The sequence below is a fragment of the Pseudochrobactrum algeriensis genome, assembly GCF_018436245.1.
Classification (GTDB): Bacteria; Pseudomonadota; Alphaproteobacteria; order Rhizobiales; family Rhizobiaceae; genus Pseudochrobactrum; species Pseudochrobactrum saccharolyticum.
Genome location: NZ_CP075361.1, coordinates 3,320,837 through 3,436,179 on the forward strand (window position 1 = coordinate 3,320,837; position 115,343 = coordinate 3,436,179).

Sequence of the window (115,343 nt, forward strand, 5' to 3'; positions counted from 1 at the left end):
GAGCCTGATAAGGCAGAGACCCGCAAATTTACGATCGTGAATAAGCGGGGTCTGCATGCACGGGCTTCGGCAAAATTCGTGCAATTGGTGGATAGTTTTGACGCTCATGTCCGTGTTGAAAAAGACGGAATGAGTGTTGGCGGCACATCGATTATGGGGTTGATGATGCTTGCGGCATCACCGGGATGTTGCATTGATGTCAGCGCTTGCGGCGTTGAGGCAACAGCCGTTCTGGATGCGCTGGAACAGCTTGTCGGCGATAAATTCGGCGAAGAATGCTAAAGAGATTTATTCCCAGCTTTAAAAGCACCGGTCACACCGGTGCTTTTTTATTGACTGAATCAGGCTACATAAAGATATAAAGATTACCTTATATTTTTGTTTGAGCCGCTTTCTCTGATCTGCTACACATATTTTATTGAAGTTGTAACAGCTGAAAGCGGAGTGCAGATGTCTGTATCGGGAGAATATATCATCAAGGATATCGGTCTGGCGGACTGGGGACGCAAAGAAATCGTTATTGCGGAAACAGAAATGCCCGGTCTGATGGCATCACGTGAGGAATTCGGGCCGAAACAGATATTGAAAGGCGCGCGGATTTCCGGCTCCCTTCATATGACAATCCAGACAGCTGTGCTGATTGAAACACTTCAGGCGCTGGGTGCAGAAGTGCGCTGGGCGTCCTGTAATATTTTTTCGACACAGGATCATGCAGCGGCGGCAATCGCTGCGCAAGGCACACCGGTTTTCGCAATCAAGGGCGAAACGCTCGAAGAATACTGGACCTATACGGATAAAATTTTCCAGTGGCCGGATGGGGAGCCTTCCAATCTGATCCTCGATGATGGCGGCGACGCCACCATGTATATTCTGATCGGTGCACGCGCTGAGGCCGGTGAAGATGTTCTGTCAAAACCGGGCAGTGAAGAAGAGGAAATCCTCTTCGCTCAGATCAAAAAACGTATGGCTGAAACACCGGGCTTTTTCACCCGCCAGCGTGCGGCGCTGAAAGGTGTGACGGAAGAAACGACTACCGGCGTAAACCGCCTTTACCAGTTGCAGCGTGCGGGTCAGCTGCCTTTCCCTGCCATTAATGTCAATGACAGCGTAACCAAGTCGAAATTCGACAATAAATACGGCTGTAAAGAATCGCTGGTGGACGGTATCCGTCGCGGTACTGATGTGATGATGGCCGGTAAAGTCGCTATTGTCTGCGGTTATGGCGATGTGGGTAAAGGCTCAGCACAATCACTGCTTGGTGCCGGTGCCCGTGTTAAAGTCACAGAAGTTGATCCGATCTGCGCTTTGCAGGCGGCAATGGATGGTTTTGAGGTGGTCACGCTCGACGATGCCGCAGCGGATGCGGATATCGTCATCACCACAACCGGCAATAAAGACGTCATCACCATCGAGCATATGCGCAAGATGAAAGACATGGTGATTGTCGGCAACATCGGCCATTTTGATAATGAAATTCAGGTTGGTGCGCTGCGCAATCTGAAATGGACGAATATCAAGCCGCAGGTGGATATGATCACCTTCCCGGACGATAAGCGTCTGATTCTGTTATCCGAAGGTCGTCTGCTCAATCTCGGCAATGCGACCGGCCATCCGAGCTTTGTGATGTCTGCCTCTTTCACCAATCAGGTGCTCGGTCAGATCGAGTTGTTCACCCGTGGCGAGACTTATAAAAACGAAGTCTATGTGCTGCCGAAACATCTCGATGAAAAGGTTGCGCGGCTGCATCTGGCCAAGCTTGGCGTGAAGCTGACTGTGCTTTCTGAGGAACAGGCTGCATATATCGGTGTGACACCGCAGGGACCATTTAAATCGGATCACTACAGGTATTAACTATAGTTTAATTAACATACAACATATTGTGGCCGGAAGGATTGACATTCTGCCGGCCTTTATTTTTGCGCCCGCAGCGCTTCAAACAGATTCCCTGTAGCTGTATTGTGCTATGATTCGAAGATAATGGCAGAAAATTCTGCCGCTGATTTTTAAACAGTTATGAAGCAGCAAATGCTGCGGCGGAGAATTTTAAGGCATGTCAGGTGTCAGTTCATTTCGAAATATTGGCTCTGTTATAAGCCGTCATTTTCGCAAAGCTCTGGCAGCGACAGCCGCATTTTCTTCTGTTTTGGTATCCGGTCAGGCACTGGCGCAAAGCTATGATATCGGACGAATTCCGATGCCGGGCGGAAGCACTTTAGGCCCGAATGAAGTGGTGCAATTTGCCATTGTTGTGGGGGTAACAGGTGCCGCACTTTTGTCGGTCAGCTGGATCATCCGCAGCCGTAATCGTGTGAACCGCGAGAACAGTGCTTTGCGTGCCCGTGTTGCTGATCTCAGCCATGCGGTGACACGCAGCGAAACCCTGCTTAATTTGAAAGATCAGCGTATTGTAGTCTGGGCAGGCGCGGAACCGGCAAAACGCGGGACGCCACAACATAATACGCAGACAGAAGTGCTGGGTCAGTTGCCGGTGGCCAGCGGAGTGCCGCAGGATCCGTCGGCTTTTTTAAGTTTCGGGCGCTGGTTGCGCACCGATTCCGTAGTGGCATTGGAGCGCGCGATTTTATCGCTGCGCGAATATGGCCGCTCCTTTGATTTTCTGGTTGAGACCAATAATGGCACGATGCTGGAAGTGCAGGGGCAGACAACCGGTGCCTATGCCATTACCCGCTTCATTAATGTTGACGGTGTTCAGGCCAGAGCCGCGCAATTACAGGTACAGAATAATGAGCTGTCCGACACGCTGACAATGCTCCATGCACTTCTGAACCGTCTGGACCAGACTGTCTGGACACGGGATGTGGAAGGGCGGCTGAACTGGGCGAATAATGCCTATGTACAGGCTGTCGGTGCGAGTGATCTCGATCAGGTTTTGCAGGAAGGGCGCGAATTGCTGGGTGAACAGGCGCGCCAGAAGATTGAGCGTGAGCGCGTTCTGTCAGCTGATCCGTCTGCGGCTAATCTGAGCCATCAACCGGTTATGATGCAGGCAGCACAACAGGGCACATCCATTGCCACTTTCCGTGATCGGCTGGCCACGGTTATTGCCGGTGACCGCCATATGCTGGATGTGGCTGAGGTTTCCTGTTCGGCTGGTTCTGCCGGTTTTGCAGCCAATATGAGCGATCTGGAGCAGGTGCGGGCAGAATTGCAGCGCACGCTCCGCAGCCATGCGGAAACTCTCGACCAGCTTTCAACAGCTGTGGCGATTTTTGATCCTGAAATGAAGCTGCAATTCTTCAATCAGGCTTTTGCCAAATTATGGTCGCTGGATATTGCCTATCTGGAAAGCCATCCGAGCAATGCCATGCTGTTTGATGGTTTGCGCAGTGACGGCAAATTGCCGGAACAGCCGGAATGGCGACGCTGGAAAGAATCCATGCTGTCGGCCTATCGTGCTGTTGATCCGCAGGAACATTGGTGGCATCTGCCGGACAGCCGCACTTTGCGTGTGGTTGCCAATCCGCATCCGCAAGGCGGTGTGACATGGTTCTTCGAGAATATGACCGAGAAATTCGATCTCGAAAGCCGCTATAATACTTTGATGAAGGTGCAGGGCGAAACGCTGGATCATCTGGCCGAAGGTGTGGCCGTGTTCGGCGCCGATGGGCGTATCCGTCTGTCTAATCCGGCTTTTGCTGAATTGTGGTCGATCCCGCCGACTATTGCCGTTGAAGGTACGCATATTTCGGTCATTCGCAAGCAGTGCAAAGAACTGGCCGATGACCGTTATTGGGACGAGTTTGTCTCGGCTGTGACCGGTATTGCTGACAAGCGCGAGGGCACACAGGGGCAGGCAGAACTGTCCACAGGCACGATCCTTTCCTATGCTGTAGTACCGCTGCCAAAAGGCCAGATGATGCTGACCTTTGTCGACGTGTCCGATACGGTGCATGTGGAACGTGCGCTGAAAGACAAGAATGAAGCGCTGGAACTGGCCGATCAGATCAAGAATGATTTCGTTCAGCATGTATCCTATGAGCTGCGTTCGCCGCTCACCAATATTATCGGCTTTACCGAATTGTTGCAGACACCTGGCTTCGGCGAGCTGAACAATCGTCAGCGCGAATATGTTGAACATATCAGCACATCGTCACTGACCCTGCTGACCATTGTGAATGATATTCTTGATCTGGCGACCGTCGATGCCGGTATTATGGAGCTGGATGTCAGCGATGTGCCGGTACGCGAGGCGGTTGCCGCTGCTGGTGAGCGTGTGGCGGACCGTCTGCGTGAACATAATATTGCGCTGCAGATCAATATTGAAGATGTCGTCACCAGTTTCCGCGGCGATGCCAATCGTGTTCATCAGGTGCTGTTCAACCTGCTGAGCAATGCGGCCAATTATGCACCGGAAGGCTCAGTTGTCGGTCTGGATGCGCGTCTTGACGGCGATCATATTCTTTTCAGTGTGCACGATAATGGTCCGGGCATGCCTAAAGAAGTGCTGGATACGGTGTTCAAACGCTTCCAGTCGCACAGCAATGGCGGCCGTCGCCGTGGTGCAGGGCTTGGTCTGTCGCTGGTGAAAAGCTTTGTGGAACTGCATGGCGGCACAGTTGATATCCGCACGGCACCGTCGTCAGGCACAACCGTGCTTGTTCGTTTCCCGTTGGATGCGCGCCTGTATCGTGCAGCAGCCGAATAACCGGATCAGGCTGTCTTTTCCTCTGAATATCATTATTCTCATCATGTCCGGAGATGACGGGCAGAGCATATAATAACGGAAGCTGATATGGCTGATGAACAGGATAGCAGCACTCTCTATACGGTAGAGCTGGTGCTGGAAAATGAAGCCGCGATGATCCGTTTTGCGGAAGACATCGCACTGGCACTCGCTAAAGGCGACCTTGTTACGCTGAAAGGCGATCTGGGCGCAGGCAAGTCCACTTTAGCACGGGCAATTATTCGCACCATAGCCAATGACGATTTCTACGAAGTGCCAAGCCCGACTTTTACGCTGGTACAGTCTTATCCTGAATTGCGTTTGCCCATAGCTCACACAGATCTCTACCGCCTGTCCTCGCCGGAAGAACTGGATGAGCTGGGGCTGGATGAAGCACTGGAAAGCGGTGCGGTGCTGGTGGAATGGCCGCAGCAGGGTGAGGGCGCTTTACCTGTGCCGACAATTGCGATCAGTATTGATCATGAAGATGATGGCCGTCGCCTCACGATGGAAGTCACTGCTAAAGCTGCGCGCCGTATCTCCCGTTCACTCGGCATCCGCAGTTTTCTGGAAAAATCCGACCGCCATCATGCTTCCCGCCGTTACCTGCTGGGCGATGCATCACCGCGCGGCTATGAGCTGATTACCAGCAACAACGGCAGCGAAATTCTGATGAATGCACCGGCTATGCCTTATGATCCGCCGGTCAAAGACGGACGTCCGTATCGCCAGATTGCTCATCTGGCGGAGAATATGGATGCTTTCGTTGCGATGAACCGGTTGCTGCGTGAAAAAGGTTTCCGCGCACCGGAAATTCTGGCGCTTAATCTCGATCGTGGTTTTCTGCTGATGGAGCATCTGGGCGCAGAAGGCGTTCTGGATAGTGAAGGCAAACCAATCGCAGAGCGCTATGTAGCGGCAGCGCGGATGCTGGCGCATCTGCATCAGCATGACTGGCCGCAGGATATTGCGATCAGTGAAGACCGTACCCATCATTTGCATGTGTTTGACCGTGATGCGATGCTGATTGAAGCAGAATTGCTGCCGGTCTGGTATCTGCCCTATGTACAGGGCGAGCCTGCCAGTGCTGACCAGACACAAAGCTTTGAACAGGCATGGGACAGCGTATTCAAAAGCCTTGAAAACGCAGAATATAGCCTGCTGATGCGCGATTATCATTCGCCGAATATTCTCTGGCAGGATAAGGCAGAAGGCATTGCCCGCCTAGGCATTATTGATTTTCAGGATGCGATGATCGGTCCGTCGGCATACGATCTGGCGTCACTGGCAATGGATGCCCGTGTGACTATTGCGGATGAGCTTCAGGATCAAATTGGTGTGGCTTATTGTGATGAGCGCCGCAAGCTGGCCAAGGCTTTTGACGAAGAGGCTTTCCGTTCCGCCTATGCGATTATGGCTGCGCAGCGTAACACCAAAATTCTCGGTATTTTTGTGCGCCTGTTCAAGCGCGATGGTAAGCCGGCTTATTTGCAGCATCTGCCGCGTATTCAGGCCTATGCAACCCGTGCCTTGCAGCATCCGTCTCTTGCACCGGTGCGCAAATGGTATCAGGACAATGGTCTTTTGCAGGATTAATACCCATGCCGGATAAGAAAAACTCAGAAGCATTTGCCCCCGATACAGCAATGGTACTGGCAGGAGGCTTAGGCACACGGATGCGCCCGCTGACCCTGACCACGCCAAAGCCGCTGATCGAAGTGGCAGGCCGCACATTGATTGATCGCGGGCTGGATGCGCTGGTTGAAGCCGGTGTTAAAAAGGCCGTGGTCAATGTACATTATCTGGCTGACCAGATGGAAGAACATCTGAAAACTCGTGATGACATTGCGATCACCATTTCCGATGAACGCGAATTGTTGCTCGATTCTGCAGGTGGTATTGTCAAAGCCTTGCCGGAGCTCGGTGATAAGACATTTTATATCCTCAATGCCGATACATTTTGGGTGGATTCTCAAAACTCGAACCTGAAAAATCTCGCTCAAAGCTGGGATGAAAGCAGAATGGATATTCTGCTGATGCTGGCAGACCGGCATCACTCTACCGGCCATGAAGGGCGCGGCGATTTTCATCTCAATGAAGACGGTACATTGCGCCGTGTGCCCGTGGATCAGCGTTCCGATTATATTTATGCCGGTGCGGCACTGGTTAATCCGCAGCTCTTTGCCGGTAAAGAGATCAGTGTTTCTTCCCTCAACAGCTATTTTAATGCGGCCATTGCCGCAGGCCGGCTTTACGGTATGGTCATGCAGGGGCATTGGCTGACGGTTGGTACGCCGGAAGCAATCGGCGAGGCAGAAGCTGCCCTTTTGACACTCGCGTAAAGCAGAATATTCAGTTTTAGGGAGACGGGTCTATGAGCGAGCGGCGTCCGCGTCTTTATTCGATTGCATCGGGAACACCATTTCTGCCGCGTTTTGCCGATGCTTTGCTGAATGGTGAGCTGATCGAAGGCTTTGGTGCCGATGCAGGCAATCCGCTGGCTCTGGCAGATGCAGTAATCTATGTGCCGACACGCCGCGCGGCGCGTGCCTTGCGCGCTTTGCTGGTTGACCGGAATCCGGCTAATGCCGCTCTTTTGCCGTCTATCCGACCGCTGGGTGATGTGGAGGAAAGTGCAGCGCTGTTTGACAGTGCTGCGGAAGAGTTTTTGCAGCTTGCCCCGCCGATGAGTGAACCGGAGCGGTTATTGCTGCTGGCGCAGCTTATTCGGCCATGGCGCGAAAGCCTGCCGTCGCATATCCGTGCCATGTTCGGTGCAGAGGATATTGCCATTCCGGCAACCACTGCTGATGCCATCTGGCTGGCGCGTGATCTGGTGCGACTGATGGATCAGGTGGAGACAGAAGGGGCAGACTGGAGCGAGCTTGGCCTGATTGCACCGGAAGAGCTTGCCGACTGGTGGCGGGTGACACTGCAATTTCTGGAAATTGTCACCAAAATCTGGCCGGATGTTCTGGCCGAGCGCAACCGTTCCAATGCATCGCAGCATCGCAACTGGCTGATTGAGTTTGAAACGCAGCGGATGCAGAAAAATCCGCCGCAAGGCCCTGTGATTGTGGCCGGTTCCACCGGTTCTATTCCGGCGACGGCAAAACTGGTGGCAACCATCGCTCGCTTGCCAAAAGGTGCCGTGGTATTTCCGGGGCTGGATCGTGATCTGGATGAGAAAGCGTGGACCTTGCTCGCCGACGGGCTGAATAATCCGTCCACCTACGGCCATCCGCAATATGGGTTGCGCAAGCTTCTGGATCAGATGCAATGCCGCCGTGAGGATGTGCAGCATCTGGAAATTACGAATCCGGCTAAGCGTATGCGCGAGCACATTGTCAGTGAGGCATTGCGTCCGGCAGAAACCACAGACCTATGGGGGCATTTAAAGCTTGATGCACAGGCTGTGCGCGATGCGATGCAGAATGTAGCACTGATCGAAACAGCTAATGAGCGTGAAGAAGCACTGGCAGTGGCACTGGCCTTGCGGGATGCGATTGAAGAACCGGATAAAACCGCAGCTTTGGTGACCGTTGACCGTAATCTGGCGCGGCGTGTGGTGCTGGAGCTTACTCGTTTCGGCATTGATGCGGATGATTCCGGTGGTAAACTCCTGCGTGATACGGAAGCGGTTATTCTGCTGCGTCTGCTGATTACCTGTGTGTTTGAACCGGGGGATCCGGTGGCACTGCTGGCATTGGCCAAGCATCCGCTGGTGCGGCTGGGGCAAAAGCGCGGTGATCTGCGTCGTGCCGCGGAAATGCTGGAACTGGTTGCGTTACGCGGCGGTACGGGCAGGGCGGATATTGCCGATCTGCCGGGCTTTCTTGAACAGAAAATGATGGAAGCGTCCGCCAAGCCTTATGAACCGGCGTGGCAGGATAATATTGCGGCGGCAGAGCTTATCCAGTTGCAGAGTTTCTGTGCGGCAATGACTGCTGCGGTAGCACCGCTGACCGATCTTATCCGCATTCAGGCGCGGATTGAAGTACCGCAGATTATGCGGGCGAGTGTTGAGGCACTGGAAAATCTGGCACGGGATATCGATGATACTGTGCATCTGCTCTATCAGGGGCAACAGGGCGAGCAGTTCAGTGCGTTTCTGCGCCAGCTGATTGCCGCTGATACAGGGCTGGATTTCCTGCCGGAAGAATGGCCGGATATGTTTGAAGCACTGCTGGCCAATGAAACGGTCAAGCCGCATCCGGGCGGCCATCCGCGTGTGTTTATTTGGGGGGCGCTGGAAGCGCGTCTTCAGACGGTTGATACGGTGATTGTCGGCGGGTTGAATGAGGGGATCTGGCCAGCGAAAACCCGCAATGATCCGTTTATGTCGCGCCCGATGAAGGGCATGATCGCGCTTGATCCGCCGGAAGTGCGTACCGGCCTTGCCGCGCATGATTTTGCCATGGCAACGGGGATGGAGCAGGTGATTTTCTCCCGCTCGCAGCGCTCTGAAAATGCACCGACTGTGCCGTCGCGCTGGTTGCTGCGATTGGAAACGGTGACGGGTAAAGCTGTGACTGACGCCATGCGTGAGCGCGGCGGTAAATATCTGTACTGGGCGCGTTTGCTCGATGTCAGCCCTGATGTGCCGTTTGTCTCGCGTCCTGAACCGAAGCCTCCGGTGGATGCGCGACCGAAACATTTCTCAGTCACAGAAATTGAAACACTGCGCCGCGATCCTTATGCGATCTATGCGAAGAAAATTTTGCGTCTGCGTGCATTGGAACCGCTGATCCGCGATCCGGCTGCGGCTGAACGCGGAACGCTGTTTCATGATATTCTCGGCGAATTTACCCGCCGCGATATTGACCCTCTGTCACCGCAGGCGGAAGAAGAATTACTGGAAATCGGGCGCGGTGCTTTCACTGATGCCGATCTGCCGCCGGAGATTGAAGCCGTGTGGTGGCCGCGCTTTACCGCGCTGATACCAGAGTTCTTGCACTGGGAGCGTGAGCGCGCGCCTTATGTGCATGAGCGCCATGCGGAAATTTCATCGGCAAAAGCAGTTGTCGAGCCGCTGGCCGTGACACTGTCCGGCCGTGCTGACCGTATTGATGTGATGCGTGACGGCACAACGGTGGTGATCGACTATAAGACCGGTTCCACACCATCGGTGCGCCAAGCCCATGTGCTGTTGTCACCACAGCTGGCACTGGAAGCGGCTTTGCTTCGCCGCGGTGCCTTTAAAGAGATCGGCCAGAGCGATGCTCAAGATTTGCTCTATGTGCGTTTGCAGGGCGGCGGAAGGCTCAAGCCGGAATCCATTCTCAGTACGGATCGCGGTGCCAGCGTGAAAACCGCTGTGGAGCTGGGTGAAGAATCGTGGACGCGTCTCGGAGAATTGCTCACGGAATATAATCGCGAGGAGCAGGGCTATCGTTCCCGTGCTTTGCCGTTTCGTGAAAGTGATCTGACAGGTGATTACGACCATCTGGCGCGGGTTCTGGAGTGGTCTGCCGGTGGTGCTGACGAAGGCGGAGACGCATAATGAAACCTAAAATCATCCCGCAGGAAACTATTGATGCACAGGCCAAGGCTGCAAACCCTTACGATTCCGTCTGGGTATCGGCCAATGCCGGTTCCGGTAAAACCCATGTGCTGACAGAACGGGTGATCCGGCTGCTGCTGGAGGGCACAGACCCGTCAAAGATCCTTTGTCTGACCTATACCAAAGCCGCAGCGGCAGTGATGCAGAACCGTGTTTTTCAGCGGCTCTCGGAATGGGCAGTACTGGATGATGAGGGACTGAGCAAAAAACTCAAAGATCTGGAAAAGCGTGAGCCCGATGCAATCCGTCTTGAAATTGCACGACGTTTGTTTGCCCGTGCTTTGGAAACACCGGGCGGTTTGAAAATTCAGACCATTCACGCTTTTTGTGAATCCATCCTGCACCAGTTTCCGCTCGAAGCGAATATTGCCGGTCATTTTGAAATGCTCGACGATATGATGCAGACGGCACTGGTGGGCGAAGCACGGCGGCAATTGCTCGAAGTGGCTTCCACCTCTGCCCATGCGGGTCTGGCTGAAGCTTTTGCCACGGTGCTGGAAACCGCCGGTGAAATGGGGCTGGAAAATCTGCTGGATGAAGCGGTGTCCAAACGCCATGCTTTGCATGGATTTATCCGGCAGACCGGTGTTGCGGAAACCCGTCAGGATGTTTTCTATCGTCATTTCGGCTTCGACCCCGATGATACTGAAGCCGATATTCTCTCCGATCTCTGGCCGGTGGCTGAGTTTTCCGATGATGTGCTGGATGCGGTGATGAATTTGCGCAAGCCTGCTGCCCGTGCGCAGGATGTTGTGCTGCAATTGCGGATGATTAAACCGCAGACCACACCGGCACAGATGCAGGATATTCTGCGCAAGGCATTTCTTAAATCCACAGGCGAGCCGAAAAACGGCTCATGGGTGGCGACTGCTGCGGTCAAAGCGGAGCTACCGGATTTCGAAGACGACTTTAATCGTGTTGTTGCCGATATTCATGAAGGGCTCGACCGGCTTAAATTGCTGAAGCTGATCCGGCTCAATCTTGCAGCCTTCACGCTGATTGATGATCTGCTGTCGCGTTATGAGAAGATGAAGCGCAATCGTGGATTGCTGGATTTTGACGATCTGATCAACCGCACAGTCTCGCTGTTGTCACGCAACGGCGCGGGCATGTGGGTGCAGTATAAGCTCGACCGCGGTATTGATCATATTCTGGTAGATGAGGCGCAGGATACCAGCCCTGAACAGTGGCAGGTTATCAATATGCTCTCCGCCGAGTTCTTTTCCGGCTCGGGGCAGCGTGATGTGCGCCGTACCCTTTTCGCAGTGGGCGATGAGAAACAGTCGATCTATTCGTTTCAGGGCGCACGTCCTGAGGATTTTGCCGCGACCGGTAAAGCTGTTTCCCGCATGGCAGCCCGTGCGGAATTGAGCTTTGAAAAAGTCAGTCTCAACTTCTCTTTCCGCTCGACACCGGATGTTTTGTCGGCAGTGGATACGGTGTTTTCGCGCGAAGAGGCTTTTCGTGGACTTGGCATCGAGCGGCAGCCGACCGTTCATGCTGCGATCCGTTCCAATGATGCCGGTGAGGTTGAGGTCTGGGATATTCTGACGCCGGAAAAGGTTGAAGAGGTTGAGGACTGGCGCACGCCGATTGACCAGTTGCCTGCACCGGCCGTCAAGCTGGCCGAGCAGATTGCCACCACCATACGCCATTGGCTGGATACAGGCGAGCCTATCCATGGCAAGGGGCGGCGCATGGAGCCGCGCGATATTATGGTGCTGGTGCGCAAACGTGATCTGTTCATGCCAGCACTTTCCCGTGCCTTGAAAAATCGCGGTGTGCCGGTGGCCGGTGCTGACCGCTTGCGCCTCACCAGCCATATCGGGATTAAAGACCTGATGGCTGTCGGGCGTTTTGTGCTGCAACCGGCCGATGATTTGTCACTGGCAAGTGTGCTGAAAAGCCCGCTCTTTGGTTTGACCGAGGAGCAGCTTTATCGTCTTGCGCAGCCGCGCGGCACCAAGCAGACGCTTTATGCCGCGATGGAAAAGCTGGGTGAAAGCGATGCGCCGGATGCGGGCGCATGGCAGGTGCTGTACACAAAACTGCGCCGCTGGCGCAATATGGCCGATACAATGCCGGTCTTTGAGTTCTATGCCCGTATTCTTGGACAGGATGGCGGGCGGCGTAAATTGCTGGCGCGGCTCGGGCCGGAAGCCGGTGATGTGATCGACGAGTTTCAGAACTACGCTTTGGCAACCGAGCGCAGTGGCCTGCCTGGGCTACAGGCTTTTTTGGAAACGCTGGAGGCAGCTTCACCGGAGATCAAGCGCGAGCTGGATCAGAACCGCGATGAAGTGCGTATCATGACGGTTCATGCCTCCAAGGGGCTGGAAGCGGCTGTGGTTTTCATGGTTGATCCTGGTAATGCCGCATGGTCGGCAGGGCGTGCACCAAAGCTGCTGAGCTTTGATATGGCTGAGCCGGACGGTTATGAGGGCAAGGGCTTTCTCTGGCTGCCGAAAAGCGATTACGGCACCGGTTTTACTGCGGAGCTGCTGGAAGAGCTTAAAACCCGCTCTGAGGAAGAATATCGCCGCCTGCTTTATGTCGGCATGACCCGTGCGGAAGACCGGCTGATCCTGTGCGGTTATCGCGGTGAGCGCGAGAGCGAAAACACATGGTTGAAACTGGCCTCTGACGGGCTGGGTGATGAGGCCGTGGCCTATGATCATCCGGTGGAAGGTGTGAGCGCACGGCGTTATCGCAAGACAGAACTGGCAGAACTGGAGATGCAGGATAAAGCGGATGCGGCTGAGACCGCCTATCCGCCATTGCCTGAGCATTATCGCAGGCCGCTGGAGCCGGAGCAGGGGCTGCCGCGTCCGCTGACGCCATCCGGCGCTTCTGCACTGATTGAGGCTGATGCGGAGCAGGTTGTACGCAGCGGTTCGCCCGTTCTGGAGCAGGGCGCACAGACTGAGGGCAGTGGCCGCAGCTTTGGTTTGCAACGCGGAACGGTAATTCACACATTGCTGCAACGTTTGCCGGATTTGCCTGCGGAACAACGCGAGCAGGCGGCACAGCGTTATCTGAATATTGCTGCCGGCGATTGGCATGAAACGCAGCGTGAGAAAGCATTGGCAGCGGTCAGCACTATTCTGAATGATCCGCAATTTGCTGCGGTATTTTCACCCGCTTCCAAAGCGGAAGTCTCATTGATGGGTAAGCTGCAATTGCGCGGCAAGGAACAGGTTGTTTCCGGCCAGATCGACCGGATTTGTGTTGAAGACGACCGTGTGCTGATTGTGGATTATAAAAGCAACCGTCCGCCAGCCCGCACGCAGCAGGAAGTGCCGCAGGCCTATATCACGCAGCTTGCACTGTATCGTGCGCTGGTTGAGCCGCTTTATCCGCATAAACGTGTTGAGGCTGCATTGCTGTTCACTGAAGGGCCGCATCTGATTGTGCTGGATGAGGATGTGATGGAACAGGCACTGATTGCTCTGGGCAAGGCTGTATGAAGAGGCTTAAAGCATTTCACAGTCAAATTGGATCAATTTGACGGCTGTGATAATGCGACTACTAAAGAATCTAGAGCGAGGCGCCGTGATCCAAATTGGATGTCATCCGCTCTAGGTGAAAACTATATTGACCTTTCATCACAATGACACCACATATCAGCTAATAATGAATTTCATAGCAGGTTTTGGCCTGTAACAGCGAAAGAGGAAAGCCTATGGCGACCGTTAAAATTGACAATAGCAATTTCGAATCCGATGTGCTGAAAGCTTCTGAGCCGGTTGTGGTGGATTTTTGGGCGGAATGGTGCGGGCCTTGTAAAATGATTGCACCGGCTCTGGAAGAAATTTCAGCAGAAATGTCCGGACAGGTGAAGATCGCCAAGGTGAATATCGATGAAAATCCGGAACTGGCTGCGCAATATGGCGTACGTTCCATCCCGACATTGCTGATGTTCAAAAATGGTGAAATCGCTGCCAATATGGTTGGTGCTGCACCAAAGAGCCGTCTGGCCGACTGGATTAAAGCTTCGGCTTAATCAGATAAAGCATTATCAAAAAAGCCCCGCATGAGCGTTCATGCGGGGCTTTTTTATAAAGATCATCACTTATTGCGGCGGTGTGTTATTTGCTGCCAGCACATCACCCGCCAGATAAAGCGAGCCGCCGATCAGAATGCGCGGCGCAATCACCTCATCTTTGACTTGTTCTTTGATGGCTTTAAGCCCTTCAGCCACACTTGCAACCGGCAGAGCTTCCAGACCGGCTCTGCGTGCCGCATCGGCCAGCGTTTCATGGTCAATACCGGAATCGCTGGAACTGATCGCTACCGTATAGACCTGTCTGGCCATACCGGTGAAAGCCTCAAAATAACCAACCGGATCTTTGGTATTGATCATGCCGGTAATCAGATAGAGCGGACGCGGATCGCGTTCTTCAAGTTCGGCCAGAGCTTCGGCAATGACCACACCGGCACCCGGATTATGCCCGCCATCAAGCCAGACTTCAGCCTTTTCAGGAGCAAAACGCATCAGATCACCCTGTGTCAGGCGCTGCATACGCGCTGGCCATGTCACGGATGTCATGGCTTTTTCAACTGCCTGATCACTTAACGCGAAACCGGCTTCGCGCACAGCTTTGATCGCTGCTGCTGCATTGGCAATTTGGTGACGGCCTGGGAGACGAGGTAGCGGCAAATCAATCAATCCGCTCTCATCCTGATAGACCATGCGGCCATGTTCCTGATAGGCGAGGAAATCCTGCCCGAAAACGCTCAGCGGACAGCGCAAACGGTCTGCAATATCAATCATCACCTGACGGGCATCATCGCTGCTCTGGAAGCCGATCACCACCGGACAACCGCGTTTGATAATTCCGGCTTTTTCAGCGGCAATGATTTCGACTTTATCGCCGAGATAGGACTGGTGATCGAGCGAGACCGGCATAATCAGCGATACGGCCGGTTTGGTGATGACATTGGTGGCGTCAAAGCGTCCGCCAAGACCAACCTCCAGAATAACTGCATCTGCCGGATGCTCGGCGAAAAGTACAAAGGTCACGGCGGTCAGAAGCTCGAATACGGTGATCATATGCTCACCATTCGCCTCTGTTACCCGCGCAACGGCATCCGACAGCGTTGCATCATCAACCAGCTGACCGGTTCCGCCTTTACGCCCCAGACGATAGCGCTCATGCCAGTTCACCAGATGCGGGGAGGTGTGCACATGCACCGCCAGCCCTTCCGCCTCCAGAAGCGCGCGGGCGAAAGCAGTGGCTGAACCCTTGCCGTTGGTACCGGCAATATGGATGATCGGCGGCAACTTATCCTGCGGATTGCCCAGCGCTTCCAGCAGGCGGCTGATGCGCTCAAGTGACAGATCAAAACCCTTCGGGTGTTTTTCCAGAAGGCGTTCAATACGATGTGCGGCGGTGAGATTTTGTGTCATGGCAGATCCGGGAATGCTCTATCTTTTTTGTTTTTACGCGTATCTTATTCCAATCGAAGCAGGAAAAGAAATCAGTCCAGTGAACTGATTTCCCTGCGAAGGCGCTTCACACTTTTTGGGATACGCTCTGATAATCGCAGATGAACTGACCAGTTTGCGACCTGATTTGCAACAGGGTACTTATAAAAGAAAACGCGCCGCTGGTTTAGCGGCGCGAAAAGTCATCTTACCGGCAAAAAACTCTGCCGGTCAGGATAAATCCGTCAGGCAGAAGCTGCGCGTGCAGCATCTTCAGCAATAGCGGGTTTTGCTTCGGCTGCAGGCTGCTTCATCATGATTTTCAGGATGCGGGCAACGGTTTCTTTCATCTCGAGGCGGGAAACCACCATATCGATCATACCGTGATCCAGCAAATATTCCGCGCTTTGGAAGCCTTCCGGCAGCTTTTCACGGATCGTCTGTTCAATCACGCGTGCACCGGCAAAACCGATCATTGTGCCCGGTTCGGCAATATGAACATCGCCGAGCATAGCATAAGAAGCGGTAACGCCACCAAAAGTCGGGTTGGTCAGAACCACGATATAAGGCAAGCCTGCTTCTTTGAGCATTTCCACGGCAACAGTGGTGCGTGGCATCTGCATCAGTGACAGAATACCTTCCTGCATACGCGCACCGCCGGAAGCGGTGAACAGAACCAGCGGACGTTTCTTCGCAATGGCTGTTTCTGCTGCTTTGATGATAGCGTCACCGGCAGCCATACCGAGGGAACCGCCCATGAAAGCAAAGTCCTGAACGGTGGCAACAATCGGCAGGTCTTCAATCGTACCCAGCGCATTGATGATGCAATCATCCTGCTGCGTGCGGTTACGATAGTCTTTCAGACGATCAACATATTTCTTTTCATCGCGGAATTTCAGCGGATCTGTTGCAACTTTAGGGTTTTCCAGAACCTCATATTTACCTTCATCAAAGAAGAAACGCAGACGGTCTTTGGCCGGAATGCGCATATGATGGCCGGAAGCAGGGATCACCCACTGATTGCTTTCCAGATCTTTGTGAAACACCATTTCACCGGTTGACGGGTCCTTGATCCAGAGATTCTCCGGCATATCCCGACGCCCCAGCATGGAGTTGAGCTTCGGACGGACATAATTCGTAATCCAGTTCATATGGGCTTTCCGTTGTTCTTAATTCCTGAAGTCTTTGTGCTCTTATACCAAATTGCGCTTAAAGCGCAAAACTCAGAACACAAAGAATGCCGGATTACTCCGGCAAGCTTAATTATCTGTTTTACGCTGCTTATTGGGCAGGAGCAAGGCGGGCGCTGCGAACACCGGAGGCAAGCTCGCTGACAACAGCCGTTGCGGCAGCAACAGGATCACCCTGAACCTTGTCATTGGCATCCAGTGTACCGGCAATAGCCGCCACGATCGCGGAGCCGACAACCACACCGTCAGCCGATGCACCGATTGCTTTTGCCTGCTCGCCTGAACGGACACCAAAACCAACGCAAACCGGCAGGTCTGTGTGGCTTTTGATCCGTGCAACGGCTGCACTGACCTGTGCAGTATCTGCAAGCGCCGAACCGGTAATACCGTTCATCGACACGTAATAGACAAAACCGGACGTGTTTTCGAGCACTTTCGGCAGACGCTTTTCATCTGTTGTCGGGGTAGCCAGACGAATGAAATTGATACCGGCTTTAATCGCCGGAATGCAAAGTTCTTCGTCCATTTCCGGCGGCAGATCGACAACGATCAGGCCGTCAATGCCAGCTTCCAGCGCATCTTTGATGAAGCGCTCAACACCGTAAATATAGATCGGGTTGTAATAACCCATCAGCACAATCGGTGTTGTGTCATCGCTCACGCGAAAGTCACGCACCATCTGCAGGGCTTTCGGCAAAGTCTGGCCTGCATGCAGTGCGCGCAGGGCTGCCGCCTGAATGGCAGGGCCATCAGCCATCGGATCGGAAAACGCCATGCCGATTTCAATCACATCAGCACCGGCTTTCGGCAGCGCTTTCATGATTTCAACAGACGTTGCGTAATCAGGATCACCACCCATGAAATACGTGACCAGCGCAGGGCGGCCTTCAGCGCGAAGTGCCGCGAATTTCTCATCCATACGTTTTGTCATGATTACATTTCCATTCCGAGAATTTCGCCGACTGTGTGCACGTCTTTATCACCGCGGCCGGAGAGATTGACGATCATGATCTGATCCTGATCCATTTCCGGTGCCAGCTTCAGAGCCTGTGCAATCGCATGGGAGGATTCCAGTGCCGGAATAATGCCTTCCGTGCGGGTGGTGATCTGAAAAGCTTCGAGCGCTTCATCATCCATAATCGGCACGTAATTCACGCGGCCGGTATCTTTCAGCCATGAATGTTCAGGGCCTACACCCGGATAATCGAGACCGGCAGAAACCGAGTGGCCTTCAAGAATCTGGCCATCTTCATTCTGCAGCAAGTAAGTGCGGTTGCCATGCAACACGCCCGGATTGCCTGCGGTCATGGAAGCGCAATGCTTGTCACCATCCAGACCAAGGCCACCGGCTTCAACACCGTAGATTTTAACCGATGTATCATCGAGGAACGGATGGAACAGGCCGATCGCATTGGAACCGCCGCCAACGGCCGCAATAATCGCATCCGGCAGACGACCTTCACGTTCCAGCATCTGTTCACGGGCTTCAGTGCCGATCACGGCCTGAAAATCGCGTACCATTTCCGGATAAGGATGCGGGCCGGCAGCTGTACCGATCAGGTAATAGGTGTCTTCCACATTGGTAACCCAGTCACGCAGGGCTTCGTTCATCGCGTCTTTCAGCGTGCCGTTACCGGCGGTCACGGCATTGACCTTCGCGCCGAGCAGTTTCATGCGGAACACGTTTGGTTTCTGACGCTCTACGTCCGTTGCGCCCATATAGACGACGCATGGCAGGCCAAAGCGGGCTGCAACGGTTGCCGAAGCAACACCGTGCTGACCGGCACCGGTTTCCGCAATAATGCGGGTTTTGCCCATGCGCTTGGCAAGCAGGATCTGGCCGAGGCAATTATTGATCTTGTGACTGCCGGTATGGTTCAGGTCTTCGCGTTTGAAATAAATCTTCGCGCCGCCTTTACCGCCCTTGGCTTCAGCCTGTTCACGGACATAGCGGGTCAGACCTTCAGCATAATAGAGCTTGGAAGGGCGACCGGCATAATGGGTGGAAAGTGCCTGCAATTCGGCTTTGAATTCAGGATCTTCCTTGGCTGCATCATAGGCAGCCTGCAGATCGAGGATCAGCGGCATCAGAGTTTCTGCAACGAAACGCCCGCCGTAAATACCAAACATGCCGTCTTCATTCGGCCCGGTTTTGAAAGAATTGAGCTCGCTCGACATGAGATATGCTTCCGATCTTTGATTCAAATGGATGCCTGATAAGGCAGTCTTATTTCGTATTGCTTGCTTCACGCACGGCTGCAAAAAACGCATCAATCAGATGCACGTCTTTTTTGCCCGGCTCGCTTTCAACACCTGATGAAATGTCGATAGCAAAGCTGCCTGTTTTGGCAAGAGCCACATTAATATTTTCTGCGTTCAGACCGCCTGAAAGCATGTAATTGCCCAGATCCTGCCGTGCTTTCAGAAGGTTCCAGTCAAAAGAGACACCATTGCCGCCCGGCAGTTCTGAACCCTTTGGTGCCTTCGCGTCAAACAGAAAACGGTCTGCAATGCCCTGATAGGGTGCAACCACATCAAAATCGCTGTTTTCACGGATGGAAAAGGCTTTCATCACCGGCAGGCCGTAGCGCTGCTTCACCTCAGCCACCCGTTCCGGCGTTTCATTACCGTGCAATTGCAGAATATCCGGCTGCAGCACAGCGACAATTTCGTCCAGTTGCGCATCATCCGCATTCACAGTCACGGCGACGATTTTCGCTTTTCCACGAGCCGCAGCGGCAAGCCTGGCTGCTTGTGCAGGCTCGAGATGACGCGGGCTTTTCGGGAAAAAGATAAAGCCGATATGGCTGGCGCCGTTTTTCAGAACGGTTTCCACGGCTTCCGGCGTTTTCAGGCCGCAGATTTTAACTTCGATAGCGGAGGAGGACATTTGCTTAATTTCAGACTGTTTATTGAATAAAAATAGAGTTTAGCGCGTAAAAAGCCGGAGGGACAGCTTAATCCGTCACTGCAGCAAAGGAAACCGCATGGAGTGCACTGCCATGCCGTTTGAGCCATGCCCGTGATGTTGGTGTATCAGGGCAGAGTCTGGTGCAAAGCGCCCAGAAATCCGGCCCGTGATTCATTTCGATCAGATGGGCAACTTCATGAGCGACCAGATAATTGATCACCTCTGCCGGTGCCATCATAATACGCCATGAAAATGCCAGATCTCCCTTCGAAGTGCAGGAGCCCCAGCGACTGGTTGTGTCTTTAAAGCGCACGGAAGTTGCCGGTTTACCGATGCGTTCCGTATGCACCAGCACCAACCCGTTAATATCAAGCTTGGCCAGTTTCTTCAGATAGTCGGCAATGCGTCGTCCCATATGCTGGGCATCGCCATGCACAATCAGTATGGCCTGACCGTTTTCATCTTGATCCTGCCTTGTGGTGCCGCGCTTGGCCGGTTCATGCACAATTCGGTGCGCAATGCCGCGAATATGAATGGTGCTGCCGTCCATAAAAGGCACAGCGACGGGTACTTTGGAAATCTGAGCTTCAATCCAGCCGTGATGACGGGCGATAAATAGATCAAGCTCACGCTCCGGCAGGCGCGGCGGAACGGTAACACGGATAGCTTTGCCGCCGGTTTCAATGCGCAGGGTCAGTCTTTTGGCGCGCGGATTTTCCCAAATACTCAGCGGCAGACTGCGTCCCGCAACAGGATAAGTCCGCTCGGCACGCAGTGCTTTCGGTGCAGGCTGTTTTTTCGCTGCTTTTTTTAGCGGAGGTTTGCGGAATAAAGACAGGATCATGCCGAGACTATAAGTGATTCGCTCTTAGAACTATAAGAAAGGCGCATCTGCCGATGCGCCTCTGAGATAGTGTATAAATATGCGCGCTGGTTACAGCTCAATCACATCATCTTTCGATGTGTTTTTACGGCGCTCAGCCATGAAGCGTTCGAATTCTTCACGGTCGCGGGCGCGGCGCAGTTCACGAATATGCGCTTCAAATTCCGAACGGGCTTCATCAAGCTTGCGGCGTTCTTCATCAAGGCGCTTCAATTCTTCATCACGCCAGTCATCAAAGGCGCTGTTGCCGGTCGATTGCATGCCGCCGGTGAAGCGGGAGAAATCCTGACCTTTGCGGCGGCATTTGCCGACAAATTCATCAGTCGCCTGATTGATGTCGCGTTTCACGCCGGGCAGACGGTCGCCCCAGATGATATAAGCCAGCATGGCAAGACCAAGCGGCCAGAAAAAGATAAAGCCTAAGACCATCAGTGCAATTGTTGCCGGTGTCCAGGCTGGACGGATCAATGCGGATGTGTTCATGAGATGGCTCCGTAAATCAGCTTGATGATCCGAAGTAATCATCAATCGCTAAAATACGTGGTGTGTACGGAGCCAGAATTCAAGAAAAACCCCGCAAAATCGGTGTTTTTGCGGGGTCGGCAGATCGGTTTTACCAGTGTTTCAGAACTGATTTTTAAACTTTTTCAATGCTTTAAATTCTCAGCGGAATTTTGAAAGATATTCCGATCCGGCAACGATCAGACCGGCAATCAGTGCCCAGAATGCGGAGCCGATGCCTAAGATTGTAATGCCCGAGGCGGTGACGGCAAAAGTAATAATCGCGGCAAAGCGCTCGTGCTCGTTTTTTAACGCGAGCGACAAGGCATTGATGAACGGGCCGATCAGGCCAAGACCTGCAATCAGCATAATTAATGCCGGTGGCAGCACTGCGAAGACCGCCACCAGTGATGCGCCGAAAATCGCAAAAATCAGATAGCACAGGGCATAAAACGGACCAGTCAGCCAGCGCTGTTTCGGATCGGGATGGGCATCATGGCCGGTGCAGATTGCTGCTGAAATCGCCGCCATATTGCTGGTATGGGCACCAAAAGGCGCAGAAATCAGCGAGACAAGGCCGGTTACCTGCAGGCAGGCTGCTGTTGGCGGTTCATAACCGGCAGCGCGCAACACAGCAAAACCGGGCAGGTTCTGGGAAGCCATGGTCACCAGATAAAGCGGCAGCGCCAGTCCGATCATGGCAGACAGGGAGAATTCCGGCATGATCATCGTCAGAGTGGAGAGTTCCGGTGTCGGCAGATTGTCCGCACGGCCGAGCAGCAATGCGAAAATCACACCGCCGATCAGCACACTGATGACAGCCATTGCCGGATTATACAGTCGGATAATCAGAAACAGGCCGATAAGCGGCAGTACCAGCAACGGGTCAAGCGACAGTGTTTTGGCAGCATTAATGACAAAGCTCGATAAAACACCGGCCAGCATACCGGAAGCGATGGATGCGGGAATTCGCTCAACAAATTTTGCCACTGGTTTGATCAGACCGGTGATGATGATGGCGACGGCGGTGACGATGAATGCGCCGACAGCCTCCTGCATGGTAAAGCCGATACTGGCACCGATCAGCGCCAGACCCGGTGTTGACCATGCGGTGATAATCGGAATGCGGTAGCGCCAGCTGAGATAGCCGGATGAGACAGCGAGCGCCAGCGATATGGCAGTGACCCAGCTTGCTGTTTCGGCCTGCGTTGCGCCAAGTGCAGTCGCTGCCGCAATAATCAGCGCCAGAGTGCCGCCAAACCCGACAAAAGCCGCAACTGCAGCCGATGCTACCACTGAAAACCGCATGATCCCCTCCCGATTATTGTAGGCTTTTTATTGTTATATTTGCGCGATCATGGCTTCTACAGTGCGTGTCAGCAAATCAAGATCCTGTGGACGGGAGAGGCGGTGATCGCCGTCGCGGATCAGCGTCAGTGTCACATTATCAACCGGCAGATGTTCGACAAGGCGCAGGGCATGGGCATAAGGTACATCAGGGTCTTCCATGCCTTGCAGAATATGCACGGGGCAGCCGGTTTCAATAATACCGTTGAGCACCTGATTGCTACGCCCGTCCTCAATCAGATTTTTGGTGTAGATATAAGGTTGCGGTGAGTATTCTGACGGCTCTTCCATATAGCCTTTTGTTGCGAGCTGGTTCTTCTGATCTTCTGTCAGCGCCGGTTCTACCAAGGCTTGTGTAAAATCCGGAGCGGGGGCAAGCAGTATCAGACCGGCAGGCTTCTCACCGGCTTTGATAAGTTCCTGCACTATCCGCAGCGCAATCCAGCCCCCCATTGAGGAGCCGATCAGAATTTGCGGGCCGGTTGTGAAGGCGCGATAGGTGGCAAGGCTTTGTTCCAGCCAGAGCGAGATTGTGCCGTCTTTGAATTCACCGCCGGATTCGCCATGGCCGGAATAGTCAAAGCGCAGCATGGAATGATTATGTGCTTCCGCCCATTGATCGAGATGCTGGGCTTTGCCGCCGAGCATGTCTGAGCAATAACCGCCAAGCCAGACAAGACCGGGGGCGTTGTCACCTTTTCTGTGACGCAAGGCGATTGATGTGCCTTTGACATCAAGAAACTGCGGGGCCTGATCGGTCATGGGTTGCTCCTGACTATGCTTATAAGTTTAGGCGTATAAATTTTGTTTGGTGGCGAAACATTGCTGCTACAAGCTATAAACTTGAAATTCTGCGAGGCAATGCTCATTTTAAAAGCAGCCACACAGATGCCGATTTGTCATCATAGTAATGAAACTGTGATGAGAAGCAGCTTTTAAGCCGGTTTTCGGGTGATTTTACTGCATTGATATTGCCCCGAGGGGGGTGATTTGCATTTCAAAAGATGCTATTGACTTTCGCGCTGCCCTGCGTGCCTTAGACAGGCTGAAGATGCAGCTGCGGTATTCGTAGCCCGTATCCGGACATGAATTCACCGTATATGTTTAATAATTCGAGGAGAATACGACCATTCGCCGACCGTTCAGAGCGACGCCGGTCCAGAAAGACGGACCGCGCTCCAACCGAGATATCCGGGTACCCCGGGTTCAGCTTATTGACGCCGAAGGCCAGAACCATGGCACAGTGACGATTCAGGAAGCCATTGCACTCGCTGAAGAGGCGGGTCTGGATCTTGTTGAGATTGTTCCTAATGCGGAGCCGCCGGTCTGTAAGATCGTTGATCTTGGCAAGCTGAAATATCAAAACCAGAAAAAAGCTGCCGAAGCGCGTAAGAAGCAAAAGACGGTTGAGATCAAAGAACTCAAAATGCGTCCGAATATCGACGATCACGATTATGAAGTGAAGTTGAAGGCTGCAGGACGTTTCTTTGAAGACGGAGATAAGGTCAAAGTTACTTTGCGTTTCCGTGGCCGTGAAATGGCGCATCAGGAACTTGGCATGAAGCTGTTGCAGCGTGTTAAGGAAGATACTGCGGAAATCGCTAAGGTTGAAGCAGAGCCAAAGCTTGAAGGCCGTCAGATGATGATGGTTCTCGCACCACGCGGATAAGCAGAGCAATTTCTGTTTTGTAAAATGAAATAGCCGCCTACGGGCGGCTTTTTATTTAGACTCTTTGGAGTTGCTTTTTACTGTATTTGTGCGTATTGAAGCGCTGTTCAAACCGACCGGCAGGGCATGCCGTGGCGGTTTTGTATGCTTTTCAGGCTTTGGTCGGCCTGAAAGTACAATCGAGTCTCTGCCTTATGCAGACAAAACGTCTTGAGAATAAGAGCCGGAGTGCCGAGGCACGAGGGGGATTAAAACAAGAGGCGTGGAGTATCGCAGATACGACAGGGACTATAATTAAGGAGTAGCAAAATGCCCAAGATGAAGACCAAATCTGCTGCCAAGAAACGGTTCAAAATCACCGGTACTGGTAAAGTGATGGCTGCTGCAGCTGGCAAGCGTCACGGTATGATCAAACGTTCAAACAAGTTCCTTCGCGATGCACGCGGCACCATGGTTCTCTCCGAGGCCGATGCCAAAGTTGTTGTCAAGAATTACCTGCCGAACGGCCTGTAAGCATTAGTTTAAGGATATCATACTATGGCACGTGTTAAACGCGGCGTGACAGCTCACGCAAAGCACAAAAAAGTCCTGAAGCAGGCTGAAGGTTTCCGCGGTCGTCGTAAAAATACGATCCGCACTGCTAAAGCTGCTGTCGATCGTTCGAAACAGTATGCATACCGCGATCGCAAGAACCGCAAGCGCACTTTCCGCGCTCTGTGGATTCAGCGTATCAATGCTGCTGTTCGCATGCATGGCCTGACCTATGGCCGTTTCATCGATGGTCTTGCTAAAGCGAACATCGAAGTAGACCGTAAGGTCCTGTCGGATCTGGCTATTCATGAGCCAGCAGCATTCGGCGCGCTCGTTGCATCCGCAAAGAAAGCGCTTGAATATCTGAAAGACACAACTCCAAACGCTTTTGAGTCCGCTGTCAACTAAGCCAGCCGCTCTTCCAAAGCTTTTGAAATTGTATTTGGAGAACCCGCGCTGGTGGTACTGGCGCGGGTTTTTCGTTTGAAATAAAAACGATACCGGATGGGGCAGAAGCGGCTTACGCATTGTTTCATGCGAGAAAAACAGATGTTGTTGCACGGCACAATTATCAAGGATCTGAATAATGAGCGATCTTGAACAACTCGAACAGGGCATTTTGGCAGAGATTGCCGCTGCCGGTGATGAACAGGCGATTGAGGCCGTGCGTGTTGCCGTTCTCGGCAAAAAAGGTTCGGTTTCTGAAAAGCTGAAATCGCTGGGCGCTATGAGCCCTGAAGAGCGCCAGACACAGGGACCGGCCATTAATGGTCTGAAAAACCGCGTCACGGATGCGTTGACTTCCCGTAAAGCCGAGCTGCGTAAAATCGCAATTGCTGAGAAGCTGGAGCGCGAGAAGGTCGATGTGACCTTGCCGGTGCGCCCTTCCGCTGCATCGCGCGGTCGTATTCACCCGATTTCTCAGGTGATTGATGAGATTACGGCAATTTTTGCCGATATGGGTTTCTCTATTGCCGAAGGTTCGGACATTGAAACCGATTATTACAATTTCACGGCACTGAACTTCCCTGAAGGTCATCCGGCGCGTGAAATGCACGATACATTCTTCTTCCAGCCGGATGAAAATGGTGAGCGCAAGCTGCTGCGCACCCATACTTCGCCGGTACAGGTACATACGATGGAGCGCTTTGCGAAACTGCGTGAAAGCCAAGGTCGCGATGAGCCGATCCGTATCGTTATTCCGGGCAAGACCTATCGTATGGATTCCGATGCCACCCACTCACCGATGTTCCATCAGGTGGAAGGTCTGGTTGTCGATAAATCCTCGAATGTTGCTAATATCAAATGGGTGCTGGAAGAGTTCTGCAAGGCGTTCTTTGAAGTGCCTTCGGTCAAGATGCGTCTGCGTCCGAGCTTCTTCCCTTTCACCGAGCCGTCGATGGAAGTTGACATTCAGTGCGACCGCTCCGGCGGCAATGTGAAATTCGGCGAAGGCAATGACTGGCTGGAAATTCTCGGCTGCGGCATGGTGCATCCGAATGTGCTACGCAATGCGGGCTATGATCCTGATGTCTATCAGGGCTTTGCATGGGGCATGGGGATCGACCGTATCGCGATGCTGAAATATGGCATGCCTGATCTGCGCGCTTTCTTTGATGCGGATGTGCGCTGGCTCAATCACTATGGTTTCCGCCCGCTTGATCTGCCGACATTGTTCGGCGGTCTGAGCGCGTAAATACAGGAAGGTATAAACAGATGAAATTCACGCTTTCCTGGCTCAAGGATCACCTTGAAACCGACGCCACGCTGGAAGAAATTCTCGAAAAGCTGACAGATATTGGTCTGGAAGTGGACGGGGTTGATGACCGCGCGGCCTTCAAAACATTTAAAATTGCCAAAGTGCTGACTGCTGTTCAGCATCCGGATGCAGATAAGCTGCGCGTCCTTACCGTTGATACGGGTGAGGGTCAGCCGGTACAGGTCGTGTGCGGTGCACCAAATGCCCGCGCCGGTCTGGTGGGCGTTCTCGGCAAGCCTGGCGATTATGTGCCGGGTCTCGATGTTACTTTGTCCGTCGGCAAAATTCGCGGTGTTGAGAGCTTCGGCATGATGTGTTCCGAGCGCGAGCTGGAACTGTCTGATGAGCATAATGGCATTATTGATCTGCCGGAAGACGCGCCGGTAGGCATGAGCTTTGCGACCTATATGGGCATTGATGATCCGGTCATCGAAATCGGCCTCACACCAAACCGTGCGGATTGCACCGGTGTGCACGGTATTGCCCGCGATCTGGCAGCAGCCGGTCTCGGCAAGCTGAAAGGTGATGTGATTGCGCCGGTCAAAGGTGCAGGCGCTACACCGGTTAAGGTTATTCTCGATCAGGATGCTGACAAGCCGTTCTGTAACGGTTTCTCGCTGCGTCTGGTGAAGGGCGTTAAAAACGGCCCGAGCCCGAAATGGCTGCAGCAGCGCCTCACAGCAATCGGTCTGCGCCCGATCAATGCACTGGTGGATATCACCAATTATGTGACCTTTGATTATGGCCGTCCGCTGCATGTGTTTGATGCTGCCAAAGTGCAGGGCAATCTGACTGTTCGCGCTGCCAAAGAAGGTGAAACCGTGCTGGCACTCGATCAGCGCGAATATAAGCTGTCTGCAAATCATTATGTGATTGCTGATGAAAAAGGCGTGGAATCCATTGCCGGTATCATGGGCGGTGAACATTCCGGTTGCGATGAAAACACCACGGATGTGCTGATTGAATCCGCGCTCTGGGATGCACATATGATTGCGCGTACCGGTCGTGAGCTGGGTATCATCACCGATGCACGCTATCGTTTTGAACGCGGCGTTGATCCGGAAATGATGGAATCCGGTGTTGAACTGGCAACGAAACTGGTGCTGGACTTCTGCGGCGGTGAGCCAACCGAAACAGAAACTGTCGGCTATACGCCATACAGCCCGCGCGCCATTGAATTTCCGGTATCGGAAGTCAAACGCCTGACCGGTATTGAAGTCTCCTATCAGGAATCTGCAGATATTCTGGCGCGTCTCGGCTTCGCAGTTGAAGGTGACGGCAAGGCTGTGCTTCAGGTCAAGGTACCGTCATGGCGCGGCGATGTGGAAGGCAAGGCTGATCTGGTTGAAGAAGTGATGCGTATTCACGGCATCAATCAGATTGAACCGCAGCCGCTGCCAAATATGGGCAGTGTAAACACAAAAATCCTGACCACTCTGCAAATCCGTACCCGCCTTGCCAAGCGTATTCTGGCAACACGCGGCATGATGGAAGCGGTGACCTATTCCTTCATTTCGGAAGCACAGGCCAAAGCTTTCGGCGGTGGCAAACCGGAACTGAAACTGGCAAATCCGATTGCATCCGATATGTCGGATATGCGCCCGAGCCTGCTGCCGGGGCTGTTGTCTGCTGCCCAGCGCAATGCTGACCGTGGTTTTGCTGATCTGGCGCTGTTTGAAGTGTCGGGTACCTATGAAGGTGACAAGCCGGAAGACCAGCGCCGCGTGGCCGGTGGTATCCGTCGCGGTACAGCCGGTGTTGAAGGTGCAGGTCGTTTCTGGTCAGGCAATGCGCAAAATGTTGGCGTGTTTGATGCGAAAGCGGATGCGCTGGCGGTTCTGGAAGCCTGCGGTGCGCCGGTTGACCGTATTCAGATCGAAGCCGGTGGTCCGTCATGGTATCATCCGGGTCGTTCCGGCACGCTGAAATTAGGTCCTAAAGTGGTGCTCGGTACTTTCGGTGAGTTCCATCCGGATGCACTGGAACTGCTCGATGTTTCGGGCGCTCTGTGCGGCTTTGAAGTGTTTATCGACGCTATCCCTGAGCCAAAGCAGAAATCCGGTGCGACCAAGCCAGCTCTGACACTGTCGCAGTTCCAGAGCGTGAAGCGTGACTTTGCTTTTGTTGTCGACAGCACTGTTGATGCAGCAGCGATTGTCCGTGCAGTGAATTCTGCCGAGAAGAAGTTGATTGCCGGTGCACAGGTGTTTGACATTTTCACCGGCGCATCACTGGGTGAAGGCAAGAAGTCTGTGGCTGTGGAAGTGGTGTTGCAGCCGCTTGACCGCACGCTGACCGATGAAGATCTGGAAGGCGTAGCCAAGCGGATCGTCGAGGCTGTTACCAAGCAGACCGGCGGCACATTGCGCGGCTGATTTTTGCCAATATGGAAAACAAAAAACCCGCCGAAATGGCGGGTTTTTTATAATTCTGTATTTAGCCGCGAAGGCCGATGCAATTGCCCCACGGGTCGCGGATCTGGCACATGCGTAAGCCGTCCTGAATATTTAACGGGCCGCGATAAAGAACTCCGCCGACTGACAACATATGCGCGACAGCCTTATCGAAATCCTCCACCTGCCAATAGACGACAGAACCGGCAGCGCCTGAGGCTACTTTTCCATCGGCGGGCACGATCTCCAGATCAACAGAGCCGATTTTAAGATAGTCAAAGTCAAATTCCTCCAGCCGTTGTGCCACAGCCTGCGGAAAAACCCGCTGATACCATTGCAGGGCTGCAGCAACATCACTGACATGGATGAGGACGGAGGCGATTGTCTGGCTGGTCATTGTGGCTCTATCGGCGTTCCGGATGCCACCAGTCGGGTTTCATATCTTCAAAAGACGTATATTCCGGTGCGAATTCCGGCTGATTATTATCGTCGAAACAGCCGAGCAGCAGGGCTACAACCGGTTCGTCATCAATCGCACCGACAGAGCTGCCGCAGGACGGGCAGAAAGCACGTTTGGAATAATGGGAGGAGCGGTATGTGGCTGGCTCGCCGCCTTCACCGGTCCAGCGCACGGCCTGAGCAGCAAATTCCACCCAAGTTGCGGTTAGCGCCCCTGTGTGTCGCTGACAAATTTTACAGCAGCAACCGTGGGGCTTGAGCTTTAAGGGATCACTTTGCGCTTCAAAACGGATGGAGCCACACAGACAGCCGCCACTATAGGTTTTCATCATTTTTTCTGATGTCCCGTTTGTCAGGCCGGTACTGTTACACGCTCCGGCATGGCGCGCATAGCCATTTCAATAATGCTTTGCACAGACTCGCGGCTGCCGCCGTCACGGGCTTCATAGGACAGGCTCTGCAACATGGCATGGTAGAATTCTGCCATCTGCGTCAGGTCTGTGCCTTCCGGCAGGTCGCCGTCTTTCAGCGCGCGTTCACAGCGGGCGAAAATCCGCTCGAAAGCTGTCTGGCGAATGGTTTTGAGAAATTCTTTGACCTGTTTGTTTTCCGGTTTGCACTGGATGCTGCTGACGCTGACCATGCAACCGCCTGCAGAGCAAGCATAGGTTTTATCCGCATGGGTTTCCAGCATGGCGCGGATGCCCTGCTGAATCGTCTCCGCTTTATCCAGCGCAACCAGAGGCGCTCCGCCGATTGTTGCGGTGTAATGATCCACCGCCTCACGGAAGGCCTGCTCCTTGGAGCCGAAAGCGGCATAAAAACTCGGCGGGGTAATGCCAATAGCCGCAGTAAAGTCGTTAATCTGGGCGCATTCATAGCCTTTTTCCCAGAAAACTTTCATAACTCTGTCCAGCGCATCTTCGCGATCAAAGCTGCGCGGTCTGCCGCGTAAAGCCATTTCATACCTTTCTTTAGTATGTCTTATATAATTCACTTGACCGCAGCATTCAAGTTGCTATGAATTATGTAATCATCACTACATAATGAGATTCACGATGACTGATATTTGCGATTCCGCGCTGCCCGCGGAGCGAATGACTAATATTGCTGTTAACACGATTACGCGTTCTGAAGCGCATAAACCAGCAATTCCGCTGGTTGTTTATTGCTTATCGCTGGGTGTTTTTGCTTTAACAACATCCGAACTGATGATTTCCGGTCTGTTGCCGTCGCTGCAGCAGGCCTTTGGCCGGTCCATTGCCGATATCGGCAATCTGATTTCCCTCTATGCCTTGGGTATGGTTTTTGGCGGGCCGGTGGTGACGTTGCTGTTTCTGGCTTTGCGCGTTGAACATAAAAACGGCTTGCTTGGTCTCCTGATCTTCTATGCCATTGCTCAAAGCGTTGCAGCCTCGACCTCAAGTTTTGAGGTGATGATGGTGGCCCGTGTGCTCACCGGCATTGCAGCCGCTGCAGGATTTGGTCTGATGCTGGCAATCACTGCGCGTCTGGTGGCAGCCAATATGCGGGGACGTGCCGTGTCGCTGGTCTTTGCAGGGCTGATGCTGGCGACAGCATTGGGTGTGCCGCTGGCCACATGGATAGACAGCCTGTTTGGCTGGCGGGTCAGCTTCTGGCTGATTGTGCTGGTGATATTATTCTGTGCCCTGACTGTTGCGCTGAAAATTGAGAAAAGCCCTGCGGGTCACTCGGCAACCTTGCAGACTGAGCTTCAGGATATGCGCAATCCTGCTCTCTGGGCAGCTTATGCCACCAGCGCATTGGCAATCGGCTCGTCCTTTGCTTTTTATAGCTATTTCTCTCCGATTATGACCGATCTGGCACAGTTTCCGGTTCATCTCATGCCGTTTCTGCTGGCTCTCTATGGTATTGCCAATATTGCAGGTAACTTTCTGAACGGTCGTTTTGCTGATCGCTATACGATGCCGCTTCTGATTGGCGGTATCGCGGTCATGGTTGTTGCAATGCTGATTTTTGCGTGTTTTGCAGAATCAAAACCGGCAGCACTGCTTTCTGTTGTTCTGATTGGTCTGACGGGGATTGCGCTTAATCCTCCGCTGGTTGCCCGTATCATGCGCATTGCCCATCCCGGTGCACTGGTTAATGCCATGCATGCGTCGGTGATTAATATCGGCCTGAGCTTTGGCCCCTGGGCAGGTGGTCTGGCGCTGGAAAACGGCTCCGGCCTGCATGCCCCGCTCTGGGTTGGTTTTGGTATGGCACTGGCAGCATTGCTGACACTGGCACCCCGTTCTTTGCGCCGTCTGTGATGGGGGGGTGATTGAGTGACGCTGTTTCATCCGTTGAAACAGCGTCATTTTGTTTAAAGACCCGTCATGGCCAGCGAAGCATCCGTGTAGCGTTTTCCGGATACCTGATCAGGCGTGATGATGGCGCCGATCTGTTTTAACTCCTCAGCCGAGAGATCAATCTCTGCGGCTTTGATATTCTCATCGAGACGGCTGATTTTGCGGGTACCGGGGATAGGCACGATAAATTCTGCCTGATTGAGCACCCATGCCAGTGCGAGCTGCGCCGGTGTGATTTGTTTACCGGCTGCAATCTGTTCGATCAGATCAATCTGCGCATTATTGGCAGCGAGATTTTCCGGCTGGAAGCGTGGCAGGGTTTTGCGAAAATCATTCTCTGCCAGATCAGCTTGTGTGCGGACACTGCCTGCCAGCATACCACGACCAAGCGGGCTGTAAGGCACAAAGCCGATGCCCAACTCACGGCAGACCGGTAGCACTGTGGTTTCCGGATCGCGCACCCAGAGCGAATATTCGCTTTGTAATGCAGCTATCGGGTGTACTGCATGGGCGCGGCGCAGTGTTTCAGGTCCTGCTTCAGACAGGCCGATGGTGCGGATTTTTCCCTCAGCAATCAGGTCTTTCAATGTACCGATCACATCTTCAATCGGCACTGCCGGATCAACACGGTGCTGGTAGAACAGGTCAATCACCTCAATACCAAGGCGTTGTAAGGAGGCTTCTGCCACAGCACGGATATGATCGGGATGGCTGTTCACACCATTTGATGTGTCGCCTTCAATTTTGAAGCCGAATTTCGTGGCAATGGTTACTTTATCACGGTGCGGTTTCAGTGCCTTGCCGACCAGTTTTTCATTTTCAAATGGCCCGTAGACCTCTGCCGTGTCAAAGAATGTCATGCCGCTGTCCACCGCATGATGCAGGGTGCGGATGGCTTCTGCCTCATCCTGTCCGCCATAGGCATGGCTCATGCCCATGCAGCCAAGACCAAGAGCCGAGACTGTCAGTTCAGAGCCGAGTTTGCGCATTTTCATGGTGATTTTCCTTATTTCATCCGGTGACGAAAACATATGTCAGTTCTGATTGTTCGATAATCCGGTTTTATTTTTACGCCCTGTTCTGTAAAACAGATCAATGAAACGCTCTCAGCTCTCCCAATTGGCGGTTTTCGCCACAGTTGCCGATCATGGCAGTTTTCGTGCGGCGGCAAAAGAACTGGCTATTGCACCCTCTGCCGTCAGTCAGGCTGTTGCCCAGCTTGAGGCTGATCTTGGCATTACGCTGCTTTCAAGAACCACCCGCTCAGTGCATCTGACAGAAGCAGGACAGCTTCTGCTGACAGAACTTGCACCGGCGCTGGGTGGTATCAATGCTGCATTGCTGGCCGTGCAGGATATGCGTGTCAGACCTGCCGGAACGGTGCGGATCAGCACGCCGCGCTCTGCCGCGCATCTGTTTCTGGCACCGAAATTTCAGGCATTCGGTGAGGCCTTTCCGGATGTGGTGCTGGATATCCACATTGAAGATCAGTTTGTGGATATTGTTGCCGCCGGTTTTGATGCCGGTATCCGCTTAGGAGAAAGTCTTGAGAAAGATATGATTGCCGTACCGCTTGGGCAAGCCTTGCGCAGTCCGGTGGTCGGGTCTCCGGCCTATCTTGAGCGCCATGGCACACCGCTGCATCCGCAGGATCTGATGACACATCGTTGTATTCTCAAGCGGTTTTCATCCGGCAGTCTTTATCACTGGGAGTTTGAAAAACAGGGGCACCGGCTGGATGTCAAGCTGAGCGGCCCGCTGATACTGGATGATAATCACCTGTTGTTGCAGGCGGCACTGGATGGTGCAGGGCTGGTTTCGCTGCTGGAACCTTATGTTGAAGAATATATACAGAAAGGTACGCTGACAGAGGTTTTGCCGGACTGGACACAGCAATTTCCGGGTATGTATATTTATTATCCGAACCGGCGTAACATGCGGCCGGCGCTTCGTGCTTTTATTGATTTTTTCAAATTATAACCGTCGGAAATCCTATGTCCCATTTGCGTTTTTCCGGACTGCCCGCACAGGAGCAGCAAGATATTTTTCTGGATATTATCCGAAACAGCCCGCTTCTGAAGGATGTGCTGAGCCGCGCACAGCAGCTGAACCTGCCGGATTGGTATATTGTATCCGGCGCGCTCTATAATCTGGTGTGGAATGTGCTGACCGGCAGGCCGGAAACCCATGGCGTCAAAGATATTGACCTGTTTTATTATGATGCTTCCGACATATCCTACGAGGCAGAAGACCGGATCATCAAGACAGGTGACGGGGTGTTTTCCGCTGTGCCTTTGCCGGTGGAAATCCGCAATCAGGCGCGGGTGCATTTGTGGTTTGAAAAGCATTTTGGTTTGGTTTGTCCGCCTTTGCGCTCCAGTGAAAACAGCATTGACCGCTTTGCTTCGAAAACCCATGCGGTCGGCATAAGACTTGAGCCGGATGGCAGCTTGAAACTCTATGCGCCTTTCGGTCTGGATGATATTTTTTCGCTTCGGATGACACCCAATCCGGTGGCTGATAATCGTGAAACACATCATGTCAAAGGTCTGCGGGCACAGAAGAACTGGCCGGAAGTGACAGTTGTTCCGTGGCCTGAAATGACCGCACTCAATTCATAACGGAAAGGTATCCTTATGTTCCGCTGGGGTATTTTATCGACCGCCAATATTGGTATCACGCAGGTACTTCCTGCAATCGCGGCATCTGAAACCGGTGTGGTGCAAGGCATTGCCAGCCGCGATGCGGCGCGTGCCCGTGCCGTGGCCGACCGCTTTAATGCACCTTTGAGCTTCGGCTCCTATGAGGAATTGCTGGCAAGCGATCAGATTGACGGTGTTTATATTCCGCTGCCGACATCGCAGCATATTGAATGGTCGTTGAAAGCGGCAGAGGCAGGCAAACATGTGCTCTGTGAAAAGCCGATTGCTTTGAAGGCGGAGGAGATTGACCGTCTGATCACTGCGCGTGACCGTCATCAGGTGGTGATTTCAGAAGCTTTCATGGTCTATTATCATCCGCAATGGGCAAAGGTGCGTGAACTGATTGCTTCCGGCCAGATCGGCCGTTTGCGCATGGTACAGGGCTGCTTCACATATTTTAATAATGATCCGGCGAATATGCGCAATCAGGTCGCACTTGGCGGCGGTGCCTTGCCGGATATCGGGGTCTATCCGACTGTAGTGACGCGTATAGTGACAGGGCAGGAACCGCAGGAGATTTTTGCCCGTATTGAACGCGATCCGGATTTCGGCACCGACCGTTATGCAACTGTGCTGGCACGTTTTGTGGATTTTGATCTGAGTTTTTATGTGGCGACGCAGCTATCTGGGCGTCAGCAGATGGTCTTCCATGGCGATCAGGGGATGATTACGGTTCATGCGCCGTTCAATGCCGGAAAATATGATCATGCACGGGTCACATGGCATGACGGTTCACACACAGCTTCACAGGAATGGACTTTTTCCAATATCAACCAATATAGCCTGCAGGCTGATGCTTTTGTGCGCTTCGCCCGCGGAGAGAAAGAAGTGCTTTTCAGTCTTGAAAACTCAAAAGCCAACCAACATGTTATTGACAGGATTTATGCAGCAGCCGAAAAGCAGTGACATAAAGCGCATCCTAAAAAGCGGAAACCGGTTTTTGGATAAGATGTGCGGCATGCTTCGTGCTGTAATAATTTTTTAAATTCTGAAAAAACCGTCAAAATCGCTCAAAACAGATAAAAAACGCATCAAAATGCGGGATTTTTGTCGCAACCGCGGGCTTGTGGCTTGCAGTGAAAATCCCCCCTTCTTATATACCCCTCGACTCGTGGCGATCAGGCGTTTAAAAGCCGGTTCGTTTTGTCAAAAACCCGATAGGGGCTGCCACATGGAATGCTCGGCAGAGGTCCCGGCAGTTCGCTGAATGGAGAAGAATAAATATGGCTAAAGTAATTGGTATCGATCTGGGAACGACCAACTCCTGCGTCGCCGTTATGGACGGTAAGACTGCGAAGGTCATTGAGAATGCTGAAGGTGCACGTACAACGCCTTCGATTATTGCTTTTACCGATGGTGACGAACGTCTCGCTGGCCAGCCTGCGAAACGTCAGGCTGTTACCAATCCGGAAGGCACGCTGTTTGCTGTTAAGCGCCTGATCGGCCGCCGCTTTGATGATCCGATGGTCACCAAAGACAAAGATCTCGTACCTTACAATATCGTTAAGGGCGACAATGGCGATGCATGGGTAGAAACCCATGGTAAGAAATATTCGCCTTCGCAGGTATCCGCGATGATCCTTCAGAAGATGAAGGAAACCGCTGAATCCTATCTCGGTGAAAATGTAACACAGGCTGTTATTACAGTTCCTGCTTACTTCAACGATGCTCAGCGTCAGGCAACCAAAGATGCCGGTAAAATTGCCGGTCTGGAAGTTCTGCGTATCATCAACGAACCAACCGCTGCGGCTCTGGCCTATGGTCTCGATAAGAGCGAAGCCAAAACTATTGCTGTTTACGACCTTGGTGGTGGTACGTTCGACGTATCCATCCTCGAAATCGGCGATGGCGTGTTCGAAGTTAAGTCCACCAATGGTGACACTTTCCTCGGCGGTGAAGACTTTGACATGCGTCTGGTTGAATATCTGGCAGCAGAATTCAAAAAAGAGCAGGGCATTGATCTGAAGAACGACAAGCTGGCTCTGCAGCGCCTCAAGGAAGCCGCAGAAAAAGCCAAGATCGAACTGTCTTCTGCTCAGCAGACCGAAATCAACCTGCCATTCATCACCGCTGATGCAACCGGTCCTAAGCACCTTGCCATCAAACTGTCGCGTGCGAAGTTTGAAAGCCTGGTGGATGATCTGGTTCAGCGCACCATTGAACCATGTAAAGCTGCACTGCGTGACGCTGGTCTGAAAGCCGGTGAAATCAGTGAAGTTGTGCTGGTCGGTGGTATGACCCGTATGCCGAAAATTCAGGAAGTTGTTAAAGCTTTCTTCGGCAAAGAACCACATAAGGGTGTGAACCCTGATGAAGTGGTTGCAATGGGTGCTGCTATTCAGGCCGGTGTTTTGCAGGGTGACGTTAAAGACGTTCTGCTGCTTGACGTAACACCGCTGTCACTCGGTATTGAAACACTTGGTGGTGTGTTCACCCGTCTGATCGACCGCAACACAACCATTCCGACCAAGAAATCGCAGACCTTCTCGACCGCTGAAGATAATCAGTCGGCTGTGACGATCCGCGTTTCGCAGGGCGAGCGTGAAATGGCTGCAGACAACAAGATGCTCGGCCAGTTTGATCTGGTTGGCATTCCGCCTGCACCACGCGGCGTACCGCAGATTGAAGTGACTTTTGACATCGACGCGAACGGTATTGTTAACGTGACCGCGAAAGATAAAGGCACCGGTAAAGAACATCAGATCCGTATTCAGGCATCCGGTGGTCTGTCCGATGCTGATATTGAGAAGATGATCAAAGATGCGGAAGCCAATGCGGATGCCGATAAGGCACGCCGTGAAGCTGTGGAAGCCAAGAACCAGGCTGAAGCTCTGATCCACTCGACCGAGAAGTCGCTGAAAGACTATGGCGATAAAGTTTCCGGTGATGACAAGGCTGCGATCGAAACAGCTCTTGCTGCACTGAAAACCGCTGTTGAAGGCGATGATGCGGAAGACATCAAAGCGAAAACACAGACCCTTGCTGAAGCTTCCATGAAGCTTGGTCAGGCTATGTATGAATCAGCACAGGCTGAAGAAGGTGGCGAAGACGCTGCTGATGCCCGCGCTGATAAGGACGATGTTGTTGACGCCGATTTCGAAGAAATCGACGAAGACAAAAAGAAATCCTGATTTATCAGGTTGAAAGGCAAAGCCCGGCTTAGTGCCGGGCTTTTGTCCATTCAGTTGCCTGCGGTTTTGCATGTCTTTCACGGCAAAATGCAAAATTCCGGGCACATGAATTTACCCGTCTCTGGACATCGGTTTGCGGTGTCACCACATAAACCGGACGGGATGAACAGGTCAGCGCCGGATATTGGTTTGTTAAAAACTAGAGCATGTCTCCCAAAAGTGGGCACCGGTTTTGGGTTTAAGACATGCGCAAAACAAACCGTTAGAGCGAGAGCCGTGGATACGATTAAACGCGACACGCTCTAGGGCTGCGACAACCTTCAATGACTGTCTGAAAATGTTCTGATCGGGGCGACATCATCAGACAACAGCCATCGGGACGAATGGTTTATGAAAGTGGATTACTACGAAACGCTCGGCGTTGTCAGAACTGCGGATGATAAGGTTATTAAAACCGCTTATCGCAAACTGGCAATGCAATATCATCCGGATCGCAATCCGAATGATGCGGAAGCAGAGCGCAAATTTCTTGAGCTAGGCGAAGCCTATGACGTGCTGAAAGACCCGCAAAAACGTGCGGCCTATGACCGTTTCGGTCATGCAGCCTTTGAAAATGGCGGTGGCGGTGCCGGCGGATTTGGCGGCTTCGGCGGCGGCGGTTTTGGTGCCGGTGGCTTTGCTGATATTTTCGAGGATATTTTCGGCGATGTTATGGGTGGTGGCCGCAACCGTCGCTCCGGCGGCCGTGAGCGCGGTGCCGATCTGCGCTATAATATGGAAGTAACACTCGAAGAAGCCTATGCCGGTAAAACGGCACAGATCAGTGTTCCGGGCTCTATTTCCTGTGAGGAATGCACGGGCACGGGTGCCAAGAAAGGCACACAGCCGGTTACCTGTACAACTTGCGGCGGCGCCGGTCGTGTGCGCGTGGCGCAGGGCTTTTTCTCAGTGGAGCGTACCTGTCACACCTGTAACGGCCGTGGCCAGATGATTAAAGATCCGTGCCCGAAATGTGACGGTGCGGGACGTATCAGTCAGGAACGCAATCTGTCGGTCAATATTCCGGCAGGGATTGAAGACGGCACACGCATTCGCCTGACCGGTGAGGGTGAAGCCGGTACACGCGGCGGACCGAGCGGCGATCTTTATATTTTCCTGTCGATCAAGCCGCATGAATTCTTCCAGCGTGACGGATCTGACCTTTATTGCAAAGTGCCGATCTCGATGGCGACAGCAGCACTGGGCGGTCAGTTTGAAGTGGCAACGCTTGATGGTACGCAGACCCGTGTGAAAGTGCCGGAAGGCACCCAGAACGGCAAACAGTTCCGCCTCAAGGGTAAGGGCATGCCGGTGCTGCGCCAGCAGACAACGGGTGATCTCTATATCCAGATTGCGATTGAAACACCGCAGAATTTGAGCAAGCGTCAGCGTGAATTGCTCGAAGAGTTTGAGCAGATTTCGTCAAAGGAGAACAGCCCGCAATCGACCGGCTTTTTCTCGCGGATGAAAGAATTCTTTGAAGGTATTCGCGATTAGAGCTTTAAAATTATGCTCTAAGCGCTTTTATTGCAGAAAATAACCGGAGCGGCATTTGTATTTCATGCAAGTGCCGCTTTTTTATGCGCCCTATTTTATGGGGCTCACGAAGAAAAATATCATCTCTCTCCGTTTTTGCCTTGCTTCCGCCGCGAAACGCGGCAATTCTTTGTCTGCTGGCGACATATGGGAGTATTTGATGGCTGGGCTGATACCAAAGAAACTTGCACAAAAATTCGATGAAGAGATCCGCTTCTTCAAAGGCTGGATCGATAAGCCGAAAGCTGTCGGTGCCATCCTGCCGACAAGTGGTGTTACAGCACGCCGCATGGCCAGCATTGTTAACCCGTCATCGGGACTGCCGGTTCTGGAACTGGGACCCGGCACCGGTGTGATTACCAAAGCCATTCTTGAGCGCGGAATTGAGCCGCAGAACCTGTATTCAGTTGAATATTCGGCTGAGTTTTTTCACCATTTGCAGAGCACTTATGCGGGTGTGAACTTCCTGCAGGGTGATGCCTTTGATCTTGATAATGTGCTTGGTGAAGCGCGGGATCAGCAGTTTGACAGCGTGATTTCCGCTGTGCCGCTGCTTAATTTCCCGATGGAAAAACGACTGGCATTTCTTGGCGATTTGCTGACCCGTATTCCTGCCGGCCGTCCGGTGATGCAGATTTCTTACGGGCCGGTTTCACCGCTGCCGGTCGGGCGTGGTGCCTATAGTGTCGAAGGTTTTGATTTTATTCTGCGCAACCTGCCGCCTGCGCGCCTGTGGGTTTACCGCCGGATTCTGGTATAGATTACGACCAGTCGTAAAATGCAGCACAGAACGCCGTATCAGAATGTTGATGCGGCGTTGCTTTTTTATATGCGGCGCTAAATAGTGATGTTCTGACTATTTGTTTTGCCGTCATTGAAAGGATCAGCCCTATGTCCTCAGTTCTCGTTTTTGCCGGATCCACCCGTAAAAATGCCTATAGCGGTCAGCTTGCCGGAGCTGCCGTGCAGGAACTGACGCGGCAGGGCGCAGAAGTAACCTATATTTCGCTCAAAGATTATCCGCTGCCGATTATGGATCAGGATCTGGAGGCGGAAGAGGGAATTCCTGAAAATGCCTATAAGCTTGCACGGTTGTTTGCCGCGCATAAAGGCCTGCTGATTGCTTCGCCTGAATATAATTCCTCAATCCCGCCTCTGCTGAAAAACACGCTGGACTGGATCAGCCGTATTCATGAGGATGGTGGTAAACCATTTCAGCCGACATCGCATCTGACGGTGGCACTGTGCTCGTCTTCACCGGGTGGATTTGGCGGTATGCGCGGTCTGTATCATCTGCGCTCGGTTATGATGATGCTCAATACCCAGATTATTTCCGAACAATGCTCTGTTCCCCATGCCCATCAGGCATTCAATGAAGACGGCGCTTTGCGCGATGAACGCACGGCGCAGACCCTTGCCCGTGTTTGCCGCAGCCTTATCAGCAAGATCTGATCTTTTCACTCAGCGCTTGTTGTGCGATGAGGGATAAATTTCAGATCAGAATGAAGTGCGGAGACAGATGATGGATGTGAGCAGTGTGCGCGACCGGTTGATCGTTGGCCTTGATGTGCCGGATGTGATTGCAGCGGAAAAGATCGTTGAGGAACTTGGCGATACGGTTTCGTTCTATAAAATCGGTTACCAGCTGGTGTTTTCGCAAACGGCAAAGGGCGGTGGTCTGGATTTTGCTTCACACCTGCTCTCGATGGGCAAAAAAGTCTTTCTCGATGTGAAACTACTCGATATCGATAATACAATCGCCAAAGGCGTGGAAAATATCGCCAAGCGCGGTGTGACCATGATGACGCTGCATGCCTATCCGAAGGCGATGCGTGCCGCTGTGGAAGCTGCCAAAGGCTCAGACCTCTGCCTGCTTGGTGTGACTGTGCTGACCTCAATGGATCAGGCGGATATGCTGGAGGCCGGTTACACTATGTCACCGGAAGAACTGGTGCTGCGCCGTGCGCAGCAGGCACATGATGCAGGCATGGGTGGTATTGTAGCCTCTGCCGCTGAGTCGGCCGCTATCCGTAAAATTGTCGGGCCGGATATGGCGATTGTCACACCGGGTATCCGTCCTGCGGGCAGTGAAGCCGGAGACCAGAAGCGTGTGATGACACCGGCAGATGCACTTCGCGCCGGTTCGAGCCATCTGGTTGTGGCGCGTCCGATTGTTGGTGCTGCAGATCGTAAAGCGGCGGCACAGAGCATTCTGGAAGAAATGGCTGCAGCTGTGTGAAAATCATGAATGGGAGTAAATGATGACGAAAGCTTACTGGATTGCCCGTGTCGATGTGCGTGATGCTGAGCGTTACAAAGATTATATCAGCACAGCCAAGCCCGCTTTTGAGCGCTTCGGTGCCAATTTCATTGCGCGTGGCGGCGCTGCCCATGCGGTAGAAGGGCAGGGACGCGCGCGTAATGTCATCATTGAATTTCCAAGCATGCAGCATGCATTGGATTGTTATAATTCACCGGAATATCAGGCAGCTGTGGCAATTCGTCAGACTGTTGCCGATGGTGAGGTTATAATTGTTGAAGGCAATGCAGCCTGATCACATTAATGTAGTTAGCATTATAAATACCGGCCTTTACTGGCCGGTATTTTGTATTAAATATGCGTAGCAGTTACTGAAATTATGAGACAGAGGGCACCATGGCTTTGAAAATTGCGGTTCAGATGGACCATATCAATTCCATTCGTATCGCGGGTGATACCAGCTTTGCTTTGTGCCTTGCGGCAGCAGAGCGTGGCCATGAGCTTTATCATTACACACCGGATCGCCTGTCGATGCGTGATGGTGTGGTCAGCGCGGCTCTGGAGCCGTTGCAGGTGCGTGATATTGAAGGCGATCATTTCACACTCGGTGAAGCCGTGCATACGGATTTGTCGGAAATGGACGTTATCCTGCTGCGTCAGGATCCGCCTTTTGACATGAATTATATCACCACAACCCATCTTCTGGAGCGTATTCATCCGAAGACATTGGTGGTGAATGATCCGGCATGGGTGCGCAACAGCCCTGAGAAAATCTTTGTCACAGAATTTCCGGATCTGATGCCGGAAACACTGATTACCAAAGACTTGCAGGAAGTGCTCAAATTCCGCAGGGAGTTCGGCGATATCATCATCAAGCCGCTTTACGGCAATGGCGGTGCAGGCGTCTTCCACCTGACGACAGATGACCGCAATCTGACATCACTGCTGGAAATGTTCGAGCAGATGTATCGCGAGCCGTTCATCGCGCAGCGTTATCTGAAAGATGTACGCTCTGGCGATAAGCGCATTATTCTGATTGATGGTGAACCGGTGGGGGCAATCAACCGCGTACCGGCGGAGAGCGATGCCCGCTCCAACATGCATGTCGGCGGTCGTGCGGAAGCCACGGAACTGACACCACGTGAAAAAGAAATCTGCGCACGCATCGGACCGTCGCTAAAAGAGCGTGGCTTTATTCTCGTCGGCATTGATGTGATCGGTGACTATATGACCGAAATCAACGTGACCTCACCGACCGGTATCCGTGAGATCAAACGCTTCGGTGGTGCGGATATTGCGCAATTGTTCTGGGATGTGGTTGAGGCCAAGCGCGCTTAAATTTCATCTTTATAACTAATTGATATAATTAATAAAACACCGGAAACTCATTTGCAGTTCCGGTGTTTTTGTTTGTTGATGTTGTGCATTTCCCCTGCTTAAAATGATGCATCGGGTGGGGACATGAAATGATTGCACGGGTCAGCACAGTTGCTTTTCAGGGTATTGAGGCCAAGCTTGTTGATGTGCAGGTGATGGCGGCACCGGGCAAGATGAGCATGTCGATTGTCGGCCTGCCGGACAAAGCGGTGGCTGAGAGCCGTGAGCGGGTGCAGGCGGCGCTCCATGCTTCCGGTCTGTCAATGCCGGTGAAGAAAGTGACCATCAATCTGGCACCGGCAGATTTGCCCAAAGAAGGCTCGCATTATGATCTGCCGATTGCCATGGGGCTGATGGTGGCGGTCGGTGCTTTGCCGGAAGATTGTCTGCAATCCTTTGTGGTGCTTGGTGAACTGGCACTGGATGGCACAATCGCACCGGTTGCCGGTGTGCTGCCCGCAGCGATAACCGCCAATATGCATGATCTCGGATTGATCTGCCCGCAGGCTTGCGGGGCAGAGGCTGCATGGGCTGATGCGGATATGCCGATCCTCAGTCCGCGCAGTCTTATTGCGCTCGCCAATCATTTTCGCGGTACACAGGTGCTGTCCCGTCCGCAACCGGCCATACGGAGCTTTTCAGAGGGGCCGGAGATGTTTCCTGATCTGGCGGATGTGAAGGGGCAGGAGACGGCTAAGCGTGCTCTGGAAGTGGCGGCTGCGGGCAACCATAATTTGCTGTTTGTCGGCCCTCCGGGTTCGGGCAAGTCCATGCTGGCGCAGCGCCTGCCCGGTATTTTGCCGCCCTTGTCTCCACGGGAGATGCTCGATGTCTCGATGATTGCCTCTGTTTCCGGCACGCTATCGGGGGGGAGACTCACAGACCGGCGTCCGTTTCGCAGCCCGCATCATTCAGCCTCTATGGCGGCGATGGTTGGTGGTGGGCATAAAGTCAAGCCCGGTGAGATATCGATGGCACATCACGGGGTGCTGTTTCTCGATGAATTACCGGAGTTTTCGCCACAGGTCTTGGATTCGATGCGTCAGCCTTTGGAAACAGGTGAATGTATGATTGCCCGTGCCAATCATCGCATCAGCTATCCGGCACGGTTTCAGCTGGTGGCGGCGATGAACCCGTGCAAATGCGGTATGGCGGGAGAGCCGGGCTTTACTTGTGCGCGGGGGCCGCGTTGTCGCAGTGATTATCAGGCGCGGATATCAGGGCCATTGCTGGATCGTATTGATCTGCGTGTGGATGTGGCGGCGCTTAAACCTTCAGATTTGATCCTAACGGGGCAGGCGGAAAGCAGTGCTGCTGTGGCTCAACGTGTGGCGCAGGCGCGGCAAATTCAGCAGGAGCGTTACCGGCAATCGGGCATAGCGCATATTATGACCAATGCGGCCTGTCCGCCCAATATATTGGAGGAGGTAGCCGCAGTCAGCAATGACGGACGCAGATTGCTTTATGATGTGAGTGAGAAATTGCGGCTGTCAGCACGTGCCTATCATCGTGTTTTGAAAGTCGCACGTACGCTGGCTGATCTTGAAGTGGCGGCGCATGTGGAGCGCAGACATGTGGCTGAGGCTGTTTCCTATCGTACATCGACGGAAATGGTCAGTGCCTGACCAGGCCGCTTATATTACGCTGCTGGTTTATTTAACAGCGCCGACAACCAGATTGCCCGGAGTTTCAATGGAAACCCAGCGACCGGTATGGTTCGCAGCCTGACGCTTGAGATAGGTATAATCGGTTTCCTGCCAGTTTTTCACGGCATCGGTCAGATTATCGAGGATGAAATCACCACGATCAGTGCGCACGGTCAAAACCGCATGGCCTTCACCGTCCGGTTTACGCAGAACAGTGATGAGCAATGAGCTGAGCGGAATACCGGCTTTGGCCAGTTCACGACGCTTGAGCAGGACATATTCTTCACAATCGCCGACAGTGGTCGAATAAGTCCAGTATTCTTCCACGCCATAGATTTCCATATCAGTCATTGGCTGGATCAGCGCGTTGACTTCAATATTGACCTGAACAATTTTCGCCCATGTTGCCTGATCGAGCTTGACCGGCGCTGTCTGCGCAGAAGTAACATTGCATTCGGCTGGCAGTCGTTTGCAGAATTCGTAATGACCGATTGGCTGTGATGTTAAACCGCCGGTTGCCATGAACGGGCTGCCTGTTTGTGCTGCAAGTGCTGATGAGCCAAGCGCCAATACCAAACTTGCTACCAAGCCTGCGGCTGACAGTGTCAGATTTTTAAATTTTACAAAACTGAACATACACAACGCCTCAGCCACAGCTACTTATTAACGAAATGTTAATATCGGTAACAGGTAAGAGTCAATTGTGCGGGGCGCGCTACGCCCGAGTTTATTAAGAAATGGTTAACAAGCATTAAGAGGCAGTTTTGCCCCTTTAATATTCCCGTAAAAACGGAAACCGGTTTGCGGCCGGCAATGCGTGAAAGCAAACAGGCCGAGCATTTCCGGTGTTTCAGAATGAACAGGAAATGCTTCGGCGTCGATTACAGCTTGTTGTAGCAAACCTTGGTATGGCCTGCGCCGACAAAACCGAGTTTCTGCGCTGCGCCTTTGGAAAGATCCAGAACACGGCCTTTGATGAACGGGCCGCGGTCGTTGATGCGTACCACGAGCGATTTTCCGTTGTTCTGATTGGTCACACGGACTTTGCTGCCGAGCGGCAGGGTGCGGTGTGCGGCAGTCATACCTGCCGGATTCATGCGTTCACCTGATGCGGTTTTTGATGTCAGTGCATACCAGGAGGCGCGGCCGCAATTGGCCGCAGCAGCTTCAGCCTGACTGCCGGAAAAAGCAGAAACTAAAAAGACAGCGGCGGAAAATGCAAAGAGGGCAGGCAGGCGCTTGGTGCGGATTGTCGTCATAGGTCGTACCGGTGTCAGCAGCCGGAGGTTGTACAATCATTGTACAAAATTTCGGGCGCGACGGTTGTGTCAGAGCGCGGGCGCAGAATGCGGATAGATTGCAGTCAGTCATCCGGTCTGTCGTTATCAATAATCTGAAGTAACAGAAGTTCAGACGCTCAATTGCAATGTAAATGTGGCGCTGAAATGGTCACAAATGGAATATATTTTGGATTGAATTTTAGGTTAACAATCTGTAAAATTTCGTTATATTGAGTATATATTATGAGTTAAGACTTTTATATTTTCAAGTTTTTCTTTTATGAATCGAAAATGTATTTGTCATTATTTGTTTTTATGGAAATATGTCTCTGCGTCTGATCGCATTTCAAGAACTGGACATGTTTACTTTCGGATTCAAGACTGAGTCCAAGGGGCGGCCGGTACAATCTGTGTTTGCAGGCCAAGTTTAAAAAGCTTTCCGCCAAGGTGTAAATATTGTGGCGAAATTGTGATTTTGGCCGGTGATCACGTTTTTGAAAGCTGATTGCTTGTCTCACCTTTTGGGTTTAGAGCTTAATACAGGCGTTTTGGGATGCACAATAAGACCGGCAGGCAGAATCGGGGAGGATGGTTTTGCTGCTGAAAAATGTGCAAACTCAGCCCGAAAACGTAGGCAAGCAAACGTTGGCAGGCAAAAGCCGGAACAGAAGATTATATCGGATCGTATTATGTCGCTTCCTCCATCGGATCATTCCCAGAGCAGGCCTGAGCTCAAGCCGGTCACGACACCGGAGCGCGTGCAGCAAGAGCAGACGCCTGCTCAAGCGGTTGTTCTGTCCGGCCCGCAACGATTTCTTTATCTGTGTCTCGGTTTTCTGATGCTGGGATTAGGGATTATCGGTGCAATTCTGCCGGTGATGCCGACGACAATCTTTATTATTCTGGCGGCATGGTTTTTTGCCCGCTCATCACCCAAGCTGGAAAAGCGCATTCTGGCGCACCCGCAATTCGGGCCTTTGGTCATTAAGTGGCGCGATCGCGGCGCGATTCCGCGCCGCGCCAAGAAATTTGCTTGCGGCGGTATGATGATCGGCTATGCGATTTTTCTCTGGAGTGCTCAGCCCGGATTATATTTAGGCGCAGGCGTTGCGCTTTTTATGTTGGCTTGTGCTTACTATGTGGTATCCCGACCAGAGGAGTAAAATCCGGCGCATATCTGATGGTGCTGCCGGATGCATAATATCTGGGAGCCTATTATGAGTGACAATGCTGCGCCGCGGATTAATCCGGCAGTTTCTGCTTTATCTTTGCCGCCAATTCCTGCTGTCAAAGCATGGGCGCAGGCCTATGACGGTGCTTTGGGGCCGTTGATTGATTTGTCGCAGGCCGTACCGGGTTATCCGCCGCATGATGAAATGCTGCGTTTTTCCGGCGAAGCGGCATCTTCCAAAGCTTTTGCCAATTACGGGCCGATTGAAGGTCTGCCGGCGCTGCGTGAAGCCTATGCCGCGCATGTGAGCCAGCTTTATAAAGCCAAACTCAATGCTGCACTGGTGCAGATTACAGCCGGTTGCAATCAGGCTTTTATCGCAGCCGTGATGGCGCTGGCTGGTGCCGGTGATACGGTGATGTTGAGCAATCCGCTCTATTTCAACCATGAAACTTCGCTGGCGATGCTCGGTATCAAGCTGGAGCTGATGCCATGTCGTGCACAAAATGGTTTTGTACCTGACCCGCAGGAACTGAAACAGGTTCTCCATGCAGGCATTAAAGTTCTGGCGCTGGTCACGCCGAATAATCCGACCGGTGCGGTTTATTCACCGGACGTGCTGAAGCAGATTTATGAAATTTGCCGTGCCAATGGCACATGGTTGATTCTCGATGAGACTTACCGTGACTTTCTCGAAGATGCCGATGCCGTGCCGCATCATTTGTTCGATGAGGCTGACTGGAATGATTATCTGATCCAGCTTTACAGCTTTTCCAAATCTTTCTGTATTCCGGGGCATCGCCTAGGTGCGATTATTGCGGCGGAAGCTGTGATTTCAGAAATTGCCAAGATCATGGACAATCTGCAGATTTGTGCGCCGCTGCCGCCGCAGGCTGCAATTGCGCAGGCGATTGAACCGCTGACCGAATGGCGTAATGAAAACCGCCGCGAAATTGCGCATCGTGCGCAGGCTTTGCGTAGTGCGATTGCGCAGATGGAAGGCTGGGAAGCCATTTCCGTAGGCGCCTATTTCGCCTTTGTCCGCCATCCCTTCAAAGGAGTGGAATCTGCTGCTGTGTCAGAAAAACTGGCAAAGACCTGCGGGATTATCACCATTCCCGGCGCTTATTTCGGTGCAGGGCAACAGGACTTCCTGCGCTTTGCTTTTGCCAATGTGGATGCGGAAACCATTACGAAACTGCCGGAACGTGTAGCTGCGCTGCGGTTTTAACTGCTGTTCATTGTGCCGCATATAACCATCTGGCGCTTAAGCTGATTCTTCCCCTATAGTGGCAGACGGTCTGCTGCATATCGGGGAGGAATGCATGTTTGAACTGGCAATCGCGTGGGACTGGCTTGGCTTTGCTGCCCGCTGGCTCCACGTTATCACCGCAATTGCGTGGATCGGCTCATCTTTCTATTTCATTGCTCTTGATCTGGGCTTGCGCAAAGCGCCCGATCTGCCGCCCGGTGCCTATGGTGAGGAATGGCAGGTTCACGGTGGCGGTTTCTATCATATTCAGAAATATCTGGTGGCGCCGTCGCGTATGCCGGAAGACCTGATCTGGTTCAAGTGGGAATCCTATGCCACATGGCTGTCAGGCTTTGCGCTTCTTGCTATTGTTTATTACGGCAGTGCTGATCTCTATCTGATTGATCCGCAGGTGCTGAATGTTTCCCGCACCACGGCGATCATCATTTCACTGGCTTCCATTGCCGGTGGCTGGATCATCTATGATCTGCTGTGCAAATCCCCGCTCGGGCGCAATACCACCCAATTGATGGTGATCCTCTATTTCGTGCTGGTTCTTATGGCATGGGGCTATACGCAACTGTTTACCGGACGCGCGGCCTTCCTGCATCTCGGCGCTTTCACCGCCACGATTATGTCCGCGAATGTGTTCATGATTATCATTCCGAACCAGAAGAAAGTGGTCGCGGATCTGATTGCCGGACGCACTCCCGACCCCAAATATGGCGTGATAGCCAAGCAGCGTTCCACACATAATAACTATCTGACGCTGCCGGTTATCTTCCTGATGTTGTCGAACCATAATCCTCTGGCATTCGGCACGAAATATAACTGGATTATTGCATCGCTGGTGTTTCTGATGGGGGTAACAATCCGCCATTGGTTCAATACACGCCACGCGCGCAAAGGCAGCCCGACTTGGACATGGCTGGCAACAGTGCTGCTGTTTATCGTGATTATGTGGCTGTCCACCGAACCGAAGCAGCTGGACAATGCGGGTGAAGCGCAAGCCTCGACACTCCAGCAAAAATACATCAATACGTCGGAATTTGCGACGGTGCGTGATACGGTTTTGGGGCGTTGTTCCATGTGCCATACGGCGGAGCCGTCATGGGAGGGCATTCTGGTGCCACCAAAGGGTGTCATTCTCGACAGTGATGTTGCGATCGCCGCTCATGCCAAAGAAATCTATCTCCATGCAGCGCGGTCTCATGCCATGCCACCGTCCAATCTCACCGGTATGAATGCGGAGGAGCGTCTGTTGCTGCGGCGCTGGTATGAGACGGCTTCAGCTTCTAAACCCTGATCGAATCTATGTTGTAATACTGACTATTTCTGCTTTTCAGCGAGGGTATTTTCATGTCTGTGAATATGACACAAAAGCATAATCAGCGTCTTATCCGCGGGCGTGTTCTGAGCTTTATCCGCGAGCCGCAGGATATCAGTGATACAGCGTCTTATATTTATCATGAAGATGGTGCACTGCTTGTTGAGGGCGGGGTGATTAAAGCTGTTGGTGATTATGAAACTGTTGCAACGCAGAAATCAGCGGACACACCGGAAACCGATCATCGCCCGCATCTGATCCTGCCCGGATTCATTGATACGCATATCCATTTTCCGCAAAGTCAGGTGGTTGCATCCTATGCGGCGGAACTGCTGGACTGGCTCAATGATTACACTTTCATCGAAGAGCAGAAATATGCCGATGAGCAATTCGGCGAGCATATTGCCGAGCGCTTTATTGAAGAATTGCTGCGTCATGGTACCACGACTGTTGTGGTCTATGGTTCTGTGCATCCGCAAAGCGTTGATGCGTTTTTCCGCGCCAGTGAGCGGCTGAATATGCGTAACATTGCCGGCAAGGTGATGATGGATCGCAATGCGCCTGCCGCTTTATGTGATACGGCACAATCTTCCTATGATGACAGCAAGGCGCTGATTGCCCGCTGGCATGGCAAAGGGCGGTTGGATTATGCGATCACGCCACGTTTTGCGATCACCTCGACACCGGCACAGCTTGAGGCTGCGCAGGCTTTGGTGCGTGAGCATCCGGAATGTTATGTGCAGACTCATCTGTCTGAGAACCATGCCGAGATTGATTTCACCTGTTCGCTCTATCCCGATGCGCCGGATTATACCGGCATTTATGAGCATTACGGCCTGCTTGGGGAAAAGACCCTGCTCGGGCATTCCATTCATTTGTCGGAGCGGGAAGTGAAGGTGCTGGCTGATAGCCGGTCTGTGGCGGTATTTTGCCCGACTTCCAATCTGTTTCTCGGCAGCGGGCTGTTTGACCGTGACGGCCTGCGCGATGCCGGTGTGCGTATTGGCGTAGCGACTGACATTGGTGGTGGTACCAGCTGGTCGATGCTCAAAACGCTGGATGAGGGCTATAAAGTGCTGCAATTGCGTGGTCAGCGGCTCAATCCGCTTGGTTCATTCTATATGATGACATTGGGCAATGCCCGGGCACTGTCGATGGAAGACAGGATCGGTACGCTGGATGCAGGTACAGAAGCGGATTTTGTGGTGCTGAATAGCCGCGCCACATCTGCCATGCGGCTGCGTATGGATGCAGGTTCCAATCTGGCGCAGGAATTGTTCCTGTTGCAGACGCTCGGGGATGACCGTGCGATTGTGGAAACCTATGTGGCTGGTCAGCCGGTGAAAACGGCTCACTGACAAAAAGCAGTTTAAAGAAAAACCGGCCGGAAAGTGATTTCCGGCCGGTTCTTCAATTTAGATATTTTAGTCTTCGTGGATCAGGCTGTGATCACGGGTTTCTTTCATGCGGATATAGATAATCAATGAAAGACCGATCATGATTGTCACATACCAGAAGAACCATGTTTCATAGCCGGACAGCTTGAATTTCAGCGCTACCCATTCAGCGGTACCACCGAAAATCGTGTTGGCCAGCGCATAAGGCAGAGCAACACCAAGCGCACGGATATGCGCAGGGAACATTTCTGCCTTTACCACCGCATTGATCGAGGTGTAACCGGTCACGATAATCAGACCTGCCAGCGACAAACCGAAAGCCACATATGGATTGGTTGTAGTCGAGAGGGTCGAGAAGATCGGATAAGTGAACAGCACGCCCATCACGCCGAAACCGATCATCAGCGGCTTGCGGCCAACGCGGTCGGAAAGCGCACCGGCCAGCGGCTGGATCAGCATGAAGATCAGCAGCGCGAGCGCAGTGATTTCACTGGCGGATTCCTTGCTGAAACCGGAAGTGTTGACGAGGAATTTCTGCAGATAGGTTGTGTATGTGTAGAAGGCCAGCGTACCACCGGCTGTCAGTGCCAGAACGGTGAAGGCTTCTTTCGGATAATGCTTGAACAGGGCAAAACCGCTGGAGCGTGGTTTGTCGCCACCTTTGGCATTGTCGAAGGATTTTGTTTCCACAAGGCCACGGCGTACCCAGAAGACGAAGATCGCCAGCAGACCACCGATGAAGAATGGAATACGCCAGCCCCATTCACCGAGCTGTTCCGGTGTGAGAAGACGCTGAAGGATCAGCAATACGCCAAGTGCGGTCAGCTGACCGGCAATCAGTGTCACATATTGGAAGCTGGAGAAGAAACCGCGACGGCTTTTGCCAGCCATCTCGCTCAAATAAGTGGCGCTGGCGCCATATTCACCACCCACACTCAGACCCTGCAACAGGCGGGCAAAAACCAGCAATGCCGGTGCCATAACGCCGATTGTTTCATAGGCCGGTGTCACTGCAATAATCAGCGAGCCGATACACATCAGCGTAACAGAAAGGGTCAGACCGGCTTTGCGGCCTTTGCGGTCGGCATAAATACCCATGATCCATGCACCGATCGGGCGCATCAGGAAGCCGACGGCGAAAACAGCCGCAGCACTCAGCAGCTCGGCTGTCTGGTTGCCTGACGGGAAGAATTTAGGCGCAAAATAAAGCGTAAAAGCAGCATAGACATACCAGTCATACCACTCAACAAGATTACCGGCAGAACCGCCGAGAATAGATTTTATGCGGGTTTTTCGGTCGAGCTCCGGCGCCGGCGAATGAGCCGGTGAAGCATTGTCTTTAGGCGACATTTCAAATCCAATCTTACACCAAAAAGCAAAACCGGATTTTGCAAAGCAAAACATCAGCCTGAGAAACTGAAAACGGAAACGTCTTGGGAGACACGTTTATCCATTTTGTTTCAGGCGATATGCTTTATCCGGTGTTGCCGTTCTCTAAAAAGGAAACGAAAAACACTCTGCTGCCGCAGATATTATCCGGCGCACAGAGCCAGACCATGTGTTTAACTACAGCCTGACTGATCGGGAGATGCAGCCTGAAAAATGCCTGAACAGAGAGGTTCTTTGACTTTAACGTAAACGGCCTATGCCGATAAATCGGTTTTGTCTACTGGCTGGCGGGCAATTTATGAGGCATTGGCTTGTATTCTTTAAATGCTTGAAAGTTTCGTGCGTATGAGAGTTTTAAAATGTTATAAAATTGCATCTGCATAGCTGCTGAAAAGAATAGATACGGGTCATTGTTGAAATCGAAACAGCTCTCTTGCTTTCTTCAAAAGAAACAGTAACGTCGCGCTCGCAACAGAGCCTTATGTTTCAGACTATGCTTTGGTGCCGATAATTGATCTGACGTCACATGCTGAATGTGAAGGGGGCTGAGTGTGGGGAGCGCCAGTCTGCCGGAATACTCTCCGAAAACCCGCACATTTATGGCCCCGTATTTTTATGGCCAGGCACCTTTACGGCAGTGACAAATGAATACGCAAACGCATAATCTCCGCGCAGCTTTGATCGCCTTTATTGCTTTCACAGCATTTTCAGGGGCGGATACAATTGTCAAAACACTGAGCGCCCGCATCGGTGTTTATGAGACAACATTTTTGCTGTCCGTTTTTGCTCTGTCTTTCATTGTTGTTCATGGCTGCCTCAGCGGGCAGGCCAAGCGTTTGCTGCCGGTTTATCCAAAACTGGCCTTTGGCCGTGCGCTGCTGTTGTCGATGAATACGCTGCTGATCTATTATGCGTTTTCGGCTTTGCCGCTGGCTGAAGCCTATGTGCTGGGCTTTCTGTCTCCGATTTTTGTCGCGATTGTTGCTTTTATCATGGTGGGAGAGCGCCTCTCCTTGCGGGGCTGGTTCGGCGTTCTTCTCGGCTTTGCCGGTGTGATCTGGATTTTGCAGCCGGGCGCGGCACCATTGTCTGCGGGGCATCTGGCCGCTTTGGGTTCGGCATTGTTTTTCGCCATTGCACAGGTCTTGCTGCGCCGTGCCAAAAGCGATGAGTCCGATAAGGCGCTGGTTGTTGCTCTGCTGATTGTCCAGTCCTGTTTTGCCGGATTGCTGGCACTTTATAACGGCCTGATTACACCGCAGTGGCAGGATCTGGGGCTGGCGCTTCTCGGCGGCGGGCTGATTGCTTTTGCGCAGACGATGATTGTTAAAGCTTTCCGTCTGGGATCTGCCGCGATTGTTGCGCCCGTTCAATATAGCCAGATTATCTGGGGGCTATTCTATGGGGCATTATTGTTTAACGCTCCGGTGGAAATTCACATGCTGGCCGGTGCCGTTGTTATCCTGATTTCCGGCTGGCTGGTGCTGAATTAAGATATGCTTTTGCTTTGAACCAGCCGGATCATGCCGGCTGGCGGACTATATTTATCGCTTTATATTGACGGCATTGCTGTCTCCCTTAATTTACCGGCATAGCGGGAATAATCCGCATAGGAATGAGGGGGAGGCGGATGCAGATGCCGCATGATAATAAGACGTCGATATCCGATGCTGAAAATGAGCTGATTTATCCGGCGCATCCTTTGCCTGAAAGCGGAAATCTGCAAAATCTGACGAAATATGTGCGTACAGGCCGTGCAATGCTGACCGGTATTTTTCTGATGATGCTGGTTTATGCGCTGTATTTTGCACGGGATTTTTTCATGCCGGTCACGCTGGCCATTTTGCTGGCGCTGATGCTGACACCGATTGTCCGTTTCTCCAAAAAACGACTCGGCATTTCCGAAGCTATTTCGGCCACTCTGCTTGTGGTCTTTTCTTTCTCTTTCATCGGAGTGACCGGCTATCTTTTAAGTGGGCCGGTTACAGAAATGGTGAGTGAAGCACCGGAAATCGGGCGGGAGCTGACAGAGAAGCTGCACCGGTTGCGCGCACCCGCAGAACATTTGCTCAATATCAGCAAACAGGTCGATCAGGTCGCACAAATGGGACAGGATCCGAAAGTGCAGACAGTTTCGCTGGCGCAGCCCGGCATTCTTTCACAGGCTGCGGGCAATGTTTTGTCAGGCGGCACGACAATTGCTGTGACATTTATCCTGACGCTGTTCATTCTTGCCTCGGGAACCATGTTCTATGAAAAGATCATCCAGTCTTTTGGCAAGCTGAGCGAAAAGAAGCGTGCCTTGCGTGTCGTCTATGATGTGGAACAGGTTATTTCCAGCTATCTGCTGACGATCACGGTTATTAACGGGCTTTTGGGGCTGGCAATCAGTCTGGGGTTGTGGGCATTGGGGATGCCGACACCGTTTGTCTTCGGTGTGATGGCGGCGCTGCTTAATTTCCTGCCCTATATCGGCGCATTGACGACAATTGTCGTGGTCGGGATCATTGCCATCGTGTCCTTTGACCAGATCGCCTATGCCATGCTGGCTCCGGCTTTTGTGCTGGCCTGTAATATTCTCGAAGGGCAGATTGTGACACCGACCATTATCGGCCGGCGTCTGGAACTGAATACGGTTGCGGTTTTTGTAGCCGTTGCCTTCTGGTCATGGCTGTGGGGCTTCATCGGCGCCCTGATAGCGGTGCCGCTTCTGGTTGTCATAAAAGTTTTCTGTGACCACTTTGAAACATTGCGCCATGTGGGCAATTTCTTGTCGGCGCAGACCACAGAAGATGAGAACGAGACCGGCGAGGAAAAAGCGAAGCCATCCTAACAGATTGTTTTCATTTTGCTTTCAGGGTCCGAATTTTCTGGCTCTGTATTGGTCGTGCGGGAAACTGCATTTTTTTATTATAAAATGCTGAATTGAGCACTGATACAAACCTGTAATATTAGTGTCATATAGCTGTTATATAGAGCGCGTAGATGGCTGGTAACGTCCAAAACGTTACCTCATTCTTCTAACTGGAGCTGCTCCTATGAACAAGCTGATTACAACGACTGCTGCATTGGCAATTGCTGCTGTAGCCGGTGCTACTGCCGCTCAGGCTCGCGACCAGATTCAGGTTGCCGGTTCGTCAACCGTTCTGCCATATGCCAAGATCGTTGCTGAAACTTTCGGCGAAACCTATCCGGATTTCAAAACCCCTGTTATTGAATCCGGCGGTTCGGGCGCAGGCATCAAAGACTTCTGTAAAGGTGTAGGCGAAAACACAATTGATATCGCCAATGCATCCCGCGCAATGAAGTCTTCTGAACTGCAGTCCTGCATCGATGCAGGTGTAAAAGATGTTCAGGAAGTACGCATCGGTTATGACGGTATCGTGTTCGCAACCGACATTAACGGTCCGGACTGGAAGCTGGCTCCGGTTGATGTTTACAAGGCTCTTGCAGCGAAAATCGTTGTAGACGGCAAACTGGTAGATAATCCGAACACCAAGTGGAATCAGGTTAACGCTGCTCTGCCGGATTGGGATATTGCTGCTTACATTCCGGGTGAAAAACACGGTACCCGTGAAGTTTTCGAAGAAAAGCTGCTCGCTGACGGTTGTAAAGAAAGCGGCGCGCTGGAAGTCATCAAAGCCGGTGGTGCAGATGACAAGGCAGCTGCCAAGACCTGTATCGCTGTGCGTAAAGATGGCAAGGCTGTTGATATTGACGGTGATTACAGCGAAACACTCGCCCGTATCAGCGCCAATAAAACCGGCGTTGGCGTATTCGGCCTGTCCTTCTATGAAAACAATGCTGACAAGCTGAAGGTTGCAACTGTGAACGATATCGTTCCAAGCGTTGAAACCATTGCCAAAGGCGAATATCCGGTTTCCCGTCCGCTGTTCTTCTACGTGAAGAAAGCGCATCTGGGCGTGATCCCAGGTCTGAAAGAATATGTGGAATTCTTCCTTTCCGATCAGATGATTGGTGATGAAAGCCCGCTGGCAGACTATGGTCTGGTTCCGGCACCGGAAGCAGAGCGCAAAGAACAGCGCGATGCATTTGCAGCCGGTACTGTAATGCAGGTTAAATAATTTGAATATGGTCCGGGTGCAGACAAGCTCTGCGCCCGGATTGTCTTTTGTCGTGGACGGTGATCAGGGAATTTAAATGTCGATCATGCTGGTCTTAACAATTGTCTTCGTGCTGGGCATCGCAGGGTTTTTCCTTGGCCGTGCCAAAGCGGTTGCACAATTGAATACCGTAAAAAACGTGGCAGATAAAAAAGAGAAACCACATTCCCGTCCGCATTATCACGGATGGTGGGTTTTCTCTCTGACAGTCATGCCGGCAATTATTTTATTTGTCGTCTGGTCGCTGAGCGCCACCGTCTATCTGGAGCAGACTGCCAAATCGCAGTTGCAGGATGCTCTCGGCAACACTGAAAATTACAGCGAAAGCCTGTCGCTCGGCGTGGTGAAAAGCCTCGCACACGGGTTTGAGCGTCTTGATCCGCAGCAGCGTGAAAACCTGCCGCAGACCTATTCTGAAGTTCGCGCTTTGATGGCTGAAAAAGGCATCGCGCTGGCGACAGAAGGTCAGGATGTAATGGTGCCGGTTGCGGTACAATGGAACAAGGCAGCCGCCTTATCCTCGAATATCCGCGCAGGTCTGACGATTGCTCTGGCTATTGCCGGATTTATCTTTGGCTGGATGACAATTGCACCGCGCGTCCGCGCCCGCAACAATGTGGAAAGCATTGTGCTGTGGGGGCTGATTGCTGCATCGACAATCGCCATTCTTACCACTGTCGGCATCGTCTTTTCGATGCTGTTTCAGACGATTAATTTCTTCAGCGATGTTCCGGCCTATGAGTTCTTCTTCGGAACGGTTTGGGATCCGCGTTTTGCCGCTGCCGGCGCAACAGATTCGCATGGTCAGTTCGGCCTGATCCCGCTGCTGGCCGGTACGCTTTATATCGCGCTGGTCGCAATGGTCTTCGCGGTGCCTGTTGGCCTGTTCGCCGCGATTTATATGTCGGAATATGCCGGTGCCAAAACCCGCGCTATCGTCAAACCGCTGCTGGAAGTGCTGGCCGGTATTCCGACCATTGTTTACGGTTTCTTCGCGCTGGTCACAGTTGGCCCGTTCCTGCGTGACCTGAGTGCCGCGCTGACCGGTGGTCAGGGTTTCATCATGGCGCAGAGTGTGCTCACTGCCGGTCTGGTGATGGGCGTGATGCTGATCCCGTTCGTATCCTCTTTGTCCGACGATATTATCACTGCCGTGCCCCGCTCCCTGCGTGACGGTTCTCTGGGCTTGGGTGCTACCCGCTCCGAGACCATCAAGCGTGTGATCCTGCCTGCTGCGCTGCCGGGTATTGTCGGAGCGCTGCTGCTGACCGCTTCCCGTGCCATTGGTGAGACTATGATCGTGGTACTCGCTGCCGGTGTGGCCGCCAATCTGACGCTCAACCCGTTTGAAGCAATGACGACGATCACTGTAAAAATCGTCAACCAGCTGACCGGTGACCTTGAGTTCAACTCACCGCAGACACTGGTGGCTTTTGCACTGGGTATTACGCTCTTCTTCCTGACACTGCTGATGAATATTTTCGCTCTCTACATTGTGCGTAAATATCGGGAGCAATATGAATGACCGACGCTGTTTTCACTCCCAAGACAACTTCAACCGCACCTGCCCGCCGTGATATTGGCATCAAGCGCCGCTATGCTGCAGAACGCCGTTTCCGCATGTATGGTGTGATTGCGATTGCAATCGGTATCTTCTTCCTCTGTGCGCTGTTTTTCTCGGTGTTCTCCAAAGGCTACACAGCCTTCTGGCAGACAACGATTGAAATTCCGGTGCTGCTGGATGAGAAGGTGATCGATCCGTCCAATGAACGTGCCAGCAATCCGAATGTGCTGATTACAGCGAATTATCCGCTGCTGGTGCGCAATGCATTGGCTGACAAGCTCGGTGTGGAGAAATCCAACCGTCCTGCCATGCGCGATATGACCCGTTTCTATTCGGATGGCGTTCGTCTGCAATTGCGTGAAATGGTGATGGCTGATCCGAAACTGATCGGCACAACCCAGACAATCAAATTCCTTGCGGCTGCGGATATTGACTCGGCCAATAAAGGTCAGATCGACCTGTCGGTTGACCAGAGCAAGCGTAAAGTCTCCGATCTTCAGGTTGGCTGGATGAAGACACTGAAGGATGAAGGCGTTATGCGTCAGTCCTTCAATACCGGCCTGTTTACAATGGGTGCTTCCAGCCGTCCGGAAACCTCTGGTCTGGGCGTGGCGCTGATCGGCTCGCTCTATATGATGCTGATCGTGCTGGTCTTTGCTCTGCCGATTGGCGTTGCTGCTTCGATCTATCTGGAAGAATATGCGCGTAAAAACCGCTTCACGGATATTATTGAAGTGAACATCAACAATCTGGCTGCGGTGCCGTCCATCGTGTTTGGTCTGCTGGGGCTGGCGGTTTTCATCAACTTCTTCGGCATGCCGCGTTCGGCCTCGCTGGTTGGTGGTCTGGTGCTGACGCTGATGACTCTACCAACCATTATTATTGCAACGCGCGCAGCTTTGCGTGCGGTGCCGCCATCAATCCGTGCTGCGGCTCTGGGGCTTGGTGCTTCCAAAACGCAGGTTGTGTTCCACCATGTGCTGCCGCTGGCCGCGCCGGGCATTCTGACCGGCACGATTATCGGTCTGGCTCAGGCATTGGGTGAAACAGCGCCGCTGCTGCTGATCGGTATGGTTGCCTTTGTTGCCAATGCTCCAGTTACCCCAATGGATCCTGCGACTGCGCTGCCGGTACAGATTTTCATGTGGGCTAATGAAGCAGAACGTGCTTTTGTAGAGCGGACATCGGGTGCGATTATTGTGCTCCTCCTGTTCCTCGCTGTGATGAATATTGCCGCAATCATTCTGCGCCGCCGTTTTGAGCGCAGATGGTAATCGGGACGGAGTTGCGATCATGAACCTGATGAATGATTATACTTTAGAGAAAACACTCGGAGAAAAGATGAACGCCTTGCCAAAAAAAATCAAAATGCGCGGGGACAAGGTCAAAGTTTTCTACGGTGAAAAACAGGCTTTGCACGGCGTTGATCTGGATATTGAAGAAAACAGCGTAACCGCGCTGATCGGCCCGTCCGGTTGCGGTAAGTCGACTTTCCTGCGCTCGCTCAACCGTATGAATGACACGATTGAAGGTTGCCGCGTTGAAGGTCTTATCACGCTCGATGGCGAGGATATTTACGATCCGAAAATCGACGTGGTGGAACTGCGTGCCCGTGTCGGCATGGTGTTCCAGAAGCCAAATCCGTTTCCGAAATCGATCTATGAGAATGTTTCTTACGGCCCGCGCATTCATGGTCTGGCGCGCAGCCGTGCGGATCTCGATGTCATCGTTGAGAAGAGCCTGCGTGGCGCCAGCCTCTGGGAAGAAGTGAAAGATCGCCTCAATGATGCAGGCACAGGTCTTTCCGGCGGTCAGCAGCAGCGTCTTTGCATTGCCCGCGCAATTGCGGTGAGCCCTGAAGTTATTCTGATGGATGAGCCTTGTTCGGCGCTTGACCCGATTGCAACCGCGAAAGTGGAAGAGCTGATTGACGAGTTGCGCCGTGACTATACGATTGTCATCGTGACCCACTCAATGCAGCAGGCTGCGCGTATTTCGCAGACCACAGCCATGTTCCATCTGGGCAATCTGGTAGAGGTCGGTGACACGGATATGATGTTCACCACGCCGAAAGAAAAACGTACGCAGGATTATATTACCGGTCGTTTCGGCTGATCGAGCTTACGCGTAAAAACAAACAAGATAGAGCATTTTCTATGAGGCAATATAAGCCGGAAATGCTCTGGAGTTTTACAGACTGCTTTGGCAGTGCCACAGGATAAGGAAATTTCCATGCCGTCACAGCATACGGTTACGTCCTATGATGAAGAACTGAAGTTTCTCGCCCGTAAAATCGCCGAAATGGGCGGTCATGCGGAGCGTATGGTGGAACAGTCCATCAAGGCGATTGTTACTGCCGATAATGCGCTGGCACAGCGGGTCATTTCCGAGGATCTGATCCTTGATGCAGGCGAACGTGAAATTGATGACAAGGCGATTATGATTATCGCCAAGCGTCAGCCGATGGCTGTGGATCTGCGCGAAATTATCGGCGCGATCCGTATCTCAGCGGATCTGGAACGCGTTGGCGATATGGGCAAAAACATTGCCAAGCGTGTTGTTGCCGTTTCGGAAACACGTCAGTCGGTGAAGCTTTATCGCGGTCTAGAAACACTGGCAGAGCTTGCCCGCACCCAGCTAAAAGATGTGCTGGACGCCTATGCAACGCGTTCTGTGACCCAGATCAATATTGTCCGCGACCGCGATGATGAAATTGATGCGATGTACACATCGCTGTTCCGCGAACTTCTGACTTATATGATGGAAGATCCGCGCAATATTACGGCCTGTACGCATCTTCTGTTCTGCGCCAAGAATATTGAGCGTATCGGCGATCATGCCACCAATATTGCCGAGACGGTCTATTATATTGTCACCGGTAATCAGATGCCGCCGGATCGTCCGAAAGATGATCTGAGCCATGACGTCGTTCTCGACGAATTGCATAAAAACTAAGCTGCTCTAACCGGCAGCCGATATGCAGGGCATTCAGCCCTGCCTGTCAGAATAAACGTCATGCATTCCGGCTGTGCCGGAATGCAAATGCCCCCTTATGTCTAAACGAATAGTGGATACGCAATGTCACACACGCCAAGAATAGCGGTTGTTGAAGACGAAGAAGCCATCAGCGAATTGCTGCGCTATAATCTTGAGGCTGAAGGCTATCAGGTCGATACGATCCTGCGTGGCGATGAAGCCGAAATTTATTTACGCGAAAACGTCCCTGATCTTTTGGTTCTCGACTGGATGCTGCCTGGTGTTTCCGGCATCGAACTTTGCCGCCGTCTGCGTCAGCGTGCAGAGACAGAGCGTCTGCCGATTATCATGCTGACAGCACGCGGTGAGGAATCCGAGCGTGTGCGCGGTCTGGCCGTTGGCGCGGATGATTATGTTGTCAAACCATTCTCCACACCGGAACTGCTGGCACGTATCAAGGCGATGCTGCGCCGCGCCAATCCGAGTGTGCTTTCCCATGTGCTGAAAGTCGGCGAGATTGTTCTCGACCGTCAGCAGCACCGCGTTTACCGCAAGGAACGCGAAATCAAACTCGGGCCGACAGAGTTTCGTCTGCTTGAATATTTTATGATGGCACCGGGGCGTGTTTTCTCGCGCACGCAATTGCTGGATGGTATCTGGGGGCGGGATATTTACGTCGATGACCGCACGGTGGATGTGCATATCGGCCGTCTGCGCAAGGCGATCAATACCGGTCGTGAAGTGGATCCGATTCGCACCGTTCGCGGTGCCGGTTATGCTTTCGGCTGATAACCTGCCGGATATTTGTGAAAAATACTGAACCGGTGTGAAGAAAATTCACGCCGGTTTTTATATTTCTGATTCTGCGGAAAGCCGTGTCTGCAAAGGCTATAGCGTCATAAAAGCAAATTGCCTTCACAAAATATCAGTTATTTGTAACGCGCTGTAATGAATTATGACTAACGCAACAGGGCGGTCAATTGCATGATGCGCCCGTGTCTGAGGCGCTATCAGGTTGTGAAATAAGGCAATATCGTACCGGAATTGCTGCAAAGCCATAATCCGGCAAGCTGCTTCATTTCACTAGGTTAGTGAAGTCTTTACGTAATCTTGCGTATTTTAGTAATCACTCAAAAGAATGCGTTAACAGAGCGTTAACTAATAAGGCGCATTTTCTTGGGGTAAATTTTAACCGGTTGTCGCTAACCGGAACACGAATATAAATCGGGCCTTGCGCCTTTATTTAGCCCTAATAGCCCCCGAATTTCCCGGGGCTCGCGCACAGGATCTCTGTGTGACCCGGGTGTACGGGAAATTATTGATAAGGATGAACCGTTGAAACGCTCTTATTTAGCGAAAACACTGTTTATCGGTGCTCTGGTTGCCACGCCGTTTATCCTTGCTGGCTGCACCACGACTTCGACCGGTTCCAAATCTGCCAAGGCTGCACAGTCTGCCAAGGAATCCGGTGTGACCGTCCGTAATGGCAAAAAGACCTACACATACACTTCCAGAGACCGCGAATGCCTTGAGCGCGCAATGTTCTTTGAATCTGCCCGCTCCAGTCGTGATGGCCTTGTTGCAGTCGGCACGGTGGTGATGAATCGTCTGGTCTCGGAAAAATATCCGGAAACCATTTGCGGCGTTGTCGGACAGAAAAACCAGTTTGCACCGGGCGTTATGACCCGTGCCATGAATTCCAAAGCTTTGCCGGATGTAAAAGAAGCGGCGGATTCCGTGCTGAAAGGCGAACGCCATCCGAAGCTGAAGAATGCAATGTTCTTCCATACGGCCGGCCTGAAATTCCCGTATAGAAATATGCATTATGTGTTGGTTGCCGGTGGCAATTCTTTCTACGAAAAGCGCCGCAGAGACGGTACGCTGGAATCGCCGCTGCCTGAAACCCCGTATAATCTGGCGGCTGCCTATGAACCAAGAAACCAGTCCATGCCGGATAGCATTTATGATGTAACGGATACGGCTAAGGCCGGTAAAGGTGACCGTCTGCCTGTCGTTGCTCCGGTGATGGTGGCATCTGCCGGACAGGATGTGCAGGCTGCACAACCGGCTGCAGCGGAAGTACCGGTGCAGCTTGCCTATCATGCACCGGCTGTAAATACGCCGGTTCCGGCGCAGCTGCCGTTTGAAACCAAACCGGTTGCAGCCTCCGCAACGCAGAATACTTTTGCAGCAGGTGCGGAAGATATGAACAAGCAAAAAGTTGATGCGATCGGCGCATTGTTGCTGACGCAGGATCGCCCTGAACCGGCAAGCTGATCCCGTATCTTGTTATCAACTGAAATGAAAAAGCCCGCGCGAAGCGGGCTTTTATTTATGGAGATGAAGATCAGCGCGGCACCACCACCGGCTGGTAAATAACCATCGGTGTGGAGAATTGCGGCCGTTCATTCTGCCATGCGCGGATATCGGCGCGACGGTCGAGATGGATTTGCAGCAGGCAATTGGCCATGGCTTCAGACTTGGGTTTAAAACCATAGCTCAGACAGTTTTTCTCATCCTCAGCACGCTGCTGTTCCGGTGTAAGTGTCGTGCAGCCTGCCAGCGCTATCGCAAACAGTCCTGCAACAAGACTCAGCTTCTGAAATGATCGCGCATTATTGGAGTTTCGGTTCATGGATTTGTTCCGATAAATATGACTTCATATGGCATATTAACGCTGTTCCGCATCGGTGGCTACAGCGACAATATAAAATCCTGACAGAGCACTAGCTTGCAGGCTCTTGCAGGAGTATCTGTGATGATCAATGAAAATAAGCGGAGTATGTGATGTCAGATTTCAGCCAAAACAATCACACGGATGCAATCATCGATCCGGTTAAACTGGATAAGCTGGCAGAGGTTGCGGTTAAAGTCGGTCTGCAATTGCGTAAAGGGCAGGATCTGGTCATTACCGCGCCGGTTATCGCATTGCCGCTGGTGCGTCGCATTGCGGAACATGCCTATAAAGCCGGAGCAGGACTGGTAACACCGTTTTTCTCCGATGAAGATATGGCGCTGTCGCGTTTCCAATATGCGCCGGATGAGAGCTTCGACCACGCCAGTGACTGGCTTTATCAGGGCATGGCCAAAGCCTATGCAGGCGGTGCAGCGCGCCTTGCAATCACCGGCGATAATCCGATGCTGCTTTCCGCACAGGATGCAGGAAAAGTTGCCCGCGCCAATAAAGCGCTGTCGATGGCCTATCAGCCTGCGCTGGAAAAAATTGCCGGTTTCGACATTAACTGGAATATCGTCTCCTATCCGAACCCGTCATGGGCAAAGTTGGTGTTTCCGGATGATGCGCCGGATGTGGCGACACATAAACTGGCCGAAGCAATTTTCGCCGCATCGCGTGTGAATAATGCTGATCCTGTAGCCGCATGGGCAGACCATAATGCGCAATTGCGCAAACGTACCAAAATCCTCAATGAGCGTAATTTCCGCGCTTTGCATTTCACCGGACCGGATACGGATCTGACTGTTGGTCTGGCTGATGGCCATGAATGGCATGGTGGCTCATCGACCGCTAAAAACGGCATCACCTGTAATCCGAATATTCCGACGGAAGAGGTCTTCACAACGCCGCATGCTCTGCGCGTGGAAGGGACTGTTTCCAGCACCAAACCGCTGTCACATCAGGGCACGATCATTGATGATATCCGCGTGCGTTTTGAAGGCGGCCGGATTGTTGAGGCCAAAGCCAGCAAGGGCGAATCCGTGCTGAAGAAGGTACTGGATACGGATGAAGGCGCCCGTCGTCTGGGTGAAGTGGCTCTGGTGCCGCATTCCTCACCGATTTCGCAGAGCGGCTTGCTGTTCTATAATACGCTGTTTGATGAAAATGCTGCCAGCCATATTGCGCTTGGTCAGTGCTATTCCAAATGTTTCATCAATGGTGCTGATCTCACGCCGGAACAGATTGCGGCGCAGGGCGGCAATAAGAGCTTTATCCATATTGACTGGATGATCGGTTCCAATCAGATCGACGTGGACGGCATTGCACAGGATGGTACATCTGTGCCTGTGATGCGCAAAGGCGAATGGGTTGCCTGATAGTATCTGAATTCCCGATACTTTCATAACAATAGCCGCCGCTTTTTTTAACAAGCGGCGGCTATTGTTGTTTTTGAAACTATTTCGGGAATTGCAGCTTGCCGGAGCGATAATCCGGTTTATCGTAAGCGGGCTGATAATTGTGTCGGAAGGGGCTGCATCATGAAGAGACCGCTGCGCATGAGCTTATATAGTCTGGCTCTGTTGCTGATTATCGCGGCAGGTGTGGGCTTTGTTTTCCGTAAGCAAATTCATGAATATTATGCGGTCTATCAATATGCCAATACATTCAAGCCCGATGTGATTGATGAAAATTTCCGCTCACTTTATAAAATCTACCCGTCTATCCGTGTAGAACATAGCGGCGAAGCCAGCCCCTTGCCGCAGAATGAAAGATCTTTGCCTGAAACCTATCTTTATCAGGGAGAGACAAAACGGGTTGCTGACTGGCTGGAACGCACGCAGACAACCGGTTTCATCGTGCTGAAAGACGGTGCTGTTGCCTATGAACGCTATGAGCGGGGCAATACGGCTGCAACGCAGGCAATCGCCATGTCGATGTCGAAATCCACGATTTCCTTTCTGATTGGCAATGCTGTGCGGGATGGTCTGATCGATATAAATCAGACTGTGGATCATTATGCACCGCAACTGGCTGAGGGCGGCTACAAAGGGGTGACCGTCAAGAACGCACTGCAAATGTCATCAGGGATCGGCTTTAACGAGGATTATGGCGATCTTTCATCCGATATTGTGCGCTACATTATCCAGATTCTGACCGGCTCGGTGAAAGATTTCACTGCTCATCTGCAGAAAGTGCGGGAGCAGGGCACAGTCAATATTTATGTTTCCGCCGATACGCAGGTGCTGTCTATGGTGCTGGAAGGCGCAACCGGCAAACCGATGACCGATTATTTCAGGGAAAAATTATGGTCGCGTCTGGGCGCAGAGGCTGATGCCTATTGGCTGGCGGATGCAAAGGGTGATGCAGTCTCGGCAGGCGGGTTGAATGCGGTGTTGCGTGATTATGCGCGTTTCGGCCTGCTTTATATGAATGAAGGGCGAAATTTCAAAGGTGAGCAACTGGTGCCGACTGAATGGGTACATGCTTCCGTTACACCGGATGCGCCGCATCTTATGCCGGGCAGGGATGATCCTGAGCAAGGCAAGCCGCTGGGCTATGGCTATCAGTGGTGATACCGGGGAAACCGCAGGGGGATTTTGTCGCTGTCGGTATTTACGGGCAGTTTATCTACGTCAATCCTGAGCGCAAAGTGGTGATTGCCAAAACTTCCGCCTATGCGGATTACAACAAGGATGGTCAGAAAATGAAAGACGAGAGCATTATTGTTTTTCAGGCCATTGCTGACGCTCTTTAAATCATCACCAATTTAAATCACCGCCTGTCCCGGGACAGGCGGTGTTTCGGAAATCTGTTCTGATTATTCCTGAATATGCGCTTCAAGGAACCACAGGGATTTGTCGAGGCTGCGGGATGCAGCGGTGAAAATATCCGCACTGTCATCGTCGCCTGCTTCCGCGGCATCTTTGATGGACTGGCGCACCAGATTGGCAACAGCGCCGTAATGATCGATCAGCGCATGAAGATGGTCTTTGATGGCGTAAATATCTTCCGGATATGGCTTGAGAATGCTCGCCTCAGTCACGGTCTGACTTGTGCCAAGCGCAGTGCCGCCAAGCTGAACGGCGCGTTCTGCAATTGCATCCGAATGTTCATCAAGATCGGTGCGGAATGTATCCAGCATTTCATGAACAGCAATGAACTGAATGCCTTTGAGGTTCCAGTGTGCCTGCTTGGTCATCAGCGCAAGATCAAGGATCGCAGCCAGATTTTTGTTCAGCAGGGCAATGACCGTGGTTTTGGCATTGGTCGGCAGATTGTTTTTTGTCGGATGATTTTTCAGTTTGGATGCAGACATAGTGATTTCCTTTATGAAGGGACAAATTTTCGTTTGCCTGAGGGGCTGCCGGGAGGTGGCAGCACAAGAAACCGGAAGCAGCAGATACTGCTATAAACCTAACGTATCAAAGATAGGATTGTTCCCAGTGATTTAAAGAGTTTAAGCAGATTTTTGTGTATCATTTTGTATAGATATCGGTGTTGCCCTATTGAGCTGACAAGGCAGAATTCTTACGCAACCTGACTGCCTGTACTTGCCGATAACCGAATTCTGTTTTAGGTCGTAAGCCATGACTATACTTGCTCTCGACACCGCAGGCAGTTTATGTGCTGCCGCCCTTTATGACCCGCAGACGCAGCAGCTTCTTGCTGAGGTCAGCCATGATATCGGCAAAGGCCATGCGGAATTGCTGCTGGATTATGTTGCGCAGTGTTTTGAGATTGCAAAAATCTCCCGCAATGAGATCAGCCGTATCGCGGTCAATATCGGCCCTGGTTCATTTACCGGCGTGCGTGTCGGTGTTTCTGCGGCACGTGGCTTCGGGCTGGCATTATCCTGTCCGGTGATCGGTGTGAGCGGTTTTGAAGCGCTGTGCCATGAAATACAGACCAAAGCACCGGCACAGCCTGTGCTGATTGCCCTGTCTGCCTATCGCGGTGATATTTATGCGCAGGGTTTTGATGCGCAGGGACAAGCTTCAACCACACCTTTGGCCGGTAATGAGGCAGAGCTGTTGCCGGTTTTGCAGCAACTTGGTGATGATTATGCACTGGCGGGTAGTGGCGCAGAGCAATTACAGACAGCAGAGGGCAGCGAGCGCCGGATCATCACTGCATCCGCCCATGCATCCATCGGTACTTTTGCGCGTCTTGCGGCACAGCGTGAGGCAGGCATGCCCCCTGAGCCGCTTTATATGCGCGGGCCGGATGTAAAACCTCAGACCGGATTTGCACTGCCCCGCCGCCAGTCGGATCAGGAGCGCGGATGATCGGTCTTCCTTTTTCGCGCCAGAGTTTTGCTTATGAAGCGCTGATACAGGCACATTGCGCTGAGCTTGCGGATCTCCATGCACCGGCTTTCCACCATGCATGGAGCGAGGAAGATTTTGCAGGCATGCTCTCGCAAGGCAATATTTTCGGTTTTATTGCCCGTCCTGTGGGAAAGCCAAAACAGGCTGCCGGTTTTGTACTGGCGCGTCTGGTTGCCGGTGAGGCGGAAATTCTGACGATTGCAGTGTCATCAGCTTTTCAGCGTCGTGGCATAGGACGGGATCTGATGGAAGCTGTTTTGCGCCATTTGCATCATGAGCGGGCGGAAAGTCTGTTCCTTGAGGTGGATGAGAGCAATGTGGCAGCGCAGGCGCTTTACCGGCGCCTCGGATTTATTCAGGTCGGGCAGCGGCCTGCATATTATGAAACCGGTCACGGGCGCAGCAATGCGCTGGTTTTGCGCCGGCAATTTCCGGAAGCGATGAGCGTATCATGATCGGTGCCATACGCATTGCGGTCATACTCGGCTTGTTTGTCAGTCTGGTTATTTCGCTGGTGCCGTTTCAATATCTGTTTGTCAAAGCGCGTTTGGGTTGGCAGCAATCGCTGCCGCGTTTTTTCCATCGGATTGCTGCATGGTTGCTGGGATTTCGCGTGAAGGTAAAGGGCGAGATCGTGCAGGATCGCCCGTTACTGCTGGTCGCCAATCATGTGTCATGGAGCGATATTGTCGTTTTATCCTCCGTTGCCAATGTCTGTTTCATCGCCAAATCCGAAGTGCGAAAATGGCCGGTTTTCGGCACTTTTGCGGTTTTGCAGCGCACTGTCTTTGTTGAGCGTGAGAAAAAAGGCCGGACTGCACAGCAGGCCTCGGATATTGCCCTCCGTCTGGCTGGCGGTGATGCGATGGTTCTGTTTCCGGAAGGTACAACATCGGATGGTAACCGTGTGCTGCCGTTTAAAACATCATTATTCGGCGCAGCCCATGCGGCCATCCGTGAGGCAGGTGAGGAGCAGGTGATCGTGCAGCCGGTTTCCATCGCCTATACGGGAGTTCACGGAATGCCGATGGGGCGTTTTCACCGTCCGATTGCCTCATGGCCGGGCGACGTGCAGCTGATGCCGCATCTCAAAGGTATTCTCAAAGAAGGCGCGATTGATGTTGAGATCCGCTTTGGTGAGCCGATGCGTGTGTCTGCAGATACCAGCCGCAAAGAATTGGCACGCATCATGGAAGAGCGCGTGACCACAATGCTGCAGAGCTCACTGATGGGGCGCGAAATCACCCCGTCAGCGGAAGATCAGTAAAATTCCGGATTTATTTTAAGCAGGTGTGTCAGTCTTTACGACGTAAGCGCACAATCACATCGACATTAACGATTTCCATGCCTTCCGGAGCTTTCGGCAGGTTGCTGACGACAGGCTGGCCGGTTTCACCATCAGGAATATCGAAGACAATATTTTCGCCTTCGACAAAAAAGTGATGGTGGTCGGAAATATTGGTGTCGAAATAGGTTTTCGATCCCTCGACCGAAATAATCCGCAGCATACCGGCTTCAGTAAACTGGTGCAGCGTATTATATACGGTGGCAAGAGAAACCGGCACGGAAGCAAAAACAGCTTCTTCATGCAGTTCTTCTGCGGAAAGATGGCGATCACCATGGGCGTAAATCAGGCTGGCAAGCGCAACCCGCTGACGCGTCGGTCTGAGACCGGCGATCCGAAGGCGCTCCTCAATCGAAGCGTTGCTGGCATGGGAGGAATGAATATTCATCACTGACCTGTCAGAAGCTTGAAACAAATTGGTTCAAAATTAATGCTTGAGGGCTGTTGCCCATCCTGTCACAAGATTGATATATGCGCTGAACGAATGACTGGCAATAGCTATTCCTGTATATCTTGACAGGCAAATAGTTTCTTGCAGGTGTTTTACAGCAGGAAACACTCTGTGTTAGGGGTGTGCAAAGATTTTGTCTGAGCCTGACGAGTATGTTCGTTTCGGGCTGTCCAGACAACAGACAGATAAATGATTGGAGTCGGTAATGGCAGAGCAGAAGTCAAGTTACGGATATGAGGAGCTTCTCAGCTGCGCTCGCGGTGAAATGTTTGGTCCGGGCAATGCCCAGCTGCCTCTGCCGCCGATGCTGATGGTACACCGTATCACTGAAATCTCCGAAACCGGTGGCGAGTTCGACAAAGGCTATATCCGCGCTGAATACGATGTGAGCCCGGATGACTGGTATTTCCCTTGCCATTTTCAGGGCAATCCGATCATGCCTGGCTGTCTCGGCCTCGACGGTATGTGGCAGCTGACCGGCTTCTTCCTCGGCTGGCTCGGTGAACCGGGTCGCGGTATGGCGCTGTCGACCGGCGAAGTAAAATTCAAAGGCATGGTGCGTCCGCATACCAAACTTCTGCAATATGGTATCGACTTCAAACGCGTGATGCGCGGTCGTCTGGTTCTGGGGACAGCTGACGGCTGGCTCAAAGCAGACGGCGAAACAATTTATAAGGCAAGTGACCTGCGCGTAGGCCTGTCGAAAGACAGTGAGTCGTAAGTCGCAAAGACCGCGACGGGCATAGCCTCAAAAAGAGTATTATCCACGGGCGCGACCACATTTAATTGAAAGCTTTTATGTGGCCGCTCTCAAAATATGTAAAAGTCGCACTTATGTAACCGCGTAGCGGCATCCGCAAAAACAGGGTGTCATTCAGGGAACAGGTGCAAAGGAGAACGCAATGCGGCGTGTTGTCGTTACCGGAATGGGGATTGTATCCTCGATTGGCAATAATACCGAAGAGGTGCTGACCTCTTTGTTTGAGGCCAGATCGGGTATCCGGCGGGCTGAAGATCAGGCGGAACTCGGTTTTCGCTGTCAGGTCTCGGGCGCACCGCAGATTGATGTTGAAGCGCTGGTTGACCGCCGCGCAATGCGTTTTCACGGTCGCGGTACTGCATGGAACCATGTGGCCATGGATCAGGCGATTGCCGATGCAGGCCTGACCGAAGAACAGGTTTCCAACGATCGCACCGGTATCATCATGGGCTCCGGCGGCCCTTCCACCCGCACAATCGTGGATTCCGCTGATATTACCCGCGACAAAGGCCCGAAACGCGTTGGTCCTTTCGCAGTGCCGAAAGCCATGAGCTCGACCGCATCAGCCACGATGGCGACTTTCTTCAAGATCAAGGGCATCAATTATTCGATCTCCTCGGCTTGCGCGACCTCGAACCATTGTATCGGCAATGCGGTTGAGATGATCCAGTATGGCAAACAGGACCGTATGTTTGCCGGTGGCTGCGAAGACCTCGACTGGACCCTGTCGGTGTTGTTTGACGCCATGGGTGCGATGTCTTCGAAATATAATGATACACCGGAACGTGCATCCCGCGCCTATGACAAAAACCGCGACGGTTTTGTAATTGCCGGTGGCGCCGGTGTATTGGTGCTGGAAGATCTGGAAACTGCGCTGGCGCGCGGTGCCAAGATTTACGGTGAAGTTGTCGGCTATGGTGCGACATCAGACGGTTATGACATGGTTGCCCCGTCGGGCGAAGGTGCAGAGCGCTGCATGCGCATGGCGCTTTCAACCGTGAACGGCAAGATTGATTATATCAATCCGCATGCCACATCGACCCCTGCGGGCGATGCACCGGAAATCGAAGCGATCCGTAAAGTCTTCGGTTCAGGCGATGCCTGCCCGCCGATTGCGGCTACCAAATCTCTGACCGGTCACTCACTGGGTGCAACCGGCGTTCAGGAAGCGATCTATTCGCTTTTGATGATGCATAATAATTTCATCTGCGAAAGCGCGCATATTGATGAGCTGGATCCGGATTTCGCGGATATGCCGATTGTGCGTAAGCGCATCGATAATGCAGAAATTAACACGGTACTGTCCAACTCCTTCGGTTTTGGTGGAACGAATGCAACGCTGGTATTCCAGCGCTATCAGGGCTGACGGAGAGAGAGTATGCAGGATTTAATGAAGGGCAAACGCGGGCTGATTATGGGTGTTGCAAACAACCATTCTCTTGCTTGGGGTATTGCCAAACATCTTGCCGATCAGGGCGCTGAGCTGGCTTTCACCTATCAGGGTGATGCTCTTGGCAAGCGCGTGAAACCGCTGGCGGAGCAGGTCGGATCGGATTTCGTACTGCCTTGCGATGTGGAAGATATTGCAACCGTTGATGCGGTCTTTGACGAGATCGAGAAAAAATGGGGCAAGCTCGACTTTATCGTTCACGCTATTGGTTTCTCCGACAAAACAGAGCTGAAAGGCCGTTATGCGGATGTCACCACCCGTGAAAATTTCAGCCGGACAATGGTGATCTCTGCTTATTCTTTCACGGAAGTTGCTCAGCGTGCTGAGAAGCTGATGAAAGACGGCGGTTCGATCCTCACACTGACCTATGGCGGCTCAACCCGCACCATTCCGAACTATAATGTGATGGGTGTTGCCAAGGCTGCTCTTGAAGCCATGGTGCGTTATCTGGCAGCCGATTACGGCCCGCAGAATATCCGCGTGAATGCAATTTCGGCTGGCCCTGTGCGTACACTGGCCGGTGCCGGTATCGGTGATGCCCGCGCGATCTTCTCGTATCAGCGCCGCAATTCGCCGCTGCGCCGTACCGTTGATATTGATGATGTGGGTAAATCCGCAGTCTATCTGCTTTCGGATCTGTCGAGCGGTGTAACCGGTGAAGTTCACTTTGTGGATTCAGGCTACAACATCGTCTCCATGCCGACATTGGAAGAGCTGAAAAGCTCGGATGCAACCGGCACTGAATAAGCCAGTTACATATGATATGAAAAAAGCCGCGCATTGCGCGGCTTTTTTGTGATTTATTTTAACGCAGTTTCGGACGGTTCGTAGCGGGACAAGAAAATAGTCCAGTGAACTATTTTCCCCGCGAAGGCGGTTCCCACTTTTCCTGAAACTGCTTTATTTTCGTGCTTCGATGACTTTGAAGCCGTCTTTATCAGTGAGCGGCATGACCTGCCGGAAATGCTGTTTCAAGACAGCCTCATAAGGAAGCTGGCGATTTGCCACCATCAGGAAACGTCCGCCGGATTTAAGGCGTTTGGCTGCTGCCGTAATAAAGCTTTGGCCAAGCGAAATATCGGTGTTACGGCCGGTGTGAAATGGCGGATTGCTGATAACCGTGTCATAAATCTCTGTCATCGACTCGGAAGCGACGTCATGCCAGTAGTAGTGCAGCGGTACTGAACTGTTGAGTTCAGCCAGATTGCTTTTGGCAATTTCCAGTGCCTCAAAATCCGCTTCATAAAGATCAATACGGCTGAGCTTGTCCGGATTGTCGAGACAGGCGGCACTCAGATAACCCCAGCCAGCACCCAAATCCGCTACATGACCGAAGGCGATGTTTTTGAGATGCGGCACCAGCAGAGCGGAACCTTTGTCGGCTTCGCCATGGGAGAACATGCCTGCTTTCGTCCAGAAGCGCCCGTCCACGCGTTTTGGCTCCGGAATGAGGCTTTGTGTGATCCCGGCATCAATCGCCTCCGGGCGCGCCAACCAGTAGGCTACAGCGTGGTTTTTGGACAGGCGGTCGATGGAAGCTGAAATCTGGTCGCTGCGCTTGCGGAAACTGTCAATGCCAAGCTTTTTGTCACCGGCGATAATAATCAAGCCGCCGGCTTTGACTTGGGTCAGCAATGTCGCCAGCCATTCCTCATTGCGGCCGCGATGTTTGCCGAGCAAAATCATGCCGCCGTCATAAGTTTCATTTTCGCTGATCTGCGGCGTGACATGAAATCCGGCTTTATTGAGCGCCAGCCATTCCGGTCTCAATGGCTGAATACAATGCAATGCCTGTTTCCACTCTGTGCTGAGTGTCGTGTCGGCACTGATGCCGAAGCAGAGATATTTTTCTCCCGCCTGCGGCAGATCAAGAGTTTCATTCTCAAAGGGCAGAAAGAGGGTGTTTTGGGCGCCGGTAATCATAAAATTTCTTTGGTCTTTTCTACCTGAGAAGGATGACAGTAGGTGGTTTCTGGCAGATATTATATTGAACTTGTTATCGGTTAAAGTTTCAAACTATCTGTAATGCCGTGTTGCTCGCGGGGGAGTAGTACTATGGCGCGCAAATGTTGTCAGCCGCAATGTTTTGCAACATGTCTGCCGCAGCATCAGGCGCGTTTGTTGCAATTGAATGAGATGATTTCACAGGCCCATAAAAGCAAACAGAGTTTCTTTGCCTATTTGCTGACTATGGCTGTCAGTGAAGCGCAGGCAATTACCGATTGTGCCCATCAGGAGGCTTGGCTGCAAAAGGGCATAAAAGCTGAGACTCAGGCTGAGCCGGTTTAAACAACGCATTCCTGAACTGAGACTGTAGTTACTGCATGCTTTAAATGAAAAGCCCCGCATATTTCTATGCGGGGCTTTTTGAAACTCGAAATCAGCTTATTCAGCTGCGGTTTCTTCTTTCTTTTCGGCAACGATTTCCTTGCCGGTTTCCTGATCAACGACTTTCATCGACAGGCGCACTTTACCGCGCTCATCAAAACCCATCAGTTTAACCCAGACCTTCTGGCCTTCCTTAACCACATCGGTGGTCTTGGCAACGCGGTCTGCAGCCAGCTGCGAGATATGTACCAGACCATCGCGCGGGCCGAAGAAGTTTACGAATGCACCGAAGTCAGCAGTTTTAACAACTGTACCTTCGTAGATTTCGCCGATTTCCGGTTCAGCAACAATGGAGTGGATCCATTTCTTCGCTGCTTCGATTTCCTTGGCGGAAGAAGAAGCAATTTTGACTGTGCCGTCATCTTCGATGTTGATTTTGGCGCCGGTCTTTTCAACGATTTCGCGGATAACTTTACCGCCGGAACCGATAACATCACGGATCTTGTCGGTCGGAATGTTCATCACTTCGATGCGTGGTGCAAATTCACCGAGTTCAGCGCGCGCGCCGGACAGTGCTTTCGCCATTTCACCGAGAATATGAACGCGGCCGCCTTTAGCCTGTTCCAGAGCGGTTTTCATGATCTCTTCGGTAATACCGTCGATCTTGATGTCCATCTGCAGAGCAGTGATACCGTTTTCAGTGCCGGCTACCTTGAAGTCCATATCGCCGAGGTGATCTTCGTCACCAAGGATATCGGAAAGAACTGCAAAACGGTCGCCTTCTTTGATCAGACCCATAGCAATACCGGCTACAGGGCGGGTCAGAGGTACACCGGCATCCATCAGCGCCAGCGAGGTGCCGCATACGGTTGCCATGGAGGACGAACCGTTGGATTCAGTGATTTCAGAAACCGCACGCAGAGTGTACGGGAACTGTTCTTTGGCAGGCAGCATCGGATGGATTGCGCGCCATGCCAGTTTGCCGTGACCGATTTCACGACGGCCAGGGGAACCCATACGGCCGGTTTCACCAACGGAATATGGCGGGAAGTTGTAGTGCAGCAGGAAGGATTCTTTCTGCAGGCCGGCCAGCGTGTCGATGAACTGTTCATCTTCACCGGTACCCAGTGTTGCAACAACGATTGCCTGTGTTTCACCGCGGGTGAACAGAGCCGAACCGTGTGTGCGTGGCAGAACGCCAACTTCGGATACGATCTGACGAACGGTTACCAGATCGCGGCCGTCGATGCGGCTGCCGGTATCCAGAATGTTCCAGCGAACGATTTTAGCCTGCAGCGATTTGAAAACAGTACCGATCTGCTCAGCAGTATATTCGGTTGTTTCCGCATCTTCCGGCAGGAAGTGCGCTTTAACTTTAGCTTTGGCAGCATCAACAGCGGTATAACGAGCCTGCTTGTCGATGATTTTGTAAGCTGCGCGCAGATCATCTTCGATGATTGCCAGCATTGCGGCTTCAGGAGCCGACAGGTCTTCCGGCTGGAAGTCACGTGGTTCTTTTGCAGCAACTTCAGCAAGGCTGATGATTGCATCGATCACAGGCTGGAAGCCCTTCTGACCGAAAACAACAGCGCCGAGCATGACTTCTTCAGAAAGTTCCTGCGCTTCGGATTCAACCATCAGAACAGCATCAGAAGTACCGGCAACAACCAGATCCAGTTTGGATTCAGCCATTTCGTCGAGATGCGGGTTCAGAACATATTCGCCGTTGATGTAGCCAACGCGCGAACCACCGATCGGGCCCATGAAAGGTACGCCGGAAAGGGTGAGCGCAGCGGAAGCGGCAACCATCGACAAAACGTCCGGATTATTTTCCAGATCATGCTGAATAACGGTGATAACAACCTGTGTGTCGTTTTTGTAGCCATCAGCAAACAGCGGACGGATCGGACGGTCGATCAGGCGGGAAACCAGAGTTTCGTTTTCGCTCGGACGGCCTTCACGCTTGAAATAACCGCCAGGAATACGACCGGCTGCATAGGCTTTTTCCTGATAGTTTACAGTCAGAGGAAAAAAGTCCTGACCCGGCTTTGGCTCTTTAGCCGAAACGACGGTGGCCAGCACCATTGTTTCACCGTAAGTGGCGATAACCGCGCCGTCTGCCTGACGGGCGACTTTGCCGGTTTCGAGAATGAGCGGACGGCCGCCCCATTCGATTTCAACTTTATGAGTGTTGAACATATCTTGTCCTTGGTTTGGAATATTTATGTTCTGCGCTGATGTCAGCGCATGTAATATTCCGGTTTGGAACAGGGAGCGGGCAAGACAACAAGAAGCTCGGATAAGGACGAGCTGCCTGCAATCCTGCCTGCGGAACCTGTTCAATACAGTTCCATATCGGGCTTTTACGACAGTATTGTTAAAGCCCTGCTGCATTTTTCCCGTTTTGGCGCTTACACGCACGGAGAATGCATTTTTGTATAATACAGAGTGTTTTCAGGCTGTTGAGCCGTAAATACCCTGTTGCCGGAGAGATTTAATGAAAAGTCCTGCTCCGGTAAAAATTCCGGCGAAAACCGTTACAGGTTTTCGCCGGATGATGCGCTTAGCGGCGCAGGCCGAGACGGCCGATCAGGTTCTGATAGCGCGCTTCGTCAACACCTTTGAGGTAGTCGAGCAGGTTGCGGCGCTGAGAAACCATTTTCAGAAGACCACGACGGGAATGGTTGTCATTCTTGTGGCCTTTGAAGTGACCGGTCAGGTTGGAAATGCGTTCCGAAAGAACGGCTACCTGTACTTCAGGAGAACCGGTATCGCCTTCTTTGGTTGCATATTCTTTGATAAGAGCCTGTTTGCGTTCAGCAGTAATCGACATCGGAATGTCCTTTTTGTTTAAGAGGAGAAATGTCGCCCGTGGCCAAGATGTCGTCCAGCCGGGGCCGTTTACTTCAGTTCTGTACAGTCAGCATTGATTAATGCCTTATACGGAACCTGACGATCATATAATCGAAACTGTGGCTTATTTCCAGACACATTTCAAAAAAGCCTGCAATGCAGGCTTTTTAATAAAATGCGCTAAGCTGTAATAGCTAGAGCGGTTTACGTTTATGTTGAATCGCAGTGCTCGCTCTAGATTCTTTAGTTTGTCGCATTATCCCGACGTCAAGTTAATCCAACTTGACTGTGAAATGCTCTAGTTTAATAAGTGAAAACGCGTTTCGGCTTGAACATACCTTGTTCAATGTAACCGATAGCCAGCAAACGGTTTTTGTGATTGGCACAAACCTCATCGGCTTCCAGCGGTGCATCGCGACCGCGTAAGATGACCGGATTGCCCATGCGCACACGGTGAGCCTGATCGTCGGACAAGGCAACCTGTACCAGATCTTCCAGCGCTGCACCGGTATCAATGATAAAATCATCAAGGGCTGAGAAATCACGCGGTGCAACAGGTGCAGGTTCCGCATCTTCATCATCAGATTTCGGCGGCAGCGGCGGCCATGCGGCTTCAAGCTCTGCAAGCGTCACGAAGTCATCTTCGTTGAAAGGTGCAACTTCCAGACGGCGCAGCTCCGCAATATGACCGAGGCAGCCGAGATCACGTCCCATATCGCGGGCGAGCGAGCGCACATAAGTGCCTTTACCGCATTCAACTTCAAACACGGCCTGTCCGGCTTCGTTGATCTCAACCAGCTCAAGCTGAAAAATTTCGACTTCACGGGAAGGAATGGCAACAGTTTCGCCGCCGCGTGCCAGATCATAGGCACGCTCACCGTCAATTTTAATGGCGGAGAATTGCGGCGGGGTCTGCTGAATAGTACCAATATAGTTTGGCAGAAGCGCCAGAATATCGGCTTCAGTCGGGCGCTTGTCAGAGGTTTTGGTGACAGGGCCTTCCAGATCATCCGTGGAGCGTTCTTCGCCCCAGGTCACGGTGAAGGAATAGATTTTCGTGCCGTCCATCACGTAAGGTACGGTTTTGGTGGCTTCGCCCAGAGCAATCGGCAACATGCCGGAGGCAAGCGGATCGAGCGTACCGGCATGACCGGCCTTTTCAGCACTGAAAAGCCATTTGATTTTGGAAACGGCCTCGGTCGAGCCCATACCTTTCGGCTTGTCAAAAATCACCCATCCGGAAACCGGACGGCCTTTTTTCTTACCTCTGCGCGCCATCAGCCGTTATTCTCGTTATCTTTATGTGTTTCTGTGTTGGATTCATCGCTGTCATCCTGCTGCAGATCACGCGCAACTTCCGGCGAGCGCAACAGGGCATCGATCTTGGCAAAATTGTCGAAACTGGTATCCGGACGGAAACGGAATTCCGGCATATATTTCATCTGGCGCAGTTGTGGTGCAACGCGGCCACGCAGAAATTTCGCATGATTTGCCAGTGCTTTAATGACTGTCTGCACATCTGTATTGCCGACGATGCTGATAAAGCAGGTCGCAATTTTCAAGTCAGGCGACATGCGCACTTCGGTGATGGAAACAACGGTATTATTCAGAACATCGTCACGGATTTCGCCGCGTGACAGCACCTGAGCCACGGCATGACGAACCTGCTCGCCGACGCGCAGCTGACGCTGTGATGGTCCTGTGGAAGAAAAACGGGACATGGGGACTCCAAAATCTGAGCCAAATATCGGTCGGCAACTGTACAAATTGCATGATTGCGGAAAAGCCTGCGAGGCTTTCATCCTATTCACAACCAGACTGATACAGCCTGACAATTATGACAATGCGGCCAATTAAAAATTCAGAGCGGCACTATGTCTGAAGATGAGTGTAAACCGCCCGAGAAATGAAGCAGCGGCAGTTCTGATAACTGCCGCTGCTTTGCTGATTACAGCGTACGCGTGATCATCTCAACGCGGAACGCTTCGATGATGTCGCCTGCGCGTACATCTTCGTAGTTTTCAAATGCCATACCGCATTCCTGACCCATCGGCACTTCGGCAACTTCGTCCTTGAAGCGCTTGAGTGTCTTGAGCTTGCCTTCGTGGATAACCACGTTGTCGCGGATAAGACGTACACCGGCGCCACGCTCGACTTTACCGTCAACAACACGGCAACCGGCAACTTTACCGACTTTGGTGATGTTGAAGACTTCGAGAATTTCAGCGTTACCGATGAAGGTTTCACGACGTTCTGGCGGCAGAAGACCGGACATCGCTGCTTTCACATCATCAATCAGATCATAGATGATGTTGTAGTAGCGGATTTCGATACCCTGCTGTTCGGCTGCATCACGGGCCTGTTTATTGGCACGGACGTTGAAGCCGATGATGGCAGCATTTGATGCTTCAGCCAGCGAGATATCGCTTTCTGTGATACCACCGGCACCCGAATGAACGATACGTGCGCGGACTTCATCAGTGCCGAGCTTGTCGAGAGAAGCAATAATCGCTTCAACCGAACCCTGCACGTCACCCTTGATAACCAGCGGGAACTCTTTGAGGCCGCTCGACTGCAGATTAGACATCATCTGCTCAAGGGAACCACGCGAGCCTGCCTGACGGGCAACGGCCTTATCGCGGGCAAGACGCTGACGATATTCAGAAATTTCGCGTGCCTTGGCTTCGTTGGCAACAACCGCAAAGCGGTCACCCGCCTGCGGAGTGCCGGACAGACCGAGAATTTCCACCGGCATTGCAGGGGATGCTTCTTTCACATGGTCGCCATGGTCATTGACGAGGGCGCGAACGCGACCCCATGCACTGCCGGCGATGATGATCTCGCCCGGATGCAATGTACCTTTCTGAACCAGAACGGTTGCAACCGCACCGCGACCGCGGTCAAGCTGAGCTTCAATAACCACACCTTCAGCTGTACGCTCAGGATCGGCTTTAAGGTCAAGAATTTCAGCCTGCAACAGAACGGCTTCAAGCAGCTTGTCGAGGTTGATTTTGTTCTTGGCGGAAACTTCCACATCAAGCACTTCACCGCCCATGGTTTCCACAAATACATCGTGTTGCAGCAGGGCATTACGTACTTTTTGCGGATCAGCGGTCGGCTTGTCGATCTTGTTGATCGCCACGATGATCGGAACACCGGCCGCTTTGGCGTGGTTGATAGATTCAATCGTCTGCGGCATCACGCTGTCATCAGCGGCAACTACCAGAATGGCGATATCGGTTGCCTGCGCACCGCGGGCACGCATCTGCGTAAAGGCCGCGTGACCAGGCGTATCGATAAAGGTGATTTTCTGGCCGTTCTGTTCAACCTGATAAGCACCGATATGCTGGGTAATACCACCGGCTTCACCCGAGACCACATTTGCCTGACGAATTGCATCGAGCAGCGAGGTTTTACCATGGTCAACGTGACCCATAATGGTAACAACCGGCGGACGCGGCAGCATTGCGCTGAGATTATCTTCCACGTTGAAGATACCTTCTTCAACGTCAGATTCCGCAACGCGCTTAACGGTATGGCCGAATTCTTCCGCGATCAGCTGTGCCAGATCGGAATCGATCACATCGCCCGGCTTCATCATCTGACCCTGTTTCATCAGGTATTTGATGATATCAACGGCACGTTCCGTCATACGCTGTGCCAGTTCCTGAATGGTAATGGTTTCAGGAATAGTCACTTCACGGGAGATCTTTTCACGGACTTCCTGCATCTGCGAGCGCTTGAATTTTTCCTGACGGCGACGCATAGCCGAAAGCGAACGCGAACGGCCTTCGTCTTCCAGATTGCTGTTCAGGGTCAGTTTACCGCGACGGCGATCTTCTTCAGCCTTGGTCGGCTTTGTAGCGCGCACTTCCGGTTTAGCAGGTACGTTACGACGTACGCCTGCACCACCACGACGATCATCATCATCATCATTCTGCGGCTTGCGGTTCAGAACCTGCTGGGTCGGCTTTTTGTCGGCCAGCGGTGCTTCAGCATTAATATCGCGCGGGGCAGGTGCGCCGCCGGTGCGGTTGTAGCCGCCCTGATTTGGACGGTTCTGACCAGCAGGGCCACGGTTCTGGCCGCCAGAGCGATCACCCGAAGGACGATCGCCGCTTGGACGTGCAGCAGCAGGACGCACAGGTGCAGCCGGTTCGCGCTTGCGTGCTTCAGCTTCGGCTTTAGCTTTGGCTTCAGCTTCTGCCTTGCGGCGTGCATCTTCTTCAGCCTGACGGCGCTCAGATTCCAGGCGCTCGATTTCACGGCGCTTTTCTTCTTCCGCACGGCGGATAGCTTCTGCTTCAGCGCGTTTGCGATCTTCCGCATCACGGATTACCGCATCCTGAAGGGCGCGGCGACGTGCATCCATTTCCGAGGAGGACAGGGTGTTCAACACCATGCCCGGACGGTCATTGGAACGGTTGCGCTGTTCATTGCGGCCACCCGGACGGGAACCCTGCGGCTTGTTATAGCCACCACCGGCCGGACGATTGCCCGCAGGGGCACCCGGACGGGTTGTAGCAGCCGGTGCTGCCGGACGGGCAGCAGCAGGCGCTGCAGGTTTAGGTGCAACAGGTTTTGCAACTGCGGCTTCAGCTGGCTTGGCAGCCTGCGGAGCAACCGGTGCGCTTTCTGTTTTTGCAACAGGCGCAGCAGTTTCTGTAACAGGTGCAGGCTTAGGCGCATCTGCAATCACGGCCGGCTTTTCAGCAACCGGAGCAGGAGCAGCTTGTGCCGGTGTCGGAGCTGGTGCAACTGACTGAACAGGAGCCGGAGCGGCTGCAGCTTCAGGTTTATCGTCAGGACGGGTAAACTTACGTTTTTTCGTCTCAACAACAACCGACTTGCTGCGTCCGTGGCTGAAATTTTGCCGTACAGTGCTCTGTTCGACTCCTGGCCGCTTGATGGTCAGCGTCTTTTTTGTGTCGACGCTCAGCGTCTTGTCGTCGTTTGAATTACTGTCGCTCATTCCGATTCCGTTTCCTTTGCAGCAGTGGCTGCCAGATTTTCCAAGTTCGCTGCGCTCTCGCCGCGATATTTATGCAGCTGAAGCGCCCGCGTGACGAACCCGGTTGCTGCCGTTCCTTCAATCACGGCGGCATGTATTACATTTCCGCCGCCAAATGCCAAATCCATTTCATCCCCTGTAAAAAGGGAATAGGCTTTTATATCTGCTCCGGTTGCCATCTTCCTCGCATGACGCGCCTGATCCAGCTTTCGGATGCCGTCGGGAGCCGCTGTTGTCGCATGAAGCACCATTGTAACGCGGCCGGTACGCACAGCAGAATCAACTTTCGCCGATCCTGTCACCACAGCACCGGACTTTCTGGCCAGTGCTAGACTGCCCAGCGCGGATTTTGTCAATAGCCTGTCGACCAGAGAGCCTAAATCCGCCGGCACCGAAACTTGCGTTTTCAGTGCGCGGGGCAGCAGTTTGCGTTTAACCGCTTCATCAACAATATGCCGTTCTGCTTTAATCCAGCATCCGCGTCCGGGTAAATTGCGCTTCAGATCCGGTACAACACTACCGTCGGGTGCAGCCACAAACCGGATGAGATCTACAGCCGGGCCGCTCTCGCGCGTAACAATACAGGTCCTGTCGTTTTTATCCGGTTTCAACCAGAACTCCACTTCGCTCGAAAACAGCGCCGGTGGAGAGGAACTGTTTTCTACTTTAATATGAGTGCAAGGGCAAGAAGCCCTGCAATATGTGTGCGCAAGACAGCCGTAAACCGAGCGGTTCCGGCTGTATGCAGTTTGTCGGAAAACAGGCCTGTATCAAAAAAGCTGACACAGGCATTATTTCCGGTAGAGAGCCGATGCGCGGACATCAAAATCCGCCCGCGCGAGCGGCAGTTGCAAGATGCTGATTAAGCATCTGCCTGCTCTTCATCATCGCCTGTCGAAGCCAGTTCATTGGCAGCTTCTTCCAGCTGATCTTCTGTAATCCAGCCTGCTTTAAGGCGGGCTGCGAGAACCATCTGCTCTGCGTCTGTGCGGGAAACTTCAAACGGTGTCAGAACACCGGCATGAGTAACAGTTTCACCGTCTTTACGCTCGCGCCAGCCCACGAGATCATCCACCGCATAACCGGCAAAATCATCCATGGTCTTCACGCCGTCTTCACCGACTGCAACAAGCATTGCACTGGTCAGACCCGGTACATCGCGCAATTCGTCGCTGACGCCCAGTTCGAGACGACGGTCATTCAGATCGCTTTCGAGACGATCCAGATATTCTTTCGCACGATCCTGAATTTCAGCAGCAGTATCAGCATCGAAACCATCGATCGAAGCGATTTCGTCGCTTTCAACATAGGCGATTTCTTCAACCGAACCGAAACCTTCGGAAGCCAGAACCTGACCAACCATTTCATCCACATTCAGCGCTTCCATGAACAAAGCAGAGCGTTCTGTGAATTCTTTCTGGCGGCGTTCGGATTCTTCGTTTTCCGTCATGATATCGATGTCCCAGCCGGTCAGCTGTGATGCAAGACGCACATTCTGACCGCGGCGGCCGATGGCCAGCGACAGCTGATCGTCAGGCACAACAACTTCGATACGTTCTGCATCTTCATCCAGAACAACCTTGGCCACTTCAGCAGGCTGCAAGGCGTTAACGATGAAAGTCGCTGCATCCGGCGACCAAGGAATAATGTCGATCTTTTCGCCCTGCAATTCGCCGACAACGGCCTGAACGCGGGAACCGCGCATACCAACGCAGGCGCCGACAGGATCAATCGAGCTGTCACGGGACACAACGGCCATTTTGGCGCGCGAACCCGGATCACGGGCAACCGATTTGATTTCGATAATGCCGTCATAAATTTCCGGCACTTCCATGGTGAAGAGTTTCGCCATGAACTGCGGATGGGTACGCGACAGGAATACCTGCGGGCCGCGCTGTTCGCGACGGACATCATAGACATAAGCGCGGATACGGTCGCCGTAGCGGAATGCTTCACGCGGGATCAGTTCGTCACGGCGGACAATGGCTTCACCGCGACCGAGATCAACAACCACATTGCCATATTCAACGCGTTTGACAGTACCGTTGATGATTTCACCCAGACGGTCTTTGAATTCGTCATACTGGCGGTCACGCTCGGCTTCACGTACTTTCTGTACGATAACCTGTTTGGCAGACTGGGCAGCAATACGGCCGAAATCCATTGGCGGCAGCTGGTCAGCAAGGAAGTCGCCTACTTGCGCATCCGGATTGCGTTCACGTGCGGATTCCAGAGCGATCTGTGTGGCATAATCTTCTACAGTTTCAACCACTTCAAGCAAACGCTGCAGCTTGATTTCACCGCTCTTGGAATTGATATCCGCGCGGATATTGGTTTCCAGACCATAACGGGAGCGGGCAGCTTTCTGAATGGCATCGGCCATCGCTGCAATCACGATCTCGCGGTCAATGGATTTTTCGCGCGCAACCGCATCAGCGATCTGAAGAAGCTCTAGCCTGTTTGCACTGACTGCCATTGGTCTCTCCTTGGTGCAGCACCCGTTTTTTGCTTCTGGGTGCGAAAGCTTTTTTGTTTTGTCGCATTATCATGACAAGCAAATGAAGTCATTCGCCTGTGAAATGCTTAGTTGTCTTTATCGTTCTCCGGAGCATCGGCATTGCCGCTGTCCAGATTGAATTCATCACTCAATTCGTCGCCCGGAATACGGCCTTCGCGCAGAGCTTTGTCTTTGCGCAGCGCATCACGGATCAGATCATCGGTCAGGATCAGTCTTGCATCAGCGATCAGCTCAAAAGGAATTGTGGTCTGAGCTTCCGCGCCGTAAGTGGCCTGATCGGCTTCGAGAGTGACAGTTTCATCTTCAACCTTGATGATGCGGCCGCGGAATTTCTTGCGGTTATCATGCAGCATCGAGGTTTCGAGTTTAGCAATATGACCCTGCCAGTTGGAAAAGTCAGATTTGCGCACCATCGGACGGTCAATGCCCGGTGAAGAAATTTCAAGGTGATATTTGCCGTCAATCGGATCTTCAACATCAAGAACCGGAGAAACGGTGCGGCTGACAATTTCGCAATCTTCAACGGTCATGGTGCCGTCCGGACGCTCAGCCATAATCTGCAGGGTGAGGCCGTTAAGGCCGGAAAGACGCACGCGCACAAGACGGAAACCCGCAGCATTAATCGCAGGTTCGATCAGCGATGCCACTTTTGCATCAATACCCGTTTCACGGATAATGCGTGGTTCATCCTGTGTCGCGTCAAGCGCTGTAATGTTCTGGTCCTGTTGTGTTTGTTCGTTCACCCTGTATTCCTTAAAATACGTGCAATAGGATTTCCGGCGGCAGTCTGCGCAGTTTTCAGTGTGTACCAAACAAAAAAGAGCGGGACCGGTGGGACCCACTCTTGTTCTACCGACCAAGAATTTGAGGCAACTATACAGAAAAAAGCCGCCTGTGACAAGCCTTGTCCTTGAGGATGAATTATCGCCTGATAAAGGTAAGGTAAGCAGCCTGACGGCCTTCACGGAAAGCTTTGGCTTCATAGCGTGTGCCCGGCCATGCTTCATAAGGTGTGTGCCAGTCGGCTGCACTTTGTGCCTGCCATTCAAACGCACCATGGTCGTGGCAATGTTGCAGCGTCCAGTTGACATATGTATCAATGTCGGAGGCAAAACGGAACAAAGCGCCAGGTTTCAGCACGCGGGCGAAACGGCTGAGGTTTTTCTGGCTGACAAAACGGCGCTTCCAATGTTTCTTTTTCGGCCACGGATCAGGATAAAATAGATCAATGCCGTCGAGCGATGCATCCGGCAGCCAGTCCAGCACCAGTGTGGCATCGTCATCATAAAGACGCAGGTTTGGCAGCGGATTGGCATCCTGTGCGCCAAGCATTTTCGCCATGCCGTTGACGAAAGGCTCAACACCGATAAAACCGGCTTCCGGTTTACGGGTGGCTTCATGCACCAGATGTTCACCACCGCCGAAACCGATTTCCATACGCACTTTTGAAACATCGGCCATAAACAATGTGCGCAGATCCTGCGGGGCAGGGCTCAGGAGATCGAGTTTGAGCTGTGGCAGCAGGTCTTCGCGCAGAAAACGTTGATGCGGACGCAAAGGCTTACCGTTACGGCGACCATAAAAAGCTTCCGTCGCACGTGAGCCGCGTGGCTGTTGTTCAGAGGACTCTGCGTTCATGGCTTCATCCTTGAGGTCACAGTTGCGTTCAGTATCAGACATCGGCACGTTTCTTTATGGTTCAGATAATCGGAATAAGCCGCTTTACACATAATCAGCGACGGAAAGTCTACTGATTTTTGTGTGGCTGTTAAAGAAACAGGGCACCATGAGAGAAACATGGTGCCCTGAAACCCAGAATATTGAGAATGAAATCAGACCTTAAGCGCCGCTTTCAGTGCTTTGACCAGATCTGTCTTTTCCCATGAGAAAGAGCCGTCGCGACCGGCTTTGCGGCCGAAATGGCCATAAGATGCGGTCTTGGCATAGATCGGTTTGTTAAGGTCGAGATGCTTGCGGATGCCGGTCGGGGACAGGTCCATGACCTGACGCAGCGCGGTTTCCACATCGCTCTCGGCAACTTTGCCGGTGCCGTGCAGGTCAACATAGACCGAGAGCGGCTGGGCAACGCCGATCGCATAGGACAGCTGAATGGTGCAACGGTCGGCAAGACCGGCAGCAATCACATTCTTGGCCAGATAACGCGCGGCATAGGCTGCGGAGCGGTCAACCTTGGTCGTGTCCTTGCCGGAGAATGCGCCGCCGCCATGCGGGGCTGCACCGCCGTAAGTATCAACAATGATCTTACGTCCGGTCAGACCGGCATCACCGTCCGGTCCGCCGATGACGAATTTACCGGTTGGATTGATGTACCAGTTGCAGTTCGCAGCAATAGGCAGATCACCGAGCGCTTCACGGATCACCGGCTCAACGACCTGACGGACTTTCGCGGAATCCCATGAGGCATCCAGATGCTGGGTCGACAACACGATCTGGGTGACTTCCGCAGGCTTGCCATCGGCATAGCGCACTGTGACCTGACTTTTGGCATCAGGGCCGAGCTTGCCATAGTCGCCTTCGCCTTTGTGGCGGGCAGCAGAAAGCAGCTCAAGAATTTTATGGGCATAATAGATTGGCGCCGGCATCAGATCCGGTGTTTCGCGGCAGGCATAACCGAACATAATGCCCTGATCGCCCGCACCTTCTTCACCCTGACGGTCGGCAGCATTATCGACACCCTGCGCAATATCCGCTGATTGCGGATGCAGCAGCACGTCGATTTTCACATTGCGCCAGTTGAAGCCTTCCTGTTCATAGCCGATTTCACGGATGGCTTTGCGGGCAGCGGAACGGAAGCGGGAAGGGTTGATCTGCTTATGACCTTTGGCATCAAGCAGAATTTCACCGGCTTTGTCTTTTTTCAGGAATGTGTCCGGCACACGCACTTCACCGGCAATCACGACACGGTTGGTAGTGGCGAGGGTTTCACAGGCAATACGTACAGACCACGGATCAACACCGGTTTTACGTGCTTCCTTGTAGATCATGTCTACGATTTCATCGGAAATACGATCGCAAACCTTATCCGGATGACCTTCGGATACCGATTCACTGGTGAAAAGATATGAACTGCGTGACACGGGAAACCCCTCTTGAAAATCTGCGGAGCATTGTACTCTCCGGAGAAACAGTTGCTTTCAGCATTGTGCATTTCTGCGCACGAACTGCTGATAATTCATTGCGCGCCGTTTTCAAACCGTTTCAGGCCGCTTTCAGAAAAGCCTGTCTGCTACGGAATGAAAGTGAAGCAATCGCTCTATAAAGAAATCAGACGTTATTTGCGCGTATAATCAGCACGAAATGACAAGATATACAACTATCTGCATGTGTTTATGTGCGAGATTTAACGCAAGAAGCTGCCAAATTGTCGCATTAAGCGCCTGCTATAATGCGACAAAACAATAGGATAGGGCAGTTTCAGGGATTCTGTTTTTACCGAATTCGCGCCTCTGGGCTTCAGAGATTAATCATCATCATTGGCAAGGGTTTTTACCAGATCAATGATTTTACGACGCACTTTCGGATCAGTGATTTTTGTAAAATAACGTGTCAGCTGCACGCCTTCATTTGTCTGAAGAAAATCAACAACATAGGTTGTTTCATTGTCTTCCGCAAAACCGCCGTTCTGCTGTCCGGCCTGCTCCGGTGCATCTTCAAAAAAGAAGGCAACCGGTACACTCAATATGGATGAAATGGCTTGCAGGCGGCTGGCACCGACGCGGTTGGTGCCTTTTTCATATTTTTGAATCTGCTGGAAGGTAATACCGAGATTTTCACCGAGTTTTTCCTGACTGAGGCCAAGCATGTTCCGGCGCAACCGGATGCGGCTGCCCACATGAACATCAATGGGATTGGGTTTCTTTTTATTCTCAGTCATTCACAAATGCTCCTCGCTTATGCGAGCTTTCCTTGATGAAAAATGGTTTGCTTAAATCAGCATATTTTTCGGAGAATTATAGGGTTCATCTGAAATTTCATCAGTTTCATGTGTATATCATAACATCAAAAATATGATGTCAACCGAAACGCTCGGTACGGATGGCATGTAAACCACATGAAATTACGAGCAAGATGAACAGAAGTGTGAAGAACTGTGTTTCTCCTGCCGGTTTGCGCCAGAAGCCTGTCGCTTTTGGTGGCAGACGGCCGTCAATAAATCCGACTTCATTCAGGTTGAGATGTTTGGTGATTCGACCGTAAGAATCGGTAATTGCTGAAATACCGTTATTAGCTGCGCGCAGCAAAGGCAGTCCCTGTTCTACGGCGCGCAATTGCGCCTGTCGGAAATGCTGATAAGGCCCCGGTGTATTGCCGTACCATGCGTCATTGGTAATATTGATGATCGCATCAACGCTTTTACCCTGATAGCCAAGCTCGGACGGGAAAATCGCCTCATAGCAGATTAAAGGCAGCAGGGTCAGGCTCGGGCTGACATTGAGGGCATGGCGCGCCGGTGCTGCGGTAAAGCCGCCGGGTAATTCCACCACTTCCTGCATACCGACAGAGCGCAGCAGACCTTCCAGCGGCAGATATTCACCGAATGGTACAAGATGCACTTTGTCGGCAGTTGCGGTCACATGACCGGCGGCATTCACCGCGAAAATACTGTTATAATAGGCGGAGAGATCTTCTCCTTCACCGCGCACCGCTCCGGCCAGCAGCATTTGATTCGGCTGAAGTGCCTTGCCGATGGCGCTCAAGACTTCTTCGACTTGTGGCAGCACATAGGGGACGGAGGTTTCCGGCCAGATAATCACATCAGGCACCGGCTGGCCATTGGCAGGCGGGCGGGTGCTGAGATCAAGATGCTTGTCGAAAATCGCGCGGCGCAACTGATTATCCCATTTGGCATCCTGTGCAATGGAGGCCTGAACCAAGCGGATAACAGGTGCATCAGCGCCTTGCTCTGACAAGGCGGGAGCCTGCTGTAAGCGCCATGCGCCATAACCGGCATGGGCAATCAACAGGGCACAGGCTGTAATTAATCCGCTGCGCCAGCCATAGCGCTGACGTTTATCGCCAAACAATAGAGCGGGCATGGCGAAAATCACTACAGCAAGAACATTCATGCCATAGAGACTGGTAATGGTGACCGACTGCATCAGCAATGGTGTTGGCATCAGCATATAGCCAAGCGCATTCCACGGAAAACCGGTGAGAATAAAGGCGCGCAGCCATTCTGTAATACCGAGTGCGATGGCCAGCACCAGAATACGGATAAGGCCGGCGCCCCAGAAGATCCGTGCAAATGCGGCAGCAAAGGCGAAGAAAAATGCCAGAAAGGCAGGCAGGCCGAGAATAGCTAACGGTAATGCCCAGGCGAAATTTTCTGCATCCACCAGCAATGCCATGCCGATCCACCAGAGACCGGCGAGAAAATAGCCGAAACCAAACAACCAGCCGGTTCGAAAAGCAGGGAGCAGGCGTTTCCATCCGCTTGCAGTTGTTGTCCTTGAGCAGTCAATCAGCAGCACCAGCAGCGGAAAACCGATAAATCCTGCGGGTAAAAAATCAAAAGGTGGCAATGCCAGCGTGACACTTGCACCGGCGAGAATGGTCAGGAGCGCTTTACGCCAGCCGGTGAGGTTTTCAGTCAGGCGGAGATAAAGGCTGCTCACTATATTCGGTCTCTCAATGGGGATAAGGCTGTAAGTATAAAGTGCAGAGCGAGTTTTACGTGCCCAAAAGGGCACGCGGCGCTCTACTCAGTTTATGAGCCGAAGATTAAGAAAAACTGAGAAGAGAATACAGCGATAAAAAAACACCGCCGGTGTTGCGGCGGTGTTTTAATAGATTGTGATGCTGTTAGAGCATTTCACAGTCAAGTTGGATCAACTTGACGCCCGTGATAATGCGACCAAATAAAGAAACTAGAGCGAGCGCGATGATCCAAATCTGGACGTAAACCGCTCTAGCCTTGGAAATAATCCCCGTTTCGCGGTGTGATGCGCACTTTATGGATGCGTCGTGAATCGGCTTCCAGCACTTCCAGCTCGTAAGCAGGCAACACATCAATGATCGCGCCGGTTTCCGGAATATGATCCAGGGCCGAGATGATGAGACCGCCGAGCGTATCCACATCTTCACTGTCTTCGCCCTGCGTAAAGCCTGCACCGATCAGCTGCTCGAGTTCTTCCAGTTCCGCACGGGCATCAACCGTATAAGAGCCGTCCGGATTGCGGATCAGGGACAGTTCTTCATCGTCATGTTCGTCTTCAATATCGCCGACAACCATTTCAACAATGTCTTCCAGCGAGACGAGGCCGTCTGTGCCGCCATATTCGTCGATCACCAGCGCCATCTGAATATGGCTCGCCTGCATACGCGCCATCAGGCTGCTTGCCAGCATGGAGGAAGGGACGAACAGCACCTTGCGCATCAGGTTCAGTTCATTGATCGGTGTTGTGAGATCAATTTTGGACAGATCATAGCGCTTGGCAGCGGCAGGCTGTTCTGAACCGGCAGGCTGTTGCCTGCTCATGCGGGTAATGTAGTTGAGAACATCGCGGATATGGATCATGCCGCGCGCATCATCGAGTGTCTCAACATAAACCGGCATACGGGAATGGCCGGAGGACTCAAACAGTTCCAGCAGCTCACCCAGCGGGGTTGAATATTCGATAGCTTCAATATCAGCGCGGCTGATCATCACGTCATCGACGCGAAGTTCCCGCAGGCGCAGAATATTGTTGAGCATTGCCTTTTCTTCGGCAGAAAAAGCTGTGTCGCTGTTCGCATCATCGGACAGCGCATCCGTCAAATCTTCGCGGATCGAGCTGGTCTGGCGCGATCGGAGAAACGGAAATAATCCGGAAAGGAGTGAGCGTTTTTCAGATCCTGCCGCTCGTGCAGGATTTTGCCCCGTACTCTGCGCTTCCGGATCGTTCGGAGAAACGGCGTCGCTGTGAACAGCGCCCGTTGAAGAATTGTGATTAGTCTGATCAGCCATGGTCAATCGTTTTCATTATCGGTTGAATGTACAATATAAGGATCAGGTATGGCAAGAGCATGAAGAATTTCGCGCTCCAGTCCCTCCATTTCTTCTGCTTCCTCATCATCTTCATGATCGTAACCCAGCAGATGCAGCAGGCCATGCACGATCATGTGATGCAGGTGCTGATTAAAGCTTTTGTTTTCTTCAAGAGCTTCACGTTCGACAGTTTCCCGCGCAATAATAATATCGCCGAGCATCGGCCCCGGAGCATCGCCCGGCGCGATGTCAAAGGCCGGAAAAGATAGCACATTGGTGGCTTTGTCTTTATTGCGCCATTGCGCATTAATGGTGCGGATTGAGGCATCGTCGGTCAGAACAAGGCTGAGCTCGGTCTCTTGCTGCGGCAGTGCAAGCCGCGCCCAGACGGCATCGACACAGGATCGGGCAAGCGTTTCATAGGTTTCATTGTCGTCCCCCGACGGGGTTTCCCAAAGAGAACTTTCAATGAGAATGTCGATTGTAATCATTTTTGTTTCGTGAACCGGTTTATTGTTAAGACAACAGCCCGCCTGCAAAGAGACGGGCTGTTATAAAAGTCAGTTTGTAATCTAAAAACCTATTTAGGTTTCCGAAGGCGTGTTTTCACCCTCAGTCACACTAACTTTATGATGTTTCAGCGTTTTGGCCGCCCCACGTTTTTCATAGGCGCGGACAATAGCTGCAACCATCGGGTGGCGCACCACATCTTTGTCGCTGAAGCGCACGGTGACAATGTTTTCAACATCGCCCAAAATCTCCAGCGCTTCCACAAGGCCGGATTTCTGACCGGCGGGCAGATCGATCTGGCTCGGATCACCGGTGACGATCATGCGCGAACCTTCACCCAGACGGGTCAGGAACATTTTCATCTGCATGGATGTGGTGTTTTGCGCCTCGTCAAGAATAACAGCCGCATGTGCCAGTGTACGACCGCGCATGAAGGCCAGAGGTGCAATTTCAATCACACCGGCGGCCAGTGCTCGCTCGACTTTATCCGCAGGGATCATGTCATAAAGCGCATCATAGAGCGGTCGCAGATAAGGATCGACCTTCTCTTTCATGTCGCCCGGCAAAAAGCCGAGCCGTTCACCGGCTTCAACTGCAGGGCGGGATAACACAATCCGCTCAACCAGTCCGCGCTCCAGCAGCATGGCCGCATGGGCAACAGCGAGATAGGTTTTACCGGTACCGGCAGGGCCGGTGCCGAAAACCAGTTCCGAGCGCTCCATCGCGCGCATATAGGCATCCTGCGTCGGCGTGCGGGCAAAGATGGTCTTTTTGCGTGTGGAGATTTGTGCCGCAGAAAGGCGGGTTTTGGTTTCAAGCGTCGGCAGGCTCAGCTGGTCATCACGCACCGGCGTTGCAGTTGCAGCCATGCGCAAGGCACCATCGACATCGGATTTGCTGAGATCGTGACCTTTTTGCAAAAGCGAATAGAGGTGATCCAGTGCCATCCGTGCCTGTGCTGTGGCAGTTGCTTCACCGCGGAGGATCAGCTGATTGCCTTTGGAGCGGACATCAACACCAAGTTTTTGCTCAATATAAGCGAGATTCTCGTCGAATTGGCCAAACAGCGCACTCGCCAGCCGGTTGCTGTCAAAATCGAGGACTATATGAGCCATATCAGAAGCGCCATCCTGCAGGGCAGGGATTGTGGTGGCGGGTTTTTTCAGTTCTTTGCTAACCTGTTTGCCCGTGGTGACGTTCAACCGGCTCTCCTTGATTGCGGTTTAGCTGTTAAGCGGCGCTGATCCGCCGTGACGGATCATATCTGACACGATTATGGTACAGATTAATGACACTGTCACGCGGGAAAGCAGAGCCGGTTCAAGGCGAACGTTATTTAGAGCGGTTTCAGTTAAAATTGACGTTTGAAACCGCTCTAAATTTTTTATTTTTACGCATTGTCCTGCGCATCGAAGCGGGAAAAGAAATCAGTCCGGCGAACTGATTTCCCCACAGAGGCGCTTCGCACTTTTGCTGGAAATGCTTTAAGCTAATTTTTCGGCGACAAGGCTGTTGGTGCCGGTGGAATTGACACGTACGCGGATCATATCACCGACTTCACCCGGATTATTTTCAATGATTACCGGAATGAGCCATGGCGAGCGGCCGATCATCTGGCCTTCAAAGCGTCCCGGCTTTTCAAGCAGCACATCCATTTCCGTGCCGACAAGACTATTCTGAAATGCATATTGCTGTTCGCTGAGCAGCGCCTGCAAGCGCTGCAGACGTTCGTCCTTCACGGATTCTTCCACATGATCGGGCAGATCGGCACCGGGTGTACCCGGACGGGATGAATATTTGAACGAATAGGCCTGCGCATACCCCACTTCGCGCACCAGCCGCATTGTGTCTTCAAAATCCTCGTCAGTTTCACCAGGGAAGCCGACAATGAAGTCACCGGACAGTGCCAGATCAGGACGCACGGAACGGATACGCTCAATCAGGCGGATATAATCTTCGCCTTTATGTTTGCGGTTCATCGCTTTGAGAATGCGGTCGGAACCGGCTTGCACCGGCAGATGCAGATAAGGCATCAGAATATCGAGATCGCGATGAGCATTGATCAGCGCATCATCCATGTCGCGCGGATGGCTGGTCGTATAACGCAAACGGGCAATGCCCGGAATTTCCGCCAAACGATAGAGCAGTTCTCCCAAGCCCCATTCACGACCGTCATCGCCAAGGCCGTGCCAGCCGTTGACATTCTGGCCGAGCAGGGTCAGCTCACGCACACCGGCCTGAACCAGCTTGGTTGCTTCATTGATGATCTGGGCAACGGAGCGTGAAACCTCTGAACCGCGTGTGTAAGGCACAACGCAGAAGGTGCAGAATTTATCACAACCTTCCTGCACAGTCAGAAATGCGGAAACACCACGCTTGCGTACCTGTTCGCGGCTGGCAAGCGGCAGATGTTCAAACTTGTCTTCCACGGCATATTCGGTATCGACAACCTGACGGCCTTCACGTACCTGAGCAAGCGCCTGCGGCAAACGGTGATAGGTCTGTGGGCCAACCACGAGATCAACAGTCGGGGAGCGGCGCAGAATTTCATCGCCTTCAGCCTGTGCCACACAACCGGCAACGCCGATAATCAGATCTTTGCCGTCCGCCTGACGCTTATTCTTCATATTGCGCAGGCGACCCAGCGCGGAATAGAGCTTTTCAGAAGCTTTTTCGCGGATGTGGCAGGTATTAAGCAAAACCATATCCGCATCATCGGGGCTGTCTGTGGTGACATAACCTTCTGCGGCCAGACTGTCGGCCATGCGCTGGCTGTCATAGACATTCATCTGGCAGCCATAGGTTTTGACAAAAACCTTACGGCTATTGGCCAGATTATTACCGGAGGCAGTGACATTTAACTGAGTGTCAGAGGCCGGATGATGCGGGTTGGGTACTGTTTGATCCTTCATGGCGCGGCTTTTACCGCTTTTCCCTTAGCTTGAGAAGGGGACAGATGCGCGCAAAACACCATGAAAGACCAGATATTCTAAAAGCGGATCAATGCTCCGGTTAGAGCGCCGTGTGCCAGCTTGGCACACAAAGGTCGCTCTAATATTTTAAAATTATGCTCTAGTCAAAAACCTCATCCGGATAGGCACCCCAGATTTTTCCCTGACGGATCCAGCCGCGTGTGCCCTGTGTTTCGAGCTGACACCATTGGCCGGTGCATTCACGGATAGTGGCGATGACACCTGCTTCAGCACGGGCAACAACGCGGGATGTGTCGCTGGCGCTGGCATAAAGATCAATCACATTATCCGTTTTGCCGCGCTCCCACGGGGCAACAATAGCGGTACGCTTGCCTGCCAGAAGCGACTGGTAAACCCAGCCTTCCGTGCCGTCAGCATCGCGGATGCGGCGCCAGTTGTCATATTCCTGAATGATCTCAACCGGCAGTCCCGATTTGGTATAAAGCCATGAAACCGCATAATCGCGCCCCGGACCCACACGGATATTCACACGGGCAGGCTTCAGGCTGACAAAACGCGGGATCGGCAGGCCGCTTGGCCCAAGATTGGCAGATGAGGTTGCTTCTTTGCTCGGTGCATCTTCACCGGAAGGACCTTCTTCCGCGGAAGAGGGTTCTGCACCTTCGGAAGCGTCCTGTGCATAGGCATGATGCGAGCCGGATAAAGGGGACAGCAGAAACAGGCAGGAAAACAGGCCTATAGCCAGTAACAGACAAAAATTTGATTTTTCTGTTTTATGTATATGCTGTTTCATTCGCAGTCCTGACCGGCTTATATTCTGGTATAGTCATCCCGACGGTTTGCAAGATTGGTCTGTAAGATCAATATGACGTTAGGAGACCAGAACCGGCGCTTTTTCTTTGTCTTTGTTCGCCTGCCTTGCTAGACAGTGTATGAACCATGACAATGCCGCACTCTGCACCTTCTTGGTTAAGGAGGTCTCAACGCGACACATCAAAGGGGTAGAAATGTCGGGCAAAAAGAAACCATTGGTCGTCATTACCCGGAAATTACCGGATCCTGTTGAAACGCGCATGCGCGAATTGTTTGATGCGCGCCTGAATATTGATGATCATAAAATGTCGCGTGAGGAACTGGCTGCGGCCATGCGCGAGGCCGATGTGCTGGTGCCGACGATTCGCGATGTGATTGATGCGGAGCTGATTGAGCAGGCTGGCCCCAATTTGAAACTGATCGCCAATTTCGGCAATGGCGTGGACAATGTGGATGTAACCGCTGCTGCCAAGCGCGGTATCGCCGTGACCAATACCCCGAATGTTCTGACAGAAGATACTGCCGATATGGCGATGGGGCTGATTCTGTCTGTGCCACGCCGTCTTGTGCAGGGGGCCAATGTGTTTTCCACTTCCGGCGAATGGCCGGGCTGGTCGCCGACATGGATGCTTGGCAGACGCATCTGGGGCAAACGCCTCGGTATTGTCGGCATGGGTCGTATCGGCACCGCTGTTGCACGCCGTGCCAAAGCTTTTGGCCTTGCTATCCATTACCACAACCGCAAGCGGGTTCATGCGGCAGTTGAGGAAGAGCTGGAAGCCACCTATTGGGACAGCCTCGACCAGATGCTGGCACGGATGGACATTATTTCCGTCAATTGCCCCTCGACGCCGGCGACATTTCACCTTTTGTCTGCACGCCGCATCGAGCTGATGCAGCCCAATGCCTATCTGGTTAATACGTCACGCGGTGAGATTGTTGATGAAAATGCGCTGATCCATCAGATTGAGCAGGGCAAGCTCGCCGGTGCCGGTCTTGATGTGTTTGAGCAGCATCCGGCGGTTGATCCGCGCCTGCTGAAACTGGCTTCAGAGGGCAAAGTCGTGATGCTGCCGCATATGGGCTCTGCCACGCTGGAAGGGCGGATTGATATGGGCGATAAAGTCATCGTCAATATCCGCGCCTTTTGGGACGGTCACCGCACACCGGACCGCGTATTGCCGCCAAAGGTTTGAAATATTGAGCTTATAAAAAAGCCGCCGGAAATTCCGGCGGCTTTTTTATTTTATGGGCGGCGGAAGTGAGAAGGTAAATCGTAAAGATACGCAATTCGCTCAATTGCTTCACGTAGCGGCTCATAGGCTACGGTCATGGTGTGGCCATTGGCATGGATCATCATATCGGGGCTTGCCATAATCGCCACATGACCCGGCCAGAACACCAGATCGCCACGCTGCAGATTGGCATAATCCTTACCGGCCTCAATCACATCACCCAGATGATCGCCCTGCATATCGGAATCGCGCAATACATCGCGCCCTGCATCCAGCATGGCAAGCTGTACCAGACCTGAGCAATCAATACCAAAACCGGAGGTGCCACCCCAGAGATAAGGCGTGTTAATCAGGCTTTCGGCTGTGGTGACATAATCGGCAACAGTCTCGTCAATAGCACGCAGATGCTTGGCAAAAATCGCTGTGCCATCCGGCAGCATACCGTAGCGGCTGCCACGATTTTCAACGAATTCGGTGATTTCTACCACTGAGCCGAGGGACAGAGCGTTAGTATGACGGAAACGCAGATCAGCGCCGGAATAGATGAATGTGCGCGGCACACAGATACGGTGGGTTGGTTTATTGCCAACTTCACCCAGTTCGCTATCGGGCATATAGCCGACATAGCCATCGCGTATAGCTTGCACCCAGCTCCAGCCATTCGCTTGCTCGAAAACGGTGACTTCATCGCCATAGAGAATCTGGCTCTGCGGGCCGCTGGCATGTTCAGGCTTGCTGCGCAGATCGCTGACGGGAACGATTACACGTTTGCGCTGGCCTTCTGTAAAAGCGGCAGCATCGACTTTTCCGCGTAAAGCACTATCCGCCAGATCGGGGCGATAGGCGTGGAGACGGCGGTCAGGCTGGGTCATAAAGGCAATTCCCTGGATTTTGCAATAACGCGGTCGCCCAGTCTTTCAACATAGAGCGCACCGCTGACAGTTCGTTTGATCAGGACATTGCGCAGATCCTGCGGGTCGCGATGGCGGCTGACCAGCCCCATCGTGCCCATCGTATCCAGCGCACGAGTAATAACAGGTTTAGTCACACCAAGACGCGCGGCCAGCGCGCGTACTGTATGAGGCGGTGTTTCAAGATAGATTGTCAGCAATATGGCCATTTGCCGCCATGTCAGATCATGGGCTTCGTCACGCACCTGCGATAAGGAAACGGTCTGTAACAGCGTCAGCGCCTGCAGTGGTTTTAACTCGACAGCCATGAAATGCCACTTGTTTAAGAGAAAGGCCTGCCCGTGAGTACAGGCAGGCTGCTTGTTTACTTTACGTGTAGCGTATTCAACTGCTTTTGAATTGAACCTGCAAGAGGCTTAAACATAGCGTTGTTTGATCACCTGATAAAGTGCGCGGATACCCTGTGCAGCACCGCCGACAGTGGCTGCGGATTTCTCAACCGGTGTCCAGCCGTAAATATCGAAGTGACCCCAGACCTTGGCATTTTTGACAAAGCGCGAGAGGAACAGTGCTGCTGTGACAGAACCGGCAAAACCGTCGGTGGTCACATTGTTGATGTCCGCAACCTTCGAGGCAAGTTTGGCCTCATAAGGTGCCCAGAGCGGCATCCGCCAGAGCGGGTCGGACTGTGCTGCGGCCTGTTCTGCCACTTTCGCAGCAAAGGCTTCATCATGGCTGTAGAATGGTGGCAGGTCAGGCCCCAGTGCCACGCGGGCAGCACCAGTCAGAGTTGCCATGTCGATGATGAGATCCGGATTTTCTTCGTCGGCTAAGGTCAGCGCATCGGCAAGAACCAGACGGCCTTCCGCATCAGTATTGCCGATTTCAACGGTCTGTCCCTCACGGGAGGTCAGAATATCGCTCGGGCGGAATGCATTGCCGGCAATGGAGTTTTCAACTGCAGGGATCAGCACGCGAAGACGCACCGGCAATTTTGCATCCATAATCATACGCGCCAGACCCAGCACATTGGCTGCGCCGCCCATATCTTTCTTCATCAGCAACATGCCGCTGGCAGGTTTAATATCAAGACCGCCGGTATCAAAGCATACGCCCTTGCCAACCAGCGTGACTTTCGGGTCGCTGTCTTTACCCCAGCTGAAATCAATCAGGCGCGGTGCAGTATCACTGGCACGGCCGACGGCATGGATCATCGGGAAGTTTTGTTTCAGCAGATCATCACCGATAACAGCAGTGAATTTCGCGCCATAAGCCGTTGCAAGGTTACGGGCTGCCAGGTCCAGTGCGTCTGGTCCCATATCGCTGGTCGGTGTGTTGATCAGATCGCGGGTCATAGCGCTGGCATCGGCCAGACGACGGGTTTCGGTGATATCTGTCAGGCTAGAAATATAGAGCGAAACGCTGTTCTGCTCTTCTGCAGAAGCGTCTTTTTTATAGCGGTTGAACTGGTAGCCGCCGAGCAGGAAGCTGACCGCAAATAATTCAGCATGGTCTGCTTTGCCTTCGATATGCCAGTTACCGGCAGGCAGTAGACGAGCCAGTTTGCCGCCGATCAGACGGCCTTCACCGCTTTTGTCTTTGTCGGCCGGTTCAATACCGAATAAAGCCCCGCTGATCTGCCCCTGTTCATTGGCCAGTGTCAGCAATTGTCCGGCTTTGCCTTTATAGGCATTGGCTGCTGCCCAGTTGAGGACAGTTTGCGGGAACTGACCATTCGCCAGTGTCTCCGGTGTTACCAACCATATCGGACGGCTGTCGGCAGCCTGTTGATCGAGAAGAGCAGCACGGTTCGCAGAAAGAGGCAGGGAGGTCATATTGATTTCCGGTATTTATTTTCAGGAGAGCGGTATGAGTCGCTGATGTCGGCTCAATAATTAACTCTCTATTAGGGTTAATGGAATATTGATTTTATCATATTCAGGTGAAGCGCGGGTTAATGCAGAGGACTGATTTCAGGCGCTTTCAATGACCGTATTTTATGGAGACAGTTTGATGCAGAAAAATGCGCTGGCTTTTGAACAACCGGATAAATCATGCCGTGGCCTGCGTTACGGAAAAAGCCGTTTTCTGACACTCACCACTGCTCTTTTCATCACTGGACTGGCACTGGCCGGTTGCAACAGCGTGGATCGCACCACAACCGGTTCGGTTGCTAAAGGCAACGGCACCAAGGCTGAGCGTTCCATTGAGCAGATGAATGCGCAGCAACTCGCACAGGCCGCTCAAACCTATGGCGCGCATTATCAGAAGAACCCGACCAGCAAAGTGGCTGCACTGAATTATGCGACTGTGCTGAGTATGGCAGGCCGCAGCGATCAGTCGCTGGCTGTGATGCGGGCAATTGCTATTCAACTGCCGAAGGATAAGCAAGTTCTCGCAGCCTATGGCAAAGCTCTGGCTGGCGCAGGTGAGCTGGATGCGGCACTGGATGCAGTACGCCGTGCGCAGACACCGGATTATCCGGACTGGCGTTTGCTGTCTGCTGAAGGGGCTATTCTCGACCAGCAGGGCAATTCCGCAGATGCCCGTGCAATCTATCAAAAAGCGCTGCAGATCAAACCGGGTGAGGCTTCAATCCTCTCCAATCTTGCAATGTCTTATGTCTTAAGTGGCGATCTGCCAACAGCTGAGAAATATCTGCGTCAGGCAGCAACCGCAAATGGCAGTGACAGCCGTGTCCGTCAAAATCTGGCGCTGGTCGTCGGCCTTCAGGGGCGCTTTCAGGAGGCGGAAACAATTGCCTCCCGCGAATTGTCACCGGAACAGGCAAAAGCCAATACCGATTATTTGCGCTCAATGCTGGCAAAGCAGGGCGTTAAAAAACAGGCGTAAATCTCTGTAAAGCTTATAAACAAAACGCCTGCTTGAAGAGAATATTCAGGCAGGCGTTTTTGTTTTAGTTTCCGGCGATACCACCTGCACCAAAAATCTGGATCATCGCGGGACCGAGAATAACCATGAACAAGACCGGCAGGAAAAAGACGATCATCGGAACCGTGAGTTTCGGCGGCAGCCCTGCGGCTTTCTTTTCAGCTGCCAGCAAGCGCATATCACGACTTTCCTGCGAGAGTGTACGCATGGCGGTTGCAACCGGCGTACCATAACGTTCCGCCTGAATAAGCGCCTGTGTCATGGATTTAACGGCTTCCATACCGGTGCGGTTGGCAAGGTTCTCATAGGCCTGACGGCGCTCCGGCAAAAAGGCCAGTTCAGCATTGGTCAGCATTAGCTCTTCAGCCAGATCCACCGACTGAATACCGATTTCGTCGGCAACACGGCGAAAGGCTGCTTCTGTGGACATGCCGGATTCGACGCAAATCAGCATCAGGTCGAGCGCATCAGGCCAGGCCAGTGTTATGGATTCACGGCGCTTGGCTGCAATATTACTGACATAGAGATTGGGTGCATAGAAACCGGCATAAGCGGCAATAATGCAAATCAGAAAGCGCATAAAAGCACTTTGCTGTTCCAGCATACCCAAACCGAATATCCAGAATATTGCTAAACCGAGAAATGCGAAGGGCAGAATAAACCGCATGAAAAGAAAAACATTGAGCGGATTTTGTCCGCGAAACCCTGCCTGTCGCAATGATGCGACGGTCTTCTCATCTGCTAGAGCGCGGCGCAGATCTAGTTTTTCAACAAAGTCACGAATTCCGGCTTTTTGCTGATGGCGCAGACTGATGCCGCGTTCTTTATCATTAGCCATCCGCGCTCTTTCGCGAGCACGAAGAGCCTCACGCTCTAGTGCTACGGATTTCATACGGTTTTTCAGCGGGTTACGCTGAAAGTAGGGCAGCAGAAGCGTCATTATGGTTGCGAACATCGCAAACATGATGAAAATGCTGATGAGCGTTTGCCGCTGGAAGAGCGTGGTTTCAAAAAAATTCTGCATCACCAGCCCCGCTTACATTTTGAAATTAATCATGATTTTCATCACAAAAATTCCGAGTGAATACATAATTAGAGCAATTACTAATAGTATATTTCCTGGGAAGGTTGTGAACAATAGCGTTATATAGTCTGGACTCATCAAAGAAATTGCTCCGGCAACAAAAAATGGCAATGCGCCGATAATCGCAGCTGATGCTTTGGCTTCCTGTGACATGGCCTGGACTTTGGCTGCCATTTTTTTACGGTCACGCAAAACACGCGACAAATTACCCAATGCTTCAGACAGATTGCCGCCGGCCTGCGACTGAATTTGTATCACAATTGAAAAGAAGTTTGTTTCAGGGCAGGGCATGTTTTCCGGCATTTTGGCGACAGCTTCCGGTATTGTTAGTCCCATTTGCTGCGCCTCAACAATCCGGCGAAATTCCTCCTTGACCGGAGAAGGCGCATCATTTGCCAGCAAGCGCAGACTGTCATTCAAAGGAAGGCCGGAGCGCAAGGAGCGGGTGATGACATCCAGCGCATTCGGAAAATCATTCAGGAAAGCTTTCATTCGCTTCTTGCGAAAATGCATGACGATCCAGCGAGGCACCCCGAAAAAGCCAATCAGGGCAATCAGCGGCGCCATAATCAAAGGAATGCCAGCCATCAGCCCGAGCAGAAAACAGATAAAGGCGCTCGCCGTGCTGATGAGATAAAACTGCCGGACACTCCAGCTCAGACCTGCCTGAGCCAATAATATACGTAGCGGCGGGTTTTTTTGAGTTTTGTTTTGTGTTTTGTTGCGACGGTCAAGCTCGTCCAGATTATCCTGCAATGTCCGGCGACGCTTTTGTGCTTCGCTGGCTTTTTCACGCTCTGAGCGCATAACAGCACGGCTGATGGTCGTCTTTTTAATCGCATCAAGGCGTTTTTGACCGGTTTTCTCAGCTGTGATCCGGTCGAAAAAAATTGCATAGAGCAGGGCACCGACCGCAATTGCAGCCAGGACAACAAGCATAATTGTTGTGCCGTTCATTGAAGTGCCCTTTCAGTGCCTGCTTCGGTTCGTTCGGTATCGTATCCAACAAAGAAACTGAGTTTGTTTTAAAGTAAAATCACTCTGACAGCTCTATATCTGAGGGCTGCCGGCGACCTCCATCGTGTCCAGAATGGTCGCCAGTCGCTGATCTTCATTATAGTAGCGCGCCCGTTCCCAGAAGGCCGGCCGGCCGATGCCGCTCGATACATGCCGGCCGATAATATTGCCGTTAATGTCTTCACCGAGGAACTCAAAATTCATCAGATCCTGCGTGATGATGATATCACCTTCCATCCCCACCACTTCTGTGATGTGGGTAATCCGGCGCGTACCATCGCGCAGACGTGTCGCCTGAATAATCACGTCAACGGAGCCGACAATAATTTCACGCACGGTACGTTGCGGCAATGTGTAGCCGCCCATGGCAATCATGGCTTCCATACGGTTCAGACATTCGCGCGGGCTGTTGGAGTGGATTGTGCCCATTGAGCCGTCATGGCCGGTATTCATGGCCTGAAGCAGATCGAAAACTTCAGGGCCACGGACTTCACCGACGATAATTCTCTCAGGACGCATACGCAGACAGTTTTTAACCAGATCGCGCATGGTAATTTCGCCTTCGCCTTCAAGATTGGGCGGGCGGGTTTCCAGACGAACGACATGGGGCTGCTGCAATTGCAGTTCCGCCGAGTCTTCGCATGTAATGATACGCTCAGTTTCATCAATATAGCGTGTCAGACAGTTGAGGAGCGTGGTTTTACCGGAACCTGTACCGCCTGAAATAATGATATTACAGCGCACGCGGCCGATAATTTGCAGCAGTTCCGAACCCATTTGCGAAATACTGCCGAAACGAACCAGCTGATCCAGTGTCAGCTTGTCTTTTTTAAACTTACGGATGGTCAGGGCTGTGCCGTCAATGGCGAGCGGAGAAGTGATAACGTTAACACGGGAGCCGTCCGGAAGACGGGCGTCACAGATCGGGCTGGATTCATCAACACGGCGGCCGACCTGAGAAACAATACGCTGGCAGATATTCAGCAATTGCTGATTATCGCGGAAACGGACATTGGTTTCCTGCACACGGCCATTGACCTCAATATAGGTTTTTCGTGCACTATTGACCATGATATCGGCAATATCATCACGCGCCAGCAGTGGCTCTAACGGACCATAACCCAGAACATCGTTGCAAATATCATCAAGCAGTTCTTCCTGCTCGGCAATCGACATAACGAAATTCTTGATCGAGATAATATCATTGACGATCTCGCGGATATCATCACGGGCGGCATCGGCATCCATTCTTGATAATTGAGACAGGTCGATTGTATCAATCAGCGCTGCAAATATCTGGGATTTTGTATCGTAATATGCCTGCGATTTTTCACGGACACCCGGTGCTGCTGGTGCTTTCACGGCAGGCTTTTCCGATGCAGATACAGCCGTGTTGGTCTGTGACGGCGGAGTCAAATTCGCTGTCTGACCGGCTGTCACAGCAGCAGGTTTTACAGTACCGGTGGTTGGGGAGGTTGCACCTCTTTTTCCAAACATGGCTGTTGTCTATCCTTGTCCGTCAGGCAGATTTTTTGCGTTTAAGCTTACTGAGAAGTCCGGCCAGCGGTTTAGCTTTTTTGCCTTGTTCCGGTACATCATGTTTGCCAAGCAGTTCGCGTGCGATCTCAGTGATTTTTTGTGAAATCTTGTGGTTCGGATCGGCTTCTGCGAGCATATGAGCATTATTGGCCGCCGTACCGAAAAACTGCGGATCAAATTCAATCACAGCCAAAGGTTTAATATTCAGCGGTGAGCAGAAATCCGCGGCAGAAATTTCAGGACGTTTCGGTACGCCGGTCTGGTTCAGAATGAGATGTGCCGGCTTGTCATTCGGTCGCAGCAGGATCAGCGTATCCAGCAAATTCTTAGTGTTACGCAAACTGGCTAAATCCGGTGTGGCAACAATGACAATCTCATCGGCCCGCATCAGGGTTGTACGCGTCCAGCTATTCCAGCTATGTGGTATGTCGAGTACCAGCAATTGTGTGGTACGCAGAGCTGCATCGATTACGGAAACAAAGGATTCCGTGTCAAAATCATAGGTTTTTTCGAGTGTGGATGGTGCCGCCAGCAGCGATAAATGTTCCGAACTTTCTGCCAGAAGGCGATCAAGATAGACTTCATCTATCCGTTCCGGTGCATAGACTGCATCGGCGATGCCAAGTGTCGGATCCTGATCAAAATTAATATTGACCGTGCCGAATGGCAAATCCATATCCGCCAATACAACTTCATGTTTGAACTGGTTGGCGAGACTCCAGCTGATATTATGAGCCAGTGTTGATGAACCAACACCACCTTTGGCACCGATAACGGCAACATTTCTGCCGGATGGTGCAGTTGCCGGATCCGTGAATAATGTATCCAGTACGGATATAACTTCCGTCAGGCTTGCAGGAGAAACAAGGTAATCGGAAACGCCATTGCGGATCAGTTCACGATACAGGCGCACTTCGTTGCTGCGACCGATAATCAGAACGCGGGTTCCGCTGTCGCAGACTTCGGCAAGTTGCATTATATCTGCAAGCAACTGATCTGGCCCTGCAGCACTTTCCAGTATAATGAGATGTGGTGTGGAGGTGCTCTGATAGGCCTCGAGTGCCATATCGATGCCACCGGAACGAATATGCCAGCGGGTGCGCGTCAGGCGTCTGTCCTGAGAGCAGGCCTGCAAAACAGACAGGCCGGCTTCTGTTTCACAGAACGCATCAATATTCAGGCGCGGCAGCGGGCGGATATGGGTTATATCCGTACCTGCATCCTGCAGCATAGTTGTTGATGTGACACTGTCTTCCACGATCACGACCTTTTTATTCGTTTAAAGCAAAATTTCGATGATACGCGCCGGATGATGTTTTTGGATCCGGCGGCAGAAATTATGCGTCTTTAATACTGTGCTGTTAGACTGCGAGGATCCTGCCAAACTCCTGTTGCGGTCGGTGACATAGCCTCATATCCTTCTTCGCCGCTGATAATGCGATCATTACGCGTACCTTTCAGTGGCGATGTGGCCCGAGGCCCGAGGAAATCAGCCGGATTTGCTACCTGAGCGGCCAGATTCGCCTGTGATGCACAGCCAAAATTAGCATAATGCTTGTTTTCAGCCGTACTCAACATATCAGCAGGCCATCTTCCGCAAGGACCTGTCCCTGCTGTCATCGCATAATAGCTGATACGGACAGGTGCGGAGATTTGCGGATTATTCACCTGATAGCTCTGGGTTGCAATATTGCTGGCCAGAACACCGCCTTGCCTTAAGACTTTGGCAATATCCATACTGATCCGGTATGCGGCGGATTGATTGGCGCTGCCCTCAGGTAAAAGTATGAACACCATGCCAGAACCTTGGCGGCGATACCCGTCAACGGCATTCTGCACAATGCTGCGCTGTGTAATGCTGAGTTTGCGATCATTCCGGCTAACAGGAATATCCGCTGTTTTCTCACGCTCCTGAATCGTGATCGGATGATTGGTGCGATAATCATCCGGCGTGGCGCCGACTGTCACATGATGAGTATTGGCACATCCTGCCAGCAGCAGAGTAACAAAAAGGCTGCTGCCAATGAGGGCTGAACGGGAGTGGGGAACGGTAATTTTTCTCATAATGCCTGCCCTCTTATTTGTAGATGAAGCCGACAACGCCGTTATAGCGGCCGTTTGGCAGGTTGGTTTTTGCAGAGCCGTAAACACGATTGACCTTGCCCAATACAAAGCCGGCTGCATCACTTGGCGGAGCCAGATTATCATCTGGACGTGCCAGTTCTGTTCTGGCTGTCGGGCGTACCAGATAAGGGGTAACAATTACGACCAGTTCGGATTCATTGCGCAGAAAATCACGGCTGCGGAACAAAGCTCCGAGTACCGGAATCTTGGACAGGCCGGGCGTGCCGTTAATCGACTGACGGGTTTCATCGCGGATCAAGCCGCCGATCATCATGGAGCCGCCGGAAGGCATCTCAACCGTCGTATCGGCCACGCGTTTACGCAGAGAGAGAATGCTCGCACCGACACCGTCAGAATTTTGCGAGCCTGAACCTTCGGTTGTTGGTTCGGAAACGGATGTACGGACTTTCAGCGAGATACGTCCCGGTCCCAGAACAGTCGGCATAAATTCAAGACCGATACCATATTCAATCTTGGCAAGTTCGGCTGTGCGTTTACCGTCATCATCGGTGGTGACGCTGTTGAGAACATTATATTCACCGCCAACTCTGAAAGCAGCTTTTTCACCGGAAATAGCTGTGAGTGTTGGTTCAGCCAGCGTTTTCATTGCGCCCGCTGTTTCCATAGCCTGCAGGTAGCCGCGGAAATTTTTGGTCTGTAACCCGAAACCTGTATTTGAGAGGGTCTGTCCAATTGCTCCGGAAAGACGATCCGACACACCGGTAAAGGTTACACCATTGCTGCTTGCGCTGCCCATCATATTAACGCCGAGCTGTTTCATCACAGAGCGGCTGACTTCAGCAACAGTTACTTTAAGTGTTACCTGATCTTCACCGGCAATGGTAATCAGATTGATGATTTTACTGGAGCGGCGGCGCTCCTGACCAAGCCCGCTTGTGATCGTAATATTATTGCCGTCACCGGAGGATGTGGTGGAAGAGTCGTTATACTGACCTGTTGTTGCTTCACCACCTGAAACAAGTAATTCGGCAAGCTTTGCAGCCTGTGCAGCATCTTGTGGTGTTTGAACAGAACCGGTCAGAACAATATTGTCATTGATGAGTTCGATTTTAATATCAGAGCCCGGAATATATTTCCGCAATGAAGAAGACAGGCTGCTGACATCACGCTCGATTTTCAGGTCTAGACTGGCTATCTGTTCGCCGTCTTTGCCGAAGACAATAATATTGGTTTGTCCAACGGATTTGCCGAACAGGTAAATGCGCCGCGCTGTACGGGTGACAGCATCAGCTGTTGCCGGATTGGCAACCAGAATATCATAGGCGTCTTGCGGCAGATCAACGACGATTGACTTTCCCAGTCCGAGATTGACCGGTTGTGAGCGACCTGCACTGGAAATCTGAACGTCCTGTGCCTGTGCAGAATAGGAGCAGAGAACCGGCATAATCAGAGCTGCTGAGAGAAACAGGGTTTTCAACTGTGAACTGCCGCGAATTTGGGAAAAAGATGGACGTGTCATTAGTTGATCCCGACTTCAGTAAGATTGCCAGATTTAATCATTTTGACCGGCCCGTTTTTAGAAGGTGACACAACAAGATAATCTGATGAGCTGGACGGTTCCGGTTTTGCATCGCGAACAGAACGTAATGTCAGGCTGATCCGGTCCGCCACTGATTGGGCAACAGCCATGATCTCAGCCTGTTCATGGGTGACTTCCAGCGTTGCGGTACGGCCGATAATATCTTTTTTGCCTTCATCATCTTCTTTGATTGTCTGATCGATGGCCAAGACGCGTACATTTTCCAATATGGTTTCCGTTAAAAACGGAATGGTCGCATTGGCTGCATTCCGGGTCGCGCGGGTAATAATCACGTCGACACGATCACCGGGAAGAATGAAACCGCCTGCTGAACTTTCCGCGGCAATATTGGTCGCAATAGCCCGCATACCTTGTGGTAGCAAAGATGACATGAATTGTTCACCTTCACCGATCAGTTTGACTTTGCGGATAGGCTCTCCGGCGAGAACGGGAAGACGCAGGCTGGATTTTTGCATGACATCCAGTGCGTCCGGCTGTGAATCACGGGTGATATAATCTGCAGTCACAGAATTTTCCGGCCAGGACTGCCATTGCAACTGACCGGATAATGACGCGCCTACAGGCAGGTTGGAAGAAACGGTCAGAACATCTTTCACAGGCAGGGCCGGGGCAGGCGCGCTGACTTCAATGACCTGCGGCGGGGCATCTGTCATGGTCAGCGCAATATAGCCTGCGGCACCGGCGGCAAGCACGGCAACAGCCAGAATAATCAGGCGTGAAGTGTTCATTTGATATCCCCGCATCGAGCGTGTGATTTTGGCACATACTCTAAATGCAGCAGGAATCGTATAATTATGGTTAACGAACTATTATTATTGATTTTATTAAAACAGTTATTGATGATTTTGGGAGGGAAAAGATTTTTCCCGCCTGTTTTCAGGCCTAAACCAAAGCAAGTTCGGGATATATCCATAAGCCCGCAATAGCTAAAGCTATCCCATAAGGAATGCCTTTTTTAGGGTTGCTCAACCGATAAAGAAAAGCGATATGCTCGATTTTTCTTCTGTTAATTAGCTTGCGCAGCAAAAGAATGCATAAAGTCAAAATGCCGCCGGCAAGGGTGCTTATAAGCAAATAATCTGCAAGACTGGCAGAAAAACCGGTCCAGAGAACCGTAGCACTTATCAGTTTAGCGTCACCGCCGCCCATGGCGTTGATGGAGAACAAAGCAAAACAGATGACGAGGGCTGTACCTCCGGCCGCGACATGAAGCAGGATATCCTTTATAGGAAGTCCGTAAAGCGGTGCCAGAACAAGAAATGCTGCGACTAAAAACAGGCAGGCAATATTACGTATCTTCATAAACAGAAGATCCGAAATTGCAGCATAAATCATAGTGCCGCAAAAAATCAGAGCAGTGAGAAAAGCGAGCATAAGCAGCCTGAGTTTTGCAAAAGAATTGTTGGATTATCATTCTGTTGATGCCAGAGATACTTCAAGCCTTTTACCTTCGGGTTAATACTGCCGGATATTCGGGCATTTTGTTGAGAGCATACAGGCCGCCGAAAATTGAAATATAGCTATTAATTGTTCTTTCATCCCTGTTGCGCATAGTGCGGTAAGCTACGGGGCTTATTTTATGGCTGATAAGAAGATGACAGATCTGAGAAAACTGATATTGGCAGTTATGCTGGGCGGTGGTGTTTTAACCTATCCGGTCGCAGCAACAGAAATTCAGGCGATACAGGTTCAGACGGATCAGGCTCATATTTTGCGTCTGGATAAGCCTGTTAAATCCGTCATAATTGGTAATGACGCGATTGCAGATGCCGTTATGCAGGATGCCAAAACCATTGTTCTGACCGGACGTAATAATGGCGTTACTAATCTGGTTGTGATGGATCAGAATGGCGATACATTGCTGGACGAGAAGGTTATGGTCGGTCAAAATGATCTGGCAACGACCCGTGTTTTCCGGGGCTCCAATATGATTGTATTGTCCTGCACGCCGATTTGTGAGCCGAAAGTTAAAGTTGTGGCTCCGCCAAGATCCTGATTATATTTCAGGTTTTCAATTTTCTGTCCTACTGCAGGAAAATTTAAGTGATCATGAGTAGCCGAGCTGAGAAAAACTCTGTCCGACATTTTGTAAAGTCACTTCGCTCGTTCCGGCGGGATGAACGAGGCGTTACAGCGGTGGAGTTTGCGCTGGTCGCTTTTCCGTTTTTGTTTTTAATTTTTGCGATTATCGAACTGGGACTGAGTTTTACAGTGCAGCAAATGCTGGCTCATGCGACAGAAGATGTGAGCCGGCGATTTTATACAGGACAAGATACGAAAGAAAATACAACACCGAAAGCGGTGAAAGATCGTATTTGCCAGAAAATACAATTTATGCCTGTCGTTAATTGCAACAATCTTGATATCAATTTGGATAATTACAGTACTTTTTCGGCAGTTCCTGTTAAAAATCTTGTAACAAGTGAGGGGAAGCTTGGACTTCAGTCCCAGATTAATCTGGGCGGACCATCAACGATTAATCAGATTAATGTATTATATCGCTGGCCGGTGCTGACCAATATTTTTTATTATTTAAATCCGAAAGTAAAAAATGAAGACAGGGTACTGCCTCTTTTTACAACAGTGACCTGGCAGAATGAGCCGTTTTCATGATCGGATTTCATTTTAAAGCAAACGGAGCACGGTTGGCTTTAGCTGATAGCTTGCGAAAATTTGGTGCGAATAAATTTGCACTTTTAAGAAAGTTTAGCAAAGACGAACGCGGTGTATCTGCCGTGGAGTTTGCGCTTCTTTTGCCGGTTCTGATTCTGATCTATGCAGGTGTGGCCGATGTTTCACGTGGTGTGGATGCAAACCGTAAAGTGAACCGGGTTTCCAGTGTTGTCGGAGATCTGGTGAGCCGGCAGATCAGTGTGTTGCCGACACAACTTGATGATGTTTTTATTATCGGCTCGACGATTATGGTACCGTCTTTAACCGCACCGCAAATCAGGATTTCGTTTCTCAGAGTAGAAAAAGTAAACAATAGTAATACATTGATTGTCCGGCTGGACTGGTCACGGACAACATCCAAGTTCCATGAGAAGGGGACTGTACAAGAACAGGAGGCAAGGCGCGTTTATCTTCCAGAAAAACTGCGTCAGGAGCCGATGAATTATATTCGTGTTGAGACGCAATATACTTACACTCCGTTGCTTTCTTTTCTTCTGCCGAACATCGACATGGAAGAGACCTATTTTATCAGTCCGCGCTATTCAGATACTATTCCTTGCCCTCAGTGCTGATGATTTCCTTGCTTGACGCTTGAGGTAGTTTTCATGATATGCCTTTCATGAAATACTTGGTGAAGCGGTCTAAAGGCATTATTCTCATGCGACGGGTTATCCTTATTGTCCTTGATTCTTTCGGCATTGGCGGCGCACCGGATGCGGCTGCCTTTGGCGATCAGGGAGCCAATACGCTAGGGACAATTGCCCGCTTTTATGCGGATAAACAGACATCATTACATATTCCGCATATGCTGGAACTGGGATTAGGTCTGGCCGCGCAATGTGCGAGTGGTGCTTTCCCTGCCGGTATCAATGCAGCCTTGCTGCCTCATGGTCTGTGGGGAGCTGCGAGTGAAGTCTCGAAAGGCAAGGATACGCCTTCCGGCCATTGGGAAATTGCAGGTCTGCCGGTGCCTTTTGACTGGGGGTATTTCCCGCATAGTATTCCGGCCTTCCCTGAGGACCTGACGGATACCGTCATTCGTCAGGAAGGTTTGAGCGGAATATTGGGCAATTGCCATGCTTCAGGCACTGAAATTATTGCGCAATATGGTGAGGAGCATATCCGAACCGGAAAACCGATTTTCTATACATCGTCAGATTCCGTGTTGCAGGTAGCCGCCCATGAAACACATTTCGGTTTGCAGCGGCTTTATGATCTTTGCGCCGCTTTGCGCCTGCTGGTGGATCCGCTGAATATCGGCCGTGTCATTGCACGGCCATTTATCGGGGAAACGCAGGAGAGCTTTGAACGCACCGGCAACCGGCGCGATTTTGCCGTACCGCCGCCGCAGCCTACATTGCTGAATATTGTCGAAGCATCCGGACATGATGTTTATGCGGTCGGAAAAATCAGTGATATTTTTGCCGGGTCAGGCGTGACGCAATTGCGCAAAGCGCATGGCAATCAGGCCTTAGTTGATGCCACGCTGGAGGCAATGAATGAGGCCGGTGACGGTGACCTGATTTTCACCAATCTGGTGGATTTCGATATGCTCTATGGCCACAGGCGCGACATTGCCGGTTATGCCGCCGCACTGGAAGCCTTCGATAAGCGCCTGCCGGAAATTCTCGGCAAAATGCGCGAGGGTGATGTGCTAATTCTGACCGCAGATCATGGTTGTGATCCGGGCTGGCAGGGCAGTGACCATACCCGTGAATGTGTGCCTGTATTGGTCGCCGGTGCGGGGAGCGGCGCCATCGGTATGCGCAACAGTTTTGCGGATATTGGTAAATCTGTAGCCGCCTATCTGGGGTTGAAAAATGATCTTGCCGGTGAAGATTTTCTGACGGCTCATACAGGCTATCGGCAGTCAGAACGCAGCGGAGAGAGCGATGCCTGAATTACCGGAGGTGGAAACGGTTCGTCGCGGTTTGCAGCCGGTTATGGAAGGCGCAACTGTTGAAGGACTGGTTTTAAACCGTCCTGACCTGCGTTTTCCTTTTCCTGAAAAGCTGAGTGAGCGTCTGCAGGGGCAAAAAATTATCTCGCTGGGGCGGCGTGCCAAATATCTGCTGATCGAATTTGAAGACGGTGCCAGTCTGATCAGTCATCTGGGTATGTCCGGCTCGTACAGGATTGAACCTGATCTGCGTTTTTCATCCGGACATCGCTTGGCAGATGATTTTCATTATCCGCGTTCTAAGAATACAGCCCATGATCATGTGGTTTTTCATTTGCAGACAGAGAATTACGGGCAGCGTCAGGTGATCTATAATGATCCGCGCCGTTTCGGATTTTTGCTACTATGCGGCGCCGGAGAGCTGGAAACACATCCGTCCCTGAAAGATCTTGGCATTGAGCCGACAGGCAACAGCCTGTCAGGCGCAGTGCTTGCAGATTTATTCCGCAACAAGAAAATCACTTTAAAAGCGGCTCTGCTGGATCAGCGGCTGATTGCCGGTCTTGGCAATATTTATGTCTGCGAAGCTTTGTGGCGCTCTGGCCTTTCACCACTGCGCGCTGCCGGAGATGTCGCGCAGGATCCGCAACTGGCAGAATCGCTGGCGACATCTGTCCGCGAGGTGATTGCCGAAGCAATCGTAGCAGGTGGTTCCAGTCTGCGTGATCATCGTCAGGCTGATGGCACTCTGGGCTATTTCCAGCATAGTTTTGCGGTCTATGACCGCGAGGATGAGCCATGCCGGCGCTGTGGCGCAACGATACAGCGCATTGTGCAGAACGGACGCTCAACTTTTTTTTGCGCTGCCTGCAGCGCCTGATCTCTTTTCCGTTCATAAATAATCACTGCCTTGGGGGAGTATCTTGATGGCCTATGAAACGATTCTTGCAGAAACACGCGGCAAAACCGGTCTGATCCGGCTCAACCGTCCGCAGGCGCTGAATGCACTGAACACACAGCTGATTACCGAACTGACAGATGCGTTGCAGGCATTCGACCGGGATGATGCGATTGGTGCGATTGTCCTGACCGGTTCCGAGAAGGCTTTTGCTGCCGGCGCCGATATTAAGGAAATGCAGAATCTTAGTTTTTCCGATGCCTACGGGCAGGATTTTCTGAGCGACTGGGAAGGGATCAATGCCATCCGTAAGCCGGTGATTGCTGCGGTCAGCGGCTATACGCTGGGCGGCGGTTGCGAACTGGCGATGATGTGTGATTTCATCATTGCTGCGGATAATGCCAAGTTCGGTCAGCCGGAAATTACGCTTGGAATCATTCCGGGTATGGGCGGCACCCAGCGTCTGGCGCGTTTTGTCGGTAAAGCCAAAGCTATGGATATGGTGCTGACCGGCCGGATGATGGATGCGGCTGAGGCTGAGCGTTGCGGACTGGTATCACGCGTAGTAGCGCCGGAAGTGCTGCTGGATGAAGCGCTGAAAGCGGCAGAACGGATTGCTGCTTTCTCGCGGCTCTCAGTGATGATGGCAAAAGAATCGGTCAATCGTGCTTTTGAGACGACATTGCAGGAAGGGTTGAAATATGAGCGCCGTTCCTTCCATGCGCTTTTCGCCACAGAAGACCAGAAAGAAGGCATGTCGGCATTTGTCGATAAGCGCAGCCCGTCTTTCTCTAACCGCTGAGTCGTCTTATAGTGGCGCTCCGGCCGTAAAACCGCAGCGCCACTTGTCAGAAAACGTTCTGGAAACCATCTTTTACGGGTTTCAGCCCTTTGTGGAGAGAGAATCCAGATTGACGGCGCGGACAAGCTGATCTATAAGCGCGCAACAGTGAGACGGCTTTCGGGCTGTCCGGATAGATTTTTGCCCGGTGGCCTGCCCCTTCGATATGAATATCGATGCTGAAAAGCCCGCTGGAAAGCTGACAGAAAAAGAGAGGCATTTATGGCCAATACACCTTCGGCCAAGAAAGCGGTTCGTAAAATCGAAGCCCGCACCGAGGTCAACAAATCCCGTCGTTCCCGCGTGCGCACTTTCGTACGTAAGTTCGAAGATGCTGTAGCACTCGGTGATAAAGCTGCTGCACAGGCTGCTTTCAAGATTGCTGAGCCTGAACTGATGCGCGCCGCTTCTAAAGGCGTTGTTCATAAGAACACTGCTTCGCGTAAAGTATCGCGTCTGGCTGCACGTCTTAAAGGCATGACTGCCTGATTTCAGACTGTTTTTCAGTTTAAAAAAACCCGGCCTCAGTGCCGGGTTTTTTTGTGTCTGAATTTTATGTTTCTCCTGAATATTCAGAAGATCAGAATCGGGAGCAATATTAGAAGGAATCTCTAAAATATTGGGAGAATCTCTTTTTCTATATTTTTATATTTGCAATAAATTTTAAGCGCAGAACCCGTCTTTATACACAGTTCTGAACTGAGTCTGGGGATTGCCTCGGAGGAGCCTGAGTCAAGTGAATTATTATTATTTTTTTTCGCTCCGGAGATTCCGGAAGGGTTAATAATTGCTCCGATAAAAAGATGTTGAATCCAAAGGTCTTATTAATTTCAGACCCTGTATCAGAATAGTTATGCGTACCGAAAGACAGATCAAATGAT

At 52.1% G+C, this 115,343-nt stretch carries 102 protein-coding genes and 4 pseudogenes (1 of these 106 cut by a window edge); 57 read left to right on the forward strand and 49 right to left on the reverse strand.

The annotated features are described in order from the left end of the window. The 8 genes from KHQ09_RS17525 to trxA all read left to right on the forward strand — a co-directional run. Positions 1-282: the 3' portion of an HPr family phosphocarrier protein gene (locus KHQ09_RS17525; RefSeq protein WP_022709257.1), read on the forward strand. It extends 30 nt beyond the left edge of the window; only the last 282 of its 312 coding nucleotides appear in the window; its start codon lies off the left edge, out of view; the stop codon is at positions 280-282. Positions 283-450: 168 nt separating this feature from the next. Next, positions 451-1,851: an adenosylhomocysteinase gene (gene ahcY / locus KHQ09_RS17530; protein ID WP_213599602.1), complete on the forward strand. Its 1,401-nt coding sequence runs from the start codon at positions 451-453 to the stop codon at positions 1,849-1,851. A 199-nt stretch (positions 1,852-2,050) separates the two neighbouring features. Beyond that, positions 2,051-4,666: a sensor histidine kinase gene (locus KHQ09_RS17535; RefSeq protein ID WP_213599604.1), complete on the forward strand. Its 2,616-nt coding sequence runs from the start codon at positions 2,051-2,053 to the stop codon at positions 4,664-4,666. 87 nt (positions 4,667-4,753) lie between these two features. Next, positions 4,754-6,280: a tRNA (adenosine(37)-N6)-threonylcarbamoyltransferase complex ATPase subunit type 1 TsaE gene (gene tsaE / locus KHQ09_RS17540; protein ID WP_213599612.1), complete on the forward strand. Its 1,527-nt coding sequence runs from the start codon at positions 4,754-4,756 to the stop codon at positions 6,278-6,280. 5 nt (positions 6,281-6,285) lie between these two features. Continuing rightward, entirely contained in the window at positions 6,286-7,026 is a 741-nt protein-coding gene (locus KHQ09_RS17545; protein ID WP_213599614.1) for a nucleotidyltransferase family protein, read from the forward strand. Between the two features lie 32 nt (positions 7,027-7,058). Beyond that, a complete protein-coding gene (gene addB, locus KHQ09_RS17550; RefSeq protein WP_213599616.1) occupies positions 7,059-10,187 on the forward strand; it encodes a double-strand break repair protein AddB in 3,129 nt (1,042 codons plus the stop codon). Next, a complete protein-coding gene (gene addA / locus KHQ09_RS17555; RefSeq protein ID WP_420801488.1) occupies positions 10,184-13,714 on the forward strand; it encodes a double-strand break repair helicase AddA in 3,531 nt (1,176 codons plus the stop codon). The genes addB and addA overlap by 4 nt, the downstream gene beginning before the upstream one ends. 215 nt (positions 13,715-13,929) lie before the next feature. Beyond that, positions 13,930-14,250: a thioredoxin gene (gene trxA, locus KHQ09_RS17560; RefSeq protein WP_151158825.1), complete on the forward strand. Its 321-nt coding sequence runs from the start codon at positions 13,930-13,932 to the stop codon at positions 14,248-14,250. 69 nt (positions 14,251-14,319) lie between these two features. Here trxA and KHQ09_RS17565 read toward each other — a convergent pair whose 3' ends face one another. The 9 genes from KHQ09_RS17565 to KHQ09_RS17605 form a co-directional block, all read right to left on the reverse strand. Continuing rightward, positions 14,320-15,657 carry a bifunctional folylpolyglutamate synthase/dihydrofolate synthase gene (locus tag KHQ09_RS17565; protein WP_213599636.1) on the reverse strand — a complete coding sequence of 446 codons (1,338 nt, stop codon included), beginning with the start codon at positions 15,655-15,657 and terminating at the stop codon, positions 14,320-14,322. Between the two features lie 263 nt (positions 15,658-15,920). Beyond that, positions 15,921-16,826, reverse strand: a complete 906-nt coding sequence (gene accD / locus KHQ09_RS17570; protein WP_075653939.1) for an acetyl-CoA carboxylase, carboxyltransferase subunit beta — start codon at positions 16,824-16,826, stop codon at positions 15,921-15,923. 130 nt (positions 16,827-16,956) lie between these two features. Next, on the reverse strand, positions 16,957-17,796 hold the full coding sequence (gene trpA / locus KHQ09_RS17575) for a tryptophan synthase subunit alpha (RefSeq protein WP_116088654.1): 840 nt from the start codon (positions 17,794-17,796) through the stop codon (positions 16,957-16,959). Positions 17,797-17,798: 2 nt separating this feature from the next. Next, entirely contained in the window at positions 17,799-19,043 is a 1,245-nt protein-coding gene (trpB, locus tag KHQ09_RS17580) for a tryptophan synthase subunit beta (RefSeq protein WP_213599638.1), read from the reverse strand. 49 nt (positions 19,044-19,092) lie between these two features. Then, on the reverse strand, positions 19,093-19,755 hold the full coding sequence (locus tag KHQ09_RS17585) for a phosphoribosylanthranilate isomerase (protein WP_213599640.1): 663 nt from the start codon (positions 19,753-19,755) through the stop codon (positions 19,093-19,095). Positions 19,756-19,822: 67 nt separating this feature from the next. Next, on the reverse strand, positions 19,823-20,620 hold the full coding sequence (locus KHQ09_RS17590; protein ID WP_213599642.1) for a M48 family metallopeptidase: 798 nt from the start codon (positions 20,618-20,620) through the stop codon (positions 19,823-19,825). A 90-nt stretch (positions 20,621-20,710) separates the two neighbouring features. After that, the gene (locus tag KHQ09_RS17595; protein ID WP_022709384.1) at positions 20,711-21,142 is read right to left on the reverse strand and encodes a DUF2852 domain-containing protein; all 432 of its coding nucleotides are present in this window, start codon (positions 21,140-21,142) and stop codon (positions 20,711-20,713) included. Between the two features lie 180 nt (positions 21,143-21,322). Continuing rightward, on the reverse strand, positions 21,323-22,468 hold the full coding sequence (locus KHQ09_RS17600) for a benzoate/H(+) symporter BenE family transporter (protein WP_213599644.1): 1,146 nt from the start codon (positions 22,466-22,468) through the stop codon (positions 21,323-21,325). A 33-nt stretch (positions 22,469-22,501) separates the two neighbouring features. Then, positions 22,502-23,269, reverse strand: a complete 768-nt coding sequence (locus tag KHQ09_RS17605; protein WP_213599646.1) for an alpha/beta hydrolase — start codon at positions 23,267-23,269, stop codon at positions 22,502-22,504. Positions 23,270-23,636: 367 nt separating this feature from the next. On the opposite strand from KHQ09_RS17605, the gene infC reads away from it, so the two are divergent. From infC to pheT, 5 genes are all read left to right on the forward strand, one after another. Further along, the gene (gene infC, locus KHQ09_RS17610) at positions 23,637-24,176 is read left to right on the forward strand and encodes a translation initiation factor IF-3 (RefSeq protein ID WP_075653946.1); all 540 of its coding nucleotides are present in this window, start codon (positions 23,637-23,639) and stop codon (positions 24,174-24,176) included. 309 nt (positions 24,177-24,485) lie between these two features. Next, a complete protein-coding gene (gene rpmI, locus KHQ09_RS17615; protein WP_113943738.1) occupies positions 24,486-24,689 on the forward strand; it encodes a 50S ribosomal protein L35 in 204 nt (67 codons plus the stop codon). Positions 24,690-24,713: 24 nt separating this feature from the next. After that, complete coding sequence (rplT, locus tag KHQ09_RS17620) at positions 24,714-25,115, forward strand: 50S ribosomal protein L20 (RefSeq protein WP_022709387.1); 402 nt, start codon at positions 24,714-24,716, stop codon at positions 25,113-25,115. A gap of 178 nt (positions 25,116-25,293) precedes the next feature. Continuing rightward, the gene (pheS, locus tag KHQ09_RS17625; RefSeq protein ID WP_075653947.1) at positions 25,294-26,403 is read left to right on the forward strand and encodes a phenylalanine--tRNA ligase subunit alpha; all 1,110 of its coding nucleotides are present in this window, start codon (positions 25,294-25,296) and stop codon (positions 26,401-26,403) included. A 20-nt stretch (positions 26,404-26,423) separates the two neighbouring features. Further along, on the forward strand, positions 26,424-28,841 hold the full coding sequence (gene pheT, locus KHQ09_RS17630) for a phenylalanine--tRNA ligase subunit beta (RefSeq protein ID WP_213599648.1): 2,418 nt from the start codon (positions 26,424-26,426) through the stop codon (positions 28,839-28,841). Between the two features lie 61 nt (positions 28,842-28,902). On the opposite strand, the gene KHQ09_RS17635 is transcribed toward pheT, so the two are convergent. From KHQ09_RS17635 to KHQ09_RS17645, 3 genes are read right to left on the reverse strand one after another with little or no spacing between them, the layout of a single operon-like run. Further along, complete coding sequence (locus KHQ09_RS17635; RefSeq protein WP_213599650.1) at positions 28,903-29,256, reverse strand: VOC family protein; 354 nt, start codon at positions 29,254-29,256, stop codon at positions 28,903-28,905. A gap of 7 nt (positions 29,257-29,263) precedes the next feature. Beyond that, complete coding sequence (locus KHQ09_RS17640) at positions 29,264-29,650, reverse strand: GFA family protein (protein ID WP_213599652.1); 387 nt, start codon at positions 29,648-29,650, stop codon at positions 29,264-29,266. A 20-nt stretch (positions 29,651-29,670) separates the two neighbouring features. After that, positions 29,671-30,279 (reverse strand): TetR/AcrR family transcriptional regulator, encoded by a 609-nt coding sequence (locus KHQ09_RS17645; protein ID WP_116088665.1) that lies wholly within the window; start codon positions 30,277-30,279, stop codon positions 29,671-29,673. Positions 30,280-30,415: 136 nt separating this feature from the next. On the opposite strand from KHQ09_RS17645, the gene KHQ09_RS17650 reads away from it, so the two are divergent. Then, complete coding sequence (locus KHQ09_RS17650) at positions 30,416-31,612, forward strand: MFS transporter (RefSeq protein WP_238481683.1); 1,197 nt, start codon at positions 30,416-30,418, stop codon at positions 31,610-31,612. 53 nt (positions 31,613-31,665) lie between these two features. Here KHQ09_RS17650 and KHQ09_RS17655 read toward each other — a convergent pair whose 3' ends face one another. Next, the gene (locus KHQ09_RS17655; RefSeq protein ID WP_213599653.1) at positions 31,666-32,646 is read right to left on the reverse strand and encodes an aldo/keto reductase; all 981 of its coding nucleotides are present in this window, start codon (positions 32,644-32,646) and stop codon (positions 31,666-31,668) included. 100 nt (positions 32,647-32,746) lie between these two features. On the opposite strand from KHQ09_RS17655, the gene KHQ09_RS17660 reads away from it, so the two are divergent. The 11 genes from KHQ09_RS17660 to KHQ09_RS17710 all read left to right on the forward strand — a co-directional run bounded on the left by KHQ09_RS17660 (position 32,747) and on the right by KHQ09_RS17710 (position 44,321). Further along, positions 32,747-33,631, forward strand: coding sequence for a LysR family transcriptional regulator (locus KHQ09_RS17660; protein WP_213599655.1), 885 nt, complete (start codon positions 32,747-32,749; stop codon positions 33,629-33,631). A 14-nt stretch (positions 33,632-33,645) separates the two neighbouring features. Further along, positions 33,646-34,272 carry a nucleotidyltransferase family protein gene (locus tag KHQ09_RS17665; protein ID WP_213599657.1) on the forward strand — a complete coding sequence of 209 codons (627 nt, stop codon included), beginning with the start codon at positions 33,646-33,648 and terminating at the stop codon, positions 34,270-34,272. A gap of 15 nt (positions 34,273-34,287) precedes the next feature. Continuing rightward, positions 34,288-35,259, forward strand: coding sequence for a Gfo/Idh/MocA family protein (locus KHQ09_RS17670; protein WP_213599659.1), 972 nt, complete (start codon positions 34,288-34,290; stop codon positions 35,257-35,259). Between the two features lie 317 nt (positions 35,260-35,576). Further along, positions 35,577-37,484 (forward strand): molecular chaperone DnaK, encoded by a 1,908-nt coding sequence (gene dnaK, locus KHQ09_RS17675; RefSeq protein ID WP_213599661.1) that lies wholly within the window; start codon positions 35,577-35,579, stop codon positions 37,482-37,484. A 390-nt stretch (positions 37,485-37,874) separates the two neighbouring features. Next, positions 37,875-39,020, forward strand: coding sequence for a molecular chaperone DnaJ (dnaJ, locus tag KHQ09_RS17680; protein WP_022709399.1), 1,146 nt, complete (start codon positions 37,875-37,877; stop codon positions 39,018-39,020). 199 nt (positions 39,021-39,219) lie between these two features. Then, positions 39,220-39,819: a phospholipid N-methyltransferase PmtA gene (gene pmtA, locus KHQ09_RS17685; RefSeq protein WP_028233481.1), complete on the forward strand. Its 600-nt coding sequence runs from the start codon at positions 39,220-39,222 to the stop codon at positions 39,817-39,819. Positions 39,820-39,950: 131 nt separating this feature from the next. Next, positions 39,951-40,511 carry an NADPH-dependent FMN reductase gene (locus KHQ09_RS17690; protein WP_116088671.1) on the forward strand — a complete coding sequence of 187 codons (561 nt, stop codon included), beginning with the start codon at positions 39,951-39,953 and terminating at the stop codon, positions 40,509-40,511. A gap of 67 nt (positions 40,512-40,578) precedes the next feature. Then, positions 40,579-41,298, forward strand: a complete 720-nt coding sequence (pyrF, locus tag KHQ09_RS17695) for an orotidine-5'-phosphate decarboxylase (RefSeq protein WP_420801461.1) — start codon at positions 40,579-40,581, stop codon at positions 41,296-41,298. A gap of 22 nt (positions 41,299-41,320) precedes the next feature. Next, positions 41,321-41,614: a DUF1330 domain-containing protein gene (locus tag KHQ09_RS17700; protein ID WP_028233483.1), complete on the forward strand. Its 294-nt coding sequence runs from the start codon at positions 41,321-41,323 to the stop codon at positions 41,612-41,614. Between the two features lie 101 nt (positions 41,615-41,715). Beyond that, entirely contained in the window at positions 41,716-42,657 is a 942-nt protein-coding gene (gshB, locus tag KHQ09_RS17705) for a glutathione synthase (RefSeq protein ID WP_075653958.1), read from the forward strand. A gap of 128 nt (positions 42,658-42,785) precedes the next feature. After that, a complete protein-coding gene (locus tag KHQ09_RS17710; RefSeq protein WP_213599665.1) occupies positions 42,786-44,321 on the forward strand; it encodes a YifB family Mg chelatase-like AAA ATPase in 1,536 nt (511 codons plus the stop codon). A 27-nt stretch (positions 44,322-44,348) separates the two neighbouring features. On the opposite strand, the gene KHQ09_RS17715 is transcribed toward KHQ09_RS17710, so the two are convergent. Together KHQ09_RS17715 and KHQ09_RS17720 are read right to left on the reverse strand one after the other, a co-directional pair. Next, positions 44,349-44,978, reverse strand: coding sequence for a transglutaminase-like cysteine peptidase (locus KHQ09_RS17715; RefSeq protein WP_116088675.1), 630 nt, complete (start codon positions 44,976-44,978; stop codon positions 44,349-44,351). Between the two features lie 245 nt (positions 44,979-45,223). After that, positions 45,224-45,511 (reverse strand): annotated as a pseudogene (locus KHQ09_RS17720) (septal ring lytic transglycosylase RlpA family protein); the annotation flags it as partial. 800 nt (positions 45,512-46,311) lie between these two features. On the opposite strand from KHQ09_RS17720, the gene KHQ09_RS17725 reads away from it, so the two are divergent. The 4 genes from KHQ09_RS17725 (at position 46,312) to guaD (ending at position 50,730) form a co-directional block, all read left to right on the forward strand. After that, entirely contained in the window at positions 46,312-46,785 is a 474-nt protein-coding gene (locus KHQ09_RS17725) for a YbaN family protein (protein ID WP_213599667.1), read from the forward strand. Between the two features lie 54 nt (positions 46,786-46,839). Beyond that, complete coding sequence (locus KHQ09_RS17730) at positions 46,840-48,024, forward strand: aminotransferase (protein WP_213599669.1); 1,185 nt, start codon at positions 46,840-46,842, stop codon at positions 48,022-48,024. Between the two features lie 94 nt (positions 48,025-48,118). Beyond that, positions 48,119-49,351 carry a urate hydroxylase PuuD gene (locus KHQ09_RS17735; RefSeq protein WP_213599671.1) on the forward strand — a complete coding sequence of 411 codons (1,233 nt, stop codon included), beginning with the start codon at positions 48,119-48,121 and terminating at the stop codon, positions 49,349-49,351. Between the two features lie 53 nt (positions 49,352-49,404). Continuing rightward, on the forward strand, positions 49,405-50,730 hold the full coding sequence (gene guaD, locus KHQ09_RS17740) for a guanine deaminase (RefSeq protein WP_238481684.1): 1,326 nt from the start codon (positions 49,405-49,407) through the stop codon (positions 50,728-50,730). 66 nt (positions 50,731-50,796) lie between these two features. Here the strand turns inward: guaD and KHQ09_RS17745 are convergent, their stop codons facing one another. Then, positions 50,797-52,119 (reverse strand): MFS transporter, encoded by a 1,323-nt coding sequence (locus KHQ09_RS17745; protein WP_213599673.1) that lies wholly within the window; start codon positions 52,117-52,119, stop codon positions 50,797-50,799. A gap of 683 nt (positions 52,120-52,802) precedes the next feature. On the opposite strand from KHQ09_RS17745, the gene KHQ09_RS17750 reads away from it, so the two are divergent. From KHQ09_RS17750 to KHQ09_RS17790, 9 genes are all read left to right on the forward strand, one after another. Next, positions 52,803-53,651 carry a DMT family transporter gene (locus tag KHQ09_RS17750; RefSeq protein ID WP_022709186.1) on the forward strand — a complete coding sequence of 283 codons (849 nt, stop codon included), beginning with the start codon at positions 52,803-52,805 and terminating at the stop codon, positions 53,649-53,651. A gap of 266 nt (positions 53,652-53,917) precedes the next feature. Then, the gene (locus tag KHQ09_RS17755) at positions 53,918-54,991 is read left to right on the forward strand and encodes an AI-2E family transporter (protein ID WP_075654715.1); all 1,074 of its coding nucleotides are present in this window, start codon (positions 53,918-53,920) and stop codon (positions 54,989-54,991) included. 205 nt (positions 54,992-55,196) lie between these two features. After that, positions 55,197-56,243: a PstS family phosphate ABC transporter substrate-binding protein gene (locus KHQ09_RS17760; RefSeq protein ID WP_022709188.1), complete on the forward strand. Its 1,047-nt coding sequence runs from the start codon at positions 55,197-55,199 to the stop codon at positions 56,241-56,243. 76 nt (positions 56,244-56,319) lie between these two features. After that, positions 56,320-57,807, forward strand: a complete 1,488-nt coding sequence (gene pstC / locus KHQ09_RS17765) for a phosphate ABC transporter permease subunit PstC (RefSeq protein ID WP_213599675.1) — start codon at positions 56,320-56,322, stop codon at positions 57,805-57,807. Continuing rightward, the gene (gene pstA / locus KHQ09_RS17770) at positions 57,804-59,120 is read left to right on the forward strand and encodes a phosphate ABC transporter permease PstA (RefSeq protein WP_022709190.1); all 1,317 of its coding nucleotides are present in this window, start codon (positions 57,804-57,806) and stop codon (positions 59,118-59,120) included. Before pstC ends, pstA begins: the two co-directional genes overlap by 4 nt. 67 nt (positions 59,121-59,187) lie before the next feature. After that, positions 59,188-59,961, forward strand: coding sequence for a phosphate ABC transporter ATP-binding protein PstB (gene pstB / locus KHQ09_RS17775; RefSeq protein ID WP_028233202.1), 774 nt, complete (start codon positions 59,188-59,190; stop codon positions 59,959-59,961). Positions 59,962-60,078: 117 nt separating this feature from the next. After that, positions 60,079-60,801, forward strand: coding sequence for a phosphate signaling complex protein PhoU (gene phoU, locus KHQ09_RS17780; protein WP_022709192.1), 723 nt, complete (start codon positions 60,079-60,081; stop codon positions 60,799-60,801). A gap of 123 nt (positions 60,802-60,924) precedes the next feature. After that, positions 60,925-61,611 (forward strand): phosphate regulon transcriptional regulator PhoB, encoded by a 687-nt coding sequence (phoB, locus tag KHQ09_RS17785; RefSeq protein WP_022709193.1) that lies wholly within the window; start codon positions 60,925-60,927, stop codon positions 61,609-61,611. A gap of 546 nt (positions 61,612-62,157) precedes the next feature. Further along, entirely contained in the window at positions 62,158-63,099 is a 942-nt protein-coding gene (locus tag KHQ09_RS17790) for a cell wall hydrolase (protein WP_238481685.1), read from the forward strand. Positions 63,100-63,169: 70 nt separating this feature from the next. Here the strand turns inward: KHQ09_RS17790 and KHQ09_RS17795 are convergent, their stop codons facing one another. Beyond that, complete coding sequence (locus tag KHQ09_RS17795) at positions 63,170-63,457, reverse strand: hypothetical protein (RefSeq protein WP_213599677.1); 288 nt, start codon at positions 63,455-63,457, stop codon at positions 63,170-63,172. A gap of 152 nt (positions 63,458-63,609) precedes the next feature. On the opposite strand from KHQ09_RS17795, the gene KHQ09_RS17800 reads away from it, so the two are divergent. Both KHQ09_RS17800 and KHQ09_RS17805 read left to right on the forward strand, forming a co-directional pair. Beyond that, on the forward strand, positions 63,610-64,875 hold the full coding sequence (locus KHQ09_RS17800) for an aminopeptidase (protein ID WP_213599679.1): 1,266 nt from the start codon (positions 63,610-63,612) through the stop codon (positions 64,873-64,875). Between the two features lie 162 nt (positions 64,876-65,037). Beyond that, positions 65,038-66,254: pseudogene (locus KHQ09_RS17805) on the forward strand (serine hydrolase domain-containing protein). 63 nt (positions 66,255-66,317) lie between these two features. On the opposite strand, the gene dps reads toward KHQ09_RS17805, so the two are convergent. Then, positions 66,318-66,815: a DNA starvation/stationary phase protection protein Dps gene (gene dps, locus KHQ09_RS17810; protein WP_213599681.1), complete on the reverse strand. Its 498-nt coding sequence runs from the start codon at positions 66,813-66,815 to the stop codon at positions 66,318-66,320. A gap of 271 nt (positions 66,816-67,086) precedes the next feature. Between dps and tsaB the strand changes: the two genes are divergently transcribed. From tsaB to olsA, 3 genes are read left to right on the forward strand one after another with little or no spacing between them, the layout of a single operon-like run. Next, positions 67,087-67,785: a tRNA (adenosine(37)-N6)-threonylcarbamoyltransferase complex dimerization subunit type 1 TsaB gene (gene tsaB / locus KHQ09_RS17815; protein WP_213599683.1), complete on the forward strand. Its 699-nt coding sequence runs from the start codon at positions 67,087-67,089 to the stop codon at positions 67,783-67,785. Then, on the forward strand, positions 67,782-68,282 hold the full coding sequence (gene rimI, locus KHQ09_RS17820) for a ribosomal protein S18-alanine N-acetyltransferase (protein WP_151158796.1): 501 nt from the start codon (positions 67,782-67,784) through the stop codon (positions 68,280-68,282). The genes tsaB and rimI overlap by 4 nt, the downstream gene beginning before the upstream one ends. Further along, positions 68,279-69,094, forward strand: a complete 816-nt coding sequence (gene olsA / locus KHQ09_RS17825) for a lyso-ornithine lipid O-acyltransferase (RefSeq protein ID WP_075653970.1) — start codon at positions 68,279-68,281, stop codon at positions 69,092-69,094. Before rimI ends, olsA begins: the two co-directional genes overlap by 4 nt. 28 nt (positions 69,095-69,122) lie before the next feature. Here olsA and irrA read toward each other — a convergent pair whose 3' ends face one another. Continuing rightward, positions 69,123-69,560 (reverse strand): iron response transcriptional regulator IrrA, encoded by a 438-nt coding sequence (gene irrA, locus KHQ09_RS17830; RefSeq protein WP_022711350.1) that lies wholly within the window; start codon positions 69,558-69,560, stop codon positions 69,123-69,125. Positions 69,561-69,828: 268 nt separating this feature from the next. Here irrA and fabA point away from each other — a divergent pair, with 268 nt between their 5' ends. The 3 genes from fabA to fabI all read left to right on the forward strand — a co-directional run bounded on the left by fabA (position 69,829) and on the right by fabI (position 72,580). Continuing rightward, complete coding sequence (gene fabA, locus KHQ09_RS17835) at positions 69,829-70,344, forward strand: 3-hydroxyacyl-[acyl-carrier-protein] dehydratase FabA (RefSeq protein WP_028233733.1); 516 nt, start codon at positions 69,829-69,831, stop codon at positions 70,342-70,344. Positions 70,345-70,525: 181 nt separating this feature from the next. Next, entirely contained in the window at positions 70,526-71,749 is a 1,224-nt protein-coding gene (gene fabB, locus KHQ09_RS17840) for a beta-ketoacyl-ACP synthase I (RefSeq protein ID WP_075653973.1), read from the forward strand. Between the two features lie 12 nt (positions 71,750-71,761). Then, positions 71,762-72,580: an enoyl-ACP reductase FabI gene (fabI, locus tag KHQ09_RS17845; protein ID WP_075653974.1), complete on the forward strand. Its 819-nt coding sequence runs from the start codon at positions 71,762-71,764 to the stop codon at positions 72,578-72,580. A gap of 153 nt (positions 72,581-72,733) precedes the next feature. Here fabI and KHQ09_RS17850 read toward each other — a convergent pair whose 3' ends face one another. Further along, positions 72,734-73,756 carry a class I SAM-dependent methyltransferase gene (locus tag KHQ09_RS17850; RefSeq protein ID WP_213599685.1) on the reverse strand — a complete coding sequence of 341 codons (1,023 nt, stop codon included), beginning with the start codon at positions 73,754-73,756 and terminating at the stop codon, positions 72,734-72,736. 132 nt (positions 73,757-73,888) lie between these two features. Between KHQ09_RS17850 and KHQ09_RS17855 the strand changes: the two genes are divergently transcribed. Then, a complete protein-coding gene (locus tag KHQ09_RS17855; RefSeq protein WP_213599687.1) occupies positions 73,889-74,122 on the forward strand; it encodes a hypothetical protein in 234 nt (77 codons plus the stop codon). Positions 74,123-74,218: 96 nt separating this feature from the next. On the opposite strand, the gene pnp is transcribed toward KHQ09_RS17855, so the two are convergent. The 16 genes and pseudogenes from pnp to KHQ09_RS17930 form a co-directional block, all read right to left on the reverse strand. Further along, positions 74,219-76,360 carry a polyribonucleotide nucleotidyltransferase gene (pnp, locus tag KHQ09_RS17860; RefSeq protein WP_022711345.1) on the reverse strand — a complete coding sequence of 714 codons (2,142 nt, stop codon included), beginning with the start codon at positions 76,358-76,360 and terminating at the stop codon, positions 74,219-74,221. A 364-nt stretch (positions 76,361-76,724) separates the two neighbouring features. Beyond that, positions 76,725-76,994, reverse strand: a complete 270-nt coding sequence (gene rpsO, locus KHQ09_RS17865; RefSeq protein WP_022711344.1) for a 30S ribosomal protein S15 — start codon at positions 76,992-76,994, stop codon at positions 76,725-76,727. A 323-nt stretch (positions 76,995-77,317) separates the two neighbouring features. Then, positions 77,318-78,292 carry a tRNA pseudouridine(55) synthase TruB gene (gene truB, locus KHQ09_RS17870; protein ID WP_213599689.1) on the reverse strand — a complete coding sequence of 325 codons (975 nt, stop codon included), beginning with the start codon at positions 78,290-78,292 and terminating at the stop codon, positions 77,318-77,320. After that, positions 78,292-78,735, reverse strand: a complete 444-nt coding sequence (gene rbfA, locus KHQ09_RS17875; RefSeq protein ID WP_213599691.1) for a 30S ribosome-binding factor RbfA — start codon at positions 78,733-78,735, stop codon at positions 78,292-78,294. Before rbfA ends, truB begins: the two co-directional genes overlap by 1 nt. A gap of 227 nt (positions 78,736-78,962) precedes the next feature. Then, positions 78,963-81,575: pseudogene (gene infB / locus KHQ09_RS17880) on the reverse strand (translation initiation factor IF-2); the annotation flags it as partial. A 105-nt stretch (positions 81,576-81,680) separates the two neighbouring features. Beyond that, positions 81,681-81,986 (reverse strand): annotated as a pseudogene (locus tag KHQ09_RS18625) (translation initiation factor IF-2 associated domain-containing protein); the annotation flags it as partial. Next, positions 81,983-82,636 (reverse strand): RNA-binding protein, encoded by a 654-nt coding sequence (locus tag KHQ09_RS17885; RefSeq protein ID WP_084664797.1) that lies wholly within the window; start codon positions 82,634-82,636, stop codon positions 81,983-81,985. The pseudogene KHQ09_RS18625 and the gene KHQ09_RS17885, both read right to left, overlap by 4 nt. A gap of 251 nt (positions 82,637-82,887) precedes the next feature. Next, the gene (nusA, locus tag KHQ09_RS17890) at positions 82,888-84,501 is read right to left on the reverse strand and encodes a transcription termination factor NusA (RefSeq protein ID WP_075653983.1); all 1,614 of its coding nucleotides are present in this window, start codon (positions 84,499-84,501) and stop codon (positions 82,888-82,890) included. Positions 84,502-84,608: 107 nt separating this feature from the next. After that, positions 84,609-85,286 (reverse strand): ribosome maturation factor RimP, encoded by a 678-nt coding sequence (gene rimP / locus KHQ09_RS17895; protein WP_213599695.1) that lies wholly within the window; start codon positions 85,284-85,286, stop codon positions 84,609-84,611. Positions 85,287-85,464: 178 nt separating this feature from the next. Beyond that, complete coding sequence (gene trmB, locus KHQ09_RS17900; protein ID WP_213600085.1) at positions 85,465-86,181, reverse strand: tRNA (guanine(46)-N(7))-methyltransferase TrmB; 717 nt, start codon at positions 86,179-86,181, stop codon at positions 85,465-85,467. 194 nt (positions 86,182-86,375) lie between these two features. Then, complete coding sequence (metK, locus tag KHQ09_RS17905) at positions 86,376-87,641, reverse strand: methionine adenosyltransferase (RefSeq protein WP_022711334.1); 1,266 nt, start codon at positions 87,639-87,641, stop codon at positions 86,376-86,378. Positions 87,642-88,024: 383 nt separating this feature from the next. Beyond that, positions 88,025-88,438, reverse strand: coding sequence for a helix-turn-helix domain-containing protein (locus KHQ09_RS17910; RefSeq protein WP_022711333.1), 414 nt, complete (start codon positions 88,436-88,438; stop codon positions 88,025-88,027). 139 nt (positions 88,439-88,577) lie between these two features. Then, complete coding sequence (lnt, locus tag KHQ09_RS17915) at positions 88,578-90,179, reverse strand: apolipoprotein N-acyltransferase (RefSeq protein ID WP_238481686.1); 1,602 nt, start codon at positions 90,177-90,179, stop codon at positions 88,578-88,580. 293 nt (positions 90,180-90,472) lie between these two features. Continuing rightward, entirely contained in the window at positions 90,473-91,510 is a 1,038-nt protein-coding gene (locus KHQ09_RS17920; RefSeq protein ID WP_213599697.1) for a hemolysin family protein, read from the reverse strand. 2 nt (positions 91,511-91,512) lie between these two features. Then, complete coding sequence (ybeY, locus tag KHQ09_RS17925) at positions 91,513-92,022, reverse strand: rRNA maturation RNase YbeY (RefSeq protein ID WP_213599699.1); 510 nt, start codon at positions 92,020-92,022, stop codon at positions 91,513-91,515. Between the two features lie 93 nt (positions 92,023-92,115). After that, complete coding sequence (locus KHQ09_RS17930; protein WP_033315941.1) at positions 92,116-93,156, reverse strand: PhoH family protein; 1,041 nt, start codon at positions 93,154-93,156, stop codon at positions 92,116-92,118. Between the two features lie 173 nt (positions 93,157-93,329). On the opposite strand from KHQ09_RS17930, the gene KHQ09_RS17935 reads away from it, so the two are divergent. Beyond that, positions 93,330-93,485, forward strand: coding sequence for a hypothetical protein (locus tag KHQ09_RS17935; RefSeq protein ID WP_022710344.1), 156 nt, complete (start codon positions 93,330-93,332; stop codon positions 93,483-93,485). Positions 93,486-93,525: 40 nt separating this feature from the next. Here the strand turns inward: KHQ09_RS17935 and miaB are convergent, their stop codons facing one another. After that, the gene (miaB, locus tag KHQ09_RS17940; protein WP_238481760.1) at positions 93,526-94,830 is read right to left on the reverse strand and encodes a tRNA (N6-isopentenyl adenosine(37)-C2)-methylthiotransferase MiaB; all 1,305 of its coding nucleotides are present in this window, start codon (positions 94,828-94,830) and stop codon (positions 93,526-93,528) included. Between the two features lie 283 nt (positions 94,831-95,113). Further along, on the reverse strand, positions 95,114-95,767 hold the full coding sequence (locus tag KHQ09_RS17945) for an SH3 domain-containing protein (protein ID WP_213599703.1): 654 nt from the start codon (positions 95,765-95,767) through the stop codon (positions 95,114-95,116). Between the two features lie 214 nt (positions 95,768-95,981). Between KHQ09_RS17945 and KHQ09_RS17950 the strand changes: the two genes are divergently transcribed. Beyond that, positions 95,982-96,983, forward strand: a complete 1,002-nt coding sequence (locus KHQ09_RS17950; RefSeq protein ID WP_116088692.1) for a 2-hydroxyacid dehydrogenase — start codon at positions 95,982-95,984, stop codon at positions 96,981-96,983. A gap of 50 nt (positions 96,984-97,033) precedes the next feature. On the opposite strand, the gene KHQ09_RS17955 is transcribed toward KHQ09_RS17950, so the two are convergent. From KHQ09_RS17955 to KHQ09_RS17965, 3 genes are all read right to left on the reverse strand, one after another. After that, positions 97,034-97,894, reverse strand: coding sequence for a C40 family peptidase (locus tag KHQ09_RS17955; RefSeq protein ID WP_213599705.1), 861 nt, complete (start codon positions 97,892-97,894; stop codon positions 97,034-97,036). Beyond that, positions 97,891-98,241: a MarR family transcriptional regulator gene (locus KHQ09_RS17960; protein WP_213599707.1), complete on the reverse strand. Its 351-nt coding sequence runs from the start codon at positions 98,239-98,241 to the stop codon at positions 97,891-97,893. The genes KHQ09_RS17955 and KHQ09_RS17960 overlap by 4 nt, the downstream gene beginning before the upstream one ends. A 108-nt stretch (positions 98,242-98,349) precedes the next feature. Beyond that, the gene (locus tag KHQ09_RS17965; RefSeq protein ID WP_213599710.1) at positions 98,350-99,768 is read right to left on the reverse strand and encodes a leucyl aminopeptidase family protein; all 1,419 of its coding nucleotides are present in this window, start codon (positions 99,766-99,768) and stop codon (positions 98,350-98,352) included. A 151-nt stretch (positions 99,769-99,919) separates the two neighbouring features. Between KHQ09_RS17965 and KHQ09_RS17970 the strand changes: the two genes are divergently transcribed. Then, positions 99,920-100,786, forward strand: a complete 867-nt coding sequence (locus KHQ09_RS17970) for a tetratricopeptide repeat protein (RefSeq protein WP_338019242.1) — start codon at positions 99,920-99,922, stop codon at positions 100,784-100,786. Positions 100,787-100,850: 64 nt separating this feature from the next. Here the strand turns inward: KHQ09_RS17970 and KHQ09_RS17975 are convergent, their stop codons facing one another. The 8 genes from KHQ09_RS17975 to KHQ09_RS18010 form a co-directional block, all read right to left on the reverse strand. Continuing rightward, on the reverse strand, positions 100,851-101,849 hold the full coding sequence (locus KHQ09_RS17975) for a type II secretion system F family protein (protein ID WP_213599712.1): 999 nt from the start codon (positions 101,847-101,849) through the stop codon (positions 100,851-100,853). 12 nt (positions 101,850-101,861) lie between these two features. Then, positions 101,862-102,866: a type II secretion system F family protein gene (locus tag KHQ09_RS17980; RefSeq protein WP_213599714.1), complete on the reverse strand. Its 1,005-nt coding sequence runs from the start codon at positions 102,864-102,866 to the stop codon at positions 101,862-101,864. Between the two features lie 93 nt (positions 102,867-102,959). Beyond that, positions 102,960-104,423 carry a TadA family conjugal transfer-associated ATPase gene (locus KHQ09_RS17985; RefSeq protein WP_213599716.1) on the reverse strand — a complete coding sequence of 488 codons (1,464 nt, stop codon included), beginning with the start codon at positions 104,421-104,423 and terminating at the stop codon, positions 102,960-102,962. 22 nt (positions 104,424-104,445) lie between these two features. After that, the gene (locus KHQ09_RS17990; protein ID WP_213599718.1) at positions 104,446-105,723 is read right to left on the reverse strand and encodes a CpaE/TadZ family protein; all 1,278 of its coding nucleotides are present in this window, start codon (positions 105,721-105,723) and stop codon (positions 104,446-104,448) included. 89 nt (positions 105,724-105,812) lie between these two features. Next, the gene (locus KHQ09_RS17995; protein ID WP_213599720.1) at positions 105,813-106,529 is read right to left on the reverse strand and encodes a CpaD family pilus assembly protein; all 717 of its coding nucleotides are present in this window, start codon (positions 106,527-106,529) and stop codon (positions 105,813-105,815) included. 13 nt (positions 106,530-106,542) lie between these two features. After that, complete coding sequence (locus KHQ09_RS18000; protein ID WP_213630864.1) at positions 106,543-108,069, reverse strand: type II and III secretion system protein family protein; 1,527 nt, start codon at positions 108,067-108,069, stop codon at positions 106,543-106,545. Next, a complete protein-coding gene (gene cpaB, locus KHQ09_RS18005; RefSeq protein WP_213630865.1) occupies positions 108,069-108,878 on the reverse strand; it encodes a Flp pilus assembly protein CpaB in 810 nt (269 codons plus the stop codon). The genes KHQ09_RS18000 and cpaB overlap by 1 nt, the downstream gene beginning before the upstream one ends. 154 nt (positions 108,879-109,032) lie before the next feature. Then, positions 109,033-109,524, reverse strand: coding sequence for an A24 family peptidase (locus KHQ09_RS18010; RefSeq protein WP_213630866.1), 492 nt, complete (start codon positions 109,522-109,524; stop codon positions 109,033-109,035). Positions 109,525-109,729: 205 nt separating this feature from the next. Here KHQ09_RS18010 and KHQ09_RS18015 point away from each other — a divergent pair, with 205 nt between their 5' ends. From KHQ09_RS18015 to rpsT, 7 genes are all read left to right on the forward strand, one after another. Further along, positions 109,730-110,146, forward strand: coding sequence for a pilus assembly protein N-terminal domain-containing protein (locus KHQ09_RS18015; RefSeq protein ID WP_213630867.1), 417 nt, complete (start codon positions 109,730-109,732; stop codon positions 110,144-110,146). 53 nt (positions 110,147-110,199) lie between these two features. Further along, positions 110,200-110,763, forward strand: coding sequence for a TadE/TadG family type IV pilus assembly protein (locus tag KHQ09_RS18020; RefSeq protein WP_213630868.1), 564 nt, complete (start codon positions 110,200-110,202; stop codon positions 110,761-110,763). Next, positions 110,760-111,395 (forward strand): TadE/TadG family type IV pilus assembly protein, encoded by a 636-nt coding sequence (locus KHQ09_RS18025; RefSeq protein WP_213630869.1) that lies wholly within the window; start codon positions 110,760-110,762, stop codon positions 111,393-111,395. Before KHQ09_RS18020 ends, KHQ09_RS18025 begins: the two co-directional genes overlap by 4 nt. 86 nt (positions 111,396-111,481) lie before the next feature. Beyond that, on the forward strand, positions 111,482-112,723 hold the full coding sequence (locus KHQ09_RS18030) for a phosphopentomutase (RefSeq protein WP_213630875.1): 1,242 nt from the start codon (positions 111,482-111,484) through the stop codon (positions 112,721-112,723). Next, complete coding sequence (mutM, locus tag KHQ09_RS18035; protein ID WP_213599730.1) at positions 112,716-113,603, forward strand: bifunctional DNA-formamidopyrimidine glycosylase/DNA-(apurinic or apyrimidinic site) lyase; 888 nt, start codon at positions 112,716-112,718, stop codon at positions 113,601-113,603. The genes KHQ09_RS18030 and mutM overlap by 8 nt, the downstream gene beginning before the upstream one ends. Positions 113,604-113,649: 46 nt before the next feature. Further along, positions 113,650-114,423 (forward strand): enoyl-CoA hydratase, encoded by a 774-nt coding sequence (locus KHQ09_RS18040; protein WP_213599732.1) that lies wholly within the window; start codon positions 113,650-113,652, stop codon positions 114,421-114,423. 261 nt (positions 114,424-114,684) lie between these two features. After that, entirely contained in the window at positions 114,685-114,951 is a 267-nt protein-coding gene (gene rpsT, locus KHQ09_RS18045) for a 30S ribosomal protein S20 (protein WP_075654002.1), read from the forward strand. Positions 114,952-115,343 lie beyond the last annotated feature (392 nt).

Excerpts from the sequence above, each read along its gene's own strand:
- rimI (WP_151158796.1), top strand. The coding sequence starts at position 67,782 with ATGATCGGTCTTCCTTTTTCGCGCCAGAGTTTTGCTTATGAAGCGCTG.
- KHQ09_RS17950 (WP_116088692.1), top strand. The coding sequence starts at position 95,982 with ATGTCGGGCAAAAAGAAACCATTGGTCGTCATTACCCGGAAATTACCG.
- KHQ09_RS17600 (WP_213599644.1), bottom strand. The coding sequence starts at position 22,468 with ATGCGGTTTTCAGTGGTAGCATCGGCTGCAGTTGCGGCTTTTGTCGGG.
- dps (WP_213599681.1), bottom strand. The coding sequence starts at position 66,815 with ATGTCTGCATCCAAACTGAAAAATCATCCGACAAAAAACAATCTGCCG.
- ahcY (WP_213599602.1), top strand. The coding sequence starts at position 451 with ATGTCTGTATCGGGAGAATATATCATCAAGGATATCGGTCTGGCGGAC.
- tsaB (WP_213599683.1), top strand. The coding sequence starts at position 67,087 with ATGACTATACTTGCTCTCGACACCGCAGGCAGTTTATGTGCTGCCGCC.
- KHQ09_RS17710 (WP_213599665.1), top strand. The coding sequence starts at position 42,786 with ATGATTGCACGGGTCAGCACAGTTGCTTTTCAGGGTATTGAGGCCAAG.
- fabI (WP_075653974.1), top strand. The coding sequence starts at position 71,762 with ATGCAGGATTTAATGAAGGGCAAACGCGGGCTGATTATGGGTGTTGCA.
- KHQ09_RS17595 (WP_022709384.1), bottom strand. The coding sequence starts at position 21,142 with ATGAACACATCCGCATTGATCCGTCCAGCCTGGACACCGGCAACAATT.
- KHQ09_RS17980 (WP_213599714.1), bottom strand. The coding sequence starts at position 102,866 with ATGAACGGCACAACAATTATGCTTGTTGTCCTGGCTGCAATTGCGGTC.
- pmtA (WP_028233481.1), top strand. The coding sequence starts at position 39,220 with ATGGCTGGGCTGATACCAAAGAAACTTGCACAAAAATTCGATGAAGAG.
- KHQ09_RS17995 (WP_213599720.1), bottom strand. The coding sequence starts at position 106,529 with ATGAGAAAAATTACCGTTCCCCACTCCCGTTCAGCCCTCATTGGCAGC.
- dnaJ (WP_022709399.1), top strand. The coding sequence starts at position 37,875 with ATGAAAGTGGATTACTACGAAACGCTCGGCGTTGTCAGAACTGCGGAT.
- pstB (WP_028233202.1), top strand. The coding sequence starts at position 59,188 with ATGAACGCCTTGCCAAAAAAAATCAAAATGCGCGGGGACAAGGTCAAA.
- KHQ09_RS17985 (WP_213599716.1), bottom strand. The coding sequence starts at position 104,423 with ATGTTTGGAAAAAGAGGTGCAACCTCCCCAACCACCGGTACTGTAAAA.
- rbfA (WP_213599691.1), bottom strand. The coding sequence starts at position 78,735 with ATGTCCCGTTTTTCTTCCACAGGACCATCACAGCGTCAGCTGCGCGTC.
- KHQ09_RS17910 (WP_022711333.1), bottom strand. The coding sequence starts at position 88,438 with ATGACTGAGAATAAAAAGAAACCCAATCCCATTGATGTTCATGTGGGC.
- miaB (WP_238481760.1), bottom strand. The coding sequence starts at position 94,830 with ATGAATGTCTATGACAGCCAGCGCATGGCCGACAGTCTGGCCGCAGAA.
- KHQ09_RS18010 (WP_213630866.1), bottom strand. The coding sequence starts at position 109,524 with ATGCTCGCTTTTCTCACTGCTCTGATTTTTTGCGGCACTATGATTTAT.
- cpaB (WP_213630865.1), bottom strand. The coding sequence starts at position 108,878 with ATGAACACTTCACGCCTGATTATTCTGGCTGTTGCCGTGCTTGCCGCC.
- pstA (WP_022709190.1), top strand. The coding sequence starts at position 57,804 with ATGACCGACGCTGTTTTCACTCCCAAGACAACTTCAACCGCACCTGCC.
- KHQ09_RS17735 (WP_213599671.1), top strand. The coding sequence starts at position 48,119 with ATGTTTGAACTGGCAATCGCGTGGGACTGGCTTGGCTTTGCTGCCCGC.
- KHQ09_RS17975 (WP_213599712.1), bottom strand. The coding sequence starts at position 101,849 with ATGCAGAATTTTTTTGAAACCACGCTCTTCCAGCGGCAAACGCTCATC.
- rplT (WP_022709387.1), top strand. The coding sequence starts at position 24,714 with ATGGCACGTGTTAAACGCGGCGTGACAGCTCACGCAAAGCACAAAAAA.
- KHQ09_RS17945 (WP_213599703.1), bottom strand. The coding sequence starts at position 95,767 with ATGAAACAGCATATACATAAAACAGAAAAATCAAATTTTTGTCTGTTA.
- pstC (WP_213599675.1), top strand. The coding sequence starts at position 56,320 with ATGTCGATCATGCTGGTCTTAACAATTGTCTTCGTGCTGGGCATCGCA.
- phoB (WP_022709193.1), top strand. The coding sequence starts at position 60,925 with ATGTCACACACGCCAAGAATAGCGGTTGTTGAAGACGAAGAAGCCATC.
- KHQ09_RS17745 (WP_213599673.1), bottom strand. The coding sequence starts at position 52,119 with ATGTCGCCTAAAGACAATGCTTCACCGGCTCATTCGCCGGCGCCGGAG.
- KHQ09_RS18025 (WP_213630869.1), top strand. The coding sequence starts at position 110,760 with ATGATCGGATTTCATTTTAAAGCAAACGGAGCACGGTTGGCTTTAGCT.
- trmB (WP_213600085.1), bottom strand. The coding sequence starts at position 86,181 with ATGAACGCAGAGTCCTCTGAACAACAGCCACGCGGCTCACGTGCGACG.
- KHQ09_RS17855 (WP_213599687.1), top strand. The coding sequence starts at position 73,889 with ATGGCGCGCAAATGTTGTCAGCCGCAATGTTTTGCAACATGTCTGCCG.
- trxA (WP_151158825.1), top strand. The coding sequence starts at position 13,930 with ATGGCGACCGTTAAAATTGACAATAGCAATTTCGAATCCGATGTGCTG.
- KHQ09_RS17725 (WP_213599667.1), top strand. The coding sequence starts at position 46,312 with ATGTCGCTTCCTCCATCGGATCATTCCCAGAGCAGGCCTGAGCTCAAG.
- KHQ09_RS17660 (WP_213599655.1), top strand. The coding sequence starts at position 32,747 with ATGAAACGCTCTCAGCTCTCCCAATTGGCGGTTTTCGCCACAGTTGCC.
- KHQ09_RS18000 (WP_213630864.1), bottom strand. The coding sequence starts at position 108,069 with ATGACACGTCCATCTTTTTCCCAAATTCGCGGCAGTTCACAGTTGAAA.
- KHQ09_RS18030 (WP_213630875.1), top strand. The coding sequence starts at position 111,482 with ATGCGACGGGTTATCCTTATTGTCCTTGATTCTTTCGGCATTGGCGGC.
- KHQ09_RS17800 (WP_213599679.1), top strand. The coding sequence starts at position 63,610 with ATGTCAGATTTCAGCCAAAACAATCACACGGATGCAATCATCGATCCG.
- KHQ09_RS18040 (WP_213599732.1), top strand. The coding sequence starts at position 113,650 with ATGGCCTATGAAACGATTCTTGCAGAAACACGCGGCAAAACCGGTCTG.
- olsA (WP_075653970.1), top strand. The coding sequence starts at position 68,279 with ATGATCGGTGCCATACGCATTGCGGTCATACTCGGCTTGTTTGTCAGT.
- KHQ09_RS17585 (WP_213599640.1), bottom strand. The coding sequence starts at position 19,755 with ATGTCCTCCTCCGCTATCGAAGTTAAAATCTGCGGCCTGAAAACGCCG.
- pheS (WP_075653947.1), top strand. The coding sequence starts at position 25,294 with ATGAGCGATCTTGAACAACTCGAACAGGGCATTTTGGCAGAGATTGCC.
- pnp (WP_022711345.1), bottom strand. The coding sequence starts at position 76,360 with ATGTTCAACACTCATAAAGTTGAAATCGAATGGGGCGGCCGTCCGCTC.
- KHQ09_RS17850 (WP_213599685.1), bottom strand. The coding sequence starts at position 73,756 with ATGATTACCGGCGCCCAAAACACCCTCTTTCTGCCCTTTGAGAATGAA.
- KHQ09_RS17955 (WP_213599705.1), bottom strand. The coding sequence starts at position 97,894 with ATGACCCAGCCTGACCGCCGTCTCCACGCCTATCGCCCCGATCTGGCG.
- KHQ09_RS17645 (WP_116088665.1), bottom strand. The coding sequence starts at position 30,279 with ATGGCTTTACGCGGCAGACCGCGCAGCTTTGATCGCGAAGATGCGCTG.
- KHQ09_RS17760 (WP_022709188.1), top strand. The coding sequence starts at position 55,197 with ATGAACAAGCTGATTACAACGACTGCTGCATTGGCAATTGCTGCTGTA.
- nusA (WP_075653983.1), bottom strand. The coding sequence starts at position 84,501 with ATGGCAGTCAGTGCAAACAGGCTAGAGCTTCTTCAGATCGCTGATGCG.
- addB (WP_213599616.1), top strand. The coding sequence starts at position 7,059 with ATGAGCGAGCGGCGTCCGCGTCTTTATTCGATTGCATCGGGAACACCA.
- tsaE (WP_213599612.1), top strand. The coding sequence starts at position 4,754 with ATGGCTGATGAACAGGATAGCAGCACTCTCTATACGGTAGAGCTGGTG.
- KHQ09_RS17655 (WP_213599653.1), bottom strand. The coding sequence starts at position 32,646 with ATGAAAATGCGCAAACTCGGCTCTGAACTGACAGTCTCGGCTCTTGGT.
- KHQ09_RS17795 (WP_213599677.1), bottom strand. The coding sequence starts at position 63,457 with ATGAACCGAAACTCCAATAATGCGCGATCATTTCAGAAGCTGAGTCTT.
- KHQ09_RS17750 (WP_022709186.1), top strand. The coding sequence starts at position 52,803 with ATGAATACGCAAACGCATAATCTCCGCGCAGCTTTGATCGCCTTTATT.
- KHQ09_RS17965 (WP_213599710.1), bottom strand. The coding sequence starts at position 99,768 with ATGACCTCCCTGCCTCTTTCTGCGAACCGTGCTGCTCTTCTCGATCAA.
- fabA (WP_028233733.1), top strand. The coding sequence starts at position 69,829 with ATGGCAGAGCAGAAGTCAAGTTACGGATATGAGGAGCTTCTCAGCTGC.
- pheT (WP_213599648.1), top strand. The coding sequence starts at position 26,424 with ATGAAATTCACGCTTTCCTGGCTCAAGGATCACCTTGAAACCGACGCC.
- fabB (WP_075653973.1), top strand. The coding sequence starts at position 70,526 with ATGCGGCGTGTTGTCGTTACCGGAATGGGGATTGTATCCTCGATTGGC.
- KHQ09_RS17650 (WP_238481683.1), top strand. The coding sequence starts at position 30,416 with ATGACTAATATTGCTGTTAACACGATTACGCGTTCTGAAGCGCATAAA.
- KHQ09_RS17755 (WP_075654715.1), top strand. The coding sequence starts at position 53,918 with ATGCTGACCGGTATTTTTCTGATGATGCTGGTTTATGCGCTGTATTTT.
- dnaK (WP_213599661.1), top strand. The coding sequence starts at position 35,577 with ATGGCTAAAGTAATTGGTATCGATCTGGGAACGACCAACTCCTGCGTC.
- KHQ09_RS17920 (WP_213599697.1), bottom strand. The coding sequence starts at position 91,510 with ATGGCTGATCAGACTAATCACAATTCTTCAACGGGCGCTGTTCACAGC.
- rpmI (WP_113943738.1), top strand. The coding sequence starts at position 24,486 with ATGCCCAAGATGAAGACCAAATCTGCTGCCAAGAAACGGTTCAAAATC.
- trpB (WP_213599638.1), bottom strand. The coding sequence starts at position 19,043 with ATGTCGAGCGAGCTCAATTCTTTCAAAACCGGGCCGAATGAAGACGGC.
- KHQ09_RS17730 (WP_213599669.1), top strand. The coding sequence starts at position 46,840 with ATGAGTGACAATGCTGCGCCGCGGATTAATCCGGCAGTTTCTGCTTTA.
- KHQ09_RS17960 (WP_213599707.1), bottom strand. The coding sequence starts at position 98,241 with ATGGCTGTCGAGTTAAAACCACTGCAGGCGCTGACGCTGTTACAGACC.
- accD (WP_075653939.1), bottom strand. The coding sequence starts at position 16,826 with ATGAACTGGATTACGAATTATGTCCGTCCGAAGCTCAACTCCATGCTG.
- trpA (WP_116088654.1), bottom strand. The coding sequence starts at position 17,796 with ATGACAAAACGTATGGATGAGAAATTCGCGGCACTTCGCGCTGAAGGC.
- KHQ09_RS17700 (WP_028233483.1), top strand. The coding sequence starts at position 41,321 with ATGACGAAAGCTTACTGGATTGCCCGTGTCGATGTGCGTGATGCTGAG.
- phoU (WP_022709192.1), top strand. The coding sequence starts at position 60,079 with ATGCCGTCACAGCATACGGTTACGTCCTATGATGAAGAACTGAAGTTT.
- KHQ09_RS17665 (WP_213599657.1), top strand. The coding sequence starts at position 33,646 with ATGTCCCATTTGCGTTTTTCCGGACTGCCCGCACAGGAGCAGCAAGAT.
- KHQ09_RS17930 (WP_033315941.1), bottom strand. The coding sequence starts at position 93,156 with ATGGCTCATATAGTCCTCGATTTTGACAGCAACCGGCTGGCGAGTGCG.
- KHQ09_RS17970 (WP_338019242.1), top strand. The coding sequence starts at position 99,920 with ATGACCGTATTTTATGGAGACAGTTTGATGCAGAAAAATGCGCTGGCT.
- KHQ09_RS17690 (WP_116088671.1), top strand. The coding sequence starts at position 39,951 with ATGTCCTCAGTTCTCGTTTTTGCCGGATCCACCCGTAAAAATGCCTAT.
- KHQ09_RS17635 (WP_213599650.1), bottom strand. The coding sequence starts at position 29,256 with ATGACCAGCCAGACAATCGCCTCCGTCCTCATCCATGTCAGTGATGTT.
- KHQ09_RS17715 (WP_116088675.1), bottom strand. The coding sequence starts at position 44,978 with ATGTTCAGTTTTGTAAAATTTAAAAATCTGACACTGTCAGCCGCAGGC.
- KHQ09_RS17935 (WP_022710344.1), top strand. The coding sequence starts at position 93,330 with ATGACACTGTCACGCGGGAAAGCAGAGCCGGTTCAAGGCGAACGTTAT.
- irrA (WP_022711350.1), bottom strand. The coding sequence starts at position 69,560 with ATGAATATTCATTCCTCCCATGCCAGCAACGCTTCGATTGAGGAGCGC.
- rpsO (WP_022711344.1), bottom strand. The coding sequence starts at position 76,994 with ATGTCGATTACTGCTGAACGCAAACAGGCTCTTATCAAAGAATATGCA.
- KHQ09_RS17605 (WP_213599646.1), bottom strand. The coding sequence starts at position 23,269 with ATGACCGATCAGGCCCCGCAGTTTCTTGATGTCAAAGGCACATCAATC.
- rpsT (WP_075654002.1), top strand. The coding sequence starts at position 114,685 with ATGGCCAATACACCTTCGGCCAAGAAAGCGGTTCGTAAAATCGAAGCC.
- KHQ09_RS17590 (WP_213599642.1), bottom strand. The coding sequence starts at position 20,620 with ATGATCCTGTCTTTATTCCGCAAACCTCCGCTAAAAAAAGCAGCGAAA.
- truB (WP_213599689.1), bottom strand. The coding sequence starts at position 78,292 with ATGGCGCGCAGAGGTAAGAAAAAAGGCCGTCCGGTTTCCGGATGGGTG.
- KHQ09_RS17640 (WP_213599652.1), bottom strand. The coding sequence starts at position 29,650 with ATGATGAAAACCTATAGTGGCGGCTGTCTGTGTGGCTCCATCCGTTTT.
- KHQ09_RS17565 (WP_213599636.1), bottom strand. The coding sequence starts at position 15,657 with ATGACACAAAATCTCACCGCCGCACATCGTATTGAACGCCTTCTGGAA.
- ybeY (WP_213599699.1), bottom strand. The coding sequence starts at position 92,022 with ATGATTACAATCGACATTCTCATTGAAAGTTCTCTTTGGGAAACCCCG.
- gshB (WP_075653958.1), top strand. The coding sequence starts at position 41,716 with ATGGCTTTGAAAATTGCGGTTCAGATGGACCATATCAATTCCATTCGT.
- guaD (WP_238481684.1), top strand. The coding sequence starts at position 49,405 with ATGTCTGTGAATATGACACAAAAGCATAATCAGCGTCTTATCCGCGGG.
- KHQ09_RS17670 (WP_213599659.1), top strand. The coding sequence starts at position 34,288 with ATGTTCCGCTGGGGTATTTTATCGACCGCCAATATTGGTATCACGCAG.
- mutM (WP_213599730.1), top strand. The coding sequence starts at position 112,716 with ATGCCTGAATTACCGGAGGTGGAAACGGTTCGTCGCGGTTTGCAGCCG.
- KHQ09_RS17535 (WP_213599604.1), top strand. The coding sequence starts at position 2,051 with ATGTCAGGTGTCAGTTCATTTCGAAATATTGGCTCTGTTATAAGCCGT.
- KHQ09_RS18015 (WP_213630867.1), top strand. The coding sequence starts at position 109,730 with ATGGCTGATAAGAAGATGACAGATCTGAGAAAACTGATATTGGCAGTT.
- KHQ09_RS17545 (WP_213599614.1), top strand. The coding sequence starts at position 6,286 with ATGCCGGATAAGAAAAACTCAGAAGCATTTGCCCCCGATACAGCAATG.
- pyrF (WP_420801461.1), top strand. The coding sequence starts at position 40,579 with ATGATGGATGTGAGCAGTGTGCGCGACCGGTTGATCGTTGGCCTTGAT.
- KHQ09_RS18020 (WP_213630868.1), top strand. The coding sequence starts at position 110,200 with ATGAGTAGCCGAGCTGAGAAAAACTCTGTCCGACATTTTGTAAAGTCA.